The sequence below is a fragment of the Candidatus Mycoplasma haematohominis genome (assembly GCF_902712995.1).
Classification (GTDB): Bacteria; Bacillota_I; Bacilli_A; order Mycoplasmatales; family Mycoplasmoidaceae; genus Eperythrozoon_B; species Eperythrozoon_B haematohominis.
In genome coordinates, this window is the sequence record NZ_CACTIB010000008.1 from 1 (window position 1) to 115,343 (window position 115,343).

The 115,343-nt window shown below is 31.7% G+C and carries 116 protein-coding genes, 8 tRNA genes and 1 other RNA gene (1 of these 125 running past the window's edge); 58 read left to right on the top strand and 67 right to left on the bottom strand.

The genetic code is table 4. The features are described from left to right. Nucleotides 1–236: 236 nt before the first annotated feature. From H6411_RS00750 to H6411_RS00765, 4 genes are all read right to left on the bottom strand, one after another. Nucleotides 237–1,355, bottom strand: coding sequence for a hypothetical protein (locus H6411_RS00750; RefSeq protein ID WP_216082749.1), 1,119 nt, complete (start codon nucleotides 1,353–1,355; stop codon nucleotides 237–239). After that, a complete protein-coding gene (locus H6411_RS00755) occupies nucleotides 1,304–1,465 on the bottom strand; it encodes a hypothetical protein (protein ID WP_216082750.1) in 162 nt (53 codons plus the stop codon). The genes H6411_RS00750 and H6411_RS00755 overlap by 52 nt, the downstream gene beginning before the upstream one ends. A 461-nt stretch (nucleotides 1,466–1,926) precedes the next feature. Next, the gene (locus H6411_RS00760; protein ID WP_216082751.1) at nucleotides 1,927–2,244 is read right to left on the bottom strand and encodes a hypothetical protein; all 318 of its coding nucleotides are present in this window, start codon (nucleotides 2,242–2,244) and stop codon (nucleotides 1,927–1,929) included. A gap of 176 nt (nucleotides 2,245–2,420) precedes the next feature. Beyond that, nucleotides 2,421–3,011: a hypothetical protein gene (locus H6411_RS00765; RefSeq protein WP_216082752.1), complete on the bottom strand. Its 591-nt coding sequence runs from the start codon at nucleotides 3,009–3,011 to the stop codon at nucleotides 2,421–2,423. Nucleotides 3,012–3,135: 124 nt separating this feature from the next. Between H6411_RS00765 and H6411_RS00770 the strand changes: the two genes are divergently transcribed. Continuing rightward, complete coding sequence (locus tag H6411_RS00770) at nucleotides 3,136–3,345, top strand: hypothetical protein (RefSeq protein WP_216082753.1); 210 nt, start codon at nucleotides 3,136–3,138, stop codon at nucleotides 3,343–3,345. A gap of 249 nt (nucleotides 3,346–3,594) precedes the next feature. On the opposite strand, the gene H6411_RS00775 is transcribed toward H6411_RS00770, so the two are convergent. Beyond that, the gene (locus H6411_RS00775; RefSeq protein ID WP_216082754.1) at nucleotides 3,595–4,446 is read right to left on the bottom strand and encodes a hypothetical protein; all 852 of its coding nucleotides are present in this window, start codon (nucleotides 4,444–4,446) and stop codon (nucleotides 3,595–3,597) included. 232 nt (nucleotides 4,447–4,678) lie between these two features. After that, nucleotides 4,679–5,293, bottom strand: a complete 615-nt coding sequence (locus tag H6411_RS00780) for a hypothetical protein (protein WP_216082755.1) — start codon at nucleotides 5,291–5,293, stop codon at nucleotides 4,679–4,681. A 353-nt stretch (nucleotides 5,294–5,646) separates the two neighbouring features. On the opposite strand from H6411_RS00780, the gene H6411_RS00785 reads away from it, so the two are divergent. Beyond that, entirely contained in the window at nucleotides 5,647–6,045 is a 399-nt protein-coding gene (locus tag H6411_RS00785; protein WP_216082756.1) for a hypothetical protein, read from the top strand. A 2-nt stretch (nucleotides 6,046–6,047) separates the two neighbouring features. On the opposite strand, the gene H6411_RS00790 is transcribed toward H6411_RS00785, so the two are convergent. The 21 genes from H6411_RS00790 to H6411_RS00890 form a co-directional block, all read right to left on the bottom strand. Continuing rightward, nucleotides 6,048–6,497, bottom strand: a complete 450-nt coding sequence (locus tag H6411_RS00790; protein WP_216082757.1) for a hypothetical protein — start codon at nucleotides 6,495–6,497, stop codon at nucleotides 6,048–6,050. Nucleotides 6,498–6,709: 212 nt separating this feature from the next. Further along, the gene (metK, locus tag H6411_RS00795) at nucleotides 6,710–7,801 is read right to left on the bottom strand and encodes a methionine adenosyltransferase (protein WP_216082758.1); all 1,092 of its coding nucleotides are present in this window, start codon (nucleotides 7,799–7,801) and stop codon (nucleotides 6,710–6,712) included. Nucleotides 7,802–7,807: 6 nt separating this feature from the next. After that, nucleotides 7,808–8,743: a tRNA (adenosine(37)-N6)-threonylcarbamoyltransferase complex transferase subunit TsaD gene (gene tsaD, locus H6411_RS00800; RefSeq protein ID WP_216082759.1), complete on the bottom strand. Its 936-nt coding sequence runs from the start codon at nucleotides 8,741–8,743 to the stop codon at nucleotides 7,808–7,810. After that, nucleotides 8,744–10,129, bottom strand: a complete 1,386-nt coding sequence (locus tag H6411_RS00805) for a type 2 periplasmic-binding domain-containing protein (RefSeq protein ID WP_216082760.1) — start codon at nucleotides 10,127–10,129, stop codon at nucleotides 8,744–8,746. Further along, nucleotides 10,122–10,979: an ABC transporter permease gene (locus H6411_RS00810; RefSeq protein ID WP_216082761.1), complete on the bottom strand. Its 858-nt coding sequence runs from the start codon at nucleotides 10,977–10,979 to the stop codon at nucleotides 10,122–10,124. The genes H6411_RS00805 and H6411_RS00810 overlap by 8 nt, the downstream gene beginning before the upstream one ends. After that, complete coding sequence (locus tag H6411_RS00815) at nucleotides 10,972–11,832, bottom strand: ABC transporter permease (RefSeq protein ID WP_216082762.1); 861 nt, start codon at nucleotides 11,830–11,832, stop codon at nucleotides 10,972–10,974. Before H6411_RS00815 ends, H6411_RS00810 begins: the two co-directional genes overlap by 8 nt. A gap of 6 nt (nucleotides 11,833–11,838) precedes the next feature. Then, the gene (locus H6411_RS00820) at nucleotides 11,839–13,188 is read right to left on the bottom strand and encodes an ABC transporter ATP-binding protein (protein ID WP_246307706.1); all 1,350 of its coding nucleotides are present in this window, start codon (nucleotides 13,186–13,188) and stop codon (nucleotides 11,839–11,841) included. Nucleotides 13,189–13,194: 6 nt separating this feature from the next. Then, nucleotides 13,195–14,040 carry a hypothetical protein gene (locus H6411_RS00825; protein WP_216082763.1) on the bottom strand — a complete coding sequence of 282 codons (846 nt, stop codon included), beginning with the start codon at nucleotides 14,038–14,040 and terminating at the stop codon, nucleotides 13,195–13,197. 4 nt (nucleotides 14,041–14,044) lie between these two features. After that, nucleotides 14,045–15,013 (bottom strand): hypothetical protein, encoded by a 969-nt coding sequence (locus H6411_RS00830; protein WP_216082764.1) that lies wholly within the window; start codon nucleotides 15,011–15,013, stop codon nucleotides 14,045–14,047. A 6-nt stretch (nucleotides 15,014–15,019) separates the two neighbouring features. Beyond that, nucleotides 15,020–15,316: a hypothetical protein gene (locus H6411_RS00835; RefSeq protein WP_216082765.1), complete on the bottom strand. Its 297-nt coding sequence runs from the start codon at nucleotides 15,314–15,316 to the stop codon at nucleotides 15,020–15,022. 3 nt (nucleotides 15,317–15,319) lie between these two features. Beyond that, nucleotides 15,320–15,595, bottom strand: a complete 276-nt coding sequence (locus H6411_RS00840; protein ID WP_216082766.1) for a hypothetical protein — start codon at nucleotides 15,593–15,595, stop codon at nucleotides 15,320–15,322. A gap of 30 nt (nucleotides 15,596–15,625) precedes the next feature. After that, entirely contained in the window at nucleotides 15,626–16,006 is a 381-nt protein-coding gene (locus H6411_RS00845) for a nucleoside phosphorylase-I family protein (protein WP_216082767.1), read from the bottom strand. A gap of 30 nt (nucleotides 16,007–16,036) precedes the next feature. Beyond that, nucleotides 16,037–17,557: a 2,3-bisphosphoglycerate-independent phosphoglycerate mutase gene (gene gpmI, locus H6411_RS00850; protein ID WP_216082768.1), complete on the bottom strand. Its 1,521-nt coding sequence runs from the start codon at nucleotides 17,555–17,557 to the stop codon at nucleotides 16,037–16,039. Between the two features lie 70 nt (nucleotides 17,558–17,627). After that, on the bottom strand, nucleotides 17,628–18,335 hold the full coding sequence (gene tpiA, locus H6411_RS00855) for a triose-phosphate isomerase (RefSeq protein ID WP_216082769.1): 708 nt from the start codon (nucleotides 18,333–18,335) through the stop codon (nucleotides 17,628–17,630). 30 nt (nucleotides 18,336–18,365) lie between these two features. Next, nucleotides 18,366–19,247: a hypothetical protein gene (locus H6411_RS00860; RefSeq protein WP_216082770.1), complete on the bottom strand. Its 882-nt coding sequence runs from the start codon at nucleotides 19,245–19,247 to the stop codon at nucleotides 18,366–18,368. Nucleotides 19,248–19,250: 3 nt separating this feature from the next. Further along, on the bottom strand, nucleotides 19,251–19,931 hold the full coding sequence (locus H6411_RS00865; protein ID WP_216082771.1) for a hypothetical protein: 681 nt from the start codon (nucleotides 19,929–19,931) through the stop codon (nucleotides 19,251–19,253). An 18-nt stretch (nucleotides 19,932–19,949) separates the two neighbouring features. Beyond that, a complete protein-coding gene (gene lepA, locus H6411_RS00870) occupies nucleotides 19,950–21,752 on the bottom strand; it encodes a translation elongation factor 4 (RefSeq protein ID WP_369408476.1) in 1,803 nt (600 codons plus the stop codon). Continuing rightward, on the bottom strand, nucleotides 21,752–22,279 hold the full coding sequence (locus H6411_RS00875; protein WP_216082772.1) for a hypothetical protein: 528 nt from the start codon (nucleotides 22,277–22,279) through the stop codon (nucleotides 21,752–21,754). The genes lepA and H6411_RS00875 overlap by 1 nt, the downstream gene beginning before the upstream one ends. Then, complete coding sequence (locus H6411_RS00880; protein ID WP_216082773.1) at nucleotides 22,272–23,024, bottom strand: NAD(+)/NADH kinase; 753 nt, start codon at nucleotides 23,022–23,024, stop codon at nucleotides 22,272–22,274. The genes H6411_RS00875 and H6411_RS00880 overlap by 8 nt, the downstream gene beginning before the upstream one ends. Nucleotide 23,025: 1 nt before the next feature. After that, nucleotides 23,026–23,727, bottom strand: coding sequence for a purine-nucleoside phosphorylase (locus H6411_RS00885; protein WP_216082774.1), 702 nt, complete (start codon nucleotides 23,725–23,727; stop codon nucleotides 23,026–23,028). Nucleotides 23,728–23,828: 101 nt separating this feature from the next. Then, nucleotides 23,829–24,311, bottom strand: a complete 483-nt coding sequence (locus H6411_RS00890; protein WP_216082775.1) for a hypothetical protein — start codon at nucleotides 24,309–24,311, stop codon at nucleotides 23,829–23,831. Nucleotides 24,312–24,315: 4 nt separating this feature from the next. Here H6411_RS00890 and H6411_RS00895 point away from each other — a divergent pair, with 4 nt between their 5' ends. Continuing rightward, nucleotides 24,316–24,687: a hypothetical protein gene (locus tag H6411_RS00895; RefSeq protein WP_216082776.1), complete on the top strand. Its 372-nt coding sequence runs from the start codon at nucleotides 24,316–24,318 to the stop codon at nucleotides 24,685–24,687. Nucleotides 24,688–24,794: 107 nt separating this feature from the next. Here H6411_RS00895 and H6411_RS00900 read toward each other — a convergent pair whose 3' ends face one another. The 6 genes from H6411_RS00900 to ychF all read right to left on the bottom strand — a co-directional run bounded on the left by H6411_RS00900 (nucleotide 24,795) and on the right by ychF (nucleotide 29,120). After that, nucleotides 24,795–25,535, bottom strand: a complete 741-nt coding sequence (locus tag H6411_RS00900) for a hypothetical protein (RefSeq protein ID WP_216082777.1) — start codon at nucleotides 25,533–25,535, stop codon at nucleotides 24,795–24,797. Between the two features lie 34 nt (nucleotides 25,536–25,569). Beyond that, complete coding sequence (locus H6411_RS00905) at nucleotides 25,570–25,785, bottom strand: hypothetical protein (protein WP_216082778.1); 216 nt, start codon at nucleotides 25,783–25,785, stop codon at nucleotides 25,570–25,572. Between the two features lie 85 nt (nucleotides 25,786–25,870). Further along, a complete protein-coding gene (locus tag H6411_RS00910) occupies nucleotides 25,871–26,617 on the bottom strand; it encodes a hypothetical protein (protein ID WP_216082779.1) in 747 nt (248 codons plus the stop codon). Nucleotides 26,618–26,783: 166 nt separating this feature from the next. Then, nucleotides 26,784–27,407 (bottom strand): thymidine kinase, encoded by a 624-nt coding sequence (locus H6411_RS00915; RefSeq protein ID WP_216082780.1) that lies wholly within the window; start codon nucleotides 27,405–27,407, stop codon nucleotides 26,784–26,786. A 9-nt stretch (nucleotides 27,408–27,416) separates the two neighbouring features. After that, complete coding sequence (locus H6411_RS00920) at nucleotides 27,417–28,004, bottom strand: thymidine kinase (RefSeq protein ID WP_369408477.1); 588 nt, start codon at nucleotides 28,002–28,004, stop codon at nucleotides 27,417–27,419. A 45-nt stretch (nucleotides 28,005–28,049) separates the two neighbouring features. Beyond that, on the bottom strand, nucleotides 28,050–29,120 hold the full coding sequence (ychF, locus tag H6411_RS00925; RefSeq protein WP_216082782.1) for a redox-regulated ATPase YchF: 1,071 nt from the start codon (nucleotides 29,118–29,120) through the stop codon (nucleotides 28,050–28,052). A 20-nt stretch (nucleotides 29,121–29,140) separates the two neighbouring features. Between ychF and trpS the strand changes: the two genes are divergently transcribed. From trpS to ffs, 3 genes are all read left to right on the top strand, one after another. Continuing rightward, complete coding sequence (trpS, locus tag H6411_RS00930) at nucleotides 29,141–30,163, top strand: tryptophan--tRNA ligase (protein WP_216082783.1); 1,023 nt, start codon at nucleotides 29,141–29,143, stop codon at nucleotides 30,161–30,163. A gap of 2 nt (nucleotides 30,164–30,165) precedes the next feature. After that, entirely contained in the window at nucleotides 30,166–31,779 is a 1,614-nt protein-coding gene (locus H6411_RS00935) for a phosphohexomutase domain-containing protein (RefSeq protein ID WP_216082784.1), read from the top strand. Further along, an RNA gene (gene ffs / locus H6411_RS00940) (signal recognition particle sRNA small type) lies at nucleotides 31,780–31,875 on the top strand. Here the strand turns inward: ffs and H6411_RS00945 are convergent. Then, the gene (locus H6411_RS00945; RefSeq protein WP_216082785.1) at nucleotides 31,872–32,132 is read right to left on the bottom strand and encodes an HPr family phosphocarrier protein; all 261 of its coding nucleotides are present in this window, start codon (nucleotides 32,130–32,132) and stop codon (nucleotides 31,872–31,874) included. The two genes, ffs and H6411_RS00945, sit on opposite strands and share 4 nt — an antisense overlap. Before the next feature lie 350 nt (nucleotides 32,133–32,482). Here H6411_RS00945 and H6411_RS00950 point away from each other — a divergent pair, with 350 nt between their 5' ends. Together H6411_RS00950 and H6411_RS00955 are read left to right on the top strand one after the other, a co-directional pair. Next, complete coding sequence (locus tag H6411_RS00950) at nucleotides 32,483–33,025, top strand: hypothetical protein (protein WP_216082786.1); 543 nt, start codon at nucleotides 32,483–32,485, stop codon at nucleotides 33,023–33,025. Beyond that, nucleotides 33,012–33,308, top strand: a complete 297-nt coding sequence (locus H6411_RS00955; protein ID WP_216082787.1) for a hypothetical protein — start codon at nucleotides 33,012–33,014, stop codon at nucleotides 33,306–33,308. The genes H6411_RS00950 and H6411_RS00955 overlap by 14 nt, the downstream gene beginning before the upstream one ends. Here the strand turns inward: H6411_RS00955 and mnmG are convergent. The 3 genes from mnmG to H6411_RS00970 are packed head-to-tail and all read right to left on the bottom strand — an operon-like array spanning nucleotide 33,243 to nucleotide 39,121. Then, nucleotides 33,243–35,135, bottom strand: a complete 1,893-nt coding sequence (gene mnmG / locus H6411_RS00960; protein WP_216082788.1) for a tRNA uridine-5-carboxymethylaminomethyl(34) synthesis enzyme MnmG — start codon at nucleotides 35,133–35,135, stop codon at nucleotides 33,243–33,245. The two genes, H6411_RS00955 and mnmG, sit on opposite strands and share 66 nt — an antisense overlap. After that, nucleotides 35,104–37,428, bottom strand: coding sequence for a type I DNA topoisomerase (gene topA, locus H6411_RS00965; protein WP_216082789.1), 2,325 nt, complete (start codon nucleotides 37,426–37,428; stop codon nucleotides 35,104–35,106). Before topA ends, mnmG begins: the two co-directional genes overlap by 32 nt. A gap of 37 nt (nucleotides 37,429–37,465) precedes the next feature. After that, on the bottom strand, nucleotides 37,466–39,121 hold the full coding sequence (locus tag H6411_RS00970) for a ribonuclease J (RefSeq protein ID WP_216082790.1): 1,656 nt from the start codon (nucleotides 39,119–39,121) through the stop codon (nucleotides 37,466–37,468). Between the two features lie 8 nt (nucleotides 39,122–39,129). On the opposite strand from H6411_RS00970, the gene H6411_RS00975 reads away from it, so the two are divergent. Further along, the gene (locus H6411_RS00975; protein ID WP_216082791.1) at nucleotides 39,130–39,912 is read left to right on the top strand and encodes a hypothetical protein; all 783 of its coding nucleotides are present in this window, start codon (nucleotides 39,130–39,132) and stop codon (nucleotides 39,910–39,912) included. On the opposite strand, the gene serS is transcribed toward H6411_RS00975, so the two are convergent. Continuing rightward, a complete protein-coding gene (serS, locus tag H6411_RS00980) occupies nucleotides 39,886–41,112 on the bottom strand; it encodes a serine--tRNA ligase (RefSeq protein WP_216082792.1) in 1,227 nt (408 codons plus the stop codon). The genes H6411_RS00975 and serS overlap by 27 nt on opposite strands. Continuing rightward, complete coding sequence (ftsH, locus tag H6411_RS00985) at nucleotides 41,105–43,447, bottom strand: ATP-dependent zinc metalloprotease FtsH (protein WP_216082793.1); 2,343 nt, start codon at nucleotides 43,445–43,447, stop codon at nucleotides 41,105–41,107. Before ftsH ends, serS begins: the two co-directional genes overlap by 8 nt. Before the next feature lie 227 nt (nucleotides 43,448–43,674). Between ftsH and H6411_RS00990 the strand changes: the two genes are divergently transcribed. Beyond that, complete coding sequence (locus H6411_RS00990; protein WP_216082794.1) at nucleotides 43,675–44,871, top strand: hypothetical protein; 1,197 nt, start codon at nucleotides 43,675–43,677, stop codon at nucleotides 44,869–44,871. Between the two features lie 33 nt (nucleotides 44,872–44,904). After that, nucleotides 44,905–45,819 carry a hypothetical protein gene (locus tag H6411_RS00995; protein WP_216082795.1) on the top strand — a complete coding sequence of 305 codons (915 nt, stop codon included), beginning with the start codon at nucleotides 44,905–44,907 and terminating at the stop codon, nucleotides 45,817–45,819. Here the strand turns inward: H6411_RS00995 and rsmA are convergent. The 7 genes from rsmA to rpmH form a co-directional block, all read right to left on the bottom strand. Then, complete coding sequence (gene rsmA, locus H6411_RS01000) at nucleotides 45,788–46,570, bottom strand: 16S rRNA (adenine(1518)-N(6)/adenine(1519)-N(6))-dimethyltransferase RsmA (RefSeq protein WP_246307731.1); 783 nt, start codon at nucleotides 46,568–46,570, stop codon at nucleotides 45,788–45,790. The genes H6411_RS00995 and rsmA overlap by 32 nt on opposite strands. Further along, a complete protein-coding gene (locus tag H6411_RS01005; RefSeq protein WP_216082797.1) occupies nucleotides 46,563–47,708 on the bottom strand; it encodes a YidC/Oxa1 family membrane protein insertase in 1,146 nt (381 codons plus the stop codon). Before H6411_RS01005 ends, rsmA begins: the two co-directional genes overlap by 8 nt. A 10-nt stretch (nucleotides 47,709–47,718) precedes the next feature. After that, nucleotides 47,719–48,087, bottom strand: coding sequence for a ribonuclease P protein component (locus H6411_RS01010; protein ID WP_216082798.1), 369 nt, complete (start codon nucleotides 48,085–48,087; stop codon nucleotides 47,719–47,721). A 99-nt stretch (nucleotides 48,088–48,186) separates the two neighbouring features. Then, nucleotides 48,187–48,807: a hypothetical protein gene (locus H6411_RS01015; protein WP_216082799.1), complete on the bottom strand. Its 621-nt coding sequence runs from the start codon at nucleotides 48,805–48,807 to the stop codon at nucleotides 48,187–48,189. 116 nt (nucleotides 48,808–48,923) lie between these two features. After that, nucleotides 48,924–49,451 (bottom strand): serpin family protein, encoded by a 528-nt coding sequence (locus H6411_RS01020; RefSeq protein WP_216082800.1) that lies wholly within the window; start codon nucleotides 49,449–49,451, stop codon nucleotides 48,924–48,926. 169 nt (nucleotides 49,452–49,620) lie between these two features. Then, on the bottom strand, nucleotides 49,621–50,022 hold the full coding sequence (locus H6411_RS01025; protein ID WP_216082801.1) for a hypothetical protein: 402 nt from the start codon (nucleotides 50,020–50,022) through the stop codon (nucleotides 49,621–49,623). A 61-nt stretch (nucleotides 50,023–50,083) separates the two neighbouring features. Then, nucleotides 50,084–50,227, bottom strand: coding sequence for a 50S ribosomal protein L34 (rpmH, locus tag H6411_RS01030; RefSeq protein ID WP_216082802.1), 144 nt, complete (start codon nucleotides 50,225–50,227; stop codon nucleotides 50,084–50,086). A gap of 189 nt (nucleotides 50,228–50,416) precedes the next feature. Between rpmH and H6411_RS01035 the strand changes: the two genes are divergently transcribed. From H6411_RS01035 to H6411_RS01050, 4 genes are all read left to right on the top strand, one after another. Then, on the top strand, nucleotides 50,417–51,394 hold the full coding sequence (locus H6411_RS01035) for a helix-turn-helix domain-containing protein (RefSeq protein ID WP_216082803.1): 978 nt from the start codon (nucleotides 50,417–50,419) through the stop codon (nucleotides 51,392–51,394). Nucleotides 51,395–51,547: 153 nt separating this feature from the next. Next, nucleotides 51,548–52,681 (top strand): beta clamp domain-containing protein, encoded by a 1,134-nt coding sequence (locus H6411_RS01040; protein WP_216082804.1) that lies wholly within the window; start codon nucleotides 51,548–51,550, stop codon nucleotides 52,679–52,681. Continuing rightward, nucleotides 52,674–53,690, top strand: a complete 1,017-nt coding sequence (locus H6411_RS01045; protein WP_216082805.1) for an HrcA family transcriptional regulator — start codon at nucleotides 52,674–52,676, stop codon at nucleotides 53,688–53,690. The genes H6411_RS01040 and H6411_RS01045 overlap by 8 nt, the downstream gene beginning before the upstream one ends. 11 nt (nucleotides 53,691–53,701) lie before the next feature. Beyond that, nucleotides 53,702–54,937, top strand: coding sequence for an ABC transporter ATP-binding protein (locus tag H6411_RS01050; RefSeq protein WP_216082806.1), 1,236 nt, complete (start codon nucleotides 53,702–53,704; stop codon nucleotides 54,935–54,937). Here H6411_RS01050 and H6411_RS01055 read toward each other — a convergent pair. Together H6411_RS01055 and H6411_RS01060 are read right to left on the bottom strand one after the other, a co-directional pair. After that, on the bottom strand, nucleotides 54,924–55,487 hold the full coding sequence (locus H6411_RS01055; protein WP_216082807.1) for an L-threonylcarbamoyladenylate synthase: 564 nt from the start codon (nucleotides 55,485–55,487) through the stop codon (nucleotides 54,924–54,926). The genes H6411_RS01050 and H6411_RS01055 overlap by 14 nt on opposite strands. A 9-nt stretch (nucleotides 55,488–55,496) precedes the next feature. Next, a tRNA-Gly gene (locus tag H6411_RS01060) sits at nucleotides 55,497–55,570 on the bottom strand. 31 nt (nucleotides 55,571–55,601) lie between these two features. Between H6411_RS01060 and rpmG the strand changes: the two genes are divergently transcribed. The 18 genes from rpmG to H6411_RS01145 all read left to right on the top strand — a co-directional run bounded on the left by rpmG (nucleotide 55,602) and on the right by H6411_RS01145 (nucleotide 69,887). Further along, nucleotides 55,602–55,739 carry a 50S ribosomal protein L33 gene (gene rpmG / locus H6411_RS01065; RefSeq protein WP_216082808.1) on the top strand — a complete coding sequence of 46 codons (138 nt, stop codon included), beginning with the start codon at nucleotides 55,602–55,604 and terminating at the stop codon, nucleotides 55,737–55,739. Then, the gene (gene secE, locus H6411_RS01070; protein ID WP_246307708.1) at nucleotides 55,726–56,001 is read left to right on the top strand and encodes a preprotein translocase subunit SecE; all 276 of its coding nucleotides are present in this window, start codon (nucleotides 55,726–55,728) and stop codon (nucleotides 55,999–56,001) included. The genes rpmG and secE overlap by 14 nt, the downstream gene beginning before the upstream one ends. A 29-nt stretch (nucleotides 56,002–56,030) precedes the next feature. Further along, nucleotides 56,031–56,954, top strand: coding sequence for a transcription termination/antitermination protein NusG (gene nusG / locus H6411_RS01075; protein ID WP_246307709.1), 924 nt, complete (start codon nucleotides 56,031–56,033; stop codon nucleotides 56,952–56,954). A 38-nt stretch (nucleotides 56,955–56,992) separates the two neighbouring features. Further along, complete coding sequence (locus H6411_RS01080) at nucleotides 56,993–57,589, top strand: PTS glucose transporter subunit IIA (protein WP_216082809.1); 597 nt, start codon at nucleotides 56,993–56,995, stop codon at nucleotides 57,587–57,589. 32 nt (nucleotides 57,590–57,621) lie between these two features. After that, entirely contained in the window at nucleotides 57,622–58,254 is a 633-nt protein-coding gene (locus H6411_RS01085; protein ID WP_216082810.1) for a PTS sugar transporter subunit IIA, read from the top strand. A gap of 218 nt (nucleotides 58,255–58,472) precedes the next feature. Continuing rightward, nucleotides 58,473–59,681, top strand: coding sequence for an aminoacyl--tRNA ligase-related protein (locus H6411_RS01090; protein WP_246307710.1), 1,209 nt, complete (start codon nucleotides 58,473–58,475; stop codon nucleotides 59,679–59,681). A 12-nt stretch (nucleotides 59,682–59,693) separates the two neighbouring features. Then, nucleotides 59,694–60,977: a glucose-6-phosphate isomerase gene (locus H6411_RS01095; protein ID WP_216082811.1), complete on the top strand. Its 1,284-nt coding sequence runs from the start codon at nucleotides 59,694–59,696 to the stop codon at nucleotides 60,975–60,977. Nucleotides 60,978–61,242: 265 nt separating this feature from the next. Further along, the gene (locus tag H6411_RS05845) at nucleotides 61,243–62,181 is read left to right on the top strand and encodes a phospholipase D-like domain-containing protein (protein WP_246307711.1); all 939 of its coding nucleotides are present in this window, start codon (nucleotides 61,243–61,245) and stop codon (nucleotides 62,179–62,181) included. A 9-nt stretch (nucleotides 62,182–62,190) separates the two neighbouring features. After that, nucleotides 62,191–62,571, top strand: coding sequence for a phospholipase D-like domain-containing protein (locus H6411_RS05850; protein ID WP_369408481.1), 381 nt, complete (start codon nucleotides 62,191–62,193; stop codon nucleotides 62,569–62,571). Nucleotides 62,572–62,575: 4 nt separating this feature from the next. After that, nucleotides 62,576–63,514, top strand: coding sequence for a ribose-phosphate diphosphokinase (locus H6411_RS01105; RefSeq protein WP_216082812.1), 939 nt, complete (start codon nucleotides 62,576–62,578; stop codon nucleotides 63,512–63,514). Between the two features lie 20 nt (nucleotides 63,515–63,534). Further along, nucleotides 63,535–64,356 carry a 16S rRNA (cytidine(1402)-2'-O)-methyltransferase gene (gene rsmI, locus H6411_RS01110; RefSeq protein ID WP_216082813.1) on the top strand — a complete coding sequence of 274 codons (822 nt, stop codon included), beginning with the start codon at nucleotides 63,535–63,537 and terminating at the stop codon, nucleotides 64,354–64,356. After that, on the top strand, nucleotides 64,356–65,774 hold the full coding sequence (gene tyrS, locus H6411_RS01115) for a tyrosine--tRNA ligase (RefSeq protein ID WP_216082814.1): 1,419 nt from the start codon (nucleotides 64,356–64,358) through the stop codon (nucleotides 65,772–65,774). The genes rsmI and tyrS overlap by 1 nt, the downstream gene beginning before the upstream one ends. A gap of 2 nt (nucleotides 65,775–65,776) precedes the next feature. Further along, the gene (locus H6411_RS01120) at nucleotides 65,777–67,138 is read left to right on the top strand and encodes a signal recognition particle receptor subunit alpha (RefSeq protein ID WP_216082815.1); all 1,362 of its coding nucleotides are present in this window, start codon (nucleotides 65,777–65,779) and stop codon (nucleotides 67,136–67,138) included. 32 nt (nucleotides 67,139–67,170) lie between these two features. After that, nucleotides 67,171–67,247 (top strand) — tRNA-Arg (locus tag H6411_RS01125). Between the two features lie 20 nt (nucleotides 67,248–67,267). Further along, nucleotides 67,268–67,705 carry a 30S ribosomal protein S6 gene (locus H6411_RS01130; protein WP_216082816.1) on the top strand — a complete coding sequence of 146 codons (438 nt, stop codon included), beginning with the start codon at nucleotides 67,268–67,270 and terminating at the stop codon, nucleotides 67,703–67,705. Further along, complete coding sequence (locus H6411_RS01135) at nucleotides 67,695–68,015, top strand: single-stranded DNA-binding protein (protein ID WP_216082817.1); 321 nt, start codon at nucleotides 67,695–67,697, stop codon at nucleotides 68,013–68,015. Before H6411_RS01130 ends, H6411_RS01135 begins: the two co-directional genes overlap by 11 nt. A 190-nt stretch (nucleotides 68,016–68,205) precedes the next feature. Continuing rightward, entirely contained in the window at nucleotides 68,206–68,448 is a 243-nt protein-coding gene (rpsR, locus tag H6411_RS01140) for a 30S ribosomal protein S18 (RefSeq protein ID WP_439647230.1), read from the top strand. 23 nt (nucleotides 68,449–68,471) lie between these two features. Then, nucleotides 68,472–69,887, top strand: coding sequence for a replicative DNA helicase (locus H6411_RS01145; RefSeq protein ID WP_216082819.1), 1,416 nt, complete (start codon nucleotides 68,472–68,474; stop codon nucleotides 69,885–69,887). On the opposite strand, the gene H6411_RS01150 is transcribed toward H6411_RS01145, so the two are convergent. From H6411_RS01150 to H6411_RS01170, 5 genes are all read right to left on the bottom strand, one after another. Then, nucleotides 69,888–69,972 (bottom strand) — tRNA-Leu (locus H6411_RS01150). It abuts the gene before it with no gap. Beyond that, nucleotides 69,973–70,048 (bottom strand) — tRNA-Thr (locus H6411_RS01155). It lies immediately after the preceding tRNA gene. A gap of 7 nt (nucleotides 70,049–70,055) precedes the next feature. Then, a tRNA-Val gene (locus tag H6411_RS01160) sits at nucleotides 70,056–70,131 on the bottom strand. A gap of 3 nt (nucleotides 70,132–70,134) precedes the next feature. After that, nucleotides 70,135–70,211 (bottom strand) — tRNA-Glu (locus H6411_RS01165). 6 nt (nucleotides 70,212–70,217) lie between these two features. Continuing rightward, nucleotides 70,218–70,293, bottom strand: a tRNA-Asn gene (locus tag H6411_RS01170). A 58-nt stretch (nucleotides 70,294–70,351) separates the two neighbouring features. Here H6411_RS01170 and H6411_RS01175 point away from each other — a divergent pair. Both H6411_RS01175 and H6411_RS01180 read left to right on the top strand, forming a co-directional pair. After that, entirely contained in the window at nucleotides 70,352–71,647 is a 1,296-nt protein-coding gene (locus H6411_RS01175; RefSeq protein ID WP_216082820.1) for a YitT family protein, read from the top strand. Then, complete coding sequence (locus H6411_RS01180; RefSeq protein WP_216082821.1) at nucleotides 71,648–72,808, top strand: substrate-binding domain-containing protein; 1,161 nt, start codon at nucleotides 71,648–71,650, stop codon at nucleotides 72,806–72,808. It abuts the gene before it with no gap. Here the strand turns inward: H6411_RS01180 and rlmB are convergent. From rlmB to H6411_RS01210, 6 genes are read right to left on the bottom strand one after another with little or no spacing between them, the layout of a single operon-like run. After that, the gene (rlmB, locus tag H6411_RS01185; RefSeq protein ID WP_216082822.1) at nucleotides 72,801–73,526 is read right to left on the bottom strand and encodes a 23S rRNA (guanosine(2251)-2'-O)-methyltransferase RlmB; all 726 of its coding nucleotides are present in this window, start codon (nucleotides 73,524–73,526) and stop codon (nucleotides 72,801–72,803) included. The genes H6411_RS01180 and rlmB overlap by 8 nt on opposite strands. A 3-nt stretch (nucleotides 73,527–73,529) precedes the next feature. Next, the gene (gene cysS / locus H6411_RS01190; protein WP_369408482.1) at nucleotides 73,530–74,870 is read right to left on the bottom strand and encodes a cysteine--tRNA ligase; all 1,341 of its coding nucleotides are present in this window, start codon (nucleotides 74,868–74,870) and stop codon (nucleotides 73,530–73,532) included. Then, nucleotides 74,822–75,049, bottom strand: a complete 228-nt coding sequence (rpsO, locus tag H6411_RS01195) for a 30S ribosomal protein S15 (RefSeq protein ID WP_216082823.1) — start codon at nucleotides 75,047–75,049, stop codon at nucleotides 74,822–74,824. Before rpsO ends, cysS begins: the two co-directional genes overlap by 49 nt. Before the next feature lie 10 nt (nucleotides 75,050–75,059). Beyond that, the gene (locus H6411_RS01200) at nucleotides 75,060–76,184 is read right to left on the bottom strand and encodes an HAD hydrolase family protein (protein ID WP_216082824.1); all 1,125 of its coding nucleotides are present in this window, start codon (nucleotides 76,182–76,184) and stop codon (nucleotides 75,060–75,062) included. Between the two features lie 50 nt (nucleotides 76,185–76,234). Beyond that, a complete protein-coding gene (thrS, locus tag H6411_RS01205; protein WP_216082825.1) occupies nucleotides 76,235–77,575 on the bottom strand; it encodes a threonine--tRNA ligase in 1,341 nt (446 codons plus the stop codon). A 29-nt stretch (nucleotides 77,576–77,604) separates the two neighbouring features. After that, nucleotides 77,605–79,419, bottom strand: a complete 1,815-nt coding sequence (locus H6411_RS01210; RefSeq protein ID WP_216082826.1) for a M3 family metallopeptidase — start codon at nucleotides 79,417–79,419, stop codon at nucleotides 77,605–77,607. 317 nt (nucleotides 79,420–79,736) lie between these two features. Between H6411_RS01210 and H6411_RS01215 the strand changes: the two genes are divergently transcribed. Further along, on the top strand, nucleotides 79,737–80,729 hold the full coding sequence (locus H6411_RS01215; protein WP_216082827.1) for a hypothetical protein: 993 nt from the start codon (nucleotides 79,737–79,739) through the stop codon (nucleotides 80,727–80,729). On the opposite strand, the gene tmk is transcribed toward H6411_RS01215, so the two are convergent. Next, nucleotides 80,726–81,412 (bottom strand): dTMP kinase, encoded by a 687-nt coding sequence (gene tmk / locus H6411_RS01220; protein ID WP_216082828.1) that lies wholly within the window; start codon nucleotides 81,410–81,412, stop codon nucleotides 80,726–80,728. The genes H6411_RS01215 and tmk overlap by 4 nt on opposite strands. Before the next feature lie 76 nt (nucleotides 81,413–81,488). On the opposite strand from tmk, the gene H6411_RS01225 reads away from it, so the two are divergent. Beyond that, nucleotides 81,489–82,460: a recombinase RecA family protein gene (locus tag H6411_RS01225; protein WP_216082829.1), complete on the top strand. Its 972-nt coding sequence runs from the start codon at nucleotides 81,489–81,491 to the stop codon at nucleotides 82,458–82,460. Here the strand turns inward: H6411_RS01225 and H6411_RS01230 are convergent. Further along, nucleotides 82,457–83,071, bottom strand: a complete 615-nt coding sequence (locus H6411_RS01230) for a superoxide dismutase (protein WP_216082830.1) — start codon at nucleotides 83,069–83,071, stop codon at nucleotides 82,457–82,459. The two genes, H6411_RS01225 and H6411_RS01230, sit on opposite strands and share 4 nt — an antisense overlap. A 127-nt stretch (nucleotides 83,072–83,198) precedes the next feature. On the opposite strand from H6411_RS01230, the gene metG reads away from it, so the two are divergent. Next, nucleotides 83,199–84,770 (top strand): methionine--tRNA ligase, encoded by a 1,572-nt coding sequence (gene metG / locus H6411_RS01235; RefSeq protein ID WP_216082831.1) that lies wholly within the window; start codon nucleotides 83,199–83,201, stop codon nucleotides 84,768–84,770. Then, nucleotides 84,771–85,763: a signal recognition particle-docking protein FtsY gene (gene ftsY / locus H6411_RS01240; protein WP_216082832.1), complete on the top strand. Its 993-nt coding sequence runs from the start codon at nucleotides 84,771–84,773 to the stop codon at nucleotides 85,761–85,763. Here the strand turns inward: ftsY and hprK are convergent, their stop codons facing one another. Then, on the bottom strand, nucleotides 85,764–86,714 hold the full coding sequence (gene hprK, locus H6411_RS01245) for an HPr(Ser) kinase/phosphatase (protein ID WP_216082833.1): 951 nt from the start codon (nucleotides 86,712–86,714) through the stop codon (nucleotides 85,764–85,766). Between the two features lie 68 nt (nucleotides 86,715–86,782). Between hprK and H6411_RS01250 the strand changes: the two genes are divergently transcribed. From H6411_RS01250 to H6411_RS01265, 4 genes are all read left to right on the top strand, one after another. Beyond that, nucleotides 86,783–88,225, top strand: a complete 1,443-nt coding sequence (locus tag H6411_RS01250) for an aldehyde dehydrogenase family protein (protein WP_216082834.1) — start codon at nucleotides 86,783–86,785, stop codon at nucleotides 88,223–88,225. A gap of 189 nt (nucleotides 88,226–88,414) precedes the next feature. After that, nucleotides 88,415–90,376, top strand: coding sequence for a DNA gyrase/topoisomerase IV subunit B (locus H6411_RS01255; protein WP_246307713.1), 1,962 nt, complete (start codon nucleotides 88,415–88,417; stop codon nucleotides 90,374–90,376). Between the two features lie 7 nt (nucleotides 90,377–90,383). Next, the gene (locus H6411_RS01260) at nucleotides 90,384–93,092 is read left to right on the top strand and encodes a DNA gyrase/topoisomerase IV subunit A (RefSeq protein ID WP_216082835.1); all 2,709 of its coding nucleotides are present in this window, start codon (nucleotides 90,384–90,386) and stop codon (nucleotides 93,090–93,092) included. 108 nt (nucleotides 93,093–93,200) lie between these two features. Beyond that, on the top strand, nucleotides 93,201–94,073 hold the full coding sequence (locus tag H6411_RS01265; protein ID WP_216082836.1) for a DNA gyrase C-terminal beta-propeller domain-containing protein: 873 nt from the start codon (nucleotides 93,201–93,203) through the stop codon (nucleotides 94,071–94,073). On the opposite strand, the gene H6411_RS01270 is transcribed toward H6411_RS01265, so the two are convergent. After that, nucleotides 94,070–95,110, bottom strand: a complete 1,041-nt coding sequence (locus H6411_RS01270; RefSeq protein WP_216082837.1) for a CPBP family intramembrane glutamic endopeptidase — start codon at nucleotides 95,108–95,110, stop codon at nucleotides 94,070–94,072. The two genes, H6411_RS01265 and H6411_RS01270, sit on opposite strands and share 4 nt — an antisense overlap. 21 nt (nucleotides 95,111–95,131) lie before the next feature. Between H6411_RS01270 and H6411_RS01275 the strand changes: the two genes are divergently transcribed. The 11 genes from H6411_RS01275 (at nucleotide 95,132) to H6411_RS01325 (ending at nucleotide 106,530) form a co-directional block, all read left to right on the top strand. After that, nucleotides 95,132–95,818 (top strand): ribonuclease III family protein, encoded by a 687-nt coding sequence (locus tag H6411_RS01275; RefSeq protein WP_216082838.1) that lies wholly within the window; start codon nucleotides 95,132–95,134, stop codon nucleotides 95,816–95,818. A 22-nt stretch (nucleotides 95,819–95,840) separates the two neighbouring features. Further along, nucleotides 95,841–97,307 (top strand): MFS transporter, encoded by a 1,467-nt coding sequence (locus tag H6411_RS01280; protein ID WP_216082839.1) that lies wholly within the window; start codon nucleotides 95,841–95,843, stop codon nucleotides 97,305–97,307. After that, nucleotides 97,300–98,307 carry a nicotinate phosphoribosyltransferase gene (locus tag H6411_RS01285; protein WP_216082840.1) on the top strand — a complete coding sequence of 336 codons (1,008 nt, stop codon included), beginning with the start codon at nucleotides 97,300–97,302 and terminating at the stop codon, nucleotides 98,305–98,307. Before H6411_RS01280 ends, H6411_RS01285 begins: the two co-directional genes overlap by 8 nt. Beyond that, on the top strand, nucleotides 98,295–98,864 hold the full coding sequence (gene nadD / locus H6411_RS01290; protein ID WP_246307714.1) for a nicotinate (nicotinamide) nucleotide adenylyltransferase: 570 nt from the start codon (nucleotides 98,295–98,297) through the stop codon (nucleotides 98,862–98,864). Before H6411_RS01285 ends, nadD begins: the two co-directional genes overlap by 13 nt. 29 nt (nucleotides 98,865–98,893) lie before the next feature. Then, nucleotides 98,894–99,307 carry a 30S ribosomal protein S12 gene (gene rpsL / locus H6411_RS01295; RefSeq protein ID WP_216082841.1) on the top strand — a complete coding sequence of 138 codons (414 nt, stop codon included), beginning with the start codon at nucleotides 98,894–98,896 and terminating at the stop codon, nucleotides 99,305–99,307. Further along, the gene (gene rpsG, locus H6411_RS01300; protein WP_216082842.1) at nucleotides 99,308–99,778 is read left to right on the top strand and encodes a 30S ribosomal protein S7; all 471 of its coding nucleotides are present in this window, start codon (nucleotides 99,308–99,310) and stop codon (nucleotides 99,776–99,778) included. 12 nt (nucleotides 99,779–99,790) lie between these two features. After that, on the top strand, nucleotides 99,791–101,851 hold the full coding sequence (gene fusA / locus H6411_RS01305; protein ID WP_216082843.1) for an elongation factor G: 2,061 nt from the start codon (nucleotides 99,791–99,793) through the stop codon (nucleotides 101,849–101,851). 21 nt (nucleotides 101,852–101,872) lie between these two features. Next, the gene (locus H6411_RS01310) at nucleotides 101,873–102,958 is read left to right on the top strand and encodes a DnaJ domain-containing protein (protein ID WP_216082844.1); all 1,086 of its coding nucleotides are present in this window, start codon (nucleotides 101,873–101,875) and stop codon (nucleotides 102,956–102,958) included. A 20-nt stretch (nucleotides 102,959–102,978) separates the two neighbouring features. After that, nucleotides 102,979–103,632, top strand: coding sequence for a nucleotide exchange factor GrpE (gene grpE / locus H6411_RS01315; protein ID WP_216082845.1), 654 nt, complete (start codon nucleotides 102,979–102,981; stop codon nucleotides 103,630–103,632). A gap of 62 nt (nucleotides 103,633–103,694) precedes the next feature. Then, on the top strand, nucleotides 103,695–104,567 hold the full coding sequence (fba, locus tag H6411_RS01320; RefSeq protein WP_216082846.1) for a class II fructose-1,6-bisphosphate aldolase: 873 nt from the start codon (nucleotides 103,695–103,697) through the stop codon (nucleotides 104,565–104,567). A gap of 16 nt (nucleotides 104,568–104,583) precedes the next feature. Beyond that, nucleotides 104,584–106,530: a hypothetical protein gene (locus H6411_RS01325; RefSeq protein WP_216082847.1), complete on the top strand. Its 1,947-nt coding sequence runs from the start codon at nucleotides 104,584–104,586 to the stop codon at nucleotides 106,528–106,530. Here H6411_RS01325 and H6411_RS01330 read toward each other — a convergent pair. Next, a complete protein-coding gene (locus H6411_RS01330; RefSeq protein ID WP_216082848.1) occupies nucleotides 106,511–107,224 on the bottom strand; it encodes a potassium channel family protein in 714 nt (237 codons plus the stop codon). The two genes, H6411_RS01325 and H6411_RS01330, sit on opposite strands and share 20 nt — an antisense overlap. 27 nt (nucleotides 107,225–107,251) lie before the next feature. Between H6411_RS01330 and H6411_RS01335 the strand changes: the two genes are divergently transcribed. Beyond that, nucleotides 107,252–108,781 carry a TrkH family potassium uptake protein gene (locus H6411_RS01335; protein ID WP_216082849.1) on the top strand — a complete coding sequence of 510 codons (1,530 nt, stop codon included), beginning with the start codon at nucleotides 107,252–107,254 and terminating at the stop codon, nucleotides 108,779–108,781. Nucleotides 108,782–108,802: 21 nt separating this feature from the next. After that, nucleotides 108,803–109,888, top strand: coding sequence for a guanosine monophosphate reductase (locus H6411_RS01340; protein WP_216082850.1), 1,086 nt, complete (start codon nucleotides 108,803–108,805; stop codon nucleotides 109,886–109,888). Here H6411_RS01340 and guaA read toward each other — a convergent pair whose 3' ends face one another. The 3 genes from guaA to H6411_RS01355 form a co-directional block, all read right to left on the bottom strand. Further along, a complete protein-coding gene (gene guaA / locus H6411_RS01345; protein WP_216082851.1) occupies nucleotides 109,889–111,403 on the bottom strand; it encodes a glutamine-hydrolyzing GMP synthase in 1,515 nt (504 codons plus the stop codon). Nucleotides 111,404–111,405: 2 nt separating this feature from the next. Continuing rightward, complete coding sequence (gene trxB, locus H6411_RS01350; RefSeq protein ID WP_216082852.1) at nucleotides 111,406–112,335, bottom strand: thioredoxin-disulfide reductase; 930 nt, start codon at nucleotides 112,333–112,335, stop codon at nucleotides 111,406–111,408. A gap of 13 nt (nucleotides 112,336–112,348) precedes the next feature. After that, nucleotides 112,349–112,424, bottom strand: a tRNA-Ile gene (locus H6411_RS01355). A 204-nt stretch (nucleotides 112,425–112,628) separates the two neighbouring features. On the opposite strand from H6411_RS01355, the gene H6411_RS01360 reads away from it, so the two are divergent. Together H6411_RS01360 and H6411_RS01365 are read left to right on the top strand one after the other, a co-directional pair. Further along, on the top strand, nucleotides 112,629–114,122 hold the full coding sequence (locus H6411_RS01360; RefSeq protein WP_216082853.1) for a sigma-70 family RNA polymerase sigma factor: 1,494 nt from the start codon (nucleotides 112,629–112,631) through the stop codon (nucleotides 114,120–114,122). Beyond that, nucleotides 114,123–115,343 carry the 5' portion of a ribonuclease J gene (locus H6411_RS01365; RefSeq protein ID WP_216082854.1) on the top strand. It continues 693 nt past the right edge of the window, so the window shows 1,221 of its 1,914 coding nt (coding positions 1–1,221); its start codon is at nucleotides 114,123–114,125; its stop codon lies off the right edge, out of view.

A 115,343-nucleotide genomic window follows, 5' to 3' on the forward strand; every position in this document is an offset into this window, starting at 1 on the left:
TTATTATTCATCAAACCTAAATACTTAATATTCCCTTTAAGTAGGTTTTGGATGAAATTAATATTCCAGAAAGAAAGAACTAATTATTTAAGAGATAGCTAATTCATGTAATGATTTTGAAATTAGAAAGAGTGTTGGCTATATCTTTCTAATTTCCTTTTAAGTCTAAGTTTTTGAAAATAAATTCTCAGTACTTAAATTGCCAATTCTAAGAAGTTATTAAATTTTGCTGATAACTAATCTGCATCATGTTCTTCAATCATTTGTTCTAAAGTTTTAAGATCAATTTCATCCGAAAAAAGAATTCCTGCTAAAAATCCATCAAGCTCTCTTAATCCTTCTGAATTATGTCTTATTCCGCCTCTTGCCTTCCCTACCAATTCATCTAATCTCGCAGAAAGCTTTTCATATTTTTTCAAGTCAAATCCCACTTGCGATTTCAATCTTTCGACAACTTGCCCTAAATCCTTTTGTCTCTTTTCTGCAAGTACAAATAGTCCTTCAACCCTAACTTCCTCTTCATCATCATATTCTTTCATTATTTCCTTTATTTTTGCGAAACAAATTTCGTCTGCTGTAAGAAGTTCTCTTAACATAGACTTAATGCTCAAGTGATCAACGCCAGATCCTAATTCTTCATACGCTCCTAGTAACAACTTCTTGAACCTCTCAAAAAGCCTTATATCTTCTTCGTTTGGTTTTAATACTTCCAATTCTTTTTCTATTTTTTCAATAATTTCTTCTTCCTTGGTTCTAGTTCCGACTTTCTCCTGGGCTAAATCTGCATCTTTAAATTCAAACATCACTATACTGCTTGAGGGAGTAATATTCTCTTCCTTTTCAATTTGAAAAGTATCCTCTAAAGAAAAGCCGGACTTCAAAAATGTTTCTTCCGCATAAGAACCATAGCCAAAAACTTTTATTTGCTCAGCAGAATTGCCCTCTTCTTTAATTTCAACACTTCTTTCTCCTCCTAAAGAACCTAAATCAGTTCTACCTCACATTTCCAAACTTTCAGGAGAAACACCAAATGATCCAGAAAGTTTGTTTAAATCAGAAGAATAACCAGAAGGGCACTCAACAATTTTTAAAACTGTTCTCATGTCTTTTTCTGAGAACCTATCCTCAAAACCTTTCCTAAAAAAAGGTCAAATTCTGGAATCTACACAAATTAAACCATGCTCTTCTAAATTTTCAACAGAAAACTTAACTTCTAATTCTTCTTGTCGGTTTTCCTCTGGTTCTTCATCTAAACCAGAATTTACAAGTGCTAAAGTAGGTGTCCCAGATGAATCAGCAACTTCTAATGTGCTGCTTGTACTAAAGAAGTAGAAGATCCATAATCTAAACGTCAACCTGCATCAGAAACTCCAGATGATCCAGAAAGTTCTTTTAATTGAGGGGAATCACCAGAAAGACACTCAACAATTTTTGCAACCGTTCTCATATCCTCTCCTGGGAACATATGCTCAAAACTTTTCACAAAGAAAGGTCAAACTTTAGGGTCTACGCAAATTAAACCATGTTCTTTTAAGTCAACAGAAGATTTAACTTCTAACTCTTGTTGCTTTTCTTTCTCAAGTTCTTCTCCTGAACTGGAGCCTACAAGTGCTACAGTAGGTGTCTGAGTAAGATCAGAAGCAACTTCTACTGAACTGATGCTATTAGGGGGGGGGTTTGGGTTTTAAAACATCCTCAACAATACAAGAAACCGAAACTTGTTAGTACAAAACTGAAAACTGTAAAAAGACCTATTCCAAGTGCTATGAACATGAAATATTCAGCCTAAAAAGCAGAAATTTTATACATAAACTATTTGAAAATAAAAAAAATTATTTCAAGTTTAATTAACCTTTCAGATCTTCCTCTATTGCTTCAATAAATAGAAATATAGAAAAACTACTGCAAAAAAGAAAAATTTAAATCTTAAGCGCAAAGATCAGAGAATCTGGAATAATGTTTAATTTTCACACTTTTATTCTTTCCGGTAACAGGATCTTTATATTCTTCGTATTTTCAACACAGCTTTCTTGGCTTATCTTTTTGAACATCAGTTTCTTCGTAATTTTTCAAGAAATCTTCAAAAGTTAAACCAAGAGGGCAAGGTTTAGGTTCGGTCATTAAACTAGCTTCCTCTCTTTCTCTTAATTCATCTTCAAGAAATAAATTAAATATTTGTGGATAAGCATCACAAACACTTCCACAAGGAAATGAAACAAGCCCCAAAATTCCTTCTACAAACATAATCTAATAATTTACGAAAATTTATTTTAAGTACGAACGGTCAAAATGAAAATTTTTTTTAAATAAATTTATTAAATTTCCCTAAATTTAAAAAAAATTACTTCTCAAACGATAAAAATTAACAACTATGGAAAAGTATTAAATTAGATTGCCCTTAATTAAATTTTTGTTGATGTCTAATCCTGCTCATCATGCGCTTTGATAATTTCTTCTAATTCTTTAAGATCAATATCTTCTCCTTTTGCAACAAGAATTTGTCCTAAAAAAAGATCAATATTTCCATAACCTTCTTCAATATCAGTTCTTAACTCTTCTCTTGCTTGTCTTACCAATTCTTCTAGTCTCTTAAAAAGATCTTCGTATTTTTTCGAGTCGTCTTTCTCTACCTTCGCTCGCAATCTTTCAACAATTTGTGCCAAATCCGGTTTTCCCTTGTCTTCAAATGAAGGAAATTCTACAGTCTTCATTCCTTTTCCGACAAAAACTTCCTTGTCCATCTCTTGAAGCAAAATACCTTCTTCGCTAATTCCATATAAAGAAGAACTTGCTGCCTCAGAATCACAAAAATCGGAAGAAAAATATGCATCATTTGAAACTGATTCTACGTCTAGAACTACATCAAAACCACTCTCTCCAGCTTCAAATTTACTGTCTCTTTCTCCTTCTGATTTCTTTAAAGAAATAAAATCGAGTTCTCCTCTCATGGATCAGGTTGAATAAGAATCTCCAGATGATCCAGAAAGTTGTAAATCAGATTTTCTTTTCACTACTCAATTTGAATGAGAAGTTCCCGATAATCTAGGAAGTTCTTTTGTTGATTTAGGTGAAGCACCAGAAACACACCCAAAAACTCCTAAAATTGCTCTGATCTGATCATCTGAAAACTTATTCTTGAATCCGTTCCTAACAAAAGTTCAAACACTAGAATCTACACAAATTAAATCGTACTCTTTTAAATCAATAGGAGACTTAACTTCTAATTTTTCTTGATTATGTTCTTCACCTAAATCAGAACCTATAAGTGCTACAGTAGGTATCTGATGCTGATCCGGAGCAACTTCTACTGAACTGATTTCATTAAAGGGGGGGTTTGGGTTTTAAAACACCCTCGGCAATAAAGAAAACCAAAACTTGCTAATACAAAACTGAAGACTGTAAAAAGACCTATTCCAAGAGCTATAAACATAAGCTATTTTGTGTTTGAAAGCTCAGAATTTTATACATAAACTATTTGAAAATAAAAAAAATTGTTTCAAATTTCACTAACTTTTAGATCTAATTTTTGAAGAAAACAAAGACAAAATCTATTCTTGTTTAATTTCTTAAAGAGATAAAAAAATAGTCTAATTTTTAATTTAACTTCTTACATCCAAAACCATCCTTTCAATTCTTTGCGCACTCACCAAGATTCTCTAAAAAACACTTTAGTTTTTCCAAATTTATTGTTTGCTCATCGACCATAATAAGCTCACTTAAAAGACTATTAGCATTTTGCGTTCTAAATCAAATATTTTCTTTTAGTGCTTTCTGCACTTCTCTTGTCAGTTCTCTTAGTTCGTTAAGAAGATCTCGTCTACTTCTTTTTCCTGCATTTATTACTGTCACTTTTGCCCGACCCGGAGCTTCTGTTTTCTTAACAGTTGCTACACTCAATACAGCTGTCAACTCATTTACAAGTTTTTCTAATATTTCATCTTCTTTTTCTCGTTTTATCTTTTCAGCTAATCTTTTTGCTTCTTCTTCTTTAGCTCGCCTTTCTGCCTCCATCCTTTTTTGTTCCTCTTGAGCCTTTCTTGCTGCTTCTTCTTCCTGTCTTTTTTGTTCAAGAAGCTGTCGCTCTCTTTCTTCTTTTTCCTTTTTTTCTCTATCTAATCTTTCTTGTTCTTCTCTTTTTGCTTGTTCTTTATCTAATTTTTCTTTTTCCTGTAATCCATTTTGTTCCTCCGCATCTTTAGGTTTTCTTATTTTGCTTTCTTCTTCTTCTTTAGACTCTAACTTCTCTGCTTTTGTTTCTTCTAAACTAAGATTTTCTGGTGCTACTATTAAATCTGTTTTCTGAAATGAAACTGTTAATGTAGATCTACCATTTAGGGGGGGGGTGCAGGATTTAGAACCAAAAAGTGCTCAACCAAATAAACAAGAAATTCCAGTTACTGCAAAACCGAGAAGAGTAAAAAAACCAATACCAAGGGCTATAAACATGTATTGTTTAGCTTAAAATATCGAAATTTTATATATGTGCGTATTTATTTCAAGTTTCACTAAGTTTTAGATTTAATTGGTAATTCTAAAAAGAAAATTGGATTTTATCTGGTAGTCAATCTTCCTTATACATTTTTAAAAGTAATCCTGTTGCTTCAAGACCAACTTTGTCAGCTGTAAAAATTTCTTTTAAAAAACCGCCCCAATCTCCATAACCTACTCCAGTATCATCTTAGGCATCGCTACGTCACTTATCACATCCTCCACCAGATCAACCCATTCACATTCTATCTCCGCACCCCATAAAATTCCCCAAAGCATACCTTAACTGCCGAGAACTCAGAACTTGTCCGTCTCCTGAAGAAACACTATCTAAAATCTTGGCAACGCCTCATTCATCTTGCGATCCTAATTTATCTCTTGCTTGAGTAGATAATCTTGCTAATTGTTCAAAAATTTCTTCTCTATCTCTTTTTCCGCCACTTCTTCTTGGTCTTGATTTTTTCAAAGTATTTTTATCTTCTCCACCTCCCTCCATACTATGTGCTTCCAACGCTGATTCTAGAAATTCTGATATTTGTTCTAAAGCTTGCACTACTTCTTCCTCATCTCTCTTTCCATTTTCTTCATTTACTAATCTCTGAAGAGAATTTCAATATCCTTCTTCATACTCTCATGCTTTCTTTTCAGCTTCTGCTTTCTGTTTAGCTTCTTTGCTCTGCCCCTCTTCCTTCTTAAGTTCTAAACTCTCTTCTTTTAAGCCGGGATCTACTTCTGCTACTGTTGGTTCTTTTGCTTGATAAGAAACCGTTAATAAATCTCTGTTGTTAGAGGGGGGGTTGAGCATTTAGAGCCAAAACATCCTCAACAAAATAAAACACCAATTGCTGTTACTGCAAGACTAAAAATCGTAAAAAGACCAATACCAAGAGCTATAAACATGAGTTATTTTTGTGTTTGAAAGCTCAAGATTTTATACATAAAATTATTCAAAAATGAAAAAAAATTATTTCAAATTTAATCGATTATTTAGATCTAATTTTTGAAATAAACAAAGACAGAATCTATTCCCATTTAAAGTACTCTAAGGCGCAAGACAAGTAGTTTCTATATATCAAATAAAAGGAAAAAAGATATATTTTCAGAGATGCAAGCAAAAACCTAAATCAGTTATTTAAAAGGAGTTAAGCAAAACAAGTTATGTTATTTACAGCCAGCAAGAGAAAAATTATGAAGTTAGTTCTTTCCTTCCTAACAGAAGAGGAAGTTAAGAAATTAGCTGTAGATATAAATGGAATATATACCTTTCAGGAGCAAATGGATGGAGGTTTTTCAGACTTAGTATCTATTCATGGTCGAAGAAGAGCAAAAAAAGAAATAGAGAAAACTATAGCTGCTTTTAGAGCTAATGCGGCTGTCTCAAAAGACAGATACGATACAAGTGGTTTTAAACTAGTAGATGATTTAAGAAAAGTATTATTTAGAAAGAGTTTTGAAGACAGAATGTTAGAGTGATTCGACAGAAAAAGATTAAGAGAAATTAGAGAAAGAGCGGAAGAATTCTATAAATTACATCCTGAATTAAGGCCTAGAAAATAAATTTATATTTTTAGTTTTGAACATATCAATTGAACAACTATTGGGATAACAAGTGTATAAAAAACAAATTTAAAAAGATTTATAAATATATTCTTTATAAGTGTTTTCCTTGTACAGAAAAAATCTTCAAATCAGAAAATAAGATTTTCTTTTTTTCAATCATTAAGATCCTCTTCTTCTGCTTCTTTCTGTTTTTTTTCTTCATCTAATTTTTTTTGGTATCTATCTCATTTGTCTTTTTCAACAGCTTCCAAATAACCTAAATAACTATCTCTATCTTTCTCTTGTTGCTCAGCTAATTTTTTTTCTTGTTCAGCAAGTTCTTTCTCTCTTTCTTCAAGCTCTAATTTCTCTTCTTTATTTAAATCAGGTTCTATAAGCGCTACTGTCGGATCTTCTGATTGATGCGAAACCGTTAATGAACTTCTGTTGTTAGAGGGGGGGTTGAACATTTAGAGCCAAAACATCCTCAACAAAATAAAACGCCAATTGCTGTTACAGCAAGACTAAAAATCGTGAAAAGACCTATTCCAAGAGCTATAAACATAAAATATTCCGTTTAGAACAGCAGAAATTTTATACACAAAAATATTTGAAAATAAAAAAAATTATTCCAAATTTAATCTAATATCCAGAACTAATTTTTGAAAAAACTAATAGTTAATTAAAGAATACTTTTCAATTTATCAACCATATCTAATTTCTCTCAAGGTAAATCTAACTCTTCTCTACCAAAATGACCATAACAAGCTAACTTAGAGTATTTAATAGGTTTATTAAATAACTCATATATCTCTGCAAACTTAATAGGAAATACTTTAGGAATAATACTCTTTAAATCATGTAAAGAATCAGTATTCTTAATAATTATTAATGGTTCTGCAGAACCATAATGAAATACAAGTTCTAACTCTAAATAACTACATAGTCCAGCAGCAACAATATTCTTACACATTCATCTAGCATAATAAGCTCCTAATCTATCTACCTTAGTTAGATCCTTACCAGAATATCCTCCACCTCCATGTCTAACACTAGTACCATAGGAATCTACTATTAGTTTCCTATTAGTTAAACCTGTATCAGCATCTAATCCTCCTATTACAAACTTACCTGACTGATTTATCAATAAATCAGACTTATCAAAAACTAAAGAGTATTTATTTAAAGAAGGAAGCACTACCTTGCTATATAGCTCTTCTTTAAATAAACCTAGATCTACATCTATATCATGTTGAACAGACAATATAAGAGTCCTAATCTTCTTATCCTCTATAACAACTAGACTCTTACAGTCATACTTACCTCCAACTATCTCATTATTACTAATACAGTTATTTAGTGTTCTAGTTAAATCAGTAGCTACATTAAAAGCTAAGGGCATATAGTTGGTAGTCTCATTACTTGCATAACCTAATACAACACTTTGATCTCCAGAGACTATACCTCCTTCTATAGAAGTAGATCTAATATCTAAACTCTGTTCTTTTAAATTAGAAACAATACTGAATCTACTTACCTCATATCCTAGATTCAGTAATATTTCGCTTACTATTCCTTCAACATCTAATTTTTCCTTATAGGAAGTTGTTAGTTCTCCGGCTACTACTATTAAATTCTGAGAAGTCAATACTTCACAAGCAAATTGTGCTCTTATATCCTTCTCTAGTACTACTTCCAATAACTTATCTGCAATAACATCAGCTATTTTGTCTGGATGTCCTAATCCTACTGATTCAGATACTTGTATTTTCAAATTAAATTACTTAATTAAATGAGAAGCATAGAAAGCTACCATTGCTGCATTATCTCCAGAGAATTTCTTATCAACTACAAACACATCAGTATTTATTTTCTCTAATTCTTCTCTTAAATATTTATTAGCTGCTACTCCTCCAGAAACATATACACAACGAACATCTTTCTTGTTAATTCAATATTTCAATTTACTTATCAAGCCATCAATAACTCATTTTTGAAACATAGTAGCTACATACTCATTTCTATTTTCTATCCCTGTTCTATCTATAAATTTACACAATCTAACAACTGCACTAAGTATTCCAGAATAGCTAAATCTCTGAGCTGGATTAGTCTTATGTTTTAATAAGTTAGGTACTTTCCTATCTCTATTGAATAAAGCATCTATAGCTGCACCTCCTGGATACTTAAGTCCTAACTCTCTGGCTACCTTATCATATACCTCTCCTATAGCATTATCTGCTGTATCTTCTAATAATTCAATATCAGTAAAACTATTTACAAAATATAAGGCAGTTGTTTTCCCGGAGATAACTAAAGCTAAGAAAGGGAATTTAATAGGAGAAGTTAATCCTACAGAAAATATATGACTATATATATGATCAACGGCTATTAATGGTTTATTGCTTGCTAAAGATAGTGTCTTAGCAAATACTTGTCCTACTAATAAACAACCTACTAAACCTGGTTGACTTGTATAGGCAATATGGGTTACTTCTCTTCAGTATACTCCAGTTCTAGCAAGTAGTTCTCTTATTGAAGGCAATAGATATTTCTCATGTTCTCTTGCAGCTAATTCGGGTACGACTCCTCCGAAATTAGCTTGCAATTCTGCTGAGGAGATAACTATACAATCTAATAATTTATTGTTTCTGACTAGAGCTACTGAAGTATCGTCACAACTAGTCTCTATTCCTAAAATTAAACTACTTTTCACCTAAAGATGTGCCTTAAATTTTTCGAAGGCTATCAACATATCACTTTTAGTTTTAGAGCTGAAAGAGGATTCATATAGATTTTTTATATCTTTGCTTGTACTTTGTACTCACGGAGTTGCCATTGCCCGTCTTCTTAGTTGTTTCATTTTTTCTTGTTTATCTTTGTCTGTAATTGAACCCATCTCAGAATCATCATTGAAGTATCTTCTAGCTGCATGGGTATGTAAGTTTCTTAATACTGGAGTATACCGGACATAATCAAAGTTCTGAGTTGGTTCATATAAATATTCTTCGCTAGTTTCATCATGTGTATCATTCTTGCTAATACTCAATATCTTTCTACCTTTATTATGCCCATTCATAAGCATTTTTTTGTAAAACTCATAAACTTTTTCTATTTTTGTTTCACTCAATTTATTAGAGATAACTATGAAATCTAGGAAATAGATATCAGTCTCTATATCTACTAAATGTAAATCATGTGGGACATAATTAAGTCCTAAATTACCTCCATATGAAGTGTATAAACAATCAGCGTTATACATGATAGCTCCCTTTATATCTCCATATGCCAAACTATCAACTAATGCTGAAGAATAAGGAGATAAAAATAAGAAATTAGAGCCCATCTTATTTTTATTTAAATATTTAAGTAGTTCTGTATATGTGTCGTATATAGAAGAGTGATCTCTATACAGTCCTGGAGCGGGATTAACACTTTTTTCTCCAGCTACAAATCTAGATAAAGAGAGAACAGTCCTGGGATCATCCATTAACCCTAATTTAGACTTTCCATTTTTAGAATAAAACCTACTATCCTTAGATATTTCTTCTACTAATGTTTTTCAGGTTACTTTTTCTTTTAAACCTTCTATTTCTGAGCCCCTATAACAAAAACTCAACTTATTCATAAAATAAGGAATCCCATATCTAATTAGATTAGGATTAGACTGAAGAATAGCTCTAACAATTCCAGAGAAAAGAGAGATAGCCTCCCATCCATTGTCTATCTTTTCATAATTTGCGGCCTTGTCATACTCCTTATCGTGAGTATGCCTCGTGACCAACTTCAACTTCTTCCAATCTATCTCATTAACCAAATCAGATTCCATTAGTTCTTCCAGAATAGAAGTGCTAACTACAGACATATCATAGATTCCCTTGCTGAATCTATCATGTACTACCTGATCATGAATAAAGTAATCTAGATATATCTGATATTCATTATTAGCATCAACAGCTAATTCAGGAGCTATGTAATCTTCATATATGCCAAAAATTATCGGATCCTTGGGTGCGTTAGCATACTTGACTACCATTAAGCTTGAGAAAGAAGTTCCTCACGCAAATGTTCCTAAAGCGCATTTATGGAATAAGTTAAGCATTTTCTTTATTCTTATTCCTAAACATCTGGTAACAATTAAATCCTAAAACAATAGTAGTTACGCCTACTATCACTAAAGAGCCAAAAACAGAGGCTCATATTTTAATGCCCGTTTTCATGCTGTATAACTCAGTAGAGATGGTATTTACACCTCCTCTAACTAAATTAGTAATGATGTAATCATCAAAAGAAATAGTGAAAGCCAGTAATGCGGCGCCTAATATATTTGAAACCAAACTAGGTAGTATTACGTAGATAATGGATTCAAAAAAATGGAAATTCAAATCATAAGAAGCCCTGAGTAAATTGATATTCAATTTACTTAATTTTGGATATAAAAAGATCACTACATAAGGTATTTGCAAAGCTATGTGGGTAAGAATTACAGTAAAAAAACCTAAATTAATACCCAGGGGAACTATCAGAGTAGCAAATAAAAAGGAGAAAGCTATGGCTTGTACTATATCTGGACAAGAAATAGTTATGTTACAGAATAAGAATGTATATTTTTGACCCTTACCATAGTTTTTTCAGATACTAACAGTAGTCAATAAACCTATAAATAAAGAAATAGGAATAGAAATAAAGGCAATTATTAAAGAATTGACAAGAGAAGGGCCTACATTAGTACTATCTAAGCTAGTAGTAAAGAATTCCACATAATTCTGAATTCCATTAAAGGAACCTAATACAGTAGGAACAGTGCCCTTAGTAGATTTCTCATTAAAAGACAGGAATATAAAACAAATAAGAGGAACATATAAACCAAAAAGAACAATAAATAAGAACCATTTCTGAAACAATCTTCTCCAAAAATTAATATCAGTAGCATTAAGCCAAAAGTTAACCATGAATTGAAAATCTACCGAACCTCCTATGTAAATCTCTTTTTATTTTTACGAATATAGACTTAAAACCATAGAAACAACAAAATATGACAAACATTACATAGGCAATGAACAAAGTAACAAAAGACAATCTATTGTTTGAGATAGATCCAGTATTTCCTGACTGAACCAAAGAATGAATGTTCTGGGCTATCAATTTAGAACCTTGCTCGCAGTTAAGAAAATCAGCCACACTAATAGAAGTAACAGCGGGCAAAAAAACTAAGAAAAAAACAGCAACAATGGATTTCTTAGTATAAGGAATAACTATCTTAATAGCTGATTCCAACCTACTACTTCCCAAATCTAAAGAAGCGTTAATTATATTTTTAGGAATGCTGCTAATAATGTTGTAGAAATTCAATATAGCTATAGGCAAATATATATAAACAAGACCAATAATTACATAAGCAAGACCTCTAGTACTATTCACATCTCCATAGACTAAATCAAAGAAACTCTTTAATCCAACTAACTTAACAAAGAAACTACTTCATAGAGGAGCAGTAACTAGAGAAACAATAAGTACTTTAAAAATAGAACTCTTTAAATTAGCTACTAAATAGGCAAATGGATATCCAATAACCATAACTATTAACAAGGTTCAAGTTGCTACCCAAAAACTTCTGATTAAGGAAAAAAGTAAACCTATATGAACAAAAGCTGTATTATCGATGAAAGAAGATCCTTGCTCGACTGAAACTGCTTTAAGAGCAAGTATCAAGAAAGGAATAAATGTAAATAAGATTACAAAGAAATGAAAAAAAACAAGATAAGGATTATATTTTTTAATCTTCTCAAGTGCCAAATAAAACATTTCTGTTTAAGGCACTTTCATGACGTGTACGTCCATAGAATCTCATACAAGACCTATTCTCTTTCCTATAGACACCTCATCTATATTCTCAACGTAAATAATCTCATTTAAAAATCTACATCTAAGTTCCCATAATTGACCCTTATATATGGTTTCTAGCACTGTCACGGTCACTAAACCTTTGTCTTCATCGACAACGTCATAATCCTCTGGTCTAATCATTACATTAACTGGTTCATTAGCTTCAAAACCAGTGCATACATCAGTAGTAAACTCATTATTGCCAACTAATATCACTCCTGGTCTTAAATATGTACCACTAAAAATATTAGCTTTACCCATAAAAGTAGCTACTCATGTGTTGACTGGTGAATCGTATAGTTCAGAAGGAGTACCTATTTGTTCTATCTGTCCTTTCCTTAAAACAACTATCTTGTCTGAAAGAACTAAAGCTTCCTTCTGATTATGAGTGATCAACAAGAAAGTAATCTTCAATCTTTTATGTAGATTCTTTAATTGAAGTTGTAACTTTTCTCTTACTTCTTCATCTAAAGCGGATAAAGGTTCATCTAATAGTAGTATCTTGGGTTCTGTAATAATAGCTCTAGCTAAAGCTACTCTCTGTCTCTGTCCTCCAGATAAAGTATCATGACTAGCTTGTTCTTTCCCTTCTAGACCAACTAAATTAATAATTCTTTGAACTCTAGTCCTTATCTCCTTCTTATTTAGTGGTCTCTTTGTGTACTTATTTATTAGTTTTTTCTGCTTTAGTACTGAGTAATACTCTCAATATGATCTCCAGTAATCTAAATCATTAATCTGAGCATTTATATTTTTCAATAACAAAGAGTGTCACTTGTGTGATCATGTGCCTTCCTTTAAATTAGCTAACTTTTTAGTTAACTCTTCCCTTTTAGTAAATAACACATTCACTCTGCATGATAAGACTGCTAATTTATTCCTAGACTTAGTTCTAGATTTATCTATTTGTGCCTGTATAGTCTTATGAATATTGGCAGATATATTTTCTCTATCTGTAAACATCTTTCTTAGACCAAAAGCAATATTCTCAAAAACATTCATGTTTGGGAATAAAGCATAGTCTTGAAAAACAGTAGCTGTTGGTCTTTGATTTGGAGGCATATCTTTTATATCTATTCCATTCAACAATATCTTTCCCGAATCAGGCTTAATAAATCCAGCTATTAGATTAAGTATTGTAGATTTACCTGAACCAGAAGCTCCTAGTATGGATACAAAGGAACCCTCTTCTATGTCGAGATTAAACTTCGTTAGAACCCTATTGTTTTCTGAATAAGACTTATTTATATCTTTAAGAGAAATAAAAGTAGACAACTCTACCTATTGTTTTTGCTGCTGATCAAGCGCTTTAAAGTTTTTATCTAGTTCTTGGTATGCAATCATTCTGCTATCGTCTATTAACTTAAATGACTCATCTGTCTTATATTTATATTCTTTTAATCTTGAAATTCTACTACTAAAAGAAATAAATTTCTGTTGTTTCTTATAAATTTCTCTCTGATAGAACTCTAATTTCTCAATTACTGCTTGTAAATAAATAGTTAGATCTAATACTAGTGTTTCAAACATAATAGTTCTGTTAGTCAATATATAAGAGATCTTGTCTTGAATATCATAAGCTGCTTTAAAGTCACTTGCTAGATTAGTTTCCTGTATTAAAGCAAGTATTGAATATAAATGTAAATGTAATCTAGTTAATTCTTCTACTTGCTCATCAGAAGCAAGAGGGGCTCTAACACATTCCTGTGAAGCTATTTCTGGTTCTTTAGTTAGAGAAGATAAATAATGACCGTGTTGTTCAGGATCAAACTGAAAACCTGCACTTTCTTCATCTAATTCTGAAGCTAGTCTTTCTTTTATTAAGTTAGATAGTTTTTTTGTTTGCTCCTGTTTTTCTTCCTCTTCTTTATTTAATGGAGCAAGAGCTGAAAGTCTTTTTCTTTCATACTTAGACGGTAAGTACTCAATACTTGCTGGTATAGGAGGAAGAGATAACTTTTTAAGTTCTAGAACTGGTTCTTGTTCTGAGAAAAGTAACTTAGCACTCTTCTTATGTTTTTCGAAACAAGGAAGATGTTTTAATTCGGGAATATCAGTATTCCTTCTTTCTATTTGCTCTGAGTTGTAGTATGGTTTCTCCTGATTTTTAGACTTAAAGAATTCCATTGTCTTATTGTTGTTGTGATTGTGGAGCTACATCTGCTGGTCATTCATGTCTATCTATAACTGTTTCTGGAATTTCATTAGACTTAGATTCTTCTTTAGGAGCTACTACAGGACTTGCTCCTTTTCTAAGGAAAGTACCACAATCTAACATAGTTTCTTCTGGATCTATTTCTCCTATTAATGGTTCTTCAAAAATATCAGCATGAATAACTGACATAACCTTTGAGAACTTTTTAAAGTTTATCTCTGTTAGATATCTAGATCTACCAACATAAGCAACACACTTTTGTGGTTTAAATAGGGTTTCAGCTTCAAACATAGGACAAGTTCCATCTTTATCAAACGGACTAGAACAGAAAGGAGAAAAGATTTGTCTTATTGTGAAACAAACTCTATTGAATAAATATAAGTTTCAATATTGTTTTTCATAAGTATGAGCTCCAATTTCATCTGTCTTAACAAAATGACTAACATGAGCATATTTCTGGAATTTAAGGAAGAATTTATATTCTCTTGTTTGTCTTTTAGCTACTTCTTTAGCATCAAATCCTATTTCTTCTACATCTTCAAAGAAGTTAATAACTCCCTTTCTGATATCGTTTTCTTTCTTTAAGTATTTCTTTTCAGGAACTGCACTACTTGAAACATCTATTTCTGGTTCAGGTAATTCAGAAGATTCAACTAAACCTTCTTCAAAAGTTTTTTCTGGATCTAAAGAAATCTCTTCATTTATTTCTTCTCCTTCTGTCTCTTCTTTAATTTCATCAGTGTTTTCGCTTTCTTCTAAATCTGCTGTTTCAGATGCTGTTTCAGATGCTGTTTCAGATGCTGTTTCAGATGCTGTTTCAGATGCTGTTTCAGATGCTGTTTCAGATGCTGTTTCAGATAATTCAGAAGTGGATTGTTCTGAATTATCTACTTCCCTGTCTTTCTCAGAATCATCAACTAAACCAAACAAAGTCTCTCCGAACATATCAAATTATGAAATATCTTCATCAGTTGAAGACAAATAAAATTCTATATTCTTAGTGATAGTTTTATTAATACTTATCAATTCTTGTTCGATGTCTGCTTCTATAATGAATGGATTTTCTTCCCTTCCAGGTTTCAAAAAAGAATCATCACTATAAGAAAAATTAGAAAATTCTCCTTTCATTGCAGCACTTCTGCTTCATAACTTTCTACCATATTTCTTAAAAGAAATTATCTCTCTCAATAGTTCAGTAAGAGTTATTTTCTTAATTACTCTTTTAGCTAATTTATTCTTCTTAACCATAATCTAGCAGCTACATCTAAAAATAAACTCTAAAGCTAATCTAATCAAACAATCTAAATCTGACTGTCTTTTCTCTAATAAATAATGTTGGACATCTAAAAAACCAGGATCTCTTACTGCATATAAACAAATCATATCCCTATTATGTCTCAAAGCTATTTCATATAAAGCAAAAGCTTTCTTATCAAAACAAGGAGAAGTTATTTTTCCGCTTGGAAGAGGAGGAGCTCCAAATACATTAGATACAGAATAACAAGAAACAGGCATTAAATTTTCCACATATTTTTTAGATAAATCTAATATTCTTTTTTACAACCTCTTATCTAACTCCAATGATTTCTTGTTCTGAAAATCATTTAGATTCAACAAAGATCTGTAATCGCTATCGCACTTAACTGCCGTAACTAATACATGATCTCCATCATGTACTCTCTTAGAATCATGTCAACAATAACAATAACCAACATTAACAATTAAATCTAAATCTTCAAAAAGAAATAAATCTTCTGTTCTCAATGCGACTGAATCTTTATTTGAACCTATAAAAAAAACTTTTACTAATGAACCTTTATAGTCGCCTTGATAGGCATGCATTCCAAAGAGATTATCTAACTCCCTTGTGTCTTTCAATAATTCATAGATAACAAAATCTAACCTTGCTGGATCATCAATCACCAGTGCAATATTCATAATTTGTTCAAATATCCAGTTCCAAAATCCCTATTTAATCAAACATTTTCCAGTCATTTCTGAAGGTTGTTCAACTCCAAGGAGATATAGAAGGGTAGGGGCAATATCTCCTAATACGCCATCATCTCGTAGAGATAAGTCTTTTTGGCAAACAATAAACGGAACTAGGTTAGTTGTATGCGCAGTATGTGGTTTACCATCTTCGGTTATCATAACTTCAGCATTTCCGTGATCAGCTATAACAACTAACACCCCACCTAACTCTTGAATTCGCTTATAAATTCTTCCTATCTGTGTATCAACTGTCTCGCAGGCCTTAATAGTCGCATCTAAAGAACCACTATGTCCAACCATATCTGGGTTAGCAAAATTAAGTATTACTAAATCTACTTTGTCTAGCTCAGCTAATAAAGCATCGCAGACTTCGGGAGCTGACATCTCTGGCTTAAGGTCATAAGTAGCAACTTTTGGAGATGGAATAAGTATTTTCTTCATCTTTGGATACTCAACTGTCTTACCCCCATCAAAGAAATGAGTAACGTGAGGATATTTTTCAGTTTCCGCAATTCTAAGTTGAGCAAGCCCTGCTTGATGCAAAACTTCTCCTAAAGTGTTTTTGATGTCAAAAGGTGGGAATAGTGTTGCGGTTAAATTTATCTTTTCATAATCCATTAAGGAAAATAGAGCAACATTATTTAATTGTTTTGATGGAACATAGTCATATAGGTCTTTAGAACCTACAAGCATATGAGAAATCTGTCTTGCTCTATCTGGTCTGAAGTTTAAGAAAACTACTACATCATTGTCTTCGATAGCTAAATTCTCGGATTTAGAAGAAATGGCAGGTTTTATAAATTCATCGGTTGTTCCCTCTGTATATGATTTCTTAATGTATTGAATTGGATCATCATAGGTTACGGTTCTGTCTGTCCCAACTAGGTACTTAAATACTTGTTCCTCTCTATCTCAGTTTTTATCTCTGTCCATAGCGAAATATCTACCAGAGATAACTCCCATACTTCCTCCTGTTTGTTCAACAGTTTCAACTATTTTTAAGAAATCTGTTTGTGCAGCATTAGGAGAAACATCTCTACCATCTGTGAAAGCATGAAGAACATAAGGCTGATTTTTAGATTTACACAACTTAGCAAATTCAATGAAGTGATTCATATTGGAGTGAACTCCACCTTCAGAGATAAGAGATAGGAAGTGTAGCTTACATTTTCTCTCTTTAACTAAATCAAAGAATTGAATAACTGCTGGTTGTTGACCTAATTCTCCTTTCTTAATGCAATTGTTAATAAGTGATAATCCAGTGAATACTACTCTTCCTGCACCTAAATTTATGTGTCCAACTTCAGAATTACCCATTTGTCCATCAGGTAAACCTACAGCTTCTCCTGAAGCACTAAGAGTGGAATTAGGATAATTAGCTACTAAGTAATCTATAGTTGGTGTTTTGGCTAGTAAAGGGGAATTACCAACCTTATTTTCAGTTAGACCCCACCCGTCCATAATACATAGGACTACTGGCCTATAACTTTTTGTCATGATACAAATTTAAAGTAAGCAAAAACAACTACCGAATATCACTTTTCTGTAAATTTGCTTCAAAATTACTTTATTTAAGGGTGGCCATATCTCAAAATTCTTCAATCTTCAAGCTAGCTCCACCAACGAGAACTCCATCAATATTTGCTTCATCTAAATAAGTCTTGTAATTCTTAGCATTAACTGACCCTCCGTACAAGAATCTAACAGTTGAAGCTGTTTGCGCCCCTCACTTCATAGATATAGCATCTTTTATTTGTCTCAGAATACCTGCAGCCGTAGAAGCGTCCATTGCTGATCCGCTACCAATTGCACTAATTGGTTCATAAGCGATAATTACTTTCTTTCAGTCCTCCTCACTTAAAGATTTCAACTCTTCAGTAACTTCATTCACTGGATCTTTTCCGCAACAATAGATAACTTCTAGACCTTGATCTAGAGCTGATCTAACTTTGTTGGTAATAACTATTGCATTCTGACTAAGAGCTCTACATTCTGAATGACCAATAAGAGTAGCGGGAACTTCAATAGAAGCTATTTGAGCGGCAGAAATCTGAGAAGTAAAAGCACCTTTGTCGGCAGGATGTAAATCTTGTGCCAATACTTTTATATCTGCTCCCACTTTCTGAGCAGCTTCTTTCAGATAAATATAAGGAACAGCAATACCAACTAAAGTTTTAGGGGGTTCCTTAGCCATAAGGATTCTCATTTCTTCAATGTAATTTTGAAAATCCCTGTAAAGGAAATTCATTTTCAGATTACCGAAGATGATTTTCATAATTAAAAGATGAATTGCCTAGTTTTTATTTTACAGCAAAAAACTTTTGTCAAAAATCGTGCATAGCATCCTTTTGAACAACAAGTAAAAAAGACATCCTTGAAAACAAACGACAATAAAAAAGACTGTTTTATATCTGAAATTAACTTTATGCATCTTATGACAATACATACACTCATCTACTAATTTTTCTCTACCAAAATTATCTTCTAAAGCCTTTATTATCCTGTCATTTCCTGATTTAAACATGAAATATTGAAGTAGGTTCAACAGTGAAAAGAAAGCAGCTATGAAAAATACATAGTGGGATCAGTCAAATTTTTCCAAGTCTCATTCTTGAAAAATTTTTGAGTTCTTAGGCGCGCCTGTATTAACAGCAGCATCAATACCAATTCCAAGCAACACATAGAGAATATGAACTAGAAATAGAGCGCCAAAGCCAAGAGTAGTCCAGAAATGTAAACATCTTCTTTCACAATACAAAAGATAAAGTTCTCTTATAACTGGAGTTGACTGTTTAGGAAAATCAGCTAAACACTTATTTCTTCCCAACAATCTTTTCTTGATACTCCCTGAACCTATTATCCTTGCGCACGAGAAAACAATAAACTCAGATCCAAGCAGCAAAGCAGGAAATAAACCATTAGCTCACAGTGTTTTGTCTTTACCCTGCATAGCATAATACCAATACCAAAAGAAAGCCATAGCAAGAACCAATAGCATAAAAACTAGAGTTCAAAACATTCGAACTCTTACTATGTTCCTTAAAGCTTCTTTGCAAATCTTCTCATTTCTATCCTTTATTTTCTGTATTTTCTGAGCTCTAGCTTCTGCTTCTTTACTATCTGAGGTTAGGGTTTCAGTTTGAATCTGTTCTTGTGATAAATCTTGTAAATTAAGGTCTGTCTCCATTATCTAAGTCTTGAGAACCTCAGATTTAGCGAGTGGTTTTTTCCTACTTGAAAGGGGGATAACACTGCTCATTCTTTCCAGTGTTTCATCAAACTCCCTGTTCTTTTCGTCAATTAACTTCTGTAAATCTTTATAGGCGCAATATCTATTTTTATAACTTTCTATTAACTCAGGAGTTTTAACATATCTAAATGTCTTAATAATATCTTCCAGTCTTCTTATCAAATAATCAATTTCAATGATGCTTGCAGAAAAAGCAGTATCTAGAACTTTTTGTGTATTTAAAAGATCAGTTGCTTTAAAAGTAAGACTAGAAATTTCTTGAGACAACTGAACTCCTTGTTCGTATTTACTTAAAAAATATTGATACTCCTTATCATGCACATTTTCTTGTAAAGGAGGAACCTTAGCATAAATAGAGCAATATCTATTCAATTCCTTCTCTTTTTTCAATAAATCAATATCTATCTTTGCAGCCTCTACTTTCCTATCATTAATCTGCATTACAACCTCAAAAAACTTCTTCTTGATATCATCAGAGATGTTGGAATACTCATCCTTCATTCTCTTTCCTTCACTAGCAATTGCATCCAGAACTTGAGATAGATCGGGATTTGGATCTATTTCACCCAAAGACTCAATTACTCGAGCTATTCTCTCTTTGATTTCTTGAATATCTGACACTTCGATTACTTAAGGATTTTAATTCTTAAAAACCTTTTCAAATATATTAGGTGGTAAACTAACCTTTCCAATTTGCTTCATTTTCTTCTTACCCTGTTTTTGTTGTTCTCATAACTTCTTTTTTCTTGTTATATCTCCTCCGTAGCATTTAGCAGTAACATTTTTTCTTAAAGCTCTGATATCTTCCCTACATATAACTCTATTGTTAATTACTGCTTGAATTGTTATTTCAAACAAATGTGGAGAAATATTTTCTTTAAGTTTATCAACTAATTTTTTTCCTTTTCTATATGCAGAATCTCCTGGTTCTGAAATAAATGAAAAAGAAGGAGCTATTAATCCATTTATTAGTATGTCAACTTTTACTAATTTATTTTCCTTATAACCTATCAACTCATAATCTATAACTCCATATCCATGAGTAATAGTTTTTATGGCGTCATAGAAATCCTGAATAATTTCACTTAAAGGTAATTCGTATTTAAGTGTTGCTTGATCTGCACTTAGATATTCCAAATCAACATATCTAGCTCTAAAACGTTCTAATAATTCCATTATTTTCCCTATATGCTCCTTAGGAGTATTTATTTCAGCTGCTACATAAGGTTCCTTAATAAGAGCAACCTTAGTTGGATCTGGTAAATCAGAAGGAGAAGTTAGATAGAAATATTCTCCATTAGTTAAATGAACTTCATACTTAACCGCTGGATTAGTAACAATAACAGTCATTCCATACTCTCTAGATAATCTTTCCTTAATAATCTCTAGATGTAATAGCCCTAGGAAACCACATCTACAACCAAAACCTAGAGAAGGAGATGATTCATATTGATACTCAAATGAACCATCAGAAAGAGATAATTTTTCTACTGCAGACTTAAACAAATTTTTCTTCTCTGTCTCGACTGGAAAGAAAGAAGAATAAACCATTGGTAACACATCCTCATAACCAGGTAAAGGTTCTAAACAAGGAGTATCAGCAAGAGTGATAGTATCTCCTGTCTTTACTTCCTTTAAATTCTTTACATTAGCACTAACTCATCCTACTTCTCCTGCTCTTAACTCTTTTATAGAGACCATCTTAGGAGTCTTAATACCTAAATCAATAACATCTGCTGAGTTATTGAATCTCATGAACTTAATACGATCTCCTGTTCTAAGAATTCCTTCAAATATTCGAATGAATATTATTACTCCCTTAAAAGGGTCATAATATGAATCAAAAATTAGAGCTTTAAGTGGTTTATTTACATCTGTAGAAGCAGAAGGGAATTTAGATATACAAGTATCCAGTAGAGTGTCTACTCCCATTCCTGATTTAGCTGAAATAGGTATAGCTTCTTCTGGATTTAAACCTAATTTATCTTTTATTTGTTGATGAACCATTTCTAATCTAGCAGCAGGCATATCTATCTTGTTGATAGCTACTACTATCTTCAGATTAGCTTTAAGAGCTAAAAAAAAGTTAGAGATAGTTTGTGCCTGTATTCCCTGTGTAGCATCAATAACTAGTATTGTTCCTTCGCATGCAGAAAGTGATCTAGAAACTTCATAACTAAAGTCAGCATGACCTGGAGTATCTATTAAGTTAAGCTGTGTTTCCTGTTCTGTGCCTTTCTTATAGATCAACCTAACAGCATTTAACTTAATAGTTATCCCCCTTTCTCTTTCTAGATCCATAGAGTCTAGAATTTGAGGCTTCATCTCCCTATCTGAGAGAGCTGAAGTTATTTCGATTAATCTGTCAGACAGAGTAGTCTTACCATGATCAATGTGCGCAATAATACAAAAATTCTTGATTAATGGAGGACTAGTCTTCACTAATCAATATCCAATGGTATGAAATCCACTTTAGCTTCTACAGAGTGATTATTTAAATAAGTAGCTATATGTTTGGTCTCAGTTCAATCAAATACAAGAGTTAATTGGTGATCTCCTATTCATAATCCTAGACCTCCACATTCTGCTAATAGTTCTTTATTCAATCTATAGTGGCTTCTAAAAAAAACAGTAACTGTATAGATAGTTCTCTTTACTTTAATAATGTTCTTAGCTCCTCCTAATCCCTCTAATAATTTCTTAGCTGATTCTTCTGCATTAGTCTTGCCTAGTTCTACAAACTCTTTATTGTCTGATCTCTTAGTTAAATAAAAAACAAGGAAATCATTCTGAGCAATTATAGATTTGTATTTATCTTTAACTTGTTTGCCTTTCTGAATCGATGAACTAATATTCTTGTTCACCAACTTTATTCCTGCAGCTGATTTAGTCTGAGTATCTTTAATTTTTTTAGAAATTGAACCAGCTAATTTCTTAGCTGACGCCATTTTTTCCGCTAAGCTAGCCATGATGATTTAAGAATGTGTCAGATAACTTATTAGCATAAGTATTTCATGCGCTTTTTACTACTTTACTATTGCCCTTAATAAGTTTTACTTTTAGAGTTAATTCTGAAGATATATTTATATCTCTTCCATCTATATATATCCTATAATTTTCCGATTTAGGTATCCTAATCTCTATATAGTCTTCCTCTTTTAACACTATAGGACAATCTAAGGATCTATTTTTATTTGTATTATTAGCTCCTATTTCATTAATTAATCAAAGATTAGACTCTGGAGCAAGTATAGGGCCGCCTAAAGATTTATTTTTACCAGTACTGCCTTTTTGAGTAGCTAATAGCAAACCTGAGCCTTTAAATAAATCTAAAAAAAAATTATTTATATATATTTCAGCTTCTAAAAATAGCGAACCTGAAATATATATGTCATTGAATGCATAATAGTTATTTCCTGATATCTCTAACTGCAATAACTCTATATCTACAAATTCAAGACTATTTAAATTAAGTTCAGGAATAGAAAAATCAGGAATGAAGGTTAAGTTTCCTGATTTAATTCCAATTATCTTTTTAGATTTAAAAGCATATTCTTTGGCAAAGTGTATAAAACTACCATCTCCTCCAATTACAAATAGGTATTCAAAATCATCTTCAGAGTAAATATATCCTTGTGAATTAAGAAACTTATTTAACTCTAAGAATATTGAATTATTCTGTTTTCCTTTGAAATCAAAAATCTTATACAGCAACCTAACAACAACCGCCCAATGCAACAGAGATCATATTCTCTAAACAAGTCACTCTCTCCTCGGGAGTCATTTTTTCGTTTCCTCCTACTATATCACTAACTGTCAGTATACATGCTGCTTGTTTATTAGCTCTTTTTGCTTCTACAAATAAAGCAAATGATTCCATTTCAACGGCAATCACTTCTTTTTCTTTAATAGTTTTTTCTAAATCTAATGAAGAATAGAAAACATTAGAGCTGTGCACGTTTCCTCTAAATGTTTGAATACCTTTTTCTTTAGCAAAAGCCTCTATTTTTTTGTCTAGATCTCCTGAAGGTGAGATGGTGTCATAACTTTCTCCAGCTGATACTTCAGCATATGAAGATGAATCAGCTTTAGATTTATCAACAATAACAACACTTCCTACTTTTAAGTCTTTAGAGTAAGCTCCACAACTACCGATTCTTACTATTGCATCAACATCATAAAAGTTAAATAGTTCATGTGCATAAATACCCATTGAACCATATCCCATACCTGAGGCTCCAACTGTAATTCTTTTGCCGTTGTACTCTCCTGTATAGAAATAAATATTTCTTACTGAACTAACTAACTTGTAATTTTGAAGATACTTTTCAGCAACTCATTTTGCTCTTAAAGGATCACCGGCTAAGAAAACTAGTTTTGCAATTTCTTCTTTAGCTGCTGAAATGTGAGGAGTCATTTTGTCTTAAAAAAATAATTATATTAAAAAACCACAACCTTACTAAGTTATTTTTTTAGAAAAGTTAGTTTTAGAAAAACAAATTAAGTGTCAACAAAAAATTAATCTTCGAGAACTTTTTTCAGAATTTCTTCTTTATCTTCCGAACTTCATAAAAAAACATGTTTAAGAAGGGCTTCTGATACGTCTGAACTTTCATCTTGCTTATTTAATCCACGTCTGGTTTCTTCTACTAATTCTCTAATTTTTAAATCTGTCTTCCCCTCGCCGCATTGAATAAAAATTCATCCTTTACCTTCAGCAGGGAATATATAAACTCCTCCACAACCTAATAAGAGAGCAGATGTTCAATCACCTGTTCGTTTTTTTGAAACAGGCGATCACTCTTCAAAATGTAGTTTTAAATTTATTTCTTTAGGTTCAAATACATCTTGCTTGTAAGAAAAAACTCAATCTTCATCTCTTAAATCTAAAATTGAAGGGGTTAAAAAGCCTTTTTCTTCTTTTTCAAATATTCCCGAAAATAGGTTTAAATTTACCTCATTTTCATAGTCAAAATCTTGCAGATCAAACTGATCTTGCAAATTTATGGGTGGTATTTCTAAATTTCCATGCCCAAAATGAAAATCTACAAAATCATCTTTCTCATTTATTTCTGGAAACGTAATTTTTAAGCTAGGAAGTTCTTCGTCTCTGCGGCTTTTCTTCTCTGCCGCTTCCTTTTTCTCTTCTTTCTTATCCTTAACTAAATTTTCTTTAGCCTTAGGTGTTGCTTTTGGAGTTGTTGGTGATTGATACGAAACTGTTGTTATGCCACTACCTTTAGGAAGGGGGGGGGTGATCTCAATTAAGACTAAATCACGCTGACATAAGAAAAATCTAAAGTTTATTTTTTGGTTGAAGCGATGATTCTATATAAAAAATCGCCGCTTTATCAAATTATTTTTTTGAAAAAAATAGTTTTAACTACCCGAAAAAACTAGAAAAAGAAGACGAAATTTCCTACAGTCAAAGAAACAAGAAAAACTTAAAAATACAACAATTAACAATTTGAAACTTTATAAAAATTAATCTTCTTTAGACGCTTCTATTATTTCTTTCATATCTTCTCTACTCCATAGAAATGATTCTTTTAAAAGCGCTTCTGCTACTTCAAGATCTCCTCCATAATTTCCTGAATTTAAAACAGACCTAGTTTCATCGACTAATTTTCTAAGTACTTCTGCCAATCCTTTTTCTCCGCATTGACTAAAACTTCATTTTCTGCCTTCAGAAAAATACGAAAGTCCGCCACAAGCGAAAAGGGCTGTTCTAAGTTCATTTCTATCCAACCAATTGCCTACATAAAGAGCAGGAATTTCTTGAAGATTAAAATCAACGAATTTAGGTTCAGATACTCGCAAATCTAAATACAAAGTTCTAGGGATATGTTTTTCTGGTAGCCTTAAACCAAATTCCTCTATTGGAGGATAAACATCATTGTAATCTTCAGGATAAATATCTAATAAACCTGTTTCCAGTAATGCACTTGTTTCTATCGAATTTACACCTAAATCAACAGATAAATTAGATAAGTCGGATGGTTTTTCTTTTCAAAATTCAAAAGCTATATTTACATCGACTGCTTCTTCTACCGAAACTTCTTTTTCCTTTTCCTGTTTTTTTTGCCCTACTGGCGCTTCTTTCTTTTCTGGTTCCTTCTTAACTAAAACCGGAGGTTTAGGTATCACTACTGGATCTGTTTGCTGAAACGAAACTGTCAATTTAGCTCTACCATTAGGGGGGGGGAAGTTCTCAATTAAGAGCAAATCATGCTGACATAAAAAACTTAAAATTTATTTACTAATTGCAGCAACCACCCAAGGCAACTGAGATCATATTTTCTAGGCAAGTAACTCTTTCTTCAGAAGTCATTTTTCTATGTTCTCCAATTGTGCCACTGACTGTCAACACGCATGCTGCTTGCTTCTCTGCAACTCGCTTTGTTCTTAGAGAATCTCCTGATAAGACAGATAGTTTTGCAATTCCTCCTTTGGTTGCTGAAATGTGGGGTGTCATTTTTAATTAAAGAGGCGATTTTATATAAAAAATCACCGTTCTATTAAATTATTTTTTTGAAAAAAATCAATTTCAGAAAGGCAAATTAAACTTCAAGCGCATTTACCAGAATCTCTTCTTTATCTTTTGGATTTCATAAAAAAACGTGATTAAGAAGGGCTTCCGACACAGCTGAACTTTCATCTGACTTATTTAATTCAAGTCTAGTTTTTTCTACTAGTTTTCTAATTTCTTGATTTGTTTCCCCCTCACTACACTGAATAAACATTCACTCCTCGCCTTTAGGAAATATATAAACCCCTCCGCAACCTAATAAGAGAGAAGATATTCAATTATCGTTTCTTTTTCTTGAAACAGGTGATCACTCTTCTAAATGTAGTTCTAAATTTACTTCTTTAGGTTTAAATCAATCTTGCTTATAAGAAGAAACTGAAACTTCATTTCCTAAATCTAGAATTGGAAGAGTTAAAAAATTTTTGTCTTCTTTTTCAAATATTTCCCAAAATAAGTCTAAATTTACCTCATTTTCATAATTAACATCTTGAGGATCAAACTGACCTTGTCAATTTATCGGTGGTACTTCTAAATTTCCATTCTCAAAATTAAAACCTTCAAAATTATTTTTTTGTTTAGGTGTTGGAAACTCAATTTTCAAATCAAAAAGTTTTTCTTCTTGATTTTGCTCCTTTGCTACTTCTTTTTTCTCTTCTGTATCTTTCTTAACTGGAACCAGAAGTTTAGGTGTTGCTTTTGGAGTTGGTGGTTGATAATGTACAACTATTACTTTAGAGCTACCCTTAGGAAGGGGGGGTGGAATATATAATCACGACATAAGAAAAATCCGAAATTTATTTTTTGTTCGAAGCGGCAATTCTATGTGAAAAATCGCCGCTTTATTAAATTATTTTTTTGAAAAAAATTGATTTAAGAAGGACAAATTAAGCTCAGGCAAAGAGAAAAAACGGTTTTAAAAAATTAATTATTAACAGTTCAAAAATTTACTTTTTATTCTTTTCTTGTAACTTAGATAAATTCTCAAAATAACAAGCAGAACACATAGGAGCAAAAGTTTCATCACCACCTAACTTTAGATCAGTATCTCCAACTTTTAAGTTCTTAACCTTAGGTTCAGGAGCATCTACTTTTAGAGCTAACCTTCAAGCATCATCAGCACAATTAACACATACAGCCCTTAACTTAACTACTTTTGAAGCAATAGCCAAAATCTTAGGCATAACTCCAAAAGGTTTTAAATTCTCATCTATTTCCAGCCCTGCAATTATGAATCTAACTCCTCTACTATGTAAATCCTGAACAACATCAAATAAATCATCTGAATAAAACTGAGCTTCATCCATAACAATAGTTAAAGGCAACTTAAGATTATTCAAATCTATGTGGTTATAGATTTCTTTAGGATTCTTAGCATCTATACTGATAGCAGGTATCTTCATTTGCATATATCTACTACCTAAAGAATCCTTATACCTATCTATATTCGGTCTAAAGACTAAGTAAGGTATATTTGCATGTTTCAACTTATCGATAAGAATTAGGGCTGTTCCACTCTTTCCAGCCCACATTGGACCGCAGATAACTAATATCTCCTCTCTGTATGACATATTCTTTATTTAAGCTTCCAATTTCTTCTTATTCTCATAAAAACAAGCAGAACAAACAGGAATAAAGTCTTCCTCATCCAACTTTATACTTTTGTCTTTCATGCCAGGATCTGCTTTCTTTAAAGTAGTCTTTCAAGCATCTCCTTTACAAAAAGCGCAAACAGCTTTCAACTTAATTACTTTGGAAGCTAATGAAAGTAATTGAGGCATAACTCCAAATGGTCTATTACAAGCATCAACATCTAAACCACCAATTATGAATCTAACTCCTTTTCTATTTAAGTCTCTAACTACATCTAAAAAACTATTCTCAAAAAATTGAGCTTCATCAACCACAACTGTTAAAGGCAATTTCAAATTATCTAAATCTATATGTTTATAAATCTCTTTAGGGTTATTTATGTCTATACTGATAGATGGCTCTCTTCTATCTGAGAATCTAGTACCTAAGGAGTCCTTATATCTATCTATATTAGGTCTAAAAACTATGTAAGGTATTTTTGCGTATTTAAGTCTTTCTAAAAGAAAAAGAAGTTGATTACTCTTGCCCGCAAACATCGGGCCGCAAATAACCAAAATCTCCTCTCTATGATTCACTATTTACTATTTGCTAATGGTTTGATGAGGAGTTATTACCTCGAATTATACATTAAATTCGAATAATACAACATCACCATCCTGCATCAGATAATTCCTACCTTCAAGTGACAATTTCCCAACTTGCTTTAATGTTTTAAAGTCAGAAAATTCAAGAAAATCTTCGTATTTAGCTACTTTGGCTTTTATAAAACCTCTCTCTATATCTGTATGTATTAAACCAGCACATTCTGCAGCATTAGATCCATTTCTAAAAGTTCATGATCTAACTTCCTTAACTCCTGCTGTAAAGAAAGTAGATAGACCTAATTTTTTAAAAGCTAAAGAGATTAATTTATTCAAACAAGTTTCAGTTCTTCCAACACTTGATAAGAACTCAATTTGCTCTTCCTCAGATAAAAAACTAATTTCATTCTCTAACTTAATATTCATATCCAGAAAAGAAGCATTTAATTCTTTAGAGTAAACCTCTATGTCCTTTAATAGATCTACTGATTCAGAACTATCATCAGTATTAGCCAGAACTATCATGGGCTTATCAGTTAAGAAAGAATAAATCTTTAATAATTCTTTTTCTTTATCAGTTAACTCAAAATTAAGAACTAATTTATTTTCAGAAAGATGATTCTTTAATCTATTAAGAAGCTCTACCCTCGGATCATTACTCTTCAACTTTCTCAAAATGTTCTCAACCATTTCTAAATCTGAATAAATTAACTCACATAAAACTATCTGAGCTTCAAATACAGGATCTGCTGTATCAGATTCAACAACACTAAATACATCTTTATTATTGAAAGCTCTGACTACTAGACAAATAGCATCTACTCCTCTAATATTCTCTAAAAACTTATTGCCCAATCCTTCTCCTTTTGATGCCCCTTTCACTAAACCAGCAATATCTAGAAACTTAACAACAGAATGAGTTGTTTTCTGAGGCTTTATAATCTCGGCTAATCTATCCACTCTAGAATCTGGTAACTTAACTACTCCTAGATTAGGATCTATCGTTGCAAATGGCCTATTCTCTACTAATGCATCTCCTTTTGTAAGTGCATTAAATAGAGATGATTTACCGACATTAGGCAAGCCGACTATTCCCATTACTAATGACATACGTTTAATATTTAATATCTATGATAGGAAGCACAAAACCTATTCTCTTAACTGGAATACAACCAACTAATAGATTAACCTTAGGTAACTATCTAGGAGTAATTAAAAAGATTATCAACGAACAAGATAATTATGACTGTTATTTATTCGCTGCAGATTGACATTCAGTAACAATACCCCTTTCTTTGCAAGAAGCTAGTTACAAAAAGATAGATGAATACAAATGGAATGTAATTCGCATGTATGCTGCATGTGGATTAGATCCAACAAAAAACAAAGTTTTTATCCAATCAGAAATCAAAGAACATCTAGAACTTTTCTACTTTTTGCTAACTCACTCCACTCTAGGAGAGTTGCAAAGAATGACTCAATACAAACACTTAAGTAAACAGTTTGTGTTACCTAATGGAACTGAAATGGCACTAGTAGGTCTTCTAACTTATCCAGTATTAATGGCAGCAGATATATTGATGTACGATACAGACTATGTAGTTTTAGGCGAAGATCAAACACAACATCTAGAATTAACAATAGATTTAGCAGAAAGAATAAACAACAAATACAAAGTAAATCTGTTTAAAAAACCAAAAGCATTTAATCCAAAAGGCAATAAAGCGGGAATAAAAATAAAAGATCTACAGAATCCAGAAATAAAAATGTCTAAAAGTAGTAAGAGCTACGAAGGAGTTATTTTCCTAGATGATGATCTAGAAACAATTAGAGAAAAAATTATGAAAGCTAAAACTGATTCAATAGGAAAAATAAATATAGATCCTATTAATCAACCAGGAATAACAAACTTGTTAGAGATATATGCGAGTCTTACAAATATTTCAATAGAAGAAGCATGCGACAGACTACAAAGTGACACTTATAGAGAACTAAAAGAAGTAGTAGCAGAACTAGTAATTAAGGAAATAAGTGAAATACAAGATAGATACGAGCAAATAAATCTTGAAGTTCTAAAAGAAGCAATAGAGAAAAATAATCGTCATTGCAGAGCTAAAGCTAGAGAGAAGCTTGCTCAGCTAAAAGAATTGTAGAGATGAACTATGAAAAAATATTTCGGACATGGTTAGATAGCCCCCAATTAACCGAAGAAGAAAAAGCCGAGTTACGGAGATATTCCGAAGAAGAAAAACAAGAACTATTTAAACCAGAACCTTTACGTTTTGGAACAGCAGGTATAAGGACAATAGTAGGATTAGGAACTCAAAGGCTCAATAGATTTACATGTAGATGAGCAATTAAAGGGTATTCCACATATCTAAAGAAAAAAAAAGAAAAACCATCTGTACTAGTAGTCTACGACAAAAGAGAACATGGATATCGACTGTATTTAGAAGCAATATTTACTCTTTTAAAAGAAGGAATAAATGGTTACATAGTTGGTCCAAATAATGGAGCCATTTCAACACCTATTGTTTCCTATCTAATAAGAAAGAAAAGCTTAGATGGAGCTGTAAACATAACTGCTTCGCATAATCCAGCTAACTACAACGGAATGAAGTTATATGACTCTCTAGGAAAACAACTAGATGTTCATGAAGAAAAAAACTTAATTAAATGCCTTCCTTCAATAGAAGAAGCAATCCTATTGGAAGTAAATGAGAATATAGACAAGAATGAACTGAAATGAATAACAATAGCTGAAATAAATGATTACTTTAAAGAAACAGCTGAGAATATAGCAACGGCATTAGATGAAGAAACATCTGGTATTAAATCCCAAATAAGAATTTTGTTTGATGGACATCATGGCACTACAGCGGAAAATATGAAGATGTTGATGCACGATCTAGGATTTACTCAATTTAAGGAATGTAATACTGATACAGATGTAATTAATCCAGAAGAAGCAAGTTCATTTAGAGAAGTAATTAGATTAGCAGAAAAAGAAAATATAGATTATGTGTGTGCATCAGATTTAGATGGAGATAGAGGAGCAATTGCAGAAAGACAAGAAGATGGTTCCTGATATTTCTTTAATGGAAATGAAATAGGAATTATTACAGCTGCTTTCAAAGTTCAATTTAAGAAAAAATTAGGAAAAACTTATATAGTAAGCACAAACGTAACTAATACTCTAATAAACAAACTATTCCCCAATATTCCTATACACATAACCAATACTGGATTCAAAAATATCTCTGAAATAGTAAATAGAGAGGAGAAAAAAGGAAATAACTTATTGATTGCATTTGAAGAAGCAATGGGTGCCCTTATAGAGCCAATACACAGAGAAAAAGATAGTTATCAACAAATAGCATATCTTTTAGAAGCAATAGCTTACTGTAAATCAAATAAACATAACTTAAAAAAATATCTAGATATGTTAATTAGTTCAGTAGGAGTATGAAAAGGACTAACTGACTTCTATAAAGGCAATAACAAAAATCTAGATTTAATAACTGACTCTGAGAAAGTCAAGGAAAAAATATCTGAATTAAGTGGTTACTCCTTAGAAAAAATAGAAATAGATCAAGAGCAGGGAATAGTAAGTTGATTTATGAACCAGAATAGTTGAATTAAGTTTAGATATTCAAGAACTGAACCAAAATTGAAGATATATTACAACTTGTTTTGAAAAAAAGAAAATGAACTAAATAGATTTATAAACAACTTCAAAGCGCACTTAGACAGCTTATTTCAAATATAATTTAAATACCATTTCAACAAAACTATCCGAACCAGGTCAGATTAGAAATAAAGCAGCCTTAAGGAGAAATTTGTGTGGAGTGGTTTTTTAAATTAAAAGTTTTCTTTTGCTAGGTATTCTGGCAATTCACTTACAACTTTATCCTCATCTTCTCCTTCAACTATAAATTCAACTTGTGAATTGTGTTGTAAACCTAAAGACATCAAATTAATAATAGATTTAGCATTAGCTTCTTTCTCTCCACATTTAATAACTACTTTAGATTTGTAATTGGATAAAGCTTGTACTAATTTATTGGCTGGTCTAGCGTGCACGCCCACTTTATCTTTAATCACGTAGCTAAAACTTTTCATTTAATCTTTATTTAAGTAAGATAGATATCAGTTTATTTTATATGAAAGACAAATTATCAAAAATCAAAGACGTTTTACTGCTCAATAAGTACCAATCACTAGAGAACATAAAAAAGTTATGTTCGTTAGTAGGTTTTACAAACGTTATCACTTGCATAATGTTTTATTACCTACTAATTACCTCCAAGCCTCATGCTGAATCAAATTCTTTTAAAGATTTACTAATTGTTGCAGCTTTAACTCACATCTATATAAACATTGTCCTTATTAATTGAAGCCTTAAGTATGAAGGAGTTAAATGAGTAGTCTGAGCTTGAATATCCTTAATATTTATCTCCCCTCTAGGAGTAATGCTCATATACCAGGCTAATAATCCATCTAATTGAACAGAAGTAAAAGCATCTCAAAATGAAAAGAAACAATCTATATTTCACTCCTTTGCTAACTCATTTGTTAATCTGCCAGAGATACTTAATAAGGCTATAGATTTTCTAACTAAGAATTATCCCGAAGAATTCAGTGAACTATTAGATAGGTTGCAATTAAGTATTGATGATTTAGATAACTGAAATGATAAAGATAAGTATTTTATTATTGCTATACATGAAGCACTTAAACAGACTAAGAAGAAAAATACTTTCAAAGATATAGATTTTGAAGCTCATTGATATGATCAAAGATATTTTGATTTTGCAGTAAGAGATCCTAAAAGTGCAATAGTTCCTAACCTTAGATACAGATATTCCCTTGCTTTTATTGTTCTAGATGAATTTAATAACTACCAGAAAATACTAGATGCTAAAAAAGAAATAAAAGCTAATATGAAATTTGGAACAGCCAAAACAGTATGTTTAAAAAGAGGAAAAGGTTTTAAAGTATATGTCAACGAATAATAATCTAAAGAAATTAGCTGATAAGGTATACAAACAAATAAAAGAAACAGGATATATAGAGAAAGCAAGTATAGAAAAGATTATTGATCTATCTAAAGAAGACAGCAAAACATTAATCAAGCATTTAATAGATTTAGAGAGTGATCCAAATATAAGAAAAAGACTATGCAATATATATGATGGATACTGCCCAGCTTACGATTCTAAGCTTGAATTATTAGCTGTATGATCTTCCTTTAATATCAGCATCAAGAAAAGCTTTAATCCAGAAGATATCATTTAGATTTATTCCTTCAATACGCATAGCATCATCAATTGTTATGGGTTTTTCTAAATTTAATTTCTCTATAGCTTCTCTAGATAAATTAGATATCTCTCTATAGTCAGATATCCCTAATAGAGATATCTTCTTTCACTTTTCTACCTTATTAATTCTTGATTCCTGATTTTTTATATATCCTTCGTATTTGACCTTAATCATCAATTTCTCCATAGATTCAAGAGATAAAGGTCTTAATTTATCTCCTGCGGCTTCTATAACCATTTCATATTTACTTGTTGTTCTAGATAATCAAGAAAAAATAGTTAGAGGACCTTCTTCTCCTGTAGTTAATCTGTATTTAGATGCATAGTTGTTTTTTAAGAAAGAAATATTATGTTCTATGTCTTCCTGAGTAGCTTTAAATCTAAGATAAGTTTCTTTATCTATAGTTCCTATTTCAAAACCTTTTGACATTAATCTTTCATCTGCATTGTCATTTCTTAAAAGTAATCTATATTCAGCTCTAGAAGTCAGTAATCTATATGGTTCTCTTACTCCTTTAGAAGTAAGATCATCAATCATCACTCCTATGTATGCCTCATCTCTTCTTAGTACTAAAGGAGGTTTACCAAGAATTTTTAAAGAAGCATTAATACCTGCAATCAGACCCTGTGCTGCTGCTTCTTCATAACCTGAAGTTCCATTTATTTGTCCTGCGAAATATAGACCTGAAATTTTCTTTAGCTCTAAAGTCTTATGTAATTGAATGGGGTTTATAGCGTCATAAACTATTGAATAGGCATAACTCTTAATTCTTGCTTTTTCAAAGCCTTTTAGACTTCTTACTAATTTTTCTTGTAGATCTTTATTTAAAGAAGTAGATAGTCCTGCTAGATAATAAAAATCATAGTTTCTGGCTACTGGTTCAACAAAAATATGATGTATTTCTCTACTAGGAAACTTAATGTATTTATCTTCTATGCTTGGGCAATATCTAGGGCCTGTTCCACATATAGCTCCGTTATAAGTACCTAATTCATCTAAATTATCCAATATTATCTTCTTGGTTTCTTCTGTTGTGTTTGTTAGATAACAAAATAGTTGTTCATCTAATGGAAGTGATTTAGGTTCCCTAAAAGAGAAAGAAATAGAGTCATTGTTATTGTCATCTCTTTCTAAGGAAGAAAAATCTATAGAGTCTTTATAAACTCTTGGAGGAGTTCCTGTTTTTAGTCTTAATAGATCTATATCTCAGGATTTGAAGATATCAGATAACTTATTACTTGCCGGATTATCTTCTGGGCCTGAATCAGCAAATTTCTTTTCTCTGTACAGTTCTGCTTTTAAGTACGTACCTGTAGTTACTATTACTGCTTTACATATATAGAAAGCATTATTAGTTTGAACCCCTGTTATTCTTCACTGTTCATCTATTAATTCTCTTTCTAAAGAAATTACTTCTTCTAGAACTAAATGTAAATTCTGTTCTTTTTCTATTTGTTCTAAGAATCAAGAATGATAAGTTTCTTTATCTATCTGTGCTCTATAGGCTCATACTCCAGGCCCTTTGGAATAATTTAACTTCTTTATTTGTATTTTGTTGGCATCTGCAGCTATAGCTTGTATTCCTCCTAAAGCATCTATTTCTCTTGTTACTACTCCTTTGGCCGGCCCTCCTATAGAAGGATTGCAAGGTAAATTAGCTATATTTCTAGTATTTAAATTAAATAATCCTACTTTTAAACCTAATTTAGAAGCAACAAATGCAGCTTCAAGACCTGCATGACCTGCCCCTATGACTATTACATCAAAGGAATTATTTTGTTTTTTTGGTATTTGATTTTTCATACTTAGCTATTCTTCTTGTGTATTTACATGTAGAAGAACTACATTTAATATATGGTTTATTGTATTTTCCTACTAATTTTCAAAGAAAACTAGAGCATTCAGGACACTTTTCATCTAATTCTTCTTTTTCTTCTATAGATTCCAAGTACTTACAATCAGGATATTTAGAACAACAAATAAATGGTCTATTCCACTTATTAAATCTCTTGAATAATTCTGCACCACAATCTGGACAATTCCTACCTACAGGTTCTTTAGCTGGTCTTGGATTTAAGCTTCTTATGTATTTGCACTCTGGATACTTAGAACAACTAATAAAAAAACTACCTCATTTATTTTTTTTCTTAACTAGAGCTCCTTGACAATCCGGACATAACTCACCTATTTCTTCTACTGAAGATTTATTAGCTTCTACTTTATTTATCCTTCCTATATATTTACATTTTGGATAATTAGTGCAACCTATGAAATGACTCTTTGTTTTTACAGAAAATCTAGCTTTTAGCTCTGCTCCACATTCTGGACAATTACCGAATGCAACTTTATTAGCTTTATTTAATTCCTCATTGAATATCTGGAATACTTTATCTAGAAATGTTTTTCAATTAGATTTGTTCTCGGAAATATTGTCTAATTCTTGTTCCATGTTTCTCGTATAGTCATACTGCATGATGTTTGGAAAGAACTTCTCTAGATCCTCGGACATCTTCAGACCTAAATCAGTAATTATTAGTTTTCCGGAGTCTTTATTTGCGTATTCTCTTTTGACAACAATATTTACTATGTGAGAATAGGTAGATGGTCTTCCTATCCCTTTTTCCTCTAAAGATTTAATAAGTGTAGATTCCGTGTAAGGACTAGGTGGTCTCTTATCTACTCTTTTTACTTCTTTGATCTTGTCTTTATATTTCTCTCCAACTTTTAAATCTGGGAAATCATCCTCTTTCAGTAAATTCTCTTCTTGGCTATATCTCTTAAATAGAGCTTTGAAACCTTCGAATTTCTCTATTCGGTTATTAGTAGTGAATTTATTTTTGTTGTTATCAAAGTGATATAGAACATTGTTGTATATTGCGTCCTTCATTAAAGAAGAAACTGCATATAGTCAAATCAATCTATAGAGACGTAAAGCGTCTTTTTCTATCTTTCCATCAAGAGAATCAGGTGTTATATGTATATATGTTGGTCTGATTCCTTCATGAGCTCCCTGTACTAATAACTCTTTATCTTTAGTTTTTTTCTCTTTTACGCTCTTAGATTTATCTGCTATATATTCTTTTCCGAATTCTTTAAATAATCATGTTTGTGTATGTTCAACAAAGGTTTCAGATAAATCCTCTCTATCTGTTCTTGGATAGGTAATTAAAGATATAGCTTCTCCATCTATTTCCACTCCTTCATATAGCATTTGTGCTGTTCTATCAACTGTAGAAACAGCCATATGAAGTTTGATAATAGCAGTGCTTTGCATAGTAGAAGTCTTAAAAGCTTTAGGAGGTTTCTGTTTCTCCTGCTTTGGATCATCTACTTTCTCTAAGATAAAGTAGTTATCTAGTGTTGATAGGAATTTCTTTGCATCTTCTTCATTTACAAAATTTATAGAACCATCCTTATGATCCTTAAGTTTGTAGCCTTTATCTGCTAGCTTTTTAAGATTCAACTCTAGTCCATTCTCTAATAGGACGTATATATTGAATCAGTGTTCAGGAACAAAAGCTTTTATTTCCTCATATTTATCTTTTAAGAATTTAAGAGCTATTGACTGAACTCTTCCGGCACTTACTCCACCTATAGCTTTCTGAGCAAAATCAGATAGTTTGAAACCTAATCCTCTGTCTAATAGTTTTCGAGCTAAATAAGAGTTAATTTGGTTTTGATCTAATGATCTAGGCGAAGAAAGAGCTTTAGTTATTGCGTCCTTAGTAATCTCATTGAATACAACTCTTTTGCATTTCTTCTTATTTTTTTCATTAAGAACAGAATAGATATGTCATGAGATAGCTTCTCCTTCTCTATCTGGGTCAGTAGATAGAAAGATTTCATCTGAAGCATCTGCTGCTGCATTTATAGTTTCTATGACATCAAATTTTTTTCCTTTAAAAGTTCTCTCAGAATCATTCCTTCACTTCATTTCATAGGTTGTTTCATCAAAACCTAATCCTTTAAAGCTCTTCTCATCCAATTCTCTAATATGGCCTATGGTGGCCAATATTTTTATATTGGTATCTTTTAGGTATCTACTAATCGTATTAATCTTGTTCGGAGACTCAATAAGCATCAAAGAATGTTTCATAGTGCTTGTTATGTTCTCTTACAGATTACCTACATACTTATTGTTGCCATTTAGTAATTAATGGAAGAATTACTGGTCTTTTGTTTGTTTTATTTTTTAAAGCTTTATAGACTGCATCCTTTAAATGCATTTTCACTTCCCTTATCTCTAAACCTTTATTTAAAGCCAAATACTTAGACAACTCAAGGGCTATATATTTATCTATTGCGGCATGTATATCGTTTTTCTTAGAGTAATCTTCTGGAACAAAAGCTTTTATGGACACTTTTGGTTTATAAAAAATATGTTTTTTGATGTTGTAAAGAACTGAAATAATAATTAATCCAGATTTTTCTAATAATTGTCTTTCCAGAAGAATCATATTGTTAATATCAAGAATTCCTTCTTCATTTACATATTGTTTAGAAATATTCAAAGTAGTTACATTAGTTTGTTTGCCATCTATCTCTAGTCTTTCTCCGCTACCCAAAAACTTAATTCTCTTAGTATCTACAGTATTAGATAGAGCTTTGTATACATTTACAAAATCTTTATAGTATCCATTTACTGGAACTATGTTGTAAGGCGATAGAGCATTAACTACAAACTTAATATCTTCATTTCCTGCAGCATAAGGAATAATAGATTTAGGCTGTTTAACAACGATAATGTCATGCTTAGAAATGTCATTTAACAGAAGTATTTCTTCATATTCATTCTCAGGAAGAGTAATAGTACAAATTAAGAATAAATCTCCTGATTGAAAAGCAATCTCATCTTTACCTGCATCTATATTCCTTAACTTAGCAAATAAATCTTCATTATTACCCACTATAGCTATAAGTGAGTTATCGCTTTTTAAAAGTGGTGTTGCTGCAGCATATTCATCTGAATGAAGAGTTTCTATATATTTATTTACTAAGAAAGCAATTCTAGGACAAGATATATGGAAATTCATAGAGTAGACTTTCGCTACCCTAGATAGGTTTAAAAGTGTATTTCAATCGTCTTCATATAAGCTAACTAAAACTCTTTTTTTGGTAGAAGATACTGATTTTTTTAAGAAAGAAAAATTCTTAGCTAAAGGATAGGCAAAACCTAGCACTTTACCAGCATTTTGAGCCCCTATCAATAGAAGAGAAGTTTTATTTTTTACCTGTTGAGCTATCAAATGCAGTTGTGATTCGCAACAAGGATTAACTTCATTTGCTAAAACAAACTCATCTAAAAATACCACTACCTGACCAGTTAATAACTTAAATACTCATGCATAAGAACAAGGAACAGAACTTGGACTCTTAATTCCGCATACTTTCAGCATTCCTACTGTTAAATCAATAGCAGGGTTAACGGCAATTATTTCATTCTTAATATTGACATTGTTTTCCTGCTCAAACTTAGCTAAGAAAGACTCAATTATTGCTTTACCTAAAACGCTTGTATAAACGGGAATATTCGGGAAAGTAGTTAAGAAATAAGGAAGGGAACCAATATTTATATTCTTCGGACAACCAATAAAAATACCTTTTATTTTCTTAGCATGCTCAGATAGATATCTAAGATCAGGAATAATCTTTTTGATTCCTAATTGATTAGAAAACTCTGCTCCTATTCCTGCATTCAGTATGAATATCTCATTATTTATCTCTAAAACTCCAGCATATCTTCCCATCTCATCTTGACCTCCTAAAGCAAAATAATTAATCTTGGACATTTTCGAATATGAAAAACTACTATATAGAAATTAAGAATAAACCAACACTATTAGCCAGAATACAAATAATTAAAGAGTGCAAGAATCTTTACCTAAAGGTTCCAAAGTCACAGCTTAGTTATTTAGACAGAATTAATAAACCTAACATCTGTTTTTTAACTATAGAAATAATAGAGAATTCTAAACATTTAGAAAAAAGTGTAATACAAAGAATAATAGATAAATGAGATCCTAATCGAATAATCATTACTTTTAATCAGGGAATAAACAGACAATTACTGGTTGATCTTACCTCTATTAATTATCAAAACATCTCTATAGATTTTTATCTGAATAACAATACTTCTATTAAAGAGACAATAGCTGAATTAACAAATAAATATCCTAACATAAAACACTTTTCTGTCTATCCAGAAGAAGGCATATATTTAGAAAATGAGCTTCTGGGTTTCTCTAGATATCATCACAACATGTGATCTAAAGATGTAAAGAAATACTACGCTAAATATGATTTTGAAACTATCAGAGATAAGCAATACATTGGAATAGGAGAAAATGCTGTTTCTAGGGAAGGATATGTATTTACTAAAAACAATAAAGAAATAGAACTAGATAGGAGATATATAGATATTCAAGATCATATAGATAGGCTTAACTATTACTTAGAACTTAATGATGAAGAGTTAAAAGCATTGTTTCTTTTGAATATTGAAAAATATAAATCTGATATCAAAAAATATTCTGTATTAGAAGTTCATCAGAAATTAATTTCTGATTTCTTTGAAACTTAAATACTTCCATAAAGGTTCTGGTATAGATAAAGATCCATCTTCCTGTTGATAATTCTCCAATATAGCTGCAAACAATCTATCTATAGCTAAAGAAGAACCATTAAGCAAATGTGGATATTTCGCTTTCTCTGACTTATCCAATAGATTTTCTTTATATCTAATTTTGGCTCTTAAAGATTGAAAGTTAAGAGTATTAGATACTGAAGAGATTTCTCGATATCTAGATTCAGCAGGGAATCATACTTCAACGTCATAAGTTTTTGTAGCTGCAAAACCCATATCATCATAGGCTAGTTGTACTACTTGATAAGGTAGATTTAAGGTCTCCAATATAGATGAGGCATCTAGAACCATTTGTTCTAGTACTTGAAAACTATCTTGTTCTCTACAAAAACTAACTATCTCTGTCTTAGAGAATTGATGTAATCTAATTATTCCTGCATCTTCTGTACCTGCAGCTCCTGCTTCTTTTCTAAAACAAGTAGTATTAGCTGTTAACTTAATTGGTAACTTAGATGCTTCCAATATTTGATTTCTATAAATATTTACTAACTGTGATTCTGAAGTAGGAGATAGATATTTTCCATCTGTTGTTTTGAATAGATCTTCTTCAAATTTAGGTAATTGAGCTGTTCCATAGAGAGAAGAAGGTAGTAATAAAACTGGTAATCATCTTTCTTCATATCCTTTGGCTTTATTTAAATCCAAAGTAAAAGAAATTAAAGCTCTGTATAGTTCTGCTCCTCTATCTTTATAGACTACAAAACCAGAACCTGAAATAGACACTCCTTCTTCAAAGCTAGTTAAAGAAAGTTTTTTAGCTATTTCGTGATGACTTAAAGGTTTAGAAGTCTTAACTCCTCAGGATCTAATTATTTCCCCTTGTCCAGTTAAAGATTCATCAGGTATATTAGGTAGAGAATCAACAAGATCTTTAGTTATTTGTTCTTGTGAGTGTAATTTGTTAGATAAATCAGCTAATTGTTCTTTTACCTTTCTTATTTCATCTGCATTTCCTCTTGCATCTTGTTCTATTAATTTATTTCTCTTAGTGTTTAAATCTACTATTTCTTGTTGTAAAGAATTTAAGGTTTCTATACTCTTTAAGGTTTGATCTAAATGTGTTTCTTCTGTGCCTCTTAACTTAAGTCTCTGCTTGAGTACATCAAAGTTTTCCTTTATAAATTTGTAACTATACATCTATTGTTTCTATAAATAAAGTTGCTCCATTAGGAGATAGATCTAACTCTTTTCCTTCTTTCAGTAACTTAGCTTTTACTTGAGCAGCTTCCTTAGGAAGTTTTTTGTGTTCATGGATAAAGTTTATTTGGTTTCTATCTATTGTTTCTATTAATAATAGGCATTCAACTATCAATATAAGCTCTTCTTTGTGTTCTTCAATTATCTGTTTAGCTACCTTGTATTGTTCTTCTATTATTTTTTCGATCTCTAAATCTATTGCATATGAAGATTTCTCTGAATAACTATCTTTGTATGGATTAACCATTCCTTCTGAAGGTTCATATTGTTGTAATCCTAATTTTTCTGACATACCTAATTTAGTTACCATTGTTCTTACCAAGTTAGTTACTTTAAAGAGATCATTAGATGCTCCTGAGCTAATCTTGTCTATACCAAAGAATATTTCTTCTGATGCTCTTCCTGCTAGAGTTGTAGTCACTGTAGCTAATAGTTCATCTTTTCGTTTCAAGAATGTTTCTTGTTTTTTAGGAGTAGATAACATGTATCCACCTGCTTGACCACGAGGAATAATAGTTATTTTCTCAACTACTTCTCCTTCTTTACTGTAGATACCTGCTACAGCATGACCTGCTTCATGGTAAGCAATTTGTCTTCTTTCCATATCAGAGAACTTATTGCTTTTCTTAGCAGGCCCAGCCATAACTCTATCTATAGCTTCATCTATATGGTTTTTGTCTATTACTTTCTTATCTTCTCTAACTGCTAATAAAGTTGCTTCATTCAATACGTTTTCTAGTTGAGCTCCTGAGAAACCTGGTGTTTTTCTAGCTACATCTTCTAGATCTATAGATGAAGATAGGTTTTTATTTCTAGCATGAACTTTCAATATATCTACTCTTTCTGAGATATTAGGTAGATTTATCTGAATATGTCTATCAAATCTACCTGGTCTAAGAATAGCTTCATCTATTGAATCTAATCTGTTAGTTGCAGCCATTATTACTATTCCAGTCATAGTATTGAATCCATCCATTTCAGAAAGTAGTTGGTTTATTGTTTGATCATGTATGCCTCCGCCTCCTCCACCCATATATTTATTTCCTCTTTTTCCTGCAACAGCATCTATCTCATCTATGAAGATGATGCAAGGAGCTAATTTCTTAGCTTTTGCAAATAGTTCTCTTACTCTTTTTGCACCAACACCTACAAACATGTCATCAAATGTTGAACCTGCTGCTTCTATAAATGGAACTTCTGCTTCTCCAGATACTGCTTTAGCTAAAAGTGTCTTACCTGTACCTGGTGGCCCATAAAGGATTACACCTTTAGGAGTTCTGGCTCCCATAGCGTTGTATTTAGCTGGATTCTTTAAATAATCTACTATTTCCTCTAGTTCTGCTTTTTCTTCTTTAATACCAGCTACATCTTCAAAAGTAATATTGGATTTAGTTGTTTTGCTGATAGATTGTCCCATCTTGAATAATCCTCCTTGGCCATATATTCCTCCCATGCTTTGCCCTTTCATAGCTGATCTAATAAGGAATAAAAAGACTGTAAGGTATAGAAGAGAAGGTAGGACAGAGAAGAATACAGAAGAAGCAGTAATTTTTCCTGGGTTCTCCATATTGAGAATTGCTGTATCAATTCATTGCATGAAACAGCAGCAGGCGCAACAATCATTAGCTTGACCATTGCAATTACAAGTTCCAGCAGTTCCGTTATTGCAGGTACATGTACCATTTTTCCCACAGCAACAATTTTGATCTTTCTCACAACAAGATATAGGCTTGGAATATGTTGCGCCTGAAGATACTTTGTAAACTCAATTTTCTCCTTTGTCTTTTGTTTGTGCCTTACTCTTAGATACCCTGAAAGAAATCTTCTTGTAATTTTCTGTATATAAATAGATGTCGAATATATCCTCTCCACCAAAGAAGCCAATCTTGTTGGCGTATCCTAAAGTTGATTCTTTTTTAAATTCCTGAAGTGTATAATCGGATCCATTTCGAGGAGTTATTTTTAATTTCTTGTTATTACATGAAACAGATTCAACCTCAATAAAAGTAGCAGCGCCATATCCAAATATCGAATAAAGAACAATTACAACAACTCCGGCTGCTAACCCTCATTTAGCTAGCCAAATTTTTTTTGGTCTATCTGCCGGATTAGAAGATCCCGAAATTTTTTTAGAATAGAATTTATTATTGTTCGTCTTCTGTTTATCAGAAGACGGTTTATTTGATTGATTTGGCGTAGAAGCTGCACTTGACTCCTCAAAATCTGATTCCTTTAGTAGCTTTAACAGAAGAGCTAATCTCCATCTTGAAAGCATCGAGTTACATCTCTCTTATATCTTTAAGTTTATTAGGGTTATTTTTTTAAGTTCTCGCTTTTGTATGCATTTTTTTTGGCAAGTTATTACACGAAAAAACAATATCTAAATAAAAGTGTAGGTGAAAAGAGAATATTTCGACCTTATCAAGATTTAACAATTAAAGATAATCTCGATAAATTTTTTTCTAGTCTAATATTTAAATAACTGTCATTCATTAATAGAAAATGATCACTCAAGAATCCATGAAAAACCACATTATAAGGCTACAAAAGCGAGTTATTTCTCCAGATTGGTTTGCATTTAATCAAGGTTATACACCCCTGTTAAGTAAGGAAGCAACGATATTGTTTATGAATTTATTTTCACAAAGCGAAATAAATTCTCAACTAGATATTGATTCCTGTGATTTCAACAAGTTCATCAGAAATTATGGTCTTACTGAAAAAGAATTTATCAGTTGTCTAGATGAACTATCTAGACTTCAACTAATAAAAATAACTAGAAAAACCAATGCCAAACAGGAAACAGAGATATTTATTCAACTGCAAAAAATAAAGTCTTTAGACAAGTTATTGATAGATAAATCATTTGGAAAAATGCTGAAACAAAAATTACCTAAAGAAAAATATTTAGAGTTAGTTTTGATGCTAGAAGATGAGAATGATATTTCCTATGAATTAGATTCATTTGAGGAACAACCAGCAGTAGAAGAAAAAACAGTTGATAAGGATATATTCAGAGATTTCTATGATGGTGTAACTCAATTACTAAAAGCAGAATTCACAATGTGCCCTGAAGTGCTAGATACACTTCATAAATACCAAACAACTCTTGATGTAACTAAGTTACAACAGATAGCCTGATTGTCAACTATAAAAGCCCAAAATGGCAAATACATGATTTCACCAAAACACTTCTCCTTCTTAACAGAACAAGAAGCAACATGCCCAAAAATAAATTCAGATTTAGATAAACATAAGAAATTCTGAGGAAGTCTTAATGTTGCAGATGATGAGATAATCAACAAACAATTTAAAGAGTTATTCCGTCAAGGAAATCCATTTATGGTTTATGCAGCATTAACAGGAAGAAATTGAGTTCCAGGCACTCTCAAAGGTTGAATTAAAAACTGCGTTCAAAAAGGATTTTCTTTCCCTCTAATAAGTGCTCTTATGTCTTTTGTTACAGCTTTAATAGGGAAAATATCAGTTAATTATTTAATTAAAGTGTCAGATACTTTAGTAAATGATTACGCAGGAAATAGAGAAGGATTAATAGAGCTTGTTAGAAATGTTATTGAATCTGATCTAAATAGCGGTAAAAATAGACTTAATGCAAGTAGACAGGTTAAAAAAGGTACTGTTGAAAATAAAAATAACAGTATGGATGATTTCGTTTGATATTACAACGTACATACATAAGCTTCTTTTACCAGTCAATAGGTATATAGATTAGTGAAGGACGATTTAGATAGAAGTTTAAAGTCAGCTCTTGCCAAATATTACTTTGGCATGACATTCACAGAAATTAAGAAACATAGTGCACTTAGTCAATTACGTTTAACAGATGAAGAAATAATAGATAATAGAAAAGAAATAAAAGAAGTTATAGACAGTCAAACAAAATGTGGTTCAAGCTCTAGATTCTGTCAATCATTAGAACCACACTATATTTTGAGGAGAAATCAAGACAATAAATTAGTAATTGATACAGAAGAATGTACAAAGATAAAGAACTATAAAGAACTTTCAGAAGAGACAGTAAATAAAAGAATCAGAAAATATTTACTTACAGATAATCATAAGTTCAATTACAAAGAAGTAGCTCAAAGCATACAGTCATTTGAAAATACAACCCCAGCTTTTCTAAAAGAAACAATGGATAATATTGGTAATGCAGAATACTTATTAGAAAACAAATACATATGTATAAGTGAACATAAGAAAGAACTATTTTCTATATTTGCTTTTCACTATATATTGATAGGCAAATATGTGAAGATAATTAAGTCTCAAGAACTTAAAGAACTATGTGTAAAACACAACTTCAATTTCTATAAAGATGAATCAATTGATGATAAAGAAGGGTGAAATTCAATACTAGAAATAGATCTACTGATAATACTTGATTTCGGATTAGAAAGCAATGTATCTAAAAATAGTTATTATTTAGACGTAATTCCTGATTTGCTCTACGTAAGAAACAATAAGAATAAACCAACTTTAATACTTACCCCTGCATCATGAGTCCTAATAGAAGAAGATTTACAGATCAACAATTACTATAGAAAAGAAGTCTTAGAATTACAAAAAATTAAGGCTCAGGAATTGAAAAATGCTATGAAGATTTTTTATCCGAAAGAAAATTAAATATCTCTACTAGAAATTCAGAAGATAATTCATCTGATCTACTATTCATATATATTTCTTTAGACTCAAATAAATCTTTAATTTTTTCCTCCGGAAAATGTTTTCTTAAATTATTTCATAGTGTTTTTCTTGGCATAGCAAAACACTTTCTTAGAAACAAAGCATATTCATCTAAATCAATATCCTTATTGAACTCTTTAGTGAGATGAATAACAGCAGAATCAACCTTAGGTATTGGATAGAAGTGTTTCTTATCTACATCTAATAATTTCTTTACTCTAGTAAATGTCTGAACTAAAGCAGATACAGAAGAATACTTATTAGTTTTAGGTTTAGCTGTTACGGTCTCAAAGAATTCTTTTTGAACCATGAATATAGCTTCTTTAAATATTGGTTCTTTTAAAAATTTAAGAATAATTAAAGAAGTTATATAGTAGGGTATATTTCCAAACAATAAGGTTCTCTTATCTTGTTCTATAAAAGAAAAATCTACTTCTAGAAAATCATTATGTATTACTTTAGAAAGAGGAAAGGTGGTATTTAGATAACTAATAAGTTGATAATCTATTTCTATTAGTATCAACTTATCTCCTGAGGTTTCATATATATATTTAGTTATTGCTCCAGTACCTGGCCCTATTTCAACTAAACAATCAGATTCAATAGATAAAACATGTTGAGCTATCTTTTCCTGAATATGTTTGTTCTTTAAAAATACTTGACCTAATCTTTTTTTAGGTTTATTAAACATCAATACCTAACTTCTGTAACTTCATTTGAGCTAAGTTCACTTTTTGTTTTCTTCTAATTAGTATGTAATGAATTAATAGACTTTGGAAGATAGTAAATATAGAGTTGAAGAAATAGTAGATAGCTAGACTAGTAGATCAAAAGAAAGTAGAAGATAGAAGAATAATAGTAATTATCTTTTGAGTTTTACCCATTTTGTAAAGTTGTGAGTTGCTATTATGTGTCTGTTGTTTTAGATGTGGATTTCTTCTCTTAGAAAGAATTACTGATATTTTTTGAGAGAAAAAATTAGTAGGAATAATAAATAAGAAGAGTAATAAATATAGTCAGCCTCTTTCTGATATGAAGTGTTTGAATACCATACTTGATGGTGTCTTAGATAAATCTCATAAACCAAATAGAACAGTAAATTTAATAGGTCTGCATATAGTAACTACCTTAAAGATAATTAGAAAAATAGGAGTAGTTATAAATATGTTCTCTAATGCTGCAAATGGTTTTAAGTTGTGTTTCTTGTTATAAGCAGTTATTTCCTGATGCTTCTGTAATTTAACTTGTCTATCATTTTGATCATACTTCGCATATTTAGCTGTTATTGCATCTATTGTTGGTTGATGTAATACTTGTTTCTCAGAATATATAGAAGATCTAAGAGTAGGTCAGAAATTTATAAATCTCATAATGAACATGACTATGATCATTGCAAAGATTACATCTAGACCTGAATTGGCTAGATATTCACTGCTTTTGTCAAATACGTAGACTAATCCTACAAATACTTTTGCTACTGGATATACAAACCAAGATAGAAAAGGGCCATAAACAGTAGACGGTTCAAAAAATGCATGATATTGTGGACCGGCAATACTTCATGAACCAAGATCAAACTTTATTTTTCCAGTACCATATTGTCCAGGTAGATAACCAAACTCTAAACCTGTGCCTGGATTAGAGTGATATCTTGTATATGGAGCTGCAAAAGATTGAATAAATGATCATGCAATCATTAATCCACTAAAGGAATAAAGAACTGCTTTTAAATAGAAAATAAATTTCTTAAATCTTTTATCTTTTCATCAGACAGCATCCTCATGTTTTTTCTTTTCTCAAAACGGAACAAGAAAAGTATCGCTTTTCAAAAGTTGATTTCTATCTCCTAGATGCCTTTTTTTCTAAATAAGACATCAAATTTAAATACTCATTTTGCAAATCTGCAAAAGTTACTTCTTGTTTTTTAAAACGTTCGAAAAAAACATCCTTATAGAAAAAAACACATTTAATTTTTGGACACGCATTAAGTAATTCTTTATTATTAATAGCCCAGAATACTCTCTTATAGTACTTTCTATTGCAAGATAACTTACACTTTTTCTTAGGTATTATTATCCCAATTTTGATATTAGTAATTAAAGAATCTGGTTTTCAATAGCAAACCAAATGAGTTGAAAAGGCGTTACTACCTCTTCTTAGAAGAGTTTGAAAATCGGCCGATTTTAGTAGCCGATATTTCTTTTTCATGTAGGGAGGTAAAGATTCACAATTAATTATTAAATATTTTCTTACAGAAAATTATTGCTTTATAGATACAATCCAAAAAACAGCATAACTTACTTTATTTTAGTTGCTGAGAGCATAATCTGTTGGGCCGCTTAAACTTCTAGAAATTTCTCGCATTTTTCTTTCTAAATCTCTAGGAAGATCCATTCTTTCTATTTCTAGTTCATCAGTTACACATTGAGACTTAAATATAGTTCATCTTTTATCCCTATCTATCTTTTCAGTATCTAATTTACCATCTTCTGTTTTGTATTCAGAATATGATTTCTTAGCTTGTTGTTCACATCACGAATGAACATAAGTAGAAACTTTTTCTTGTTTATCTGCATCATCTTTTTTCTCAACGTCTTCTTTTGTTGGTTTATCTAATTTCTTCTCTCCCTCTAAATCCATTTCTGTTTGTGCTATGTGTGTGGTCAAATTACTTATATATATGTCTCTTCTAGATAAGTTAGTATCTTTCCCGTAATAGTGTTTCTTAATGCTATCCTTATTCCTTCCTATATAAGACCAACCATTCCTTTTGGCATACAGATAAAAATCTGAATATCCTTCAGCAATTTCTGACTTAGATAAATTTATTTCTCTATCAAATAATCCTGCTGAATTAGCTATTCCATATACAGCTAAAGATAAAACTCCAGTTATTATGATTCCTCCTAATATATGAGCTACAGACATGATGGTTTGATTATTCTTTTATTGCTTATATACCCTTAATAGATCATAGAAACTTTGTTTTAAATAATGCTTTTCTTAGTTTATTTCAGGCAATTAAATTTTTGGTTTATTTAACTCTATTGTTTTGGTTTAGTGCATGACTCGTTAAACACTCCTCAATCATCTTTATTTCGATCGCCCTTTAAGTGAATTGCGTCTTCCTTTCAATTATCAGGTTTTTGTGTTTTCTTATCCTTTATTTTTATTTCGCATCACTTATTTATAAAGTCAGCAGCCTCCTGAGATTCTTTTGAATTTGGGTTCTGAGGAGTTATTTTGTTAACTGATTGTTTTATTTTCGCAGCATCTAAATTTAAATCTTTACTCATATGATCAACATTGTTATAGAAAACTGTTTTATATGGAGTTTTCTTAACATCAGTAAAAGTGCTATTCAATTGATTAATTATTTGTTCCTTATTATTTCCTATATATGTTTTCTTAGAATCAGGGCTATTTATCCAATCATAAAGAGGCCCGAAAGTTTCTGGTTTTGGTTCTTCTTTTTTTTGAGTAAATAAACCACATTTATAAGCTATTAAAGTAGTTATACCTCCTATTGAAGAAGTTATTGCTGTTCAATAACCTCAAAGTTTTTTATCCATTATCAATACTTTTAAATATCTTCTTATTAGCTATATGTAAGAACAAAAGAAGATTCTGGCGACTTATAAAAAATATTTATTTCTAAACAATAAAAAATCAATTAGTGTTTATTTTGCCTATCTAATACTTCGACTTTAATTAATGAAACAGTTCATAGAATAAAAGTAACTAATATCTGTCTTTTCATCCTGGAGTGTTTTTATGGTAAATAGAAGCACCTCAAATAGCACCTGCTATTACCTCATTTGCCTCTTTAGCTGCTTCTTTTTTCACTATGTATTCCAACATTGCTTCATCTTGCTTACTTATGTAATCAATCTTCTTTAAATGACTTTTCTTTATTAATCTGAATAAGAAAAAAGAAATAACAGGAGAAGATACACAAAAAATAACAGTAAAAGCTATCAGACCAGAACCCGCATAAGTAACACAAGATAAAGAAATAAAAAGAACTCAGAACATTATTACACCAAAAAACAATGCAAAAATATTTGATTTGTACTGGCTATTATACCTAGTAGTCAATATCTCCATCATTTGAGATCTACTCAATCTTCTACTTAATTCCATCACTTAACAAGACTTAAACTTTCAATTCAAACAATAACAAACTTATATAAATAATTAAACCTTATTCATCACTAACTGTCAAATACTTTCTCCCTTTTCTTCTTCTATTATTAATAATTTTTCTTCCTGAAGAAGTACTCATCCTAGCCAGAAAACCATGAGTAGTTGCTCTTTTCTTTTTATTTGGTTGATAAGTTCTTTTCATTATCTAAATAACCCTTTTATCCCTACCTCTATTTTATGCTACTTTAAATAGACTTTAAGCTCTATTGATATACAACCTACCTTTAAATTAACTTTTTCTTATAAATTCTTCCCTATTAATTTCAAATAATAATTAGCTTTAATAAATTTATTATTTAGAAAAGAAATAAAAAAGGACACTAAGTAAAAATTGAACAACAAAAGTGAATATTTAAAAAACGAATTAATTCAGAAACACAGATCATTCATACAGAAGAATAACCCTTCTAACTTTTTTATCTGTTCCCAAAACTTAGAAGTAAGTAACTATATAAAAATCTTTATTAATTCTGAATCAGACAATAACACTCTATATCTTTACGGAAACAATGGAATAGGAAAAACACATCTAATTGGATCTCTTATATCTGAAAAATCTGATTGCTTATACATAGATACATCTGATTTCATAAATACGTATTATGAATATCAGAAACTAGAAAAAGACTTCTCTGAACTTACAAATTGACTTCGTACATTCAATTTAATCGTCTTTGACTCACTTGACTTAATAAAAGACAAACCAAACATAAAACAACTATTAGAAACCTATATAAAAAACTCTGGAAAACAAAAAATAATATCTATAGGGATTAACAACTCTCAACCATATGAATTCAAAATAATAAAACAATTACCTGATCCTAATATCAATGACTTACAAATAATTACAAGTAAATTCCTTTCCTCTTACAACTCAAACATAAGACTAACTAAAGCAGCATTAAATTATCTATCGAGCATACTGGGAAACAATATACAAACAATAGTAAATAAATTAATTAATTGATTAGTGATCTTCGGAAACCCTAATTCACTTACTCCAATAGGAATAGAAGACTTAAATAAAACACTAAAAATAGATTTACACAACCATAAACAAGTACAAGAGATATGCAAAAAATTGAATATAAACGCTAAAGATCTAATTTCTAAAACAAGAACACAAAAAATAGTATTCAAAAGAGATATTGCTATTTACCTATTAAAAAAGAAATTACTTCTAACTCATGAAACAATAGGAATTCTCCTAAACAAAAAACACTCAACGATTTCTCATTCAATAAAAAAAATAGAAGAAAAAATTAAAGATCCTATTTTCAAACAATACTTAGAAACTTTTTTCTAATCCTATTTTTTTACACCTCCCCAACAACAGAAATAAAAGGATCTACTATAAAAATTAAATATTTTTTTAAAAGTTTTCGACAAGAAAAATAACTGTCGATAACTTTAAAACTAATAATAATTAATTTAATAATTTAATAGAAAGTAATAAATAATGTATTTAATAATTAAAAAAACTAATTTAAAAAAAATAAAAAACTATTTATCAATTTCTTCGAATTCAATAAAGAACACATCAATATTCATAATTGCTAAAAATAAAAAATTAACTTTTCATTTATCTACAGAAATCTACTACACAAAACTAGAACTAGAAGAAAATGAAAACCTAACAATAAAAAAAGAAGGAGAAGCTTTAATAGAAATAAAAACACTTAATTCACTTATTAATTCTTTAGATTTAAAAAACGATTTAGAGATATATCATCCTGAGAAAAACTATCTTCAATTCTTTTCTGGGAAATATCAATGTAATTTAGTTCTTCTAGAATTCAATGAATTTCAAGCAGAGAAAATAGAAATACCATCAGATATATCTCCTTTAAATATTTCTTATTCTTTACTTAACAACATCTATTCAAAATTAAAAGACTTTTGTAAAAACTCAGATAACTCTATAGTTTCCAATGCAATACTTACAAATATTCATTTAAATAAAGAAGAAAACATTTCATATATAGAGGCATGAGCTTCTGATTCATATAGAACTGTATATGGAGAATTCGATTTTGAATCTTCTAAATCTTTTGAATTAAACATATCTCCTCATATTCTTTCTTTAATTCTTGGCTTGTTTCAAGAATATAAAGAGATAGATTTTTATTTATCTAATTCAGACGAATATTTAATTTGCAAAAAAGAAGAATACACATTCAAAACTAAATTAAATCTATCTCCTTATCCTGAATTTATTAAATGATTCAATATGGATAAGAAAATTTCATTTACTGTAAATAAAAATGATTTATTAGCAGCTATAGATAGAAATTTATTATTAACTAATAAAGAAATAAAGACAACTATTTATAGAGTAGATAAAGATAAATTATCTATTGAATATAAAGACAGTGAGAAAGGGCATTGCAAAGAAACATTAAAAATCAATAGCAAAAGCAACGAAAAGATTGAGTTTTGTTTAAATAACAATTTACTAAAGTCGTTAATTAAATTTATTGAATCTGAAGAAATTATTTTTAACGTACATGATTCACTGAAACCAATAGTACTCTTATCTAATCAAAAAAACCTTAAATTCAAGCAATTTATACTCCCAGCTAGAAATGTCTAAACATGATTTAAATGATAGGCAAAGGAAAATTCTTAAGGTAGTCATAGATAAACATGCGATAGAGAACAAAACTATTAGTTCTTTATCTTTAGCTAAAACTTCTGAATTTAGCGAATGATCTTCAGCCACTATCAGAAATGATATGGCTGTATTAGAAGAATGTGGCTATTTAAAGAAAGAATACTATTCTTCTGGAAAAATACCTACGCAGAGAGGATATCAACTTTATATTGAATCTTTAATGGATGAATATCCTGGCCATCAAGAAATTAAGAACAAGTTATTAAATAAATTTTCTTCTAGAAATACGACTATAGACGAAATATTAGATGAGTGTGCAGTAATTATTTCTAATTTTTTAAATCTCCCAATATTGTTAACTAAGAGTATTGGCGAAGAGAGACTTAGAAAAATAGATTTAGTAAATATAAATGAAAAATATAGATTAATTCTTTTGATTACATCATCAGGAGAAATTATTAAAGACTTTGTTTGTTTAGAAGAAGTGAGTGAACAAAAGGAACAAGATCTTTTGGCTGCAATTAGATTGTTAAATGAGCAACTATATAACTGTCCGGTTAGTCAAATATCGCAAAAGTTAGATGAAGCTAAAGAGCAAATAAAGAGAGTAGTTTATTCTTTTGAGTTTATATATGAGGTGATTATTTCTAGAATTCTCTTGAATAAATTAAATAGCATTCAAGAGAAAGTAAGTAGTAAAGTGTACAACGTTAAGGCTATTGCAGAATATGAAAATATAAACGCTCCAGCTATATTGGATTTATTGGATAAATATTCAACTTTTGCTCCTATTAATTACAACTGTTTAAAAACTGGAAAGACATTATTTAATTTAAGAGGTGAGTCAGATGAAGGGTTTGCTATAGCTGTTACTGATATGGGAATTCATAAACTTTTTGTGTTTGGCCCTCTTAGAATGAACTATTCTCTTATTAAGTACTTGTTTGATTTTCTTAACGAAAAGATACAAATATTACAAAAAATTTAAAATTAAGTATTATGGGTTCATTTTTGGATAATAAAGATGTGGATGCAAATAAAGGGAAGGCAGACGAAAGGGATATTGTTGCCGAGTATGACAAGTTAAAAAGAGAGTTTAGGAATTTAGAGAGAGAAGAGAAACAATTAAAGGATTATTTGAATGTAAATGTTTTTGACTATGCTCAGAATACTCAACAAATAGAGGATATTTTTTCTATTCATAATCCTTCAATGGCTTTTCTGGACTACGATCCAGAGAAACATAAGATAAATCCTAATATCCCTGTAATAGATGTAAATAATCTAACTAAGTTTTATGCAAGCAGAAAAGTCCCTTCTCTTCTTAATGTAAGTTTGAAGATATATCTTGGGGATATACATGTTATTGTTGGTCCTAACGGTTCAGGAAAAACAACTTTATTTAATTGTTTAAAGGGGATAGAGGATTATGAAGGAGAGATATTGGTAGATGGTAAAGAATTACAACAACATCCTGATTTTGTTTCTGATGAGATAGTTAGTTTTGTTTCTCATGAGTTTGGTTGGGATTTATATTCAACAGTTGAAGATGTAATAGCTGAAAGATTTCAGGAACTTAATAGAACTGAAATAGAGATGCAGAACTATATAAGAAGCTCTCTTGAACAGTTAAATATTTCTTATCTTAGAAATCTTCACATTATTGATTTAAGTCTTCTAGAAAAGAGAAAAGTTCAAATAGTTATTGCTTTAATTTCTGATCCTCATGTAATTTTGTTTGATGAGATATTTTTAGGATTACAACAACATGAATACTTTGAGTTGTTGGTTATTTTCAACAAACTTAAAGCAGAAGATAGAGCTTTAGTTATCTTCTCGCATTCGTTTGATGAATCTGCAAAGTTTGCTAACACCATAACTGTTCTTGTTGAAGGTGGAGTGTACTTTACAGGTGCAGTAAGTAATTTTCTATATACAAAACTTCTTAATTACTCTGTAAGTACGTCTGATAATAAGAAGGCTTTAGATATTCTTTCTAAATTAGAGGGATGTAGTTTTTCTTATAAGGATGTTGTGGATACTATATGAGTTAAGTTTGATGGTACGTTGAATTTACTTAAGTTTCAACAGGAGTGTGTTGCTCAACAGCTAATAATACAAGAGTTGTCTTTGTTAGAAACTAAATTGGAAGATCTGTATGATGTTCTGAGGAATGTTGGTAATAAAGAGGCTATTAAGACAATAAATACACTTTCATTTTTTACTCCTGAGTAAGGTTTACATATTCAGAAATATCTGAGTATTTTATTTCTCCTTCTCTTAGTATTTCTTTTGTGTCATAGTTGAATACTGTAGAAGCTTTTTGGCTTGGTTTAAGCCCTTCTGAAATATCTATATATTCAATTGAAATATCAGAGTTTTTGAATATTTCTTTTGCTTCTTCTAAAGATTGAACTGTAGGATTTTGAGTTATATTAGCGCTTGATGCATAGATTGGAAAGTTAATTATTTTTATTGCATTTAATAAAGTTTGACTGTTAGGCATTCTATATCCTTTTCCTTTGAAAATAACAGTTAGAGCCCCTGGTCAATATTTATTTAGTAAGTTGGATAGATCTTGTGGAACAGCGTTTTCTATTTGAGAAATGCTATTTATTAGCCTTACTGTTTTTTTATCTGAATGTACTCTTTTTTTTATTTGTAGTATTAGATTTTCATCTATAGCTAATATTCCGTATACGGTGTCGGTAGGAGTTATTACAGCTTTACCTTCTAAGAGGTAATTCGCTATTTTTTTCTCTGGAGACTCACCTTTTAAAGGCAATATTTATATTGGAGCAAAATACGGGAATCAAACCCGTGTCTTGACCTTGGCAAGGTCATGTTTTATCATTAAACTAATTTTGCTTAGTCTATATTTAAATAATAAGGCCTTATTTTGAAAAGTAAAATAATACTTATTTGCGGGGATTGCAATTCTCGAAATTATACTTACTCGAATTCAGATAAATTGTTAAATTTGAATAAGTATTGCTCTAATTGCAGAAAAACAACTCTACATTATGGCAACAGATAGGTTTAGAGTTAAGAGAGATTTAGAAAATCAGGGATTATCAGAAGTTGATTACAATCCTGACGATTATTCTTGATTTAAAGTTCACTATAAGAGCGTTAAACGTTCTTCTAGAGTTCTTTTGGCTGGAGTGATTAAGAACTTTAGAAGAGTAACCTGACATTCTAAGAAAGGTTTGATTATTGAGTACATTCAGGTAGTTGGGGTTCTTGTTTTTTTAACTTTATTTTGTTTTTTAATATTTACACTTGTTACGGGCATTTAGCAGGTTTAATAAATAAAATTAAATAAGTTATGGAAATGGAAAATATGGATGGCGTTTTGGACGGAGACGAGAATAAAGATTCAGAGCCTTCTTTTTATTGGTACACACTTAGGGTTTTAAGAAATGAAGAGAAGTGCATTGATCAGATTAGGGAACATATAGCTCTTAAGAGATTACAGAACAAGATAGTTGATGTAAAGCTTTTTAAAGAGTATTCAATAGTTGAGACTGAGGAATATCCTCCTAATTCTGATTTTCTTCCTAAAAAAGGATTTAAGTCTACGCCTACTTCTATTTGGGTTCAGTTAGCAAATGGTAACTATAAAAGAATTAGATTGGTTGAAAAGAAACCATTTAGCGGCATGGTTTTCATAAAAATGGAGTTTGATATGGAATTATTCAAGATGGTTAGAAGTTGAGATGCCAGCTTTTCATTCCTTGGATTCCCTACTCCTTCAGCAATGTCTGATTTTCAGATGCAAAAAACTCATGACTCGCTTAATAGTGAAATGCCTGATTTAGTGGAATATGCAAAGGATAAAGGATATAGACTAGCTGAAGGAAATAAAATTACTTTTAAAGAGCCAGAAGAAATTAAAAAAGAGGAAGAGGTTGAAGATATTAAAGAACCTATTGATTTGGAAGAGGTACAAACAGTTAGAGAGTTAAGCGAAAAAGAACAGCTAGAAGCTAAGAAAGCAGAGATTTACTCAGATTTAAACATTAAGCAGTTTTCTAATAATTTCTCTTCTGAAAAGCCTAATATTAAGACTAAGTCAAAAAAAGACAATGAAATGTTGAAAGTTAATGATTTTGTGTTTATAAGTCACCTTGGTTTTAAAGGTGTTATTCAGGAAATTGATTATTTTGCAGATAAAGTTGTAGTTGGAGTCCAAATGTTTGGTCGCCGACAACCCGTAGAATGTAAGATTTCAGAAATAAGTATCATATAACCAGTACCTTTTTTAAAAGGGTGTTATGGATATAAAGAATGATTAATTTTTTAAAGAGTCTTTTTGCGAAAATAATTCCAGGAATAAATATTGACCCCAAAAAAGAAAATCAACCAATTTCTAATCCTCCTTATTCTCCTGCAGCTAATAGTTTAGTTGATGTATTTGCGCCTTGTGATGGTGTTTTAGTAGATCAGAAAGATATTCCTGATCCAGCATTTGCAAGTATTGTTTCAGGTATTGGAGTAGGTTTCAAACCTAAAGAAACTTGTGATTTATGTGCTTTCATGAGTGGAGAACATTTATGCAATCCTAATTTTTCTAATCAAAATTACATAAAAAATTCTATTTCTGATGTGACGGTTTTTTTATTTGTTGGTATTGAAAATGGAGAGACTCCTCCTTTAGATGAAGATTATGCTTCTTTGGTTTCAAGCAGAAATGTTGTTGTCGGAGATACTATAGGTAGAGTTGATATGGATTACTTACAGAAAAAATGCAAAAGTGCTGTATGTCCTATTATTGTTAAACCAAGTTCTTTGAAAGATAGAGAATTTGTTTTAAGAGCCACTTTAGGAACAGAAATAAAGAAAGGAGATTTGTTATTCTCTGTGGTTGCTAAAGAGTTATGATAAAAAATAGTTAGAATAGTAATTGAATTGGTCTTATGTTAAGTTGACTTAAAAAGTTTTTCTCTACAGAGGAGAACAAGGTTAGTGATAAGAAGGAACAAAAACCTGTGTCTGGCGCAACTCCTGCTTCTCCTTGCAGTGGTTCATGCGCTCCTAAACCGTCGACTGCAGTTCCTACACCTAGTTCATTAATAGATATTTTTGCTCCTTGTGATGGCGTTTTAGTAGATCAAAAAGATATTCCTGACCCAGCGTTTGCTGAAGGGCATATGGGAACAGGTGTGGGTATTGAACCTAAGAGCGGAGCATTTAAGGTTTATATGGATGGTAAATTAGCTGTTCTTTATAGAACTAAACATGCTTACTTTATTTCCAATGAAAAATTAAATGTTACAACCATGCTTCATATTGGTATAAATACTGTTGAAATTCCTGAAGATAAGAATGTGTTTTCTACTACTAGATCTGTAGATGATTTGATTTCTGTTGGAGATGATTTGTGTCAAGTTAATTTGGATGAAATTAAGAATGAAGGAAAAAGCACAATTACTCCAATCCTTGTTCAATTAGATGGTCTTGAAGGAAGAAAAGTAGTTTACAAAAGAAAAGCTGGAGAAACTGTTAGAGCAGGAGATTTAATAATGTCAGTAGTTAGCTCCCAAGTATAGAATCCCCAGATAAAAAGTTTCCACAAGATATTTCCAAGTGGTACGATAGTATAGTCCAAAATGCTGGATTAGCTTCGCCAGGATTAGTTAAGGGAACTCTTTTAATACATCCTAGAGGGTGGTTTATATGAGAGCAGATACAAGATTTTTTAAATTATGAATACGATAGATTAAGTATTTCTAATGTAGCATTTCCGTCTTTAATTCCTTTAGAGGAGATGGAAAAAGAGAAAGCTAAATTAAGTGGTTTTAAGCCAGAGCTTTTTTTAGTTAATAAGACAGGAGATGAGGGGAAAAATAATTTGTTTTTAAGACCTACTTCAGAAATATTGTTTTCTCATTACTTTAAAAAAGTTCTGCAGAGTTACAGTCAACTTCCAATACTTTTAAATCAGTGATGTAATGTTTACAGAGCTGAAAAAAATACTAAAGCATTTATTAGGTCATGTGAGTTTTATTGACAGGAAGTTCATACTCTTCATGAAACTCAGGAGGAAGCTATGGAGTATTTAAATGAATTGAATGAATCGTATATATTCTTAGCAAAAGCTTTGCTTAATTTAGCTTTTCTTAAGGGAGAAAAGACTGTAAATGAAAGATTTCAAGGAGCAGAAAAAACTCTTTCTTTAGAGGCGATTATGCCAGATGGACAAGCTATTCAAATAGCAACTTCTCATTATCTAGGAAAAAATTTCAGCGAAACTTTTGATGTTAAGTTTACAAGCGCAGATAATATTTTAGAAAACCCTTACCAGTTGTCAGCGGGTTGTTCTACTAGATTAATAGGGGCTTTAATTATGTCTCATAGCGATGATCAAGGTTTAGTTCTTCCTTTTGACGTTGCTCAGGAGCAAATAAGGATTATTGTTTTGGAGTCTGCTTCTGATTTATACGGCGGGATTTATGGAATTATTTGTGATACTTTAGATAAATATAGAATTCAGTGAGATGTTGACTCTAATAAATCATTTGGAGCTAGAGTTAGAGTATCAGAGGAAGAAGGAATTCCTTTTATTGCTATATTGGGAAAAGAAGAGTTAGTTTCTAAGTCATTAACTATTAAGTCCAGGTTATCTAAAAATAAGGAGATTGTTGAAATAAGCAAATTAGGAGAGTATTTTGAGAAAGCAGTTGAGGATTATTCAAATAGTTTGTATGATAGATCTAAGACTAGGTTAGAGAATTCAGTAGTGGATTTGACTAAAGGAGCAAGCTTAGAGTTAGTTAAAAAAGAGGTGTTGGAAAATAGAAAGATAGTTTTAGTTCCTTGATTTAATGACGAAGAAAATGAAGTAGCGTTTAAGAACGAAAAGTTTGGTTTTGGCGCAAGATGCATAAAAGAAAATATTGATTTAGATTTGGATGAGAAGTGTTTTTATAGTGGGAAAAAAGCAAATGTTTATGCATATTTTGGAAGAAGTTATTAGGATTAATATAGTATGTCAAGTATTAAGTTAAATATTCCTGCAGATCAGGAGCAAAAATTAATTAGCGATTATTCTGAAAAGGTTCAGAAGATTTTTACAAATTTAAAAAATAAGACTAGTCCAGGGTCAGAAATGACTGGTTGGATTGAATGAGTAAATAAAGATCATTCTGAGTTAATTAATAAAGCGGAACAGTTAAGAGAGTCTTGAATTAAGAAAGGAGTTAATTACGTTGTACTAATAGGAACAGGAGGTTCTTATATTGGTTGTAGAGCTGGTTTAGAGTTTTCAAGAAAGAGTTATGGAGAAACAGGTTTGAACTTTATTTATGTGCCTTATTTTTCAGATAGATATTTGTCTGAACTACTAGATTATTTAAAGAATGTCAAGTTTGCTGTTTTAGTTATTTCTAAATCAGGAACTACTTTAGAAAGCGCTATTTCTTTTAGATTGTTGAGAGAACTTTTATTTTCTAAAGAAGGGGATAAGTATACAGAGTATATAGCTGCTGTTACTGATAAAGCTAAAGGAGTATTGAGAGGTGTTGTAGATAAGGAAAAATTGGCTTCTTTTGTTATTGAAGATGATATAGGAGGAAGATATTCAACTTTGACAGCAGTTGGATTGGTTCCAATGATTTTAGGAGGGATAGATGTTAGAAAAGTTTTGGATGGAGCTAAGAGAGCTTATTCAGAGAATTTTGATGGAAATATAGGTACTAATAAGGCTTCTTTATATGGAGCTTATAGATGTTCCATGTTTAATAAAGGTTTGACTATGGAGTGTTTGATTAGTTATGATCCGCATCTGCGTTATACGTTAGAAACTATGAAACAATTATTTGCAGAATCAGAAGGAAAAGAAGAAAAAGGATTGATGCCAGTTATTTTAGATTTCACTCCTGATTTACATTCAGTGGGTCAGTTAATACAAGATGGTAAGAAGTCTTTCTGTGAAAGTACATTGATGGTTAAAGGTAGCAAGGGGGATAGTTTGAAAGTTCCTAAATCTTCATTTGATAATGATGATCAATTAGATTGAGTAGCTGAGAAAACTCTTAAGGAAATTAATAATTGTGCTTTTTCTGGTACGTTTGATGCTCATAGTAATGTTGGGAAGATAGATAATTTAGTTATAGAAATAGATAATTGAGAGCCTGATATGTTTGGTTATTTATATTATTGATTGTCATTAGCTGCTATGTTTTCAGCTTATTTATTGGAAGTTAATCCTTTTGATCAACCAGGAGTTGAAACTTATAAGAAGAGAATGTTTGATTTATTAGGTAAGAAGTAGTACATGTTGAATGTATTTGGTTAATAGGTGAAGACGACTCTCTAATATATTAGGGATCTTTTTTACTCTTATAGCGTTAGTTTCCTTTATAGCTTCAATAGTTTTTTTTGCTCTTGACAATTCCTATTATCAAGTATTTGGCTTTTGCTTATTGTTTCCTTCTTTAACTCTTAATTACTTAATTACTTTATTTCTTTCGTTAGAGCTAATTAATTCAAAACATAGAGAAGATTTATTCATCAATTTCTACTTATTTATATTTTTGATGTTTCCATTTGTTGGAATATTTTTTTATTTTTTATTAGGTTTCGATTCTATTCATAAAGATCATGGGGATAGATATACAGACATATATTTAAGATATAAAAGGTATGAGATTTCCTCTTTGGAATTAGAAATAGATAAGAGAGATCCGAAATTTAAAACTTTCGCTTACAACTTTTTTAAACACAAAGCGCCTGTTTATAAAAATACCGGAATTTGCTTATTAGACAACTCGTATGCAACTATCAAAGAGATTACTTCTCTCATATCTAATGCAAAAAGTTTTGTACATATGGAGTTTTATATATTTAGTGAGGGTTTAATCTTTGATCATATATTTGAATTATTTAAAAAAAAAATAAAGGAGGGAGTAGAGATCAGATTAATTGTTGATTATGTAGGTAATTACTGAAGATTATCGAGGAAGGCAATTAAGAAATTGAAGAGTATAGGAGTACAAGTGCGAGTATTTAACCCTTTGTTTAAATCTAATAATTTATGGTGACAATTTAGAAACCACAACAAGATTCTTGTTGTAGACAACCAATATGCTTTATTTGGTAGTTGTAATATAGCTGATGAGTATTTCAACATTACTGACAAATATTTTCAGACTACCGAGTTGTCCGCTAAGTTGTATGGTTCTATAGTTAATTCAGTTAGTGCTTTATTTTTGGCGCATTGGGATCTAAGCAACAAGAAGAAAAATCGTAATATTCCGGAATTTGATGGCGAAAAATGTAAGTCTTATTTCAGCAGACTTCATTTAGAACAAGAGGAAAATGCGTCCTATTCTCAGTTTTTAGACAATTCACCTATTAGTAATGAATTTATTATTAAAGATAATTTAATGCAATTGATATTTAATGCTCAAAAAAGTATTGTCATTTCTACCCCTTATTTTTTTCCTCCCAAGGAAATAGTTAATGCTTTGAAGTAAGCAAAAGCTATAGGAGTGTCAGTGAAGATATTGGTTCCTAAAGATCCAGATTTAACTGGTTTTTTTAAAGCTATGAATAGACAATTGTTTTCTATATTGTTGGATCAAGATATTGAGATATATGAATATTTCGGCTTTAATCATGAAAAAGTAATGATTATCGATGATGAGATAGTCTATTTCGGCTCTTATAACTGGGATTACAGAAGTTTATATTTAAATTTTGAGAATGCTTTATTAGTTAGATCCGAAAAAGTCTCTGCTGTTATGTCTGATTTTATGAACAGACAGTTTGCAAATAGTAAACAAATAAATCGTTCAGATTTGAAAAAGTCCGTTAATACTCCTTTTAAAAACTCATTTATTAGACTATTTAAGCCCTTTCTCTAATTAGATGAAGAATATTTTGTTTTTTTGTTTTGCGGAAATTATTGGCGAAAATGATTTATCTACACAGGTAGCCAAAAGATTCGGAAAAGAGTTATCAAAGATTGACTGAATTAATTTTGCAGATCGAGAAATATTGGTTAGAGCTCATGAGAGTGTTAAAGGAAAAGATGTAGTTATTATTCATTCCCTGTACGGGAATGTGAATAATAGTTTTGTATCTCTTTTAATGGGATTGGATGCTATTAAGAGATCTGGTTCTAAGAGTATTACTCTTATTTTTCCATACTACTTTTATTCAAGGCAGGATAGAAGATCAAATTATTTAGATCCTATTGGATCCAAAATCGTTTCTGAATGCATTGTTAATAGTGCTATAGATAAGTTGGTTTTGATAGAGTTGCACTCTCCCCACATTATGAGTTTTTTTGATAATTCAGTTTACGTGGAACATCTAACTACAACTAAGTTAATTATTAATGAACTTTTAGAGGCTAGTATGTTCTCAGATTCAAGCAAGTGAGCTATTGTAGCTCCAGATTATGGAGATTTGCAAAGAGCAAAAGAGTATGCAGATATATTGAAAGCAGATTTAATTACCATGGATAAAAAACGACAAAGTGCAAATACTTGTTCTGTTGAATTTATTTCTGGAAAGATATGCGATAAGAATTGTTTAATTATTGATGACATGTTAGATACAGGAGGCACTATATTTTCTATAGCTCGCATGTTGAAAGAAAAGGGAGCTAAATCGGTGATTGTTGCTATTACTCATGCATTATTCAGTGAAGATGCTTTGCTTAAATTAAAAGATTTATATGAGTCTTCGATTATTGATAGAGTTTTTGTAACTAATAGCATTCCTAAAGATTTTTCAGAATATGAGTTCATAAAAATTATTGATTTGTCGCCTATTATTGTTGAATCTTTAACGAATAATTAGAAATGGGGAAGCTATATTTAGTGGCTGTCCCAATAGGTAATTTAGAAGAAATTACTTATTTAGGGTTCAGAATATTGAGAGATATTAAGGTTATTTTTTGCGAGGACACTAGAGTTACTAGGCAATTGTTAGAGTTGTTGAAGATTTGAAATAATCAGGAATTAATTAAGTTAAATCAGTTTAATGAGAAAGCTTGTGTTGATTTAGTTATTAAGAGATTGTCTGAAACAGATTGTGCTTTAGTTAGTGATGCTGGATATCCAATTATTTCTGATCCTGGTTATTTTTTAGTTTCTGATTTAAGAAAGAAAGGAATTAATGTGCAAGTTGTTAATGGACCTTGTGCTTTTGTTCATGCTGTAGTAAGTAGTGGAATTGATTCTAGAAGAATATTTTTTGCTAGTTTTTTGACTAAGAAGTATTTGCAAAGAAAAAAAGAGTTTGAGAATTTTAAGTCTATATTGAAGGAAGCAACAGTTGTTTACTATGAGACTAAGAACTTTATTTTGAGAGGTTTAGAGATAATACAGGAAGTTTATGGGGATATAAAGATAGGTATAGGAAGAGAGTTGAGTAAGTTAAATGAGACTTTTTATTATGACAATGTTTCTAATATAAAAGAACAATTAGTAGTAAAAGGAGAGTTTGTTGTAATAATTCCTAGACAGGATTCAATAGCTTCAATTGAAGATAGGAGTATAGAAGAAATTTTGGAGGCGGTACATAAGAGGATGATTAATAAAGAAGGAAAATTAAGGGATATATGTAAGGAGTTGGCTTTAGAAGGAAGATTTTCAACTAAGGAAATATATAAAAGTTATTCTGAGAGATATAGGAATTAATGAAAGAACATAAGGATAAGTTAAAGCAAGCAGAGGATTTCTTTAAGGATTTGGAAGATAGAGGGTTGATTTATAAAAGCACTTGAAAAGATGGTTTGATAGATAAATTTGCTAAGGGAAAAAGGATTTATTGAGGTATTGATCCTACTGCTGATTTTTTACATTTAGGGCACTATTTAGGATTATCTTTCCTTAAGAGATTTACTAAACGTCGTTATCCAGTAGTAGTTCTTATAGGCTCTTTAACTGCAAGAATAGGAGATCCTTCTTTTAGAAGTAAGGCCAGGAAATTTAATCCAGATATAGACAATAACGCTGCTGTTCTTAAGGAGCAATTGAGTAGATTTTTTGAGAAAGAAATGCAGATTGTTGTTGGAGATTATCCTTTATGTGAAATAGTAGATAATTATGAGTTACATAATGATAGGTTGAAACAGGATGCAACAATACAAGAAAAGCCTATCAATGTTTTATTGGGATTTATAGGCGAAGCTTGTTCTTGTTTAAAAGTTAACGAATTAATTAGGAGAGATGCTTTTGCTAATAGATTGGATAATGGTTTAACCCTTGCTGAATTTTTGTATCCTAGCCTGCAGGGTTTAGATTTTTTTTATTTGAATAAAGAGAAAGGTGTGGATGTGCAATTAGGTGGTAGCGATCAGTGAGGAAATATGTTGGTGGGTTTGCAGCTGATGACTAAAGATTTAGACTATGAGCTAAATGAGGAAGCAAAAGAAATGGATTTTAAGAGAGCGGGGATTATTACTTTTCCTCTGTTAACTGATTCTTCTGGAAATAAGTTTGGAAAGAGTGAAGGGAATGCTATTTCTATAAATACCGGAGGAGATAATAAGAATATTTACTTGGTTAGACAGTATTTATTGAATATAAGAGATGATATGGTTCATGGTTTATTTTTGAAATTAACTCATTTAAGTATTGAAGAGATAGATCAGATAAATAAAGAAATGAGTATTAAAGATCAGAAAAATAGGTTGGCAGATGTTATATGCGAGGATATTTTCGGAAATAAACAAACTAAGTCTTCTTCTTTAATTATTAAACAAGCATTTTCTGGAGAATTAGCTCTTGAAAGAGATTATGAAGCTCTTAAAGAATTTGGTTCTTGAGTTCCTTCTAAAGACTTGAGATGAATGAGTAATATGAGATTAAGTTCTATATTTATAGAATTGGATTTAGTTTCTTCTAATTCTGAGTTCAATAGATTGAGAGTGAGTGGCGGCGTTTATGTTCCAGGAATTGATTTAGAAGAATTAGAGAAATCAGATTATATGGTTAAAGAAGAATATGTAGTTTGAGACAAAAAGAATCCACTTAGAGGTATTTTGACAGTTAGAAAAGGAAAAAAACATTGGGGTTTGATACACTTTTCTAAGAATGAGTCAGTGTTTTCATAGATATGTTTTCTTTAGGAGCTAGGGGGATAATAGGTAAATACCTAAAGCATAGAGTACTTTCTAAGGATCCTATTAATGAAAAAGAATTAGATCCTATTCTTAAAGAAATAAGGACTACTCTCTTAAATTCTGATGTTAACTTAACAGTAATTAAAGATTTTTTAGATGAGATTAAGAATGATTTATTAGTTAAGAAGGAATATGAGGTAGGTCATGATGCTGACGTAATAGTTTTCTCGGCTATTAAGAAGAAATTAATAAAGATACTTGGAGAAAAATCAGAGGATTTAAATATTTCTAATAGTAGATTAAATAAGGTATTAGTTATTGGCCTTAATGGTTCAGGTAAGACTACAACAACAGCTAAGTTATCTAATTTAATTAAGAAGAAAAATTCTATAAATGTAAGAAATATTAGTCTTGATATTTATAGACCAGGTGCTTATGAGCAATTGAAACAACTTTCTGATTCTGTAGGCATTCCTTGTATAGAGACTAAGAGTGCGGATAATTTTAAGGAGGTAATTAAGTCTCAGATTTCTTCTTCTGAAGAAGACGGCACTAAGTGTTTATTCTTTGATAACTATGGTTTATTTCCTGACAATGAGAAGTTAATAGAAGAGACAGCTCAACTTAAAAAGTTGATTAATCCTACTGAAACAATATTTGTTTTGGATGCTATGTCTGGTCAAGAAATATTGGAAACAGTTAGATTGTTTCATGAAAAGATAGGGATAACAGGAATAGTTGTAAGTAAGACTGACTCTAATGCTCCTATGGGAGGAGTATTTTCTATTTCTTATTTATTAAAGATTCCAATTAAGTATATGGGTAAAGGAGAACATATTGGAGATATAGATAAGTTTCATCCTGAGAGGGTAGCAAGCGTAATTCTAGGAGAAGGAGACATTCTTTCTCTTGTAGAGAAGGCCGAGAGCAATATGAGTATGAGCAATAGCCAAAGGCTTATACATAGAGTTATGAATGGTCAATTTGATTTGAATGACTTAATGTTGCAGATCAAAGAGTTTAAGAAGATGGGGTCAGTGAAAAGCTTTTTAAAAATGTTGCCGTCTTCCCCTTTGCATGACCCTTCTTTTAATTTCGATAATTTAGATTCTCAGATAAATGTTTGAGAAATTTTAATTAGTTCTATGACTATAAAAGAAAGGAAGCATCCTAAGTTATTTAAGAAACAACCTAATAGAAAAATAAGGGTAATTAAAGGTTCTGGCAGAAAACCTGACGAATTGAATAAATTGCTTAAGAGGTGGGAATCTTCCAAAAAGAAAATGGAAGAGATAGCTGCGTCTTGTAAGAGAGGAAAAAATATATTTAATTTCTTAAGTGGGATAAAAAAATAATATTTAAATTAAGATTATTTAGAGGACAGTTTGCATCAGTAGCTCAGCTGGACAGAGCATAAGCCTTCTAAGCTTAGGGTCAGAGGTTCGAATCCTCTCTGATGTGCCAGTATATTTAATATCTATAGTATGGGAAAAGGATATAAGTCAAAGAATAAACAGTGTAGTTACGAAGTAATGCTTGTTATCGACGGGGATTTAAGCCCTGAAGATGCAAGACAGGAAATTGCTTCTTTATTGGCATTGGTTAATGAGCAACAGGAGTATAAGGAGAGAATGATACCTAACGATAAGTTGGCTTATGTTATTAGAGGTAGAAAAACTTGTCATAGATTAATTCTTAATTTCAAATTGGAAGATACTTCCATACTTGCTGAGTTCAATAGATTAGCTTTGTTAAATAAGAGATTGTTGAGATACTTAGTAATAAATGAAACAAAAGATAGAAGTTTTAGAGCTAGAAATAATCCTAAGAAGATAAAGGACTATCAGATAAGACAAGAGAAGTATAAACAGTTCTTAGAGTTGAAAAAGAACGCTGCTAATACTCCACAAAATGCTTCCTAAAGGTTTTTTGGTTGGCAATGTAACTGCTGATCCACAAGCAGGGGTTGCTCAAGCTAGTCAAAACCCTTATTCCAGGTTTTCTGTTGCGTGTAATGAAAATTTTTTTAAACCTAATACTACTCCTAGAGCGCATTACTTTAATTGTGTAGTTTGAGGAAAGAGATCTCAGTTTGTGCAGAACTTTATTAAGAAAGGAGATAAAGTTTTTATTGAGTTTTCTTTGTTTTCTAATTCTTACATTAATCAAGAAGGTAAGACAGTAAAAACTATAGATTTGATTGTTGAGAAATATAGAGAGTGTTGGCAATAGAACCAGAAAAGAAGCAGCTCCATCGTCTGGTCAGCTACCGGAAGAAAATGTAGTAGTAAAACAAGATGAAACCGATAATATAGTTTTGGATGACCTCTTTGATTAGAGTTTTTTAAAATTCATATAAGATATTAAGAAAAATATGTCAGACGATAATATAAATCCTGTTTCTCCTGAGGCGTCTTCACAGTTAGGTTCTCCTCTTAAGCCTAAGAAGAGAAAGAAAAGAACTAAGAAGATCTGTTGATTGTGTAAATGAGGTTGTTTGCATACTGACTATAAGGATGTTGAGTTTTTAAAGAAAAGATATTTAAAGAATAATAAGATAGTCACTCATAAGATCACCGGGAATTGTTTAAAGCATCAACATCAAGTGGCTACAGCTATAAAAAGGGCTAGAATTGTGGCCTTATTACCCTTTGTAGAAGACTAGAAATAAAGGGCATGTAAAGCGGCATGCTATCTGATGGTGAAAATGATTTTTTCGATCCAGAGGTAGAGGAGTCTGAAAAGGCCGTTTTGTCTTCCGTTCTTTATCATTTCCCTGAAGTAGAGTCTTTAGTAAATATAGATTCAGTTAATTACGACCAATTTTGTTCTAAGGCAGCAAAGAGAATTCTGCAGGCAATCAAGAGTACTGAATTAGTTGATGGCAAATATGATTTTGTTTCTGTTTTAGGCTCTTTAAAAAAAATATGTGTTAACGAAGGAGAGTTAGAAAAATGTGTAGATTACCTTAACAATCTATCTGAAGATATACATTATTTTTCAGTAAATAAATATTTAAAAGTACTCCAATCTAACAAGATTAAGAGGGATTTAAATCAATTAGCATCTGAGATTTCTAGGAAGAGATTGAGTGTAGATAATTATTTAGATGTATTAGAAGATTGAAAAAACAAATTTGATGAGATTATTACAAATAGTCCTAATACTAATTACATAGATGCAGATCATGCAGTTAAGAGCTTTGAGGAGTTAGTTAGTAACTCGGGTAAATTAGGAAGCTCTAACTTCTTAAAAACTCAGTATTATGATGTCGATAAGAAAATTAAAGCTTTATCTGGCGGTCAATTAATAATTATCGCTTCTAGGCCGGGAGTGGGTAAAACTACTTTCGCTTTAAATCTGATCTATAACAATTTTGAATACATAAATAAAAACTCTAAGGAAGGAAAGACTATAGGTGTTTTCTCTTTAGAGATGACTTATTCATCTCTTATAGCTAAATTGATTGCTATAGATGCAAAAGTTGAGCTTAATCAAGTTCAGAAATTAATAGATGGAACTCCTATTACTATTGTTGAATCGCGTTTAATAGAAAAAAGTAAAGTCAAAATTTCTAATCTAAATCTTTTGTTCTGCGATGAGTCCAACATTACTATCGGCAAGATAATTGCAACTATTAAGCAGTGAGTTAAGTCTTACAACTTGAAATTAGTAATTATTGATTATTTGCAGTTAATAAATGTTTCAGACGAAAAGAAAAATGATTTTGTTAATCAATATCAGAAGATTGGAATGATTTCAAGAAGTTTGAAGATTCTTTCTATGGAGATGAATATATGTATTATTGCTTTAGCTCAATTGAATAGAAAAGCAGAAGAAAGAAGAGGCGCAGAGAAATCTCCCATTCTTTCTGACTTGAGAGAATCTGGTTCTATTGAGCAGGATGCTGATGTAGTTATGTTTTTGTATGAGGAAAAGAAAGAAATGGAAGAAGAGTCTCAACAGGAAACAGAAGAGTCAGATAAGAGCGATTCTTATCAACACTTAACTATGTTGAAGATAGCTAAAAATAGGCATGGGCCTATTGGAAAAATAGAGTTTAAATTTAATAAATCTTTGGGAGTTTACAAATTATTTAAATAATGGTGCACTCGGAGGGAATCGAACCCACACATCTTACGATACTAGATCCTAAGTCTAGCGCGTCTGCCAGTTCCGCCACGAGTGCTGGTGCCACTGATAGGACTCGAACCTACGACCTACCGCTTACAAGGCGGTTGCTCTTCCAACTGAGCTACAGAGGCTAAACAATGGTGGATTGTGAGGGACTTGAACCCCCGACCTCCTGCTTGTAAGGCAGATGCTCTCCCAACTGAGCTAACAATCCACATGGCGATCTGTACGGGATTCAAACCCGTGAATGCATGCGTGAAAGGCATGTGTGTTCGTTCACTTCACCAACAGACCAAATATTGGCGGCCACAGAAGGATTCAAACCTACGACCTACCGGTTAACAGCCGGTTGCTCTAATCACTGAGCTATGTGGCCTAGCTAATTTAATTTTATTAACATTTTTAATATGATGCATTTTAAAATCCTCTATTAGATGTCCTGAGAGGGAATTAGTCCGGAAAAGGTACACCACACTATTCTTGATCCTTATGTAAAACAAAGAAAGACTTCGTTGCTGTCTGTCGGTAGTGTCCGGCTGCAGTTTTTGTTTGATATTAAGAAGTTTTCTACCAAAGTAATAATTATTGTTCTTGTTTCCATATTTATGGGAACATATAACTTTTTCATACTTGAAAGAACTGGTTTATATAGTTTAGGTATTGGTTCTATTTTTCAGTCTATAGCTCGTTGCGTTAGCTATTTTATGAAAAATAATGGTAATGAAGCAGCAGCAAAAGCCACACATACCTTCTTATTCTGAGGTATGTCCTTGGCTATGAATGTTCCTTTGGCTATTTTTGGTTATCGGAATATTGGTAAGAAATTTGCTATTTTGACAATCATAAATATATGTGTTTCCAGTTTAACTTCTATGGCTTGATCCTCCTTACCTAGTTCTTGAGGATTGAGAGAATTTTATATTTTTTCTGACCCTAGGACTTTTAATACCCAGTTAATTAATAAGGGTATAAATATTCTTCAATGGAATTATGTGACTGTAATTGATAGCAGTAATAATGGCGTTGTTAAAGCTGCAGCAACAGTAGTTCATAGCGCTAATCAGATAGATATGAATGACAGTTCTAGAGTTGTTCTTATCTTTTTCTATGGAATAGTTCTTGGTTTATTACACACAATTTCATCTATCTTTATTCTTTCTTTAGGCGGGTCCACTGGAGGTATAGATTGAATTGTTTATTACTTAGTTAAGAAGAAATCTTTAAGCTCTCCTAATTTGTACTTGTATATGGGGTTAGTAATTAGTTTCTTGGCTTATGTATGTGGTACTTATGTGCCTTATGCGCATTACATGCTGGCTAATAAAGCGAATGGAGTGGCGGAGACTTTTAATAATCAGAACCATTCAGTTATTTCTAGTCTGTTAGGTCCTATGTATATAGCTACAGTTATTTCTGCCCTAACTAAAAAAATTATGTTCTACTTGTTTTATTCTCATTTCAAAATTATTAATGTGAAGATATTCACTAATAAGATAATGGAATTTAAGAAAGAATTGCTAAATTCTGAATTTCCGCATGGTTTTACTATTAGTTCAGCAGTTGGGGGATATGGCTTAAGACATCAATTTGTGTTTGAAGTTACTTGTTTCGCTTTAGATCTGAAAATGCTAAGAGAATTAGTATCTAAAGTTGATCCTGGTTGTTTGTTGATTGCTATCCCAGTTAAGTCTCTAAACGGTAAATTTGTGTTAAGAGAGACCATTAGTTAGATGTTGGTTTCTAAAGTTGTTGTCTTAACAGGGGGAGTAGGCTCTCTTTCTGTGTGATCTATTTATTCTGCTTCTGCTGAGGATGCAAATATTGTTGTCTTTAACTTTGAAGGCAGTTCTTCTATGAAGCCTATTATGGAGTTTTTGATGAGCAAATATCAGGAAGAGAATAAGAATAAAAGAGAAATAATTTCTTTCAATATTTCTTCTGTTGGAAGTAATGCAGGACTTAAGAAGATACTTAGCGGAGATAGTTCTTTTGCTTTAGTATCTCATGATATTTCTAAATTACCTCAAGATGAGAAATATAAAAACAAATGGAAATCTAGAAAGTTAAAAACTATTACTCTTGCTAAAGAAGCAATGGTTTTGATTTATAAACCTCCTAAAGGTTGCGATAAAGAGATAGTAGTTAGTTCTGAGAATATTTCTAAGATTTATTCTGTTTTGTCTGGATATAGTTACGAAACGCAAAATTTAACTTTTAAGTCTTTAATAAATGAAAATGATGAAAGTGGAAAGTGTGATTCATTTATTTTTCCTTGAGTTAAGAGTACTGGACCAATTAAATCTGGTACAGCTAAGGCCTTTGTAGATAATCCTCTTTTAAGTGATTTTTGTAAATCAAAAGATAATGGAAATAAGGACAAATGTGAAGCATGAGTTAAGAATGTTAAGTCAAGTTATGGGAAAGACTTTAGGTTGAATTATGTTCCAGAACCTACTAGATTACATTGAGATAACTTTAAAAGTAATTTGCAAGTAGGAGCAATAACTTATCTACCTAGTCATTTTGTTTTTTTAAATTGAGATGAAATTTCTAAAGAAGGTCTAAAGATAGCTAAATATAAGCCTAATGGTACTGATATAGCTTTAACTAGTGAGAATTTTGAAAGCCAAATAAATAATTACACTTGAAATAGAACTTTTAATTTGGTTTATTCTATAGATGATTTAAATAAAGGAAAGAATAAAGAATTACTTACTTCTTTACTTACTAATGCATGTTTGCTAAAGGATTTGAAGATAGGGACTTTTAAATATAGCGTTAAAAAAAGTGTAGAAAAAATTAATGGCTCAAGCTCTTCTACAGAATGTAATTCTGATGCACAAGAAGTAGATTTAGAAAAACAAGATGAAACAGAAGAAAAAGTTAAATAAATATCTGTCTAGTCATTTCGAACAAGATTATTCCTGTGGCTACAGATACATTTAAAGAGTCTATTCCTTCTTGCATTGGTATATAAACCAAGAAGTCTGAAACACTTTTAAGAATATGTGAAACGCCATCACCTTCTGTTCCCATTATTAAGGCACTTTTAGGTTGATATTCTACTTCTCTGAATTTCTTAGCTGATTTATCTAATTCTGCTGCGTATATTCAATAGTTATTTTTTTTAAGAGTAAGAATGGCTCTGTGAAGATTAGGAACTGTAACTATGTCTATTTTTAATGAATAACCCTGAGAAGCTTTTAGAACAGCATTGTGATTAGTAGGAGCTTGTTTATCTTTAGGTATTATTACTCCTACTACTCCTGCAGCAGCGCAGGTTCTTAGAATAGCTCCTAGATTAAATGGATCTTGTAGATGATCAAGAATAACCACTACTCCTTTTTTATTTTTTTCTATTAACTGTTCTAAAGTTATTTCTTTTTGTTTCTTTAGTAGAGCTATAGCATATTTGTATTTGTATTTAGTTTTGTCTGAGTAATGGTGATCAAAGAATGCTTTATTTTTTATTTCGAATGGTGTATTGTGTTCTTTGCAGAGTTGGATTAGGTAATCTTGTGTGTTTGATAAATATATGACTTTTATTAAAGGTTTTAAATCTGGATCTTGTATTAGTGTTTGAATAGATTTTTTTCCGCTTATTTCCATCTATTAGATTAACTTTAATTTGATTAGCTTATCTCTTATTTCATCTGCTGATTTTCATTCTTGTTTTTCTATATGAGTTTTCCAGGTGGTTAATAGTTCTAAATTTTCAGGAGTGTGTTCGTTTGGTATTTGAAATCCTAGCCATTCAAGATGTGTTTTAAGTTCAGATAGATGAGTTTTTATTTCCGATATTTGTTTGTTTTTTATTGAAGTTAATAGAGTTTTTTTAAGTTGTTGAAGTCAAGTTAGGACGCTTGGAAGATTTAAGTTGTTTTCTAGAAAAGATAGAAATTCAGAATTTATTTCAGTAGACGAGTCTAAATCGTACTTATTGTCAGCTATGTAAATGGCAGAAATAGCTTTATTTATTGCAACCAAGAAACTATTTAATTCTTCGTTCAAATCATCTAGTATCTCGTAGGATACTAATGAAGGAGTTGAATAACTGTTCTTAAGAAAAAATAGTCTAAGTAAGTTAGGGGAGTAGGAGTCAACTACGTCTTTTAACAGAAACTTTTTATTTTGCGACTTAGAAATTTTTCCATCTGGTGTGCTTAAATGCCCTATGTGAATTCATATGTCCGCTAAGGGAGTGTTATAAAGGGCTCGACAGTGAGCATTTTCATTTTCATGATGTGGGAATTTCAAATCTATTCCGCCTCCATGTATATGAACTTTTTGGCAACAAAGTTTATCTATGAAAGTAAAACATTCTGTATGTCATCCTGGTCTTCCTTTTCCTCATTTACTATCTCAAGTTTTTCCAAATTGTATTTTTTTTCACAGACAAAAGTCTGAGATATTAGTTAATTCATTTAGGTTTTGTTTGGATAGTTCTCCGTAGGTTGGAATTAAATCTAGTTTGAAGACAACATCTCCTGCTTCGTTTATTTCTGCATAGCCTTTATTCATTAACTGTTCTATTGTGTTTTGAATGTCTTCTATATGTTCGCTTACTTTAGGAGTGTGGGTTGGTCAGATTACATTTAATTTTTTTAGTAATTCGAAATATTTTTCTGCGTAAATGTTGGCTATTTCCGATTCTTCTACTCCTAATTGCTGGGCTTTATTTACTATCTTGTCGTCTATGTCGGTTATGTTGTGTACATACAAGACATTTAGCTGTTTTTCTTTTAGATATCTAATTAGATAGTCAAAAATTATTACTGGAGCTATATTTCCTATGTGAATATCATCGTAGACAGTAGGGCCACACAGATATATCTTTACTAGATTATCTTTATCTAATTCAATTCTCTTTAGTTGCTTGGATAGAGAATCGTATAACTGGAGATTTATAAGCCTACTTCTTTTAAGTTTGATTTGTCTACTAGATATTTGTATTGTTCAAAGTTATTGTTTTTTAAATATTTAAGAAATCTTTTTTTCTTTGCTACTAATTTGAACAAAGAAAGTTTTGTTACGTGGTCTTTCTTGTAATTCTTCAGATGACTAGTTAGTCTCTTTATCCTTTTGTTTAGATCTATAACTTGTTGCGCGTGTGATCCTACTTTAAATTCCATGAATTAAATTTTAAGGTTTCCTTTGAATCATTTTATGTTTTGTAATGAAATTAACAATGAATCCCGCTTGTTGTGGCCAAAAACCAAGCTTTACACTGTCTATTCTTTGATGCGCCATTTTATTTTGAGAAACTGAATAAAGAGTTGTCTTGGTTAGTGTTATGTATTTGACTGGTTCGCTTTGCATTCTTTTTAATTCTTTTTCTTCTATGCAGTAGTCTTTATATTTTTCAAAAACTTCTTTTAGTTTTTCTTCTTGATTACCTCATCAAAGATGAGCGTTTTTGTAGAACCAATCTATTCAGGAAACTGTTCCCCATGGAATTAGTTCTGAAATATCTGTTAGTGTTTGTTCTTTTGCATCTTTTTTTTCCTTGCATTCGTCAGTTATTGCAGAAAAATAGGTATTTGGGATTATGTCGCTATAGCATTGATGTACAGAACAGTAAATTCCGTCTGCTTTGCTATTTATTCTTAAATCTTCAGCTAGATATCTAAGAGCATTCTCTTTTGTTTTTCCCTTTGGAATTATTTGTAATGTAGAGACGTTTATTGTGTAGTTAAATTCATTTTCAAAGCATGTGATGAATTCCATCATAGCTTTTTTTCTTTCTATATTTGTTTTGTGTGGGAAGTAAATCTCGATTGTTCTTACATTGTTTTCGTGTATTAACTCTTGTAATTCTGAAGAGGTTTCCATCATGTATTGTTCATAGTTCATTAGATATGATAGGTTTCCTTTGTACTTCTTGATTATTCATCTGCTGATCTTAAAAGGGTATTTATTTTTGTCTGTGTTTATGGAAAATAGGAGGTTATTTCAGACGCATTTGTAGCATAGATTGTGGACTAAACTTGGATTTAGAAATTCTTCTTGTATTGTTTTGCTTGTAGCTATATTTATGATAGATGCTCCAGCATCTGCTATTAGGTATCCTGTTTTTAAATCTAGGTTTTTAAGAATTTCTATAGCTAAGAATGCAGGGCTATCTGTTAGTAGTATTAAGTTTTGGTTAGCTGCTAATTCAGAAAGTAGTTTTTTGGTATATAAACTTTCGTCCAGAGAGTATTGATTTATTTCTGAGAAATCTAGGTCTACTATTACAACTTTTCTATCGTATATGTTGTTTACCATTATTAGTTCTTGATGATAGTTCGATTTGAGAATTGATAGTTAAGAGAGAATTAATTTTGTTTGGTAAATAGGGAGGCTCATCTTAAAAATTCTGAATGATTTAATGGATATTTTTCTTTTACTAAATTCTCTCTTTCTCCTCTGTTTTTGCTTATTAATTTCATTACGTTTTCTCAATTATTTTGAGATTTGTTTTGGATATCAGAATTTATGGAGATTAACTCTTGAATAGTTTCAGCTTCTTTGTCTCCAAGAATTATGTGGCCATAGACTCTTTTTTCTATTGTTTGAGCTAATCTACGTCCTAGAGATTCATCACTTGCTTCCACAGAAACTCTTATGTTTAGTTTTTGTAGGAATGAGGCAAAGTTTTGGGATATAGTCAGGTGTTTATTTATATTGACTGGGATTACAGCTATTTGAATTGGGCTTATTCAGAATGGTAATCAACCTTGATCTCTTTCTAGTAGATAAGCAATAAATCTTTCTAAAGTACCTATTATTCCTAGGTGAATCATAATAGGAGTTGCTTTTTCTCCTTGTTCTCCTTTGAAGTATTGCAGATTGAATTTCTGAGGTAATAGAAAATCTAGTTGAATTGTGGAGATAGTGATTATTTTTCCTGAATATGTTTTTATTTGAAAATCTATTTTTGGGCCATAGAAAGCTGCATCTCCTATTCCTTCTTCATATTGAATTTTGTTCTTATCTAGGAAATCTCTTAAAGTGTGTTCTGCTTTTTCTCATAGCTCATCATCATCGAAGAACTTATCTTTATTTTTGTCTCTTAAGGAGAGAACTATTGAATGGTATTGTATTTGGAAGGCTTCTTTTACTTCTAGTATGATGTTTAGAGCTTGTTGCAGAGAAGTTATTAGTTTTTCTGGAGAACAAAACATATGAGTATCTATTAATTCCATAGCTCTTGTTCTCTCTAAGCCAAATAAACCTCCAGAGCACTCATATCTGTAAAGCCTGGAGTTCTCTCCATAAGCTATTGGAAGGTGTTTCTCATGTCATCTAGTTCTTTTGTATAGGAGTATGTGATGAGGACAAGTCATTGGTCTAAGCACATAATCATCTGATTCATCTAGTTGAATAGGAGGGAATATATTTTCTCTGTAATGGTCTCAGTGTCCTGATGTTTCATATAGTTCTTTTCTCCCTAATTCAGGAGTTGAAACCATAGTTATTCCATTTTTTATTTGAATTGAATTTACATACTGTTTTATGGTTTCTTTAAGAGTAAAACCATTTTCTAGTCAAAAAGGAATGCCTGATCCTATTAAGGGATCAAAGTCAAATATGTCTAATTTTTCTCCAAACTTTCTGTGATCCTCGTTGTTTACACAACAACAAGAACAACCTTCCTGATTTTTTTCTTTTGACATAGGTATATCTAAAAGTTTAGATAATACCTTTAAATTTCAGCAGTCAATCTAACATATTCGCTTACTCATTTATGTATTTCGTCTTTTACTCTGGTTCAGATAGCTGACCTTTCTAGATCAATTCCTAAGATTTTTAGAGTATCTAAGTTTGATTTTGAAGTACCTGATCTTAAGAACTCAAAGTATTTATCCATGTAGCTTGGATCTTTTTGTAATTCCATTGCTATGATTAGACCTACTATCTTACCTATTGCATATTTGTAAACGTAGAATTCACCACTGTAAAAATGAGGGACAGTCAATACATTTGCTAAAGCTAAATCTTTTCATGGACTCAGCGGTTTAGTAATTCTGTTTCCTTGATATTTTTGTTGTTTAGCTTTGTAAATCATTTTTGCAGCTTCAGCGGTGATTATTCTTCCTGAGTTAACTAATTTATTCATGTCATATTCTCAGTCACTAAGGATTACTTGGTTTATAGTTGCAGAGAAGAAGTTGTTTAATAAGTAGTCATATACTTCTAATTGTTTGGATGGATTACCTTTATATCTTTCTATTAAGTGAAAAGATAGGAGTAACTCATTTAAACTTGAAGGAATCTCAGCTATGAAGATTGTTGTATCTGCGTATTCTCTTTGGTGTGCACAGTATTCAACTGCGTGCATAGCGTGACCTAATTCGTGTACTAATGTATATACGTCATCTAGTCTGTAGTTGTAATTCATAAGAATATATTTGTTTTCTACCCCATAACAACCTGAAATACAGTATGCACCAGTGGTTTTTCCTTTTCTGCATTCTCAGTCAATTCATCTTTCTGAGAAAGCTCTTTTAACGTTTTTTACGTATTCTTCTCCTAAAGGTTTCAGAGCTTCAAGAGCCATATCTTGCGCTTCGCTTATTTCAATTTTTTCTAAATCTGAATTTTTAACGATAGGCATCTTTAAGTCCCAAGGCTTAACTCCTTTAAGGGAATAGATATCTCTAAGTTTTCTTTTTCTTATCTTTTTAAATTTCTTATATTCAGTACAGAATCTAGAAATTTTTTTGTATACATAAGGAATAAATGAAGTTGGCAATTCATCTTCGAATATTTGAGCTTCGTAAAAACCGCCTGGGAAATTACAGTTTCTAGCGTCTATGTTTTGTTCTAGTAATTTGAAGTAAAGTAATTGAGCTAGTGTGTCTTCTATGCTTGCAACAGCTCCGTGTCAACTGTAGTAAGCATTTTTTCTAAATATACGATCTAGAGAAAATTGAGTATTCAAGTATTCCTCATAATTATTGATAGTCACATATTTTCTATTCTTGTCTTTAGCTGGTTTCATAGGAATGTTTTGATCTTTAAGAATTGTGAAAATGCTTTCGTAAGCAGAACTAAGCGGAGCATAAGAAACCATGTATCTTTTTATTTCTGCAGGAGGCTGGTGTTTTGCTGTTCTAAATATCTTGTAGTAGTATCTTTGAAGGTGAACTAGTCTAGGATCTAATAGAAACTCTTTAATTAAATCTTGGTTTTCAATTGCTCTATCTACAAAGTCTGACATTCTTTGATGATATGGAACAGCCTTAATTTTTACTTCCTGAAGGATTTCGAAATTTGTTTGATTTGACAGATCTTCGTTGCATTTACTGTTTAAGTAGTTAAACAGTTTGTTACCAATTGATGAGCACTGAATACTTAATTGGTGAAAGTGTAAAAGTTTTTCTTTAGAAGTAAATACATCTTCTTCATAAAGCTTTATTATGTCTCCTAACTTTGTGAAATAATCATTTATGAGATCATCTATAGTGCCATCCTTTAGAATTTTGTCCAAATCCCATTTATACTCAAAACGTTCCATGGTTTTTGTTTTTAAATTAAATTGATAGTGTTTATATATAAAAAAATCTAGCTAGATATTTTATGGACTTTTTTATCAGAAGAAAACCCTTTATTTTTGTGCAAGAACTAAGTAAAGTTGAAAACACTAAAGAATTACTCGTCTCAAAATTAACTTTTTTATCAAAGCAAATCAAATTAACTTTTGAATCTATTCATAAAAGTGAGCTAGTAATCCCACAATTTGCCACAACTTCTGTTTTCTCGTTGGATTTGCAGGTAAAGATACTTAATAGTTTGATTCATTTAGTTAATGCAGGACACCTTGAATGAGCTTTTTTGACAACTTTCAAAGTAAAGGATACCAGACCTTATATTTTGGGCGAGATAAAAAGCAATTCATTTATTTTGGATACAGGCAGAATACAAAAGGAAAGCGATTTGTTCTTTTTTAGATTGCTTAAGCTGAATATTCTTGATGTTAAATCTTGAATGCATTTGAATAGATTAAGTATTTTTGACGAGTGTATTGGTATTGGAAAAATCAATGATTCTTCTTATTATTCTTATAAGAATGAATTGTTGGTTGAACCCTTAGAGGATTTGAAGATATTTCAAACTTCTTTGGATGAAATGGAGAAAGATTTCAAGGTTAATTTTTTTGGTAGACCTCTCTTATTAAAAAAACCAGAACCTGTTCTTTGGAAACTTTTACACATAACTGATGAGTTGAATAATCGTGATCTTGTAATTTCTACTGTTAAATTTAACAGATTTCAATATGACAACTTGAGATCAAACAAATCTTTGTTGAAGCTTCCCAAAAAGCAATGTGAGATATTTATCGAATCAATATCTAAATTAAATTCTTTCTCTAAGCTGTATCAGGCTATGGAAGAGTATAAGTTGTTTGATGAATCTGGGAAGAACATTGCTCCTTTATTCAAATGCTATCTTGAATTCTTTTTGTCGCAAAATGGTCTACTTCTTCGTTCGGATAACGTCGATTACTCCAAATATTCAATATATGAGAAATTTATGAATGCCTTGAAATGATTGGAAGTAGTTTTATTTATATGCGAGAATGATATCAACTTTGTTCCTAAAGGCCAGGAAAGTAATGTATTTAAGGATAGATTTGTTGAAGCTTGCAAGATAGAGCTATCTGTTCTATTAGATCAACCTTCTATTAGGTATATTATGACCTACAGTCTTTCTTTTGTTACTATGCTGTTGAATGTTATTAATCAAATTAAGAGTACAGAAGCTTATAAGAAATACTATGTAGTGACTATGAACAAATACTTCGAAAATATTTGTTTTGTTGGTTAATTATTTTTAGTTGCTTTTTCGATTATTTTTTGTTTAATTATTTCAACTAGAGGAGATACTCCCTTATTTCCGCATAGATATATTAGTTCACCAGCTAAAGGATCTTTTTCTTCTTCTAGTTCTTTATTTAACATCATGATTTTGTCTATTTCATCGTAAGTATAAGTGTCCATGTAATTTCTTTCAGATCTACTTAATTTATCTTTGTATCTTGATAGAAATATTTCTTTACTTATGTTTACCATGAAAGTTAGATCAGGAACTATAGGACAAACTAACTTATGTGTATCTTGAATTCATTTAATTAATTTCTCATTGCCTAAACCTTGATATATTCTGGTAGATAGATAGAATCTGTCGCAAATTATTAGACGTCTAGGTTTATTAAGAGTTGGGATAATTAGCTTTTCTACATGTTCGGATCTGTTGGCAAAAAATAAAAGAGCTCTTGTTTCGTTATTTATTTCTTTTGATTGAAGAACTAAATTTCTGATAGATGTACAAAACTCTAATTTAGGCGTCCCTGGTTCTTTGGTATAGATGATTTCATGAAATAATTCTTTCATCTTTTCATCTTTTCTAAAGCTCTCTTCTAGCATCTTTACGAGTGTCGTTTTTCCGGCAAAGTCAATGCCTTCAATAACTACGAATAAAGATCTAGGTGTTTTTTCTGAATGATTCAAAACTTAAAAAATTTTAAAAATCTTTTTATTCCTTTTTCTTAACTTTGAAGGATTAATAGAAGTGAAGAGGTAACTTATGAAAAAAGAGGATAACAAAACCAAAAATTTACTGAAAGAGATAGGGGTAAATTTCTTCAAAGAAGTTACCTCCATGAAAGAAACAAAAGTTAATATTTTGCCAACTCATTCTTATTCTTTGAACCGCGCTTTAGGGCTTGGAGGCTTTCCTGAAGGGAAGATTATAGAGATTTTTGGATCTGATTCATCTGGCAAATCTACTTTAGCTTTACAAACGTTAGCTCATACTCAAAAACAAAAGAAAACAAGTGTTTATTTGGATCTAGAGAATACTTTAAATCCTGAATGAGCCGTCAAATTAGGAGTTGATATAGATAATTTGCTTATTGCTAGACCGGAAAACGGAGAAAAAGCTTTTGATTTGATTAACAAGTTGTTGGAAACTAAGGAAGTAGATTTGATAATTGTGGATTCTGTTACTGCTTTAGTTCCTGTTTATGAATTTGAAAGCAGGATTGAAGATCAAAGCATGGGCTTGCATGCTAGATTAATGAGTAAAGGTTTGAGAATTATGCAGAGTCTTATGATTGGGAATAAAACTACTGTTATTTTTATTAATCAGTTAAGAGAGAAAATAGGAGCTAATGCTTATATGCCAGCAACTGTTACTACAGGAGGTAGAGCTCTTAGATATGCTTCGTGTGTTAGGTTAGAAGTAAAGAGAACAGACAGTATTAAGGATGCTAATGGAAGAGTGCTTGGTTTTGAGACTAAATGTATAGTTGTGAAAAATAAATATGGAGTTCCTTTAACTACCGCAAAAACGTTTCTTTATTTTGATACAGGCTTTGATGTTTATGCAGAAGTTATTAATGAATTAATAGAAAGCAAAAAAATACTGAAGAAGGGTTCTTGGTTAGAGTTAGATGGCAAGAATTTAGCTCAAGGAATGACTCAGTTAAGAAACAAAATGATGAAGGATCCAGCCTTGGCTGAAACTTTGAAAAAACTAGCTTTTCCTGAAGACTAGTTTTTACGTGAAAGGTATCTCTTTTCTACTTCTTTTCAGTCGACAATTTTTCATATTTCTTTTAGATAATTAACTTTCATGTTTTTGTATTGCAAGTAATATGCGTGTTCTCATACATCTATACCAAATATGGGATAATGCCCATCCATGTAAGGAGAATCTTGATTTGAAGTAGACATGATTTTTAAGTTTTTTGTTCCTTTTTCGAAAACCAATCAAACTCAACCGGAGCCAAATAATTTACCTCCTGCTGCCATAAATTGCTCAATGAATTTATCTCATCCACCAAAAGCTTTTGAAACATCTTCTTTAAATACACCATCATGTATTTGAGTTTCTTTTTTGTCAAGAATGTCTCAAAGAATTTCATGATTTACTACTCCTCCACCGTTATTTCTAACTATTGCTTGTATATCTTCAGGTATTTCTTTAATTCTTTCTAAAATCTGTGAAACTTCAAATTTGAAAAAATCAGGATATTTTGAAATTGCTGTATTTAAGTTGTTTATGTATCCAAAATAGTGCTGTTTGTAATGAAGAGTCATAATCTCCTCAGAAATTGCTGGAGAGTAATCACTAAAACTAAATTTGAGCGGCTTGGGACTGAACATACGTATTAACCTAGCCATATTCTAACAATAATTAATTTTTTTATTTACGGCATGAAATACATTGACATTTTTATTTATGGGTATTAAATTTATATATAGAAGTACAGGCCTAAAAAAAGGTTAGATAATGTCTCAAGGAGAAAGTATTTATATAACCACCCCGGTTTTTTATCCTAATGATAAACCTCATTTAGGACACGCTTTTACTGTTGTATTAGCTGATTGCTTGAAGAGATATTACTCTTCTTTGGGCTATAAATGTTGAATGTCTGTTGGAACTGATGAACACGGAGAGAAGATATTTAAAGCTGCTGAAAGTAAAGGTATTCCGGTTGAGGAATTTATAGATGGAAATGTTTCTAAGTTTAAGGAGCTTTGAAATGATTTGGGGATTAAGTATGACAGGTTTATGAGAACCAGCGATAATGCTCATAAGCAGTTAGTTAGAAAGATTTTTGAACAGTTTGAAAATACTAATCAAATATACGTTGATGAATGAAAAGGTTGATATTGCACTTCTTGCGAAGAAGGGTATTCTTATAGATCAATTTCTAAGACGGCGGTTTGTAAGTTAGGACATGCATTAAGTATTAAGAATGAAAGAACATTTTTTTTGAGAGTAGTTCCTTTTAAAGCTTGATTAATGAAAGAATATCAAGAGAGAGATTTACTTATTTATCCGTCTCATTACAAAAAAGAAATGATTAATAATTTCATAAATGATTTAGATGATTTATCTATCACTAGAGGAAATGTAGATTGGGGAATAAAGGTTCCTGACAGAGAAGACCAGACAATATATGTTTGGTTTGATGCGCTTATTGGTTATTTATCTGCTTTGCATTATGGTAATTTTGGAAAAGGAGCAGCAAATTCACAACATTTTCATGTTTTTTGAGAGAGTCCCGGCAGGAAAGTAATACATATTATCGGTAAAGAAATTTGTAGGTTTCACAGTATCTATTGGCCGATTATGTTGAAGAATTTGAATTTAGAGCTATTTGATACTTTATTAGTTCACGGTTGACTGTTGATGAATAACGACAAGATGTCTAAGTCTAAACAAAACGTAATTGATCCTGTTCAGGTGATAAATGATTTCTCTAGAGAAGCCTTAAGATTCTATCTTTCTAAATTTAATTTCTTGGTAGATAACCAAGTTAGCATGAGAGAAATTCAGGTTGTTTACAACTCTTATCTAGCTAATACTTTCGGAAATTTAATTTCCAGATTTTATGGAATTGTGAGCAAGAAATTTGATTTGCAGGTTCCTGATGATGTGAATATTGAGGAATTTATAGAGATAGATCAGCTGAATATACAGATTGGTATGTTTTTAGATAAGGAGTACGAGGAATATGTCGAGCAACTTAGTCCTTACTTAATAGTTGAGAAAGTATTTGATTTATTTAGAACTGCTGGAAAGTTAATAGAAAAAAATAAAGCTTGAGAACTTCCAAGTGACAGTAATTTACTTAAAAGTTTAATGCACGTTATCTATAAGCTACTTTGTGTAGGAACATGATCTCTTTCTCCTATATTGATTGATTCTTATCCAGAAATATTTGATGTTTTGAATGTTTCTCATAAAAAGGCAAATCTTGAATATTTAAAGAAAGATAGGTTGTACTCTAAGAAAACAATTAATCCTCTTAATAAAGTTTTCTTTCCAAGAATTACTATTAGTGAATATGAATAGATGAAATGAAATATATTCAAGAGAAATAAGAATCTTTTAGTTAAAGAATTAAAGAAGCAAAATAAACAACTCTCTATTGATAGTAAGGAAGAAGGGATATTTGCTAAAAGCGCTGCTTTTTTTAAACAACTTTTAAGAACTGTTAAGTTTGACGATAATTTAAAGAATCAGATAGAAGAAATACTTATTAGATTGGATTTTGGGCCTTTTGTTTCAGAGAAATTATCTAAGGAAATAGCTATTAGGTTAGAGAAGGAATCTAAATCTAATATTGCTGTAGATGTTTTGAGAAAGATATTTAAAGAAGAACTTCTTAAATTTTACGGAGATTTTGAAGTAGATTTGAATGTTGAACCCGGAAGAACAAATTTAATTTTGGTTGTTGGATCTAATGGATCAGGAAAAACAACAAGTATTGCAAAATTGGCTTATAGGTTTAAAGAACAGGGTTTCAAGATATTAATAGTTGCAGCTGATACTTTTAGGGCAGGAGCAGTAGAACAATTGAATAATTGAGCTATTAAATTGGGGGTAGACATAACACTTCCTTCTAGGCCAAAGGAAGATCCGTCTGCTCTTATATATAAATCTTTGGAAGCTAACAAAGAGAAGAAATATGATTTGATAATTTGTGATACTTCAGGAAAACAACACAACAATCAAAATCTATTGCAGGAATTAAATAAGGTTTATAAGACTATTCGTAAATTTGATGAAAGTTATCCTAACGAGACTTTGTTGATTATTGATTCAACAACTGGACAAACTAGTCTTTTGCAAGCTAAAAGTTTTTTAGATTCTTCTTATGTTACAGGGATAATACTTAGCAAGATGGACAATACAACTAGAGGAGGTATTATTTTTGCGATTAAAGAGAAATTTAAAGTTCCAGTTAAGTTAGTTGGAACCGGAGAGGAATTATTTGATTTAATACAGTTTGATTTATCTGAGATAGTAGATGAGTGAACAGAAAATATGTCTTTAGGAGAGTAATTAGTTTTTAGTTTTAATAAGTAATCTTTTGTAGTTGTTATCCATTTCTTTTGCTGCATTGTAGCCTTGTTGCTTTAATTTCATATCTATAACTGCCAATTCTATTAAGTCGCACATATTTCTACCTCAGGTAACTGGTAATGTGTATAAGGGTATAGGCACTCCTAATAAGTTGTAGTATTTAATCACATCTCCTACGTTTTCAAATTCTTCTCTATTTGGGTTATTGAGATCTAAATGTTTAAGTTCTATGACTACAGAGATATTGGTTTCTCTTATTATTTTTGCTCCTCCATACATTTCTTTTATGTTTAGGATTCCTAGACCTCTAAGATGAATGAAATCTTTGGTTAAGGGATTTGCTTTGGCAAGTATTATGTTTCCTATTCTTGTAACTGATATTGCATCATCTCCTAAAAATAGATGATTTAGTCTTATCAATTCAGAAGCTGTTTCTGATTTACCAACACCAGGATCTCCTATTATTAAAACTCCTTCTCCCCATATGTTTAGTACTGTTCCGTGTATTGTTTTTCATGTAGCAAGAGTTTTTGATAATCAACTTCCTATTAATGTATAGATTTCTGTTGTTGATAGATCTGTATGAATAATTGCGCTTCTATTTTCATTAAATTTTTGATTCAGTTCTAATAGCACTTCGCTATGAGAAAAGTTTTTGCTAAGAATAAATAGAGGAGGATTTCTAACTAGTATTTCCTTGATTATCTTTATTTGTTGTTCTTGGGGAAATCTATTTAAAAATTCACTTTCTTGAGCTCCTCAACATACGCAAGCCAACATTTTTTCATTTAAGAAGATTCCATTTAGTTCAAAACCTAGTCTTGTAAAACTAGGAATTGTGATCTGTCTATCGGCATTATGAGTGCTTCTGTTTAGATAATTTCCCTTGAAACGCTTGTATATTGAATTTACTTTTACTGTTCCTTTCATGGTTTTGAATCTTATTACATTTCTATCAATAGCATATTTTTTGTATTAAGTCGCTAACCTTTATATATATGTATAAGGCTACTGCATTTATAGGAGGAGTAGAAGTTTCCTGCGATGAAATTCAGATTATTAGTCCTATAGATGGACAGGTGGTTGGCACTATACCTGCTTTATCTGAACAACATATAGAAGAAGCTTTTAGTTCAGCTAGAGAGGCATTTGATAAGTGGAAACGAGTAGATTACAAAACGAGAATTAAATATCTTCTTTCTTTTGCAGCTAAATTGAGAGAGAACATGTTCGCACTGTCTCAGATTCTTAATTTAGAGGTAGGAAAAGATATGAAATCGGCTAACGATGAAATTATGAGGTCATATGACTATATTGTTGAATCTACACATGCTTATGCAGATTTGATAGAGAGAGCTGATGAATACAACCACAATAACAATATTCTTGTCCCAAAAGATATTCATGCTACTTACATAAGGGTTCCTTTGGGAGTAGCTCTGACTATATCTCCTTTTAATTACCCAGTTAATTTGATGATTACTAAGATAGTTCCGGCTATTTTAAGTGGAAATACTGTTGTTCATAAGTCTGCTACTAATGGTTCTTTGTGTGGTTGATATATTGCTAAGTTGTTTCATGAAACAACTGTAGATGGTTTTTTAGCTACTCCAGGCATTTTTAATTATGTGACCGGAAGAGGCTCAGAAATAGGAAAGTGAATAATTAAACATCAAAATGTTGATGCTTTTTCATTTACGGGAAGTACTGATGTTGGTAGATCTATAGTTGTTGGTTTGCCTGATGGTATTCCAGTGCAAATGGAATTAGGAGGGCATAATCCTGCAATAGTTTTCGATGATGCTGATTTGGATTTAGCTGTGCAGGAAGTTATTAAGGGTGCATTTAGTTTTTCTGGTCAGAGATGTACTTCTATTAAGAGATTGTTTGTTCATAAGAAGATTTATGCGGATGTTTTAGAGAAGTTGAAAGTGGCTGTTTTTGAGGTTCAGTTAAAGGAACCTTTAATTAATAAGAGGGTAGTTGAAGAGTTGAAGATAGCTTATCAGGATGCCTTGGATAAGGGAGCGCAGTTGATAGGTGGTTCTTTAATTGTAGATGGAAACTTCGTTTCTCCTGTAGTTTTTGCTGGAGTTAGTGAGGGAATGAAGTTGTTTAATGAGGAGGTGTTTGCGCCTGTTTTAGCTATTACTCCTTTTGAGGAAGAAGATGAATTAGTTAAGTTTTGTAATGATTCTAAGTTTGGGTTGCAGTCTGCAATATTTACCAAAAATATCGAGAGAGCTACGGATTTAGCTTTGAAATTAGAGTTTGGACGCGTAAATATAAATACTCTACCTGCTAGATCTCCAGATGTTTTGCCTTTTGGGGGAATAAAAGCTTCTGGTTGTGGATTACAGAGTATTAAAGATTCGCTTTTGTTTTTTACTAACGCAAAAGGTATAGTTCTTAAAGTTTTAGAAGAAGAACGTAGGGAATAATATATTTATTGTTTGCCTTTTTATACTATAATTTCAGTTTTAAGCGGTTGTTCTGTTTAAAAAGTTTCATTCTACGATCCCCCCGTTACTGTCGTTGTCGAATAAAAAGGAATAAAGACTTATAATTTCAATTAAAAGGGTTCTTTTTTAGTCCGTACTGCAGAGAAATTTTGAAATAATATTAATTACGTGTCAGGAGAAATAAAAAATAAAAACATTTATACAGACGAATCTATTCAGGTTCTAGAAGGCTTAGAAGCTGTTAGAAAAAGACCCGGTATGTATATCGGGTCTACTGACTCTAGAGGTTTACATCACCTAATTTGAGAGATATTAGACAATGCTGTTGATGAGGTACAAGCAGGTTACGCTGATGAAATTACATTAACTGTAAAACCCAATCACGTAATAACCATTAGTGATAATGGTAGGGGAATCCCAACTGGTATTAATCCTACTACTGGCACTTCTAACTTGTTAGTTGTATTTACAGTACTTCATGCGGGTGGTAAGTTTGACAATGTTTCATACAAAACTTCAGGAGGTTTGCACGGAGTTGGTTCAACTTGTGTTAATGCGCTTTCTAAATTCATGGAAGTTAGTGTTTGTAGAGATGGAAAAGAACATTTAGTTAGTTTTGAGAACGGAGGAAAAATTAAGCAGGAGCCTAAGGAAATAGGAAAAGTTAGTGAAGATAAACATGGTACTACGGTTACTTGACAACCTGATTTCAGTATCTTTGATAAGGAGGATTACAACTTAGAACTTATTAAGGAAAGACTTTCTACTTTAGCTTTCTTAAACAAACAAAAGAAATTTATATTCTTTGATTCTGTTAATAACGAAAGGCATGTTTATTACTTTGAAAGAGGGATAGAAGATTGAATTACTCAACTTAATGAATCTAAAGAAGTTATTAGTGGCATCGTATATGTGAAGTCAGATGGAAGTGTTAAAGATAGAAGGAAATCTGATCAGATGAACAAGATTGATATTGAATGCGCTTTTCAATATCGAATGGAAGATGAAGCAGAAATTAAGTCTTTCTGTAACAACATTAGTACTTCACAAGGCGGTTCTCATTTAGAGGCATTTAAAGATGGTTTGTTGGATTGCATAAGAGTTAGAGCTTTAGAGAACAAGATAGTTAAATATGCTGATTCGATTGAGAAACAGGATATAGCAAATGCCCTTTCTGCAATTGTTTCGCTTAGGTATTCAAATCCTGAGTATTCAGGTCAGACAAAAGGTCTTTTGAGTAATACGGAAATTAAGAAGTTCATTAGAACTGAGGTTGAGAGCGCTTTACATCAGTTCATGGAAGAGAATCAGGAGGACATGAAAAAGATTCTTGAGAGGGTTAAACAGTCTATGCAGACTAGATTGAAGATTGAGATGACAAAGAAAGCTGATCGAAAGATCGCTAGAGAAGGATTTTTGAGTTATGCAGATAAATTGGCAGATTGTACTTTGAAAGATTCAGAAGTGTCAGAGTTGTACATAGTAGAGGGTGATTCAGCTGGCGGTTCAGCTAAGAGTGCTAGAGATAGAGATTTTCAGGCTATTCTTCCTGTTAAAGGGAAGTTAATGAATGTGTGGAAAGTTAAGAATAGAGCTAAGTTTGCAGATAATCAAGAGATTAAGAACTTAATTGCTTCTATTGGATGTGGTTATGAATATGGAAATGCTAAATTTGATTTTTCAAAAATGAGATACAACAAAATCATAATTATGACAGACGCTGATGTAGATGGCTCTCATATTCGAACTCTGATACTTACGTTTCTTTACAAATTTATGTTTGAATTAATAGAGAAAGGATATGTTTACGTAGCTCAGCCTCCTTTGTATAGAGCTTCTACAGCAAGAGGAGAAACTAGGTATTTTCAAGATGAGAGATCAAAAGATGAATTTATTAAGAATAAAAAAGGTTGAGAGATCAGTAGATTTAAGGGTTTAGGGGAGATGTCACCTGATCAATTATGAGATACAACAATGGATCCTAAGACTAGAACTTTACTTAGAGTTACTGTGGAAATGGCAAAAGAGGCTCAAGATGCAACATTTGAAGATCTAATGGGAGACGATGTAGAACCAAGAACTAGATTTATTAGAGATAATTACCATAGAGCATCTATGGTAGATGTTTAGTTAATTAATGTCCAGACAGAATATAAAAGACAGGGTTCTAAAAATCCTAGAGAATGATGATGCAAACAAGATTAAAGAGGATGCTTTAACTAAAGAAATGCAGAACTCCTTCTTGGAGTATGCAATGTCCGTTATTAAGTCTAGAGCTCTTCCTGATTACAGAGATGGTCTGAAGCCAGTTCATAGAAGAATTATTTATGCTGCTGCGCAGGAAGGTTTAACACACGATAAGAAATATAAAAAATCTGCTGCTATTGTCGGTTCAGTAATGGGATCCTATCACCCACATGGTGATATGGCTATCTATGATGCTTTGGTTAGGATGGCTCAAGGATTTAGCCTTAGATATCCGTTGATACAGGGACAAGGTAACTTTGGTTCTGTTGATGGAGATGCTCCGGCGGCTATGAGGTATACAGAGGCTAGATTGAGTGAGTTGTCTTCTCAGTTTACTGATGGCTTGGGAGAGGATTGGGTTGAAATGTCTGATAACTATGATCAGAGTAAGAAAGAACCAGTTGTTTTACCTACTTTAATTCCTAATGTATTGGTTAATGGTAGTGAGGGTATTGCTGTTGGTTTAGCTACCAAGATTCCTCCGCATAACTTGAGAGAAGTTATTGATGCTTCTATTGCTTTAATTAAGGATCCTAACGTTTCTGATCAGAAGCTTTTTGAATACATTCAAGGTCCTGATTTTCCTACAGGAGGAGAAATTTTGAATTACAGAGGAGTTGAGGATTATTTCTATCTGAAAGAGAGAGGAAAAAGTTTTAGGTTAAGAGCCAAGATAGATATTGAAAAAGATAGTAAGAGAAAGGGTAGATTGATTATTAGGGAGATTCCTTATGGAGTTAAGAAGTCTGCGATTATTAAGCAGATTGTTAGTTACATGGATTCTGAGAAAAAAAGAGGTCTATATATAGTTGAGTTTGATGAATATATTAAGGACATTAGAGATGAGTCAAGTAGAGATGAAATTAGGGTAGTTATTGAATATCAGGGGTGTAATCCAGAGGTAATACTGAATAACTTATATAAGCACACTAGATTACAGATTTCTTATGCTACTGGATTAGTAGTTCTTAAAAATAATGAACCTCAGAGATTATCTGTTCCTGCGGTTCTGAAATTGTATGTCGAACACCAGTTCGACATGATGAAAAAGAGAGCAACCTATAGGATTGCTGTTCTTTCAAAAAGAATACACATTCTTGATGGTAGATTAATTGTCGTTGATGACATATTAGAAGCAGTAAAAATAATTACTCAATCTGAGAATCCAGATCAAGAGTTGAAGAATAAGTACAAGTTATCTAAAGAACAGCTAGAGGATATTCTTGCTTTACCTATTGGTAGATTGAGAAAACTATCTGTTTCTAAGATGGAGACAGAAAGAGATGAGAAAACTAAATTGAAAAAAGAGAATGAAGAGTTGCTAGCTAGTGAAGATAAGCAAAAAGAGAAGTTGATTAAACAACTAGGAGAGCTTAGAGATAAGTATGGAGATGAGAGAAGAACAAGAATTAATAAGTTAGATAATGGGTTTATTTCTAATGAAGATACTAAGAATTATGAGGACATGATGTTTATTTTGTCTAAGAAGTCTTACCTTAGTCAGATTCCTTTATCAAGTAATTTCTTCAGAACGCATAAGAAAAGAAGAAATAAGACTTCAATTGAAGCTGAGATGTATAAGGAGGACGCTCCAAGATTTATGTTGTCTTGTTACGGTAAAGATGATCTATTGTTCTTTACAAGCAAAGGAAAGGTTTATAAGAAAAAGGCATTTGAATTTAATTTAAAGAATGGTCTAAAGAATAAAGGTAAGTTGATAAATAATCTGCTTCCTTCTTTGTCTAAAGACGAGAAGGTTGTTCACATGATGAGACTGAAGAAAGAGGATTACAACATTGAGGACATGTATCTAGTTTTTGTAACTAGAAATGGGAAAGTAAAGAGAACTCATATCTCTTTATTTAGAAGTATTATGTCTAATGGGAAAATTGCCATTAGATTGAGAGAGATGAAAGGAGTTGCCGATCAATTAAGTTTTGTTCTTAAAGCTACTGATTCAGATGATATTTGTTTGGTAGGGTCTGAAGTTAAGACTAAGACTAAAGATCCAACAGTTGTTAATAAATTAGTTAGATGTAAATTAAGTGGATTTAGACCTCAAGGTAGAGCTGCTGGAGGTCAAAAAGGAATTAAATTGAATGTTTCAGGAGGACAACACACACTTGCGGCTTCTACAACTTATGAAGGTAAGTTATTAGCTACTGTTGATAATAAGGGATATGGTAAGTTACATAACTTGGATGGAAAAGATAAGAAGGATAGTGTGAGACTTACTTCTAGAGGAGCTATGGGTATCAACATATTTAAAGCATCCGCTAAAGAAAATAAAAAATGTATTGCATGTATGTTTGTTGACCCTAAAGATGACATATTGATCATGACAGAAGAAGACAAGATTTATACATTTAAATCTACTGAATTGGGCAGCAAAAATGAAAAAGGAGAAATTGTATGTATGAAAAACAAATCTGGTAAAGGACGTAAGTTATTGAACCAAGAATTAGAAAATCAAAACATAACTATTTCTTACTGTACAAAACTTCCATTTGATGCAGTTGCTGATTTAGAGGACGATGGAGAGGAAGATTGAATGGATGATGCTGATAACGAAGAAACAACAACAGAAGCAGCAAGTTAGTAGTAGATATTCAAATATATGGCATTTATTTTTGTATTGAGTGCCAAGTCTCACATTAGTCAATTTTCTTTCGACAACATTACTCTCCATCATAGGGGCGGTAAAGGCATGAAAGGCCCAAAGTTTGAAGAGGGAGATTTACCTGTTTCTATTGTCTCTGCGAGACCGCAGGATTATGTTCTATTTTTAACTGATACTGGTAGAGCTTACAGAGTGCAAGCAAATGATATTCATTTACCTGAGAATTGAAAAACTACTAAGGCTAGACATGTAAATCAAATTTTGAAAGATTTACAGCCTGGAGATAGGATTGTAGATATGTTGGCTATGAAACCTGGATTAGTAAACAAGGATGATGCTTATCTATTCATAGCTACTAAAAAAGGTTTGATTAAGAAAGTTTCAGTGCAGAATGAATTATCTAAATTTACTCGTTCTGGAAAAAGAGTTATTAGTTTTAGGGAAGGAGATGGTTATGGCGGAGCTTGTTTTGGGAAAGATCATAATTTTGTTTGTCTAGTTACTTCAGATGGTCAGTTAGTTAGATTTAACGCTTCTTCTATTCGAGCGAGCGGAAGAAGTTCTGAAGGAGTGTTAGGAGTTAAATTAAGAGATTCTGCTAAGTTAGTTTCTATATTAGTTGGTTCTGATGGGAATAATGTTTTCTTGGTGTCTAGTATGGGTTTAGGCAAGCAAGTGGATATGAATAGGTTTAGAGCAAGTAAAAGAGGTAATTACGGCATGAGATCTTTTTGATTAAGAGATGGAGATAAGGTTGCTTGTGCATCTTTGGTAAATCCAAGTAAGAGTTTGGATTTACTGTTATTAACGAACAGAAATAAGTTGAATAGATTTAAAGTTGATGAGTTTAGAGTTTCAGGTAGAGGTAGTATGGGTATAAAAGCATTTTCTGTTAATAAAGAAGAATCAGAGGAGGTAATTGATTGTTGCTATGTAAGTATCGTAAACACCTATTATTAATTATTTATCATCATATTTATTAGGGTTATAAAGTTATAGGCTGAGTGAGCAAATATACAGTGCCATATATTTCTACTTATATATAGAGTAGTTGCAAACACCATACCAGGGAATATATAGGGAATTATTTGTTTTATGCTGTCATTGTGTAAATGCACTAATCCAAATATGAAAGCACTTACAATTGTAGTTCATCATTTGTATTTTCCTATTTTCATGATGCATCTTCTGTAGATAAGTTCTTCCAATATTGGAGCTGTAATAACTGAACTTATAGCTACATTTATTCATCCGTGTCAACTTGTCTTGAATATGCTTTCTATCATTTTTTGGTTTGTAGATTTTTCTCTAGGTTTTTTTTGAGGAGAACCCATTATTTTGTCTAGTATTTGCATAAGCAATAAGAGTAATATGGAGGATGCAACAACGACTGTGATTGCCATCAGAAGCTTCCCTACTTTTTTCTTTGATATTTTGCTTAGATAAGTTCTATATATTCTTCCTGTAGTGATATCTATTTCTAAGTTGTCGTAGAGTAGTAGTTTTAGAGAGTCTAGATGTACAGGATCGATAGCAAAGAAGTATATAAATAGACCAAATGAAATTATCAGCTTTATAGCTGATACCATACCCATTCATTTCAGGTTGGCTTTTACTAAGCTATCAAATGAAGGGAAAGCTACACAGAATATTCAGAAAATTATTATGTATCAGAGGGATTTTGAGCCGTAGTATCTGAAATTGAAATATATAAGGAGTGCATATCCTATGGCTATTTTTAGTATTATGGTTCAAGTTATTTCTAAATTAAGAGGATATATGTGACTAAATAAATCACTTAACTTTACTATTCCTTGATTAGTTGTAAAAGTAGCTACACATGCGTCTAGTATTTCTTTTATGTAGCAGCCGAATATGAATATTAAAAACTCTCACGTTTTAAAATCTACAGGGCTGTTGTCGCAGTTGAAATCAGATCTGATCTGGTTTACCCAGTCATGCTCCTTGCTTGTTTGATTTGTTAGCCAGCTTTTCAAGGTATTTATTTAAAGGCTATATTGGTTGATTTTCATAACTCTATTAAATTTTTTCTTAGAGAAAAATTTAGTCTGGAAGCAGAGCAAGTAGATTTTTTTGTCATTGCTTTTACACACAGTTCATTTAAAAAAAATAGGTCTATAGAAGATTATGAGAAATTAGAGCTTCTTGGAGACTCTTGCATTTCTTGGGCAATTACTAACCACTTATATAAATTAAATATTTCTCTTAAAGACATTTGTAATACCAGAAAAGAAATAGTTTCAGGAGCAAGTCTAACTTGAATTTCGAAGAATTTAGGTTTAGATAAGTATGCACGATTAGGTAAGGGTTGCCATCTGTCAGATGCTATTCTGGAAGATATGTATGAATCATTTATTGCTGCAGTTTACTTAACTTTTGGTTATGAGACTGCTGAAAAAATAGTTTTAGATACTTTATATAAGAATTTTGAAGCTGGAGAAATTCCATCTTTTATAGACTATAAGACAAAATTACAAGAATGAGCTCAAGCAAATGGAAATAAGAAGATAATTTATTCTTTGGAAGAAACAACATCAGAAAAAGGCAAAGCCACTATATTTACTGTTTCTGTTAGTTGAGGCAATCAGGTTAGAGGATGAGGAAAAGGTACTAAATTAAAGGATGCGGAACAGATGGCAGCCAAAGATTCTCTAATAAAATCAAATGAGATAGGAAAGGTTTAATAATGATATCTGAAAAAATGACATGTTATTTTTAAAAATTAAGGAGCATTTTTCTGGGAATGAAGATCTTGGTTTTCTTCAGAATTCTACAGAAAAAAGTAGGAAGATATTTGGCCTGCTTATGTGAGCCATGCTGTATTTTGGTTACTTTGTTTTCTGTTTGAACTGGATTATTATGGACAACCTTAAGGGGACTACTTCTCAAGGTTGATTGAAAGATTTCATAGGTCATGGTTTAACCGCTGAAACTGCTAAATCTACAGTTCAAACTCAACTTATTGGTTATGCAGTTACTTTCGCAAGAGGATTAGCTACTATAGGTGTTGCCTGATTGGTAGTTAAGTTTACTCACAGAAGAGCAGCTTTAATTGCTCTTTTATTGAACTCCGCTGCACTTCCTTTGATATATATGCCCCACTATTCTCTTTTCGTTTTAGGAAGGATGTTCATGGGTTTTGGTGGAACCATGTTGATTATTCTGGTTCAACCTATTATTGCTAGATTCTTTGATTTACGTGGTAAGGGAATACTTTCTGCAATAACTCCTACTGCTTATTTATTTGGTGCTTTGGTAGCTCATTCTTTGTTTGTTTATGAAGGAACAACTTCAGGCGGACCTCTTAAGTACTTTCAAGATAACTGAAAAACAGTTGCTTCTATTTGTGCTGGTCTTTCTCTTATTCCTTTAGTTGGATACTTTCTGTTTGCCAAAAATTTCAATACTGCTGATAATGCTGAACAAGAATTGGAACAGTTGGAAAAGCCAGAAAACACTTATTCAGGAATTATTAAAGAAAGAAGTCTGTGGTTTTGGATTTTTTGGTACAGCTTTTTATTGGTTGCTTCTTTGATGGTTTCTTGGGTGACTCCAGAGTTGGTTGGGAAGATTAATCAAAGTTTGGTTAAGAGTCTAGATAGTGCGCATGTTAGTTGAAAAAGGATCTACTGCTGCTGTTTCTATGTTGGTTGTTTGGGTGGTATGTGTATCGGTAAGTGGAGTAAATTGCAATTTCAAAGAAAGCCTTGTGTTGTAGGTTGTTGTTTAATTGGTGTTCTTTGTTGAGCTTTAATTTTCGGAGCAGCGCACATTTCTGATACTTCTATAGCTTCTGTTGTTATTTTCTACTCAGTATTCATTTTTGCATTCTTCGCAATGGGTGTTCAATCAGTTATTCTGTACATTCCTCATGAGTATCCAGAGAATAAGAATCCTAAGAGATTGACTATCTTCTATTCATACTTGTGAGGTATCGGATACATCATCTTTACTGTTTACAAAATAATTGTTGATTCTTGTTCTGACAATATTGGAGCAAAAGATAGTTCAACAGGAGCATATGTTGCTTTAGGATTGATTTCATTCTTCGTAGTGATGTTCTTGGTTATGGCTTTAACAATTAAAGAACCAAGACCTGAATACAAATTTACTCCTTGATTTAATAGACCGGCATTCCTAGGAAAAGGTTCACAAGCATTAAGAGTTGAATAAGTTTGTCTCTGAGTATTTCTTTAGGGCTCGGGATATAGTTGGTAGATTTAACGGAGACAATGAGGTAGTTTTGCAATTTTTCCAAAGGGAAAAAAATGCTGTTCTATCTGGAATTAATGAAGCTCTTGAATTACTAAAAGAGAAATTATCTGGAACTTCTACAGTTATTAGATATTTACCAGAGGGAACAATAATTCAACCTAAGGAAGTCGTATTGGAACTAGAAGGAAGGTATCAAGATTTTGGAATATATGAAGGAATAATAGATGGAATATTAGCTAGAGCTACCTCAATAGCTACTAATTCTTATAGATGTATTCAAGCTGCTAAGGGAAAGGAAATTATTTGTATGTCAGATAGATCTGATCATTATTCAAATCAAGTTAGAGATGGACATTCTATGTATGTAGGAGGAATTAGATCTTTTTCTTCTTATTCTCAAGTTCCTGAAGGAAAGGAAAGTGAATGTGTGGTATATGGATCTATTCCTCATGCTTTAATTCAAAACTTTAGAGGAGATTTAATTCAAGTTATGGAACATTATCATGAGTTGTTTCCAGATGAAGATTTAGTAGCTTTAGTTGATTTTCATAACGACGTTATTGGAGATTCTCTTAGAGTGTTAGATAAGTTAGGTAGTAAATTGAAAGGAGTTAGGGTGGATACTTCTTCTTTTGTTAAGGATGTTATGTTTGATAATGACTCTAAAGAGTATGGAGTAACTCCTTTGCAGATAAAAAATTTGAGAGAAACATTAGATAGATACCCAAATGGGAAAGATGTGAGGATATATGTTTCTTCTGGATTTAATCCTGAGAGAATATCTTATTTTGAAGAACAAAACACTCCTGTTGATGGTTATGGAGTAGGAGAGGCTTTACTTAAGATAAATAATACATTTTGCGCTGATGCTGTTAAGTTAAATGGAGAGGAGATAGCTAAATTTGGTAGATTTTATAGAGCTAATGAAAATTTAATAGAGTATAAATGCCAAAAATAAAAATAAGAATAGGTATATTTGGAGGTTCATTTAATCCTGTACATGAGGGTCATATAAATATAGCTAAGTTTGCTATTGAAAGATTGAAATTAGATGAGTTGATTTTTCTACCTTGTTTTCAATCAGTAGATAAAACTCAGGCTGAGTATGCATCTCCTGAACACAGAGTTTCTATGTTGTTATTGGTTCTTCCTGAAAAATGTAGTATTTCTGCTTATGAAATAGGTTTAGGGAGGCCAGTTGAAACTATAGAAACTCTTAGACACTTTAGGGAGATTTATAAAGAAGCTGAGTTGCTTTTTATTTTGGGAGAAGATAACTTAGAAACAATAGATACTTGGGAAGAATATAAGAAACTTGATGAGTATGCTAGATTGGTTGTTTTTAGAAGAAATAACAATAAAAAACCATTAACTAGAGGTTTAAGGGTAACATTTATGGATAATGAATTGTGAAATTATTCATCAAGTTCTATAAGAGAAAAGGACACTAGTGGTTTGGATATAAAGGTGGAGGTTTATATTAGAGAAAACAAACTTTATGGTTATGTTGGTTAGTATTTAATAAATGGATAACATATAAAAAAGTGCCTACAATATCGCAATTAATTAGACAAAAAAGGGTTAAGAAGAAGAAAAAGTCTAAATCACAGGCTCTACTTAGATCATGAAATACTCTTGACAGAAAGACTACCATCAGATCTGCCCCTTTTAAAAGAGGTGTATGTATAAGGGTAGGAACTATGACCCCTAAGAAACCTAACTCTGCTCTTAGAAAATACGCAAAGGTAAGATTGTCTAATAACTATGAAGTATTAGCTTATATTCCAGGAGAAGGGCATAATCTACAGGAACACCACGTGGTTTTATTAAGAGGAGGAAGAGTTAAGGATTTGCCTGGTGTTAAATATCATATAGTAAGAGGGAAGTTGGATACTTCTGGAGTGGAAAGAAATCAAAGAAGATCTAAATACGGAGCTAAAACACCTAAGAAAGATTAGATGCGTAAGAGTAGAAATTTAAATAAAAGGGTACTTGGCCCTGATCCAGTTTTTCAGTCGCCAATAGTTACAAAGACCATCAACATGATTATGTGGGATGGCAAGAAGTTTTTGGCTCAAAGAATCTTCTACAGATCTTTGGATTTAGTTGGTCAGAAGCTAGGAAAAGATCCTCTAGAAGTGTTTCTTGCTGCTCTTCAGAATATTGCTCCAAGTATAGAGCTTAAGACAAGAAAAATTGGTGGTGCTAACTATCAAGTTCCTGTTGAAGCTTCTGCAGAAAGAAAACAAACTTTGGCTATGAGATTGTTAATTAATTACAGTAGAAAGAGAGGAGAGAGAACTATGGTTGAAGCTTTGGCTGCTGAAATTATTGATGCATACAACAATACTGGTTTATCTATTAAGAGAAAAAATGAGATCATCAAGACAGCAGAGAGTAATAAAGCTTTCTCTTATTTCCGTTTTTAATATTTCCCTCTTATGGCTGGTTTAGATTTACGTTTAATGCGTAATTTCGGCATCATGGCTCACATCGATGCAGGAAAGACTACTACAAGTGAAAGAATTTTGTTTCATACTGGGAAGACTTACAAAATTGGTGAAGTTCATGATGGTGCTGCAACTATGGACTGAATGGAACAAGAAAAAGAGAAGGGGATTACTATTACAGCAGCAGCTACTTCTGTTGTTTGAAAGGATCATCAATTGAATTTGATTGATACACCAGGCCACGTAGATTTCACTGTTGAAGTTGAGAGATCTCTTAGAGTTCTTGATGGTGCTGTAACAGTTTTAGATAGTCAGATGGGAGTTGAACCTCAAACTGAAACTGTTTGGAGACAGGCAACTAAGTATTCAGTTCCAAGAATTATTTTCTGTAACAAGATGGATAAGATTGGTGCTGATTTTCATAAGTCAGTTCAGTCTTTAAAAGACAAACTGAAAGTAAAAACAGTATTGATTCAGTTGAACATTGGTAAAGAAGGAGAATTCAGAGGTATTGTTGATTTAGTTGAGAAGAAAGCTTATGAATTTGATGGAGGTCAGGAGGAAAACTATAAGGAGATAGAGATACCTGCAGATATGGAAGAACAGGTAGATCAACTTCATCAGGAATTAATAGATGAAATTCTTGGTTTTGATGAAGAGATTATGGAGAAGTATTTGGATGGAGAGCCTATTACTGTAGAAGAAGTTAAGAAGTGTATTAGAGCAGGAACTATTCAAACTAAGTTATTCCCTGTTCTTTGTGGTTCTTCTTTCAAGAATAAGGGAGTTAAGTTTTTATTGGATGCGGTTATTGATTATTTACCTAGTCCGGCGGATTTACCTACTACTCCTGCTTTTGATAAATCTGGAAACTCTATCACTATTAACAATAAAGCTGACGAGAAATTTGTTGGTATGGCATTCAAAATTGCTACAGATCCATTTGTAGGTAGATTGACCTTTGTTAGGGTTTACTCAGGAGTTTTGACTAAGGGTAGTGCTATTTATAACACTACACAGGATGCTCCTGAGAAGGCTGGTAGATTAGTGAAAATGCACTCTAATCATAGAACCGAGATTGAGAGTGTTCAAGCAGGGGAAATATGTGCTATTGTAGGTCTGAAAAATACTAGAACTGGGGATACGTTGACTATTAAAGGAAATTCAGTGATTCTTGAATCTATGAATTTTGCGGATCCAGTTATTTCATTAGCTATTGAACCTAAGACAAAGGTAGACCAAGAGAAGATGTCTATGGTTCTTTCTAGATTGTCTGAAGAAGATCCTACTTTCAAAATCGCTACAGATACTGAGACTGGACAAACAATTATTTCTGGTATGGGTGAGTTGCATTTGGAGATTTTGATTGACAGAATGAAAAGAGAATTTGGTCTACAAGTAAATATTGGTCAACCTCAGGTTGCCTTTAGAGAAACATTTACTAGAGCATGTGATGTTGAGGGTAAATATATTAAGCAGACAGGTGGTAGAGGTAACTATGGTCATGTTTGAATTAAGTTTGAGCCTAATGAAAATAAAGGATTTGAGTTTGTTGACAAGATTGTTGGTGGAAAAATTCCTAAGGAGTATATTAAGTCAATTAAACAAGGGTTAATTGATGCTATGAAAGCTGGACCCATGGCAGGTTATCCAATTATTGACATTAAAGCAACTCTATTTGATGGTTCTTATCACGATGTTGACTCTAATGAAATGGCCTTTAAGATTGCTGCCTCTTTATCTCTTAAAGAAGCGAGTAAACTTTGCCACTCTATTTTGTTAGAGCCTATTATGGCAGTTGAGATAACTGTTCCTCTTCAATATTTTGGAACAATTATGGGTGATGTAACTTCTAGAAGAGGTGAGATTGAAGGTACAGAACAAGTGGAAAATGCACAGATTATCAAATGTAAGATTCCTCTGAAAGAGATGTTTGGTTACGCTACTACACTTAGATCTTTCACACAGGGTAGAGGAATATATAGCATGCAGTTTTCACACTATCAACCTTTACCAAAACATATTACGGACGAGTTATTAAAAACAAAATAGTAGAAATTGCTGTTTTTTTAGATGAAAAGAGATCGTGATTATTACGAAGTCTTAGGGGTTAATAAAACTGCTTCTGAAGACGAAATTAAGAAGGCGTATAGAAGATTAGCTAAGAAATATCATCCGGATATTAATAAGGAACCAGGAGCTGAAGCAAAACTTAAAGAGATTAATGCCGCTTATGAAGTATTGGGGGATGCCAATAAGAGAAGAAATTATGACCAATTTGGATCTTATAGCGAACAAATGATGGATGGCGGCGGAGGAGGAAGTCCTTTTGATTTTTTTGAGGACATGTTCAGAAGCGGGAACTTTTCTTCTGCAGGGTCTTCTAGACAACAAAGAGGCTACAACACAAAGGCTAGCGAATTAGAGATTTCCTTTATTGAATCGGTAAAAGGAGTTAGTAAAAAATTTACTTATGAAAATGAATTTCCTTGTAATTATTGTGGAGGTAATGGAGCATTTGAGGGTAGTTCATCTTTTTTAAAAGTTTGTAGTAATTGTGCAGGAACTGGTATAGAAACTGTTCAAACTAGAAGTCCATTTGGTATTTTTAGTACTAGGAGAGATTGTTCTAAATGTAGAGGAGCAGGAAAAACAATTACTAAATTATGTAAGGGATGTAAAGGCAGAGGTTGTGAGTCTAAAACAAAAACAGTAACTATAAAGGTACCTCCTGGAATTCCGGAAGGAAGATCTATTGCTTTTTGAGATAAGACAGGATTGGATCCTCTGAAGGTGACTATCCATGTGCATGTTAGACCATCTCCTATATTTACAAGAAGAGGAATGGATATATATACCAAGATATACGTAAATCCTTTTACTGCTATATTTGGAGGAACAGCCTATATACCTAGTATTGATGGAATAAAAACAATTAAGATCCACGCTGGAACTAACTCTGGAAATAAGTTAAAGATTGCTGGATTAGGAGTTGTAACTCCTGAAGGAAAAGGTAGTTTGATCGGAGAAATATATTTCACACAGATACCGAAGTTAAGTAGGGATCAGAAAGAGGCACTTAAGTCTTTGAGTGAAATTAATACCAGCGAAAGTGTTAAGTGATTGGATAAAGCTAGGAAATTTATAGAAGAGGGTTAGAATTTATTCTTATTGATAGTATGGAAAAAGAGGAAGAGAATAAGCAGGAGCAAACTCAAAATGAAGAGTGTTGTTGTGATTGTGAAAAAGAAGAATGTTCAAAGAAAGAGGATAATAAGTCTTTTGATAAGGAGTTAGAGAAGGAAGCAGCAGAGTTAAGAAATAAAGTTAGTTTTTTAGAGACAGAAATAGAGAAATTAAAGAAAGAAGAGAACAAGAAAATACTTGATTTTGTAGAAAAGAAGAGTAAGGAGGCGTCTGAAATTATTCAAAGAAAAGAGGTTGAGTTGACTGAGAAGTATAAATCTGAATGCGAAACAAAGCTTAAATATCATTACTCTTCTCAATTGTCCGATCTAGTTGAAATAGTTTCTCAATTTGAAGTAGTTATTAATGGAGTTACTGATCCTTCAGTTGCTAATTATTTAGTTGGTTTCAATATGTTTTTATCTCAGTTTGATTCTTTGCTTAAGTCATTGTCTATAACTACTATCTCTCCTAAAGTAGGGGATGAGTTTAATTCAGATACTATGGAGGCAACTTCTACCAAGAAAGTAGATGAAGAAGATATGAATAACAAAATTACATCAGTATTTAAAAAAGGCTACATGTTGCACGAAAGAATTATCAAATTGGCTTCCGTGGAGGTAGGGCAAATAGAGGCTAAAGAGTAGATTTTTTATAAAAAAAGGTAATATTGGTTGACTTTTTGGTTAAAGTAAAAATGTAGGGTATTATGGGATTAGTAAGCGCAAGGGAAATTTTACAGAAAGCATATAAAGAAGGTTATGCAGTAGCTCAGATTAATACAAACAACTTAGAGTGAACTAAGGCTATTCTTACTACAGTTCAGGAGCTTAATTCTCCAGTAATTATTGGAGCTTCTGAGGGAGCTATTAAATACATGGGAGGATTTAAGACAGTTGCTAGTCTGGTTAAAGCTATGATTGATGATTTGGGAGTTAAAGTTCCAATAATTCTTCATTTGGATCATGGTAGCTATGAAGGATGTAAGAAAGCTATTGATGCTGGATTTAGTTCTGTTATGTTTGACGGATCACATTTATCTATTGAGGAGAATTTTGAGAAGTCTAAGGAAATAGTGGATTTGGCTAATAGTAAAGGTATTTCTGTTGAATTGGAAGTTGGTACTATTGGAGGTGAAGAGGATGGGGTTGTAGGTGCTGGAGAAGAGGCAAGTGTTGATGAGTGTGTGAAAATAGCTTCTCTAGATTTGAGTATGCTAGCTGCTGGTATTGGTAATATGCATGGACCTTATCCAGATAACTGAAAAGGTTTAAATTTTGATTTGCTTAAGAGAATTTCTGATGCTGTTGGAAAACCTTTAGTTTTACATGGCGGAACAGGTATTCCTGAAGATCAAATCAAAAGAGCTATTTCTTTGGGTATTGCAAAGATAAATGTGAATACTGAGCTTCAATTAGCTTTTGCTGCTGCAACTAGAAGATATATTGAAGAAAAGAATGATTTAGATATGTCTAAAAAGGGTTTTGATCCTAGAAAATTATTGAAATATGGATTTGTTGATATTTGTCAGGTAATTAAGGATAAATTAACTATGTTTGGTTCAGTGAACAAAGCCCTTTAAGGACTTAAATTAAGAGATGGCTTGAAAAGCTATCGCTCCTTCTTTTTTATTTGGAGCTATAGTTTTAGGTAGTTTTTCTTTTGCAGGGTCTCCTATGTCGGAGACAGTATTGGATACTAATTTTTATAGAGATTTAGATCAGATTAGTAAGTTTGATGAAGAAAAGGCATTTGCATATGGAACAAAAATTGAATCTGATAGTTTAGCAGTACAGAGTTATTTGTTTAATAACTCTTTGAATTTATTATGGGAGAAGAATAATGGTAATTCTGAGAATGGTAGTGAAAGGATATCAGGAAATGCTTTCTTGTTGAATATATTTTTGCCAGATTGGATAGGAGAGTTTCATCCAGATAGAGCAAATTATTCTCCTAAGAGTTATTTAGGGGGTGATGAGTTAGTTTTGCTTTTAGGTACTTCTTTTTCTTTTGTGAAGGAGTTGTTTTCTGGCGTGAGTAATTGGAAGTCAGAGGTTAATGAAGCTACAACATCTGTTAAATTAAGTGAAAAATCTAACAGTCAATCTGATCATTCCCTCTATCTATCTCACCCTTGGCCAGTTTTAAAGGAAACAGAAAATCAATTTAGATTTACACAGGACTATTTATATAAGTTAGGCGATCCTCACTATAGTAGTTTTGAGACTGATATAGGTAGACCTTATTATTTCAAGATTGATAATAAGAATGTTGAGGCTATATATGCTGCAGTAGATTTAGAAGTTAATAGCGCTCTTATAGATATAGATTTACGTTCTAGAGGTAGAGCTACAAATTATTTGAGATATATTCAGGGCTTAGATACAAATAATATTTTTTGAAGAAGTGATATATCTGATATTCGTGGTGAGAAATATAAATTTGCAGTTGATTTTGCAGTAATAAAAGTTAAGTTCAATATTGCCCATCTTAAGAAGCATTACATAGATTACTTGACTGATCTATATAGTAAGTTTGAAAGAATTCCTCAATTATTGAGAACTGAATTAGTTGTTAGAGATGAAAAAACAGCTCCATTATTTATTGGAGGTTGAGAAACTCTTAGTGAAAAAGAGACTGATATGAATACTATGTCTAAGTTGTTTGTTGATGCGAAAATTCAAACAAGTAAAACCTCAGATACAGGAAGTAAATCTCCTAGTGAATATGCTAGTGAAGATAAGTTTAAAGAGTGTTGCGAAGCTAAGTTATATGAAACCTATACTCAGAGATTATCTCCAAATGGAAGCAGCCCAACTGAATCAAGAAATTATGAAATGATCGATAAGGAATACTATCCAAATGATGAGATGGGTATTCTGTTTGTTAAATACAAAATAAAAAATAAGAGTAAAAATTGAATTTTCCCAGAAACAAAAGAGTTTTGAATTAAAGGATTTAAGAGTAATAGTTCGTCAACAGATAGTGCTTTTGAGACTTTAAAAAATATAAATGATTTATCCGATAGGAATTTAATCAGGTTCTTAGAGGCAAAGCCTAAGGCTTATGCTGCTTGAAGAGAGTTTGGAGTAAATTACTCTTATTTCCCTTACAAAAATATTCAACAGTTATTTTTTGAAAAGACATTACTTTCTGATAAGCCAGCACAGATGAATATGTCTGAACCTGTTGGCTTGTTTACTGTTGGAAGCAATAAATATCTAAACATAGCTCATCATTTGGATATTCCTAATATGAATTTAAGGAATGCTAAAGGATCTATTGCTTTAATGAAACATCCGGAGAGAAATGAAAAGGTTATGTTGGGTATGTATGACGGAACAAGTAACTGAGAAAATCCTTTATCTCGCAAGATTAGAAATATAGGTAAAGTTGCATTGTTTATTTCTCCTTGAAGATATGACTTATTTAATGAAGATAATAAGTTGTCTAAGCCAACATTGGCTGATTCTCTAAAGAAGAAGCAATTAGATAAAAGGATTATTCAAGTTAATAGATTTAGGATTAAATCGAATGGCCATTAAAGAAATCTTTTACTTGTAAGATATCTGATCTAGCACAGATAATACTTACTATATCTCCTTCTTTAAATACATTAGTTCCGTTCACCGGAACTATAACTGAACCGTCTTTTCTTTTTATGCTTATGATAGTTGTTGTTGTAGATCTAAGATAATCTATATCGCTAATTTGTTTTCCCAATATACTCTTGTTTCCTACTGGTAGTTTTATAAATAATGTGTCTTTGCTTCCGCTATCTACAGAAAAAACATCTACATTTAAATCGTGGATTATTTTGTACGCAACCTTAGTAGAAATTTCTACTTCAGGGATATAAGTAATAGGAACTCCAAGTAATTGCAATATCCTTCTATGAGTTTCATCTTTAGCTTTGCATAAGATATTTGATACACCTAACTCTCTTAGATTAGTAGCAGTGATAACTGATGTTCCCATATCTGTAATTCCAAGCACTACATAATCAAAACTTTCCATTCCAATGTCAGAAAGCTCTTTTAAGTTAGTTGCGTCGCATACTATGGCGTAATCAAAGTTTTCTCCATATGTGTCTATTTTCTTTTTGTCAAAATCTAAGACAGTAACCTTATGACCCTCTCTTGTGAGTATTTTTCCTACTTCGAGATTAAATTTATTTAATCCTATTAGGCAATATTCTTTTTGATGTTTTTTGTTGTCAAATAGTGCCAATTTAAGCATTAAACATTCCAGTTAATTTTATATTTCATGCAAAGTACGTCCGGCGAAGGGAAGCAATTTTACAAGAGTAAAAGTTGGTTTGGAAGGTTAATTGGGAATACCATATACCAAAAAACTTTGCGTATTTATTTTTTGACTATATTAATAGGATCTGTATTTCTTTATCTACCTTTTTCACATAAAAATCCTGATCCTTCTAAATTTAATTTCTTCGACGCTTTTTTTACTGCAATATCTGCTTTTACTAATACAGGATTATCTTCTCATACTACTTCTTCCACTTTTAATTTTTTTGGTCAATTAGTTTTATTGATACTTATTCAAGCAGGAGGAATAGGTTTCTTAACAATAGTTATTTTTCTTTGAGCTATTCTGAGGAAAAAGAGGAAGATTACTGTTGAACATAGACTTTTTTTACATTGGGAGAGGGGAAGTTACAATAAGGTTGAGTCTTTGCCTTCTGTTAAGACTGGAATTATTGTTCTTCTGATTGCTGAATTAATTGGAGCGATAATATTGTTTTTTTATTTCTTAATTGTTGAGCCTGATAATCCTAATAAATCAAATACAAATGATAGTAAATATGAAACAGTAAATACTAGAGGAGATTTCTTTGGATCTCTATGGATGGGAGTATTTCATGCAGTTTCTTCTGCTAATAATGCTGGATTTGATATCTTAGGAAGTCACTCAATTATTCCCTATAGGACTGATGCTAAGAATTTATTGTCAGTAGTTCTATGGTTGGAATCTATTGTTGGAGGTATTGGATATCCTGTGTTCCATGATGTTTGGTACTTCTATAAGAAGAAGAAAAGAGGGGAGGTAGCTCACTTTAGCTTATTTACTAAGATAGGAATTTCTACTTACATATTTATTGCTGTTTTAGGGGCATGGTTAGGAGTAATATCAGAAGTTAGTTTTGCTGGTACTCAGGGTATATTTAAAGCTCGTAGTATTTCAGATGGAGATTTTGGATGAGGTAAAAATGAGACAGCGAACAAAATATGAAACATTATTTATCTAACCTTCTCTTCTAGATCTTCTGGTTTTTCTCCTATAGATACTTCTGAGTTAGCTGAGACGACTAAGTGACTTCTATCTATATTGATGTTTATAGGAGCTTCTCCTGCTTCTACAGGAGGAGGTATTCGTACGATAACTATATTTATTATTTTTGCCAGAATGTTCTATACGGCTATAGGTAAGAAGCACTTGTCTGTTTTCTATAAGACTATTGATCAGTCGATAGTGTATGAAGCATGTAATGTGTTTGTGTTGTCTACTATATTGGTGGTTGGCTCTATTTTCTTTTTAGTATTGGCGGGTAATCATAATTCGGTTGGTGATTCATTCTTTGAATCTACGTCTGCTTTTGGTACAGCGGGTTTAACTATAGGTATTACTAAGAAATCCAATTTCTTAGGCCGAATAGTTCTTATGTTCTTGATGTTTGTGGGGCAACTAGGAGTATCGAATGCTGTTCTTTCTATTACTGATTTAAAACCAAAGTCAAAAAACCAGGAGTATTGTTCAGAAAATCTGAGAATTGTTTAGTTTCTAAAATAAACTTTAAACATGGGAAAGTTTAAGAGTAAGTTTGAAGAATTAGAGATGTCACTCTCTTTCGATGATGTACTTATTAAGCCCGCTTTGTCTGATGTAAGACTTGCCGAAGTTGATTTAAGTCTTCAATTAAATGAGAAGCTTAAGCTATCCATTCCTATTTTTTCAGCGGCTATGGATACTGTTACTGGATATGAGACTGCTAGGGCGATGATTGAAGCTGGAGCTTGTGGAACGCTGCATAAAAATGTTTCTACAGAAGAAAATATAGAAATTGTTAAGAAATTGCATGATGAGTTTGGAAGTAATAGGCCGATAGCTGTTAGTGTAGGAGTAGGAAATACAAAGGAAGAGATTGGGAATTTGATAAATGCGGGGGCGAATATTATTGTTGTTGATTCTGCACATGCTCATACTAATGGAATAGGTGATTTGGTACAGCTTATTTCTACTAATTTTCCTGATGTTTTTTTAATAGCTGGAAATATAGTTACTAAGGAAGCAGCTGCTTTTTTAATAGAGAGAGGAGCTCATGCGGTAAAAGTAGGTATTGGTCCCGGTTCTATCTGTACTACTAGAAAAGTAACTGGTATAGGAAGAGGTCAGGTTTCTTCTATTTCTGAAGTTGCAGATTATTGTCGCGATAAGGGAATATTAGTTATCTCTGATGGTGGAATGAAGGCTACGGACGATATTATGAAATCTTTTGCTTGCGGAGCAGATGCTGTTATGTTGGGATATATGTTGGCAGGATGTGATGAGTGTCCAGCTGAAAAAGTGAATATAGACGGCGAATATTGTATGTTGTATAGAGGTATGGGAAGTATTAGTGCTATGAAACAAGGAAGTGCATTTAGATATGGAAAATCTGGACTTGCTAATACTAAATGAGTAGCTGAAGGTGTTGAGAGTTATGTTAAATGTAAGGGTCAGATAAAGGATGTTTTACATAATATTGAATGGAGTTTAAAGAGTGCTTTTGGGTATGTTGGAGCTTGGAATATAAAAGAAGCTCAAGAAAAGACACAGATTGTCAGAATAACTAATTCTGTATTAAATAAATCTAATTTTCACAGTATAGATAAGCTAATTAAATAATTATTCTCATTCAATAGTTGCAGGAGGTTTAGAAGTTAGATCGTATACCACTCTCGTTATTTCAGGAACTTTATTTACTATTTCGTTGCTTAATTCAGTAAGTATTTCTATAGGTATTAGAGTAGGAGTAGCCGTCATCATATTCTTGCTATTAACTGCTCTTATTGCTACTACGTATCCATAACTTCTTCTATCTCCTATTACTCCTACTGTTCTGGAGTTCATGATTACTGAAAAACATTGAGAAGCAGCCTGATAGATGTTTTTTTCTATTAGTTTGGAAACCAGTATTCTGTCTACTTTTTTTAGTATCTCTATTTTGTTTTCTGTTACTTCTCCTATTATTCTGATTGAATAACCTGGGCCGGGAAAGGGCTTTATGTTGGTTATGAAACTAGGTAAGCCTAATTGGACTCCAAGGTTTTTGACTTCATCTTTGAATAAATCTGCTAGCGGTTCTACTAATTCAAATGTTTCTTTTAGAGAAGAAACGGTATTGTGATGAGTTTTTATAGTTTGTGATTGATTTTTTTGGCCTGATTCAATTAAGTCTGAATGAATTGTTCCTTGGGCTAAGAATTTGCCATTTCCGTGTTTTTTAATTTCTTCTTTGAATATTTCAAGGAATAAATTCCCTATTATTTTTCTTTTCTCTTCTGGATCCGTTATTCCTTTTAGTTTTTCTAGGAATATATCTTTAGCTCTTACGACTATTAGATCGTTTTGAAATTCGTTTTTGAAGTAATTTATGGTTGGTCTGAATTTACTGTCTTCTAATAATCCTGTGTCTACAAAAATTAGTTTTGCTTTACTCTTTGATTTTGAAAGCAATTGAGCTACTACTGAACTATCTAAACCTCCTGAGATAGCTAAATATACGTATTCATTTTTGACCTTATTTTTTATGTATTCTATTTTCTTGGTAACTACATCTCCTATGCTTCAATTCTCCTTTAGACCACATACTAGGAATAAGAAATTTTTTATTAGTCTCAGTCCAAATCTTGAGTGTTCAACTTCTGGATGGAATTGCACTGTATAAATTTTTCTTTCATCATCTACAGTTACTGAGTGGCAGACATCTGTTCTAGCTACGGAGACAAATCCTTTTCCTAGCTCAATTACTGAGTCATTGTGAGACATTCATGTTTCAAAAATAACTGGAATTCCATCTACTATTGGATGATCTTTATAGATTCTTATTTTTGCATTTCCAAATTCTGAGCAGTTTCCATAGTCTATTTCACCTCCTGTTATCTTGTGCATAACTTGCATACCATAACATACGCATAGCATTGGTTTTTTAAGCTCCATAAGTTGTTTAAAGATGTTTTCATGAAGTTCATCTTTTGCAGTGTGATGACTGCCGCTTAAAACTATTGCTGAATATTCAGATGCTTCTTTTATTAAGTTAGGGTTGTTGCAACTTATTACTTCTGCGAACACTTTTGATGTTCTGATGCTTCTTACTAGAAGCTCTGTATATTGGGAGCCGAAATCTACTACTAGAACCATTTTTATTTTTGTTCGTTATTTAAAAAATTTTTTATAGAAATTGCTGCAATAGAACCATCACTAGCAGCAGTTATGACTTGTCTTAAGTCTTTATGGATAATATCCCCAGCAGCGAAAACCCCCCTTTCGGAAGTTTCCATTTTTTCATTTACTTTTATGAATCCTGCATTATCTAATTCTAAATTTAGATTTTTTAAAAAATAGTTTTCAGGAATTAAACCTACATAGAAGAATACGCAATCCCCAGGAATTAATTTTTTTTCTTGAGTTTCTGTATTTTGGACAGTCAACCCTATTACTTTCTTGTCTTTTACGGTTATCTCTATTGGTATGTAGGGAACATTTTCTTTTATTTGGACATGTTTTTTCATTCTTTCGACGAATATGTTGTCTGCTCTGTATTCCCTTCTTCTGTGCACTAATTGAACTCCTTGAGTTATATCGGCTAAGTAAAGTGCTTCTTCTACAGCTGAATTTCCTCCTCCTACGACAACTACTGGTTTTGTGCTGTATAGATTTCCATCGCAGATAGCGCAGTAAGATACTCCTTTTCCATAGTATTCATGTACATTAGGGATATCTAATACTCTTTCTTTCATTCCTGTAGTTATTAATACTGTCTTACTTTGATATTTTTTCCCATTTGAAGTTTCAGTTTCTCATATATCTGATGTTTTTCTTATATCTATTACGTTTCCCATTATTTGCTCTACTCCTAGATCTAGTACTTGTTGAAGCATATATTCACCTAATTTAGGGCCATTTATTTCTGTGTATCCTGGGTAATTTTCTATTGATAGGGTCTTATTTAGTTTTCCTCCAGGAAATTCTTTTTCTATGAAAGCTACTTTTAAACCTGCTCGGGCGCTGTATAGTGCAGCAGATAAGCCAGATGGGCCAGCACCTATAATGACAAGATCATATACTTTCAATTTATTTTTAAAATGGTGGGGCTAACGGGGCTCGAACCCATAACCTTACCCTTATAAGAGGTACGCTCCGCCGATTGAGCTATAGCCCCAAGTTGCTATATTTATATATTTTCTCCTAATGTGTTTATATGTTGCTTAATATCTAATTGCAAAAGTTAAAATTTACAAAAAGAGTTTTGCAATTCGTACGATAGGTAATATAAGTGTTATGTTTGTTGGCTGATAAAGTCTAAGAGACATTCATATCTAATAGTTATTTTATTTGGTTTTTAATAATAAGCCTTTGTTTCTAAATGTCAGATCCAGTTAAGAAGAAAAGAACTAAAAAAGCGGCTGCTTCAACAACAAAGCCTAAGGTTACTAAGAAGAGACAGCCTAGAAAAGGCGGTAATTATGAACAGGTTTATGCAAAGTTGATGGAGATTAAAGCAGAAATGGAAGAAGTTATAAGGAAATTTGAAGAGGATGTTAATGAAGACGAATATAGTGGATTTATCCTAGAAGCTAATACTAGAAAAATTAAGTTTGATTCCAAGACTGCTGTTGGTAAGTTATTGGAACCTTTAATACAGCAGTCGTACAACGTTAAGAAGGGGAGATTTAAGTTATCTAAAGAAACTATTATTTTGGCTCTAGAAGACTACATGCCTATTGCAGATGACAAGTGAGAGGAGATAGCTCAGAAATTATCACTTAAGAATATTTCTATTGAGGAATTGACTCCTGAAGAAAGGGAGGCTCATTTTGATTATCAAGATGGTATGAGTCATGATGATTGGAAAAGTTATGTTAATTCTGTTAGAGATAGGAGTCAGGACTCTTCTAAGTCATTTTTATCTACTCTTTGTTTTTCTAAGATGTTAACAGCTGATGAAGAAAGGAAGTTGGCTAAGTTGATGGATAATCCCGCAACTAGACCATTCGCTGTTAAACAGTTGATGACATCTAACTTAAGATTGGTTATTTCCATTGCTAAAAAGTACCTGAACAGAGGATTTAATTTAGGCGATTTGATTCAAGAGGGTGTATTTGGACTTATGAAGTCCATTAATAAATTTGATTACAAGTTTGGTAATAAGTTTTCTACCTATGCTACTTGATGGATTAGGCAGTCTATTACTAGGTCTATAGCTGATCAATCTAGGATTATTAGGATTCCTGTTCATATGGTAGAGATCATTAATAAATACATCAAAGCAGAAAAAGATTTGATTCTTGCTAATGGAGTTGAGCCTACTCTTGAGCAGTTGACTGAAGAGTTGCAGAAGACTAATCCAAACTTGACAGTTCAGAAGGTTAGTGATATTAAGAAGTTAAATATTGATTTGGTTTCTTTGGATAAGCCAATTGCTACAAACGAAACTTCTAATTTTGCTGATTTTGTTCCTGATCACGATTCTTCTACTCCAGAAGAAGTTGCCTTTAAGAGTTATCAGAGTCAGGAGTTGTATGAATTTCTTAAGTCTACTCTTGATGAAGATGAGTTGATGATTATATGTATGCACTATGGGATAGCTGGTCATTCTTCTGCTTATTCAGTAGAGCAGATAGTTAGCGAAAAATTGTTGAGTATAGAAGGGTCTAAATTAATTAAGAATAAGGCAATTAAGATAATCGTTGATGGTATGTTGCAGAGTCAGAAGAACACTAAATCTGATGAATGGAAGAAAGATAAAGCTAAGTTAGAGGATTGAGTTAAGAAGAAAATTTCTCAAGCGTTGAGAAAACTGAAGAAACCTTCTAAAAATGGTAAATATAGGGCTATATTTGGTTATGCAACTGATTAGATGTCAGATCTGAATAGTAAGGTAATAATAGGGGGATTAGAGGAGCAGGGTGAGGAGTTTTTGCAGAAAAAACTAGATAGTTTAAACACTCAACAGCAAATACCTACCAAGTGCTTTGCTTTAGGGGGTATAGAAGAGATTGGTAAAAACACCTATTGCTTTGAACACGACGATGAGATCATTGTTATAGATGTAGGAGTTAAGTTTGTTAACAGAAGGCATTTGCCTGGATTAAGTGGAGTTATTCCTTCTGTTAGTTATTTAAAGGCTAATCAACATAAGATTAAGGCTCTTATTATTTCTCATGGTCATGAGGATCATATTGGAGGGATAGTTCATATACTTAAACAGGTTAATTTTCCAGTTATATATAGTCCTATTATGGCTTCTGAGTTGATTAAGAGGAAGATTTCAGAGAATTCTGTTCCTAGTCAGAATATTGTTCTTTATTCAGATAAATCTGTTTTTGTAACTAAACACTTTGTTATTGATTTCTATAGAGTAAATCACTCTATTCCGGATTCTTTTGGAGTTGCTTTGACTAGTCCTAATGGTGTGATAGTTTTTTCTGGGGACTTTAGATTTGATTTTGCTAGTAAAGAAGATAAGTTTGATTTACATAAGGTAAGCAAGATTTCAGATAGAGGAGTTGATTTACTTCTTTGTGAGTCTACTAATGCTGAGCAACCAGGGTTTAATGAAAGCGAAAAAGGAATTATTAATGATTTACATAACATCATGTCTTCCGCAAAAGGAAGAATAATTATTACTTTTTTTGCTTCAAATATTGGAAGGATAGAGGAGGTATTTAAGATAGCAGTTAATTTAAATAAGAAGATTGTTATTCTTGGGCATTCTATTGATGTAAATATTGCTGCTTCACAGTATGTTGGTTATTTAAAGTTTGATGAGAAGAATTTAATTTCTGCTAAAGATTCTGGTTCTTATCCAGATAATGAGGTTCTTATTATTTGTACAGGTAGTCAGGGTGAAGATACTTCTGCTTTAAGCAATATTTCTAAGAATAGGCATCCGAATATCAAACTTAAATCTTCAGATAGTATTATTTTCTCTTCTAACGTAATTCCTGGGAATACTTATGCTGTTGAGTCTTTGGTTAATAGATTGCATAAATCAGGCTGCAATATATTTTTAAATTCTCCTAATTTAAGAATTCACTCTTCTGGACATGCTACTAAGTTAGAGCAACAATTATTTGTT